General features: G+C 59.5%; 110 protein-coding genes. 30 read left to right on the top strand and 80 right to left on the bottom strand.

What is annotated here, in order from left to right; all coding sequences use genetic code 11:
• Nucleotides 1-83: 83 nt before the first annotated feature.
• From BN1134_RS05730 to BN1134_RS05710, 5 genes are all read left to right on the top strand, one after another.
• A complete protein-coding gene (locus BN1134_RS05730; protein ID WP_084214724.1) occupies nucleotides 84-533 on the top strand; it encodes an NUDIX hydrolase in 450 nt (149 codons plus the stop codon).
• An 88-nt stretch (nucleotides 534-621) separates the two neighbouring features.
• Nucleotides 622-1,728, top strand: coding sequence for a tRNA 2-thiouridine(34) synthase MnmA (mnmA, locus tag BN1134_RS05725; protein ID WP_042045835.1), 1,107 nt, complete (start codon nucleotides 622-624; stop codon nucleotides 1,726-1,728).
• 29 nt (nucleotides 1,729-1,757) lie between these two features.
• Nucleotides 1,758-2,372, top strand: coding sequence for a high frequency lysogenization protein HflD (gene hflD, locus BN1134_RS05720; RefSeq protein WP_042045833.1), 615 nt, complete (start codon nucleotides 1,758-1,760; stop codon nucleotides 2,370-2,372).
• Between the two features lie 32 nt (nucleotides 2,373-2,404).
• Nucleotides 2,405-3,775, top strand: a complete 1,371-nt coding sequence (gene purB, locus BN1134_RS05715; RefSeq protein ID WP_042045832.1) for an adenylosuccinate lyase — start codon at nucleotides 2,405-2,407, stop codon at nucleotides 3,773-3,775.
• Nucleotides 3,776-3,841: 66 nt separating this feature from the next.
• Nucleotides 3,842-4,972 (top strand): ribosomal protein uL16 3-hydroxylase, encoded by a 1,131-nt coding sequence (locus BN1134_RS05710; RefSeq protein WP_042045831.1) that lies wholly within the window; start codon nucleotides 3,842-3,844, stop codon nucleotides 4,970-4,972.
• Nucleotides 4,973-5,033: 61 nt separating this feature from the next.
• On the opposite strand, the gene BN1134_RS05705 is transcribed toward BN1134_RS05710, so the two are convergent.
• The 5 genes from BN1134_RS05705 to BN1134_RS05685 all read right to left on the bottom strand — a co-directional run bounded on the left by BN1134_RS05705 (nucleotide 5,034) and on the right by BN1134_RS05685 (nucleotide 9,924).
• Nucleotides 5,034-6,065 (bottom strand): permease, encoded by a 1,032-nt coding sequence (locus BN1134_RS05705; RefSeq protein WP_042045829.1) that lies wholly within the window; start codon nucleotides 6,063-6,065, stop codon nucleotides 5,034-5,036.
• A 161-nt stretch (nucleotides 6,066-6,226) separates the two neighbouring features.
• Nucleotides 6,227-6,739: a GNAT family N-acetyltransferase gene (locus BN1134_RS05700; RefSeq protein ID WP_042045828.1), complete on the bottom strand. Its 513-nt coding sequence runs from the start codon at nucleotides 6,737-6,739 to the stop codon at nucleotides 6,227-6,229.
• A gap of 110 nt (nucleotides 6,740-6,849) precedes the next feature.
• On the bottom strand, nucleotides 6,850-7,488 hold the full coding sequence (gene pdxH / locus BN1134_RS05695) for a pyridoxamine 5'-phosphate oxidase (RefSeq protein WP_042045827.1): 639 nt from the start codon (nucleotides 7,486-7,488) through the stop codon (nucleotides 6,850-6,852).
• Between the two features lie 103 nt (nucleotides 7,489-7,591).
• Complete coding sequence (locus BN1134_RS05690; RefSeq protein ID WP_042045825.1) at nucleotides 7,592-7,915, bottom strand: hypothetical protein; 324 nt, start codon at nucleotides 7,913-7,915, stop codon at nucleotides 7,592-7,594.
• Nucleotides 7,894-9,924, bottom strand: a complete 2,031-nt coding sequence (locus tag BN1134_RS05685) for a reprolysin-like metallopeptidase (RefSeq protein ID WP_042045823.1) — start codon at nucleotides 9,922-9,924, stop codon at nucleotides 7,894-7,896. The genes BN1134_RS05690 and BN1134_RS05685 overlap by 22 nt, the downstream gene beginning before the upstream one ends.
• A gap of 167 nt (nucleotides 9,925-10,091) precedes the next feature.
• On the opposite strand from BN1134_RS05685, the gene BN1134_RS05680 reads away from it, so the two are divergent.
• A complete protein-coding gene (locus tag BN1134_RS05680; protein WP_042045822.1) occupies nucleotides 10,092-11,303 on the top strand; it encodes an RsmB/NOP family class I SAM-dependent RNA methyltransferase in 1,212 nt (403 codons plus the stop codon).
• A 72-nt stretch (nucleotides 11,304-11,375) separates the two neighbouring features.
• On the opposite strand, the gene BN1134_RS05675 is transcribed toward BN1134_RS05680, so the two are convergent.
• Nucleotides 11,376-11,711, bottom strand: a complete 336-nt coding sequence (locus BN1134_RS05675; RefSeq protein ID WP_042045843.1) for a Grx4 family monothiol glutaredoxin — start codon at nucleotides 11,709-11,711, stop codon at nucleotides 11,376-11,378.
• Nucleotides 11,712-11,993: 282 nt separating this feature from the next.
• Between BN1134_RS05675 and sodB the strand changes: the two genes are divergently transcribed.
• The gene (gene sodB / locus BN1134_RS05670) at nucleotides 11,994-12,578 is read left to right on the top strand and encodes a superoxide dismutase [Fe] (RefSeq protein WP_042045821.1); all 585 of its coding nucleotides are present in this window, start codon (nucleotides 11,994-11,996) and stop codon (nucleotides 12,576-12,578) included.
• Between the two features lie 83 nt (nucleotides 12,579-12,661).
• Here sodB and BN1134_RS05665 read toward each other — a convergent pair whose 3' ends face one another.
• The 39 genes from BN1134_RS05665 to fliE all read right to left on the bottom strand — a co-directional run bounded on the left by BN1134_RS05665 (nucleotide 12,662) and on the right by fliE (nucleotide 48,003).
• Nucleotides 12,662-13,489, bottom strand: coding sequence for an MlaA family lipoprotein (locus tag BN1134_RS05665; protein WP_042045820.1), 828 nt, complete (start codon nucleotides 13,487-13,489; stop codon nucleotides 12,662-12,664).
• Nucleotides 13,490-13,574: 85 nt separating this feature from the next.
• Complete coding sequence (gene ccmI / locus BN1134_RS05660) at nucleotides 13,575-14,816, bottom strand: c-type cytochrome biogenesis protein CcmI (protein ID WP_042045818.1); 1,242 nt, start codon at nucleotides 14,814-14,816, stop codon at nucleotides 13,575-13,577.
• Entirely contained in the window at nucleotides 14,813-15,277 is a 465-nt protein-coding gene (locus BN1134_RS05655) for a cytochrome c-type biogenesis protein (protein ID WP_042045816.1), read from the bottom strand. The genes ccmI and BN1134_RS05655 overlap by 4 nt, the downstream gene beginning before the upstream one ends.
• Nucleotides 15,277-15,807 carry a DsbE family thiol:disulfide interchange protein gene (locus BN1134_RS05650; RefSeq protein WP_042045814.1) on the bottom strand — a complete coding sequence of 177 codons (531 nt, stop codon included), beginning with the start codon at nucleotides 15,805-15,807 and terminating at the stop codon, nucleotides 15,277-15,279. The genes BN1134_RS05655 and BN1134_RS05650 overlap by 1 nt, the downstream gene beginning before the upstream one ends.
• A complete protein-coding gene (locus BN1134_RS05645; protein ID WP_042045813.1) occupies nucleotides 15,804-17,759 on the bottom strand; it encodes a heme lyase CcmF/NrfE family subunit in 1,956 nt (651 codons plus the stop codon). The genes BN1134_RS05650 and BN1134_RS05645 overlap by 4 nt, the downstream gene beginning before the upstream one ends.
• The gene (ccmE, locus tag BN1134_RS05640) at nucleotides 17,756-18,247 is read right to left on the bottom strand and encodes a cytochrome c maturation protein CcmE (RefSeq protein WP_042045812.1); all 492 of its coding nucleotides are present in this window, start codon (nucleotides 18,245-18,247) and stop codon (nucleotides 17,756-17,758) included. Before ccmE ends, BN1134_RS05645 begins: the two co-directional genes overlap by 4 nt.
• Entirely contained in the window at nucleotides 18,244-18,450 is a 207-nt protein-coding gene (ccmD, locus tag BN1134_RS05635) for a heme exporter protein CcmD (protein WP_042045811.1), read from the bottom strand. The genes ccmE and ccmD overlap by 4 nt, the downstream gene beginning before the upstream one ends.
• Before the next feature lie 2 nt (nucleotides 18,451-18,452).
• Entirely contained in the window at nucleotides 18,453-19,193 is a 741-nt protein-coding gene (locus BN1134_RS05630; RefSeq protein WP_042045809.1) for a heme ABC transporter permease, read from the bottom strand.
• Nucleotides 19,194-19,313: 120 nt separating this feature from the next.
• Nucleotides 19,314-19,982, bottom strand: a complete 669-nt coding sequence (ccmB, locus tag BN1134_RS05625) for a heme exporter protein CcmB (protein WP_042045807.1) — start codon at nucleotides 19,980-19,982, stop codon at nucleotides 19,314-19,316.
• The gene (ccmA, locus tag BN1134_RS05620) at nucleotides 19,982-20,617 is read right to left on the bottom strand and encodes a cytochrome c biogenesis heme-transporting ATPase CcmA (RefSeq protein WP_042045806.1); all 636 of its coding nucleotides are present in this window, start codon (nucleotides 20,615-20,617) and stop codon (nucleotides 19,982-19,984) included. The genes ccmB and ccmA overlap by 1 nt, the downstream gene beginning before the upstream one ends.
• Nucleotides 20,618-20,752: 135 nt before the next feature.
• Nucleotides 20,753-21,157 (bottom strand): DUF2802 domain-containing protein, encoded by a 405-nt coding sequence (locus tag BN1134_RS05615; RefSeq protein WP_084214722.1) that lies wholly within the window; start codon nucleotides 21,155-21,157, stop codon nucleotides 20,753-20,755.
• A 9-nt stretch (nucleotides 21,158-21,166) separates the two neighbouring features.
• Nucleotides 21,167-21,655, bottom strand: a complete 489-nt coding sequence (locus BN1134_RS05610) for a chemotaxis protein CheW (protein WP_042045805.1) — start codon at nucleotides 21,653-21,655, stop codon at nucleotides 21,167-21,169.
• Between the two features lie 59 nt (nucleotides 21,656-21,714).
• Nucleotides 21,715-22,563 carry a chemotaxis protein CheW gene (locus BN1134_RS05605; protein WP_042045803.1) on the bottom strand — a complete coding sequence of 283 codons (849 nt, stop codon included), beginning with the start codon at nucleotides 22,561-22,563 and terminating at the stop codon, nucleotides 21,715-21,717.
• Nucleotides 22,560-23,354 carry a ParA family protein gene (locus BN1134_RS05600; RefSeq protein WP_042045801.1) on the bottom strand — a complete coding sequence of 265 codons (795 nt, stop codon included), beginning with the start codon at nucleotides 23,352-23,354 and terminating at the stop codon, nucleotides 22,560-22,562. The genes BN1134_RS05605 and BN1134_RS05600 overlap by 4 nt, the downstream gene beginning before the upstream one ends.
• Before the next feature lies 1 nt (nucleotide 23,355).
• The gene (locus BN1134_RS05595; RefSeq protein ID WP_042045800.1) at nucleotides 23,356-24,276 is read right to left on the bottom strand and encodes a flagellar motor protein MotB; all 921 of its coding nucleotides are present in this window, start codon (nucleotides 24,274-24,276) and stop codon (nucleotides 23,356-23,358) included.
• 1 nt (nucleotide 24,277) lies between these two features.
• Nucleotides 24,278-25,015 (bottom strand): flagellar motor protein, encoded by a 738-nt coding sequence (locus BN1134_RS05590; RefSeq protein ID WP_042045841.1) that lies wholly within the window; start codon nucleotides 25,013-25,015, stop codon nucleotides 24,278-24,280.
• The gene (locus tag BN1134_RS05585; RefSeq protein WP_042045798.1) at nucleotides 25,015-26,118 is read right to left on the bottom strand and encodes a protein-glutamate methylesterase/protein-glutamine glutaminase; all 1,104 of its coding nucleotides are present in this window, start codon (nucleotides 26,116-26,118) and stop codon (nucleotides 25,015-25,017) included. The genes BN1134_RS05590 and BN1134_RS05585 overlap by 1 nt, the downstream gene beginning before the upstream one ends.
• 35 nt (nucleotides 26,119-26,153) lie before the next feature.
• The gene (locus tag BN1134_RS05580; RefSeq protein WP_042045796.1) at nucleotides 26,154-28,334 is read right to left on the bottom strand and encodes a chemotaxis protein CheA; all 2,181 of its coding nucleotides are present in this window, start codon (nucleotides 28,332-28,334) and stop codon (nucleotides 26,154-26,156) included.
• Nucleotides 28,335-28,345: 11 nt separating this feature from the next.
• Entirely contained in the window at nucleotides 28,346-29,083 is a 738-nt protein-coding gene (locus BN1134_RS05575) for a protein phosphatase CheZ (RefSeq protein WP_042045795.1), read from the bottom strand.
• Between the two features lie 11 nt (nucleotides 29,084-29,094).
• Nucleotides 29,095-29,466 carry a chemotaxis response regulator CheY gene (cheY, locus tag BN1134_RS05570; protein WP_005298814.1) on the bottom strand — a complete coding sequence of 124 codons (372 nt, stop codon included), beginning with the start codon at nucleotides 29,464-29,466 and terminating at the stop codon, nucleotides 29,095-29,097.
• A gap of 125 nt (nucleotides 29,467-29,591) precedes the next feature.
• Complete coding sequence (locus BN1134_RS05565; protein ID WP_042045794.1) at nucleotides 29,592-30,308, bottom strand: RNA polymerase sigma factor FliA; 717 nt, start codon at nucleotides 30,306-30,308, stop codon at nucleotides 29,592-29,594.
• Nucleotides 30,301-31,185: a MinD/ParA family protein gene (locus BN1134_RS05560; RefSeq protein WP_042045793.1), complete on the bottom strand. Its 885-nt coding sequence runs from the start codon at nucleotides 31,183-31,185 to the stop codon at nucleotides 30,301-30,303. The genes BN1134_RS05565 and BN1134_RS05560 overlap by 8 nt, the downstream gene beginning before the upstream one ends.
• Complete coding sequence (flhF, locus tag BN1134_RS05555) at nucleotides 31,178-32,587, bottom strand: flagellar biosynthesis GTPase FlhF (RefSeq protein WP_042045792.1); 1,410 nt, start codon at nucleotides 32,585-32,587, stop codon at nucleotides 31,178-31,180. The genes BN1134_RS05560 and flhF overlap by 8 nt, the downstream gene beginning before the upstream one ends.
• Before the next feature lie 13 nt (nucleotides 32,588-32,600).
• On the bottom strand, nucleotides 32,601-34,703 hold the full coding sequence (flhA, locus tag BN1134_RS05550) for a flagellar biosynthesis protein FlhA (protein ID WP_042045791.1): 2,103 nt from the start codon (nucleotides 34,701-34,703) through the stop codon (nucleotides 32,601-32,603).
• 109 nt (nucleotides 34,704-34,812) lie between these two features.
• On the bottom strand, nucleotides 34,813-35,943 hold the full coding sequence (flhB, locus tag BN1134_RS05545) for a flagellar biosynthesis protein FlhB (RefSeq protein WP_042045790.1): 1,131 nt from the start codon (nucleotides 35,941-35,943) through the stop codon (nucleotides 34,813-34,815).
• On the bottom strand, nucleotides 35,936-36,733 hold the full coding sequence (fliR, locus tag BN1134_RS05540) for a flagellar biosynthetic protein FliR (protein WP_042045788.1): 798 nt from the start codon (nucleotides 36,731-36,733) through the stop codon (nucleotides 35,936-35,938). Before fliR ends, flhB begins: the two co-directional genes overlap by 8 nt.
• Complete coding sequence (gene fliQ / locus BN1134_RS05535; protein ID WP_042045786.1) at nucleotides 36,730-36,999, bottom strand: flagellar biosynthesis protein FliQ; 270 nt, start codon at nucleotides 36,997-36,999, stop codon at nucleotides 36,730-36,732. Before fliQ ends, fliR begins: the two co-directional genes overlap by 4 nt.
• Before the next feature lie 9 nt (nucleotides 37,000-37,008).
• Nucleotides 37,009-37,755, bottom strand: a complete 747-nt coding sequence (gene fliP / locus BN1134_RS05530) for a flagellar type III secretion system pore protein FliP (protein ID WP_042045784.1) — start codon at nucleotides 37,753-37,755, stop codon at nucleotides 37,009-37,011.
• Complete coding sequence (gene fliO / locus BN1134_RS05525) at nucleotides 37,742-38,113, bottom strand: flagellar biosynthetic protein FliO (protein ID WP_042045783.1); 372 nt, start codon at nucleotides 38,111-38,113, stop codon at nucleotides 37,742-37,744. The genes fliP and fliO overlap by 14 nt, the downstream gene beginning before the upstream one ends.
• A complete protein-coding gene (gene fliN / locus BN1134_RS05520) occupies nucleotides 38,110-38,505 on the bottom strand; it encodes a flagellar motor switch protein FliN (RefSeq protein WP_042045782.1) in 396 nt (131 codons plus the stop codon). The genes fliO and fliN overlap by 4 nt, the downstream gene beginning before the upstream one ends.
• A 33-nt stretch (nucleotides 38,506-38,538) precedes the next feature.
• Nucleotides 38,539-39,609, bottom strand: a complete 1,071-nt coding sequence (fliM, locus tag BN1134_RS05515) for a flagellar motor switch protein FliM (protein ID WP_042045780.1) — start codon at nucleotides 39,607-39,609, stop codon at nucleotides 38,539-38,541.
• Nucleotides 39,610-39,616: 7 nt separating this feature from the next.
• A complete protein-coding gene (gene fliL / locus BN1134_RS05510) occupies nucleotides 39,617-40,126 on the bottom strand; it encodes a flagellar basal body-associated protein FliL (protein WP_042045779.1) in 510 nt (169 codons plus the stop codon).
• 57 nt (nucleotides 40,127-40,183) lie between these two features.
• The gene (locus BN1134_RS05505; RefSeq protein ID WP_042045777.1) at nucleotides 40,184-42,232 is read right to left on the bottom strand and encodes a flagellar hook-length control protein FliK; all 2,049 of its coding nucleotides are present in this window, start codon (nucleotides 42,230-42,232) and stop codon (nucleotides 40,184-40,186) included.
• Between the two features lie 99 nt (nucleotides 42,233-42,331).
• Nucleotides 42,332-42,772, bottom strand: coding sequence for a flagellar export protein FliJ (gene fliJ / locus BN1134_RS05500; RefSeq protein ID WP_042045776.1), 441 nt, complete (start codon nucleotides 42,770-42,772; stop codon nucleotides 42,332-42,334).
• Nucleotides 42,773-42,785: 13 nt separating this feature from the next.
• Nucleotides 42,786-44,117 (bottom strand): flagellar protein export ATPase FliI, encoded by a 1,332-nt coding sequence (gene fliI / locus BN1134_RS05495; RefSeq protein ID WP_042045773.1) that lies wholly within the window; start codon nucleotides 44,115-44,117, stop codon nucleotides 42,786-42,788.
• Nucleotides 44,118-44,121: 4 nt separating this feature from the next.
• Nucleotides 44,122-44,916: a flagellar assembly protein FliH gene (gene fliH / locus BN1134_RS05490; RefSeq protein ID WP_042045772.1), complete on the bottom strand. Its 795-nt coding sequence runs from the start codon at nucleotides 44,914-44,916 to the stop codon at nucleotides 44,122-44,124.
• A gap of 3 nt (nucleotides 44,917-44,919) precedes the next feature.
• On the bottom strand, nucleotides 44,920-45,978 hold the full coding sequence (fliG, locus tag BN1134_RS05485; RefSeq protein WP_042045771.1) for a flagellar motor switch protein FliG: 1,059 nt from the start codon (nucleotides 45,976-45,978) through the stop codon (nucleotides 44,920-44,922).
• Nucleotides 45,971-47,674 carry a flagellar basal-body MS-ring/collar protein FliF gene (gene fliF / locus BN1134_RS05480; RefSeq protein WP_042045769.1) on the bottom strand — a complete coding sequence of 568 codons (1,704 nt, stop codon included), beginning with the start codon at nucleotides 47,672-47,674 and terminating at the stop codon, nucleotides 45,971-45,973. The genes fliG and fliF overlap by 8 nt, the downstream gene beginning before the upstream one ends.
• Nucleotides 47,675-47,685: 11 nt before the next feature.
• Nucleotides 47,686-48,003, bottom strand: coding sequence for a flagellar hook-basal body complex protein FliE (gene fliE / locus BN1134_RS05475; protein WP_042045767.1), 318 nt, complete (start codon nucleotides 48,001-48,003; stop codon nucleotides 47,686-47,688).
• A 214-nt stretch (nucleotides 48,004-48,217) separates the two neighbouring features.
• Here fliE and rimO point away from each other — a divergent pair, with 214 nt between their 5' ends.
• Nucleotides 48,218-49,546: a 30S ribosomal protein S12 methylthiotransferase RimO gene (gene rimO / locus BN1134_RS05470; protein ID WP_042045766.1), complete on the top strand. Its 1,329-nt coding sequence runs from the start codon at nucleotides 48,218-48,220 to the stop codon at nucleotides 49,544-49,546.
• Between the two features lie 42 nt (nucleotides 49,547-49,588).
• Here rimO and BN1134_RS05465 read toward each other — a convergent pair whose 3' ends face one another.
• The gene (locus tag BN1134_RS05465) at nucleotides 49,589-50,065 is read right to left on the bottom strand and encodes a DUF4442 domain-containing protein (RefSeq protein ID WP_042045765.1); all 477 of its coding nucleotides are present in this window, start codon (nucleotides 50,063-50,065) and stop codon (nucleotides 49,589-49,591) included.
• A gap of 234 nt (nucleotides 50,066-50,299) precedes the next feature.
• Here BN1134_RS05465 and fur point away from each other — a divergent pair, with 234 nt between their 5' ends.
• Nucleotides 50,300-50,731, top strand: a complete 432-nt coding sequence (gene fur, locus BN1134_RS05460) for a ferric iron uptake transcriptional regulator (protein WP_042045764.1) — start codon at nucleotides 50,300-50,302, stop codon at nucleotides 50,729-50,731.
• Between the two features lie 117 nt (nucleotides 50,732-50,848).
• On the opposite strand, the gene glnS is transcribed toward fur, so the two are convergent.
• From glnS to nagE, 3 genes are all read right to left on the bottom strand, one after another.
• On the bottom strand, nucleotides 50,849-52,510 hold the full coding sequence (gene glnS / locus BN1134_RS05455; RefSeq protein WP_042045763.1) for a glutamine--tRNA ligase: 1,662 nt from the start codon (nucleotides 52,508-52,510) through the stop codon (nucleotides 50,849-50,851).
• A gap of 284 nt (nucleotides 52,511-52,794) precedes the next feature.
• Nucleotides 52,795-55,461 (bottom strand): beta-N-acetylhexosaminidase, encoded by a 2,667-nt coding sequence (locus tag BN1134_RS05450; protein WP_042045762.1) that lies wholly within the window; start codon nucleotides 55,459-55,461, stop codon nucleotides 52,795-52,797.
• Nucleotides 55,462-55,579: 118 nt separating this feature from the next.
• On the bottom strand, nucleotides 55,580-57,037 hold the full coding sequence (gene nagE / locus BN1134_RS05445) for an N-acetylglucosamine-specific PTS transporter subunit IIBC (protein WP_042045760.1): 1,458 nt from the start codon (nucleotides 57,035-57,037) through the stop codon (nucleotides 55,580-55,582).
• A gap of 275 nt (nucleotides 57,038-57,312) precedes the next feature.
• On the opposite strand from nagE, the gene nagB reads away from it, so the two are divergent.
• From nagB to hdfR, 5 genes are all read left to right on the top strand, one after another.
• Complete coding sequence (gene nagB, locus BN1134_RS05440; protein ID WP_042045758.1) at nucleotides 57,313-58,113, top strand: glucosamine-6-phosphate deaminase; 801 nt, start codon at nucleotides 57,313-57,315, stop codon at nucleotides 58,111-58,113.
• 10 nt (nucleotides 58,114-58,123) lie between these two features.
• On the top strand, nucleotides 58,124-59,266 hold the full coding sequence (nagA, locus tag BN1134_RS05435) for an N-acetylglucosamine-6-phosphate deacetylase (protein WP_042045756.1): 1,143 nt from the start codon (nucleotides 58,124-58,126) through the stop codon (nucleotides 59,264-59,266).
• A 9-nt stretch (nucleotides 59,267-59,275) separates the two neighbouring features.
• Nucleotides 59,276-60,490: a DNA-binding transcriptional regulator NagC gene (nagC, locus tag BN1134_RS05430; RefSeq protein WP_042045755.1), complete on the top strand. Its 1,215-nt coding sequence runs from the start codon at nucleotides 59,276-59,278 to the stop codon at nucleotides 60,488-60,490.
• Nucleotides 60,491-60,720: 230 nt separating this feature from the next.
• Nucleotides 60,721-61,080: a MaoP family protein gene (locus tag BN1134_RS05425; protein ID WP_042045754.1), complete on the top strand. Its 360-nt coding sequence runs from the start codon at nucleotides 60,721-60,723 to the stop codon at nucleotides 61,078-61,080.
• Nucleotides 61,080-61,967 (top strand): HTH-type transcriptional regulator HdfR, encoded by an 888-nt coding sequence (gene hdfR / locus BN1134_RS05420; RefSeq protein WP_042045752.1) that lies wholly within the window; start codon nucleotides 61,080-61,082, stop codon nucleotides 61,965-61,967. The genes BN1134_RS05425 and hdfR overlap by 1 nt, the downstream gene beginning before the upstream one ends.
• A 48-nt stretch (nucleotides 61,968-62,015) precedes the next feature.
• Here hdfR and tyrA read toward each other — a convergent pair whose 3' ends face one another.
• The 4 genes from tyrA to BN1134_RS05400 all read right to left on the bottom strand — a co-directional run bounded on the left by tyrA (nucleotide 62,016) and on the right by BN1134_RS05400 (nucleotide 67,030).
• The gene (tyrA, locus tag BN1134_RS05415) at nucleotides 62,016-63,143 is read right to left on the bottom strand and encodes a bifunctional chorismate mutase/prephenate dehydrogenase (RefSeq protein ID WP_042045840.1); all 1,128 of its coding nucleotides are present in this window, start codon (nucleotides 63,141-63,143) and stop codon (nucleotides 62,016-62,018) included.
• Nucleotides 63,144-63,200: 57 nt separating this feature from the next.
• Nucleotides 63,201-64,277, bottom strand: a complete 1,077-nt coding sequence (locus BN1134_RS05410) for a 3-deoxy-7-phosphoheptulonate synthase (protein ID WP_042045751.1) — start codon at nucleotides 64,275-64,277, stop codon at nucleotides 63,201-63,203.
• Between the two features lie 281 nt (nucleotides 64,278-64,558).
• The gene (gene glpD, locus BN1134_RS05405) at nucleotides 64,559-66,046 is read right to left on the bottom strand and encodes a glycerol-3-phosphate dehydrogenase (RefSeq protein ID WP_042045750.1); all 1,488 of its coding nucleotides are present in this window, start codon (nucleotides 66,044-66,046) and stop codon (nucleotides 64,559-64,561) included.
• Nucleotides 66,047-66,271: 225 nt separating this feature from the next.
• Nucleotides 66,272-67,030 (bottom strand): DeoR/GlpR family transcriptional regulator, encoded by a 759-nt coding sequence (locus tag BN1134_RS05400; protein ID WP_042045749.1) that lies wholly within the window; start codon nucleotides 67,028-67,030, stop codon nucleotides 66,272-66,274.
• A gap of 580 nt (nucleotides 67,031-67,610) precedes the next feature.
• Between BN1134_RS05400 and BN1134_RS05395 the strand changes: the two genes are divergently transcribed.
• Both BN1134_RS05395 and glpK read left to right on the top strand, forming a co-directional pair.
• On the top strand, nucleotides 67,611-68,459 hold the full coding sequence (locus BN1134_RS05395; protein WP_042045748.1) for an MIP/aquaporin family protein: 849 nt from the start codon (nucleotides 67,611-67,613) through the stop codon (nucleotides 68,457-68,459).
• Nucleotides 68,460-68,492: 33 nt separating this feature from the next.
• Complete coding sequence (glpK, locus tag BN1134_RS05390; RefSeq protein WP_042045839.1) at nucleotides 68,493-69,998, top strand: glycerol kinase GlpK; 1,506 nt, start codon at nucleotides 68,493-68,495, stop codon at nucleotides 69,996-69,998.
• 128 nt (nucleotides 69,999-70,126) lie between these two features.
• Here the strand turns inward: glpK and BN1134_RS05385 are convergent, their stop codons facing one another.
• On the bottom strand, nucleotides 70,127-70,936 hold the full coding sequence (locus BN1134_RS05385) for a DUF2726 domain-containing protein (RefSeq protein ID WP_042045746.1): 810 nt from the start codon (nucleotides 70,934-70,936) through the stop codon (nucleotides 70,127-70,129).
• A gap of 209 nt (nucleotides 70,937-71,145) precedes the next feature.
• Here BN1134_RS05385 and BN1134_RS05380 point away from each other — a divergent pair, with 209 nt between their 5' ends.
• The 3 genes from BN1134_RS05380 to ppx all read left to right on the top strand — a co-directional run bounded on the left by BN1134_RS05380 (nucleotide 71,146) and on the right by ppx (nucleotide 75,269).
• Nucleotides 71,146-71,652, top strand: coding sequence for a glycine cleavage system transcriptional repressor (locus BN1134_RS05380; RefSeq protein ID WP_042045745.1), 507 nt, complete (start codon nucleotides 71,146-71,148; stop codon nucleotides 71,650-71,652).
• 64 nt (nucleotides 71,653-71,716) lie between these two features.
• The gene (gene ppk1 / locus BN1134_RS05375; protein WP_042045744.1) at nucleotides 71,717-73,789 is read left to right on the top strand and encodes a polyphosphate kinase 1; all 2,073 of its coding nucleotides are present in this window, start codon (nucleotides 71,717-71,719) and stop codon (nucleotides 73,787-73,789) included.
• Nucleotides 73,779-75,269, top strand: coding sequence for an exopolyphosphatase (ppx, locus tag BN1134_RS05370; RefSeq protein ID WP_042045743.1), 1,491 nt, complete (start codon nucleotides 73,779-73,781; stop codon nucleotides 75,267-75,269). Before ppk1 ends, ppx begins: the two co-directional genes overlap by 11 nt.
• A gap of 197 nt (nucleotides 75,270-75,466) precedes the next feature.
• On the opposite strand, the gene BN1134_RS05365 is transcribed toward ppx, so the two are convergent.
• The 20 genes from BN1134_RS05365 to BN1134_RS05270 form a co-directional block, all read right to left on the bottom strand.
• Nucleotides 75,467-77,563: a motility associated factor glycosyltransferase family protein gene (locus tag BN1134_RS05365; protein ID WP_052449429.1), complete on the bottom strand. Its 2,097-nt coding sequence runs from the start codon at nucleotides 77,561-77,563 to the stop codon at nucleotides 75,467-75,469.
• Nucleotides 77,556-77,837 (bottom strand): hypothetical protein, encoded by a 282-nt coding sequence (locus tag BN1134_RS05360; protein WP_156991679.1) that lies wholly within the window; start codon nucleotides 77,835-77,837, stop codon nucleotides 77,556-77,558. The genes BN1134_RS05365 and BN1134_RS05360 overlap by 8 nt, the downstream gene beginning before the upstream one ends.
• A 17-nt stretch (nucleotides 77,838-77,854) precedes the next feature.
• Entirely contained in the window at nucleotides 77,855-78,268 is a 414-nt protein-coding gene (gene fliS, locus BN1134_RS05355) for a flagellar export chaperone FliS (RefSeq protein WP_042045739.1), read from the bottom strand.
• A 23-nt stretch (nucleotides 78,269-78,291) separates the two neighbouring features.
• Complete coding sequence (gene fliD / locus BN1134_RS05350) at nucleotides 78,292-79,668, bottom strand: flagellar filament capping protein FliD (protein ID WP_042045738.1); 1,377 nt, start codon at nucleotides 79,666-79,668, stop codon at nucleotides 78,292-78,294.
• Nucleotides 79,669-79,693: 25 nt separating this feature from the next.
• Entirely contained in the window at nucleotides 79,694-80,128 is a 435-nt protein-coding gene (locus BN1134_RS05345) for a flagellar protein FlaG (RefSeq protein ID WP_042045737.1), read from the bottom strand.
• Between the two features lie 30 nt (nucleotides 80,129-80,158).
• Complete coding sequence (flaB, locus tag BN1134_RS05340) at nucleotides 80,159-81,076, bottom strand: flagellin B (RefSeq protein WP_042045735.1); 918 nt, start codon at nucleotides 81,074-81,076, stop codon at nucleotides 80,159-80,161.
• 570 nt (nucleotides 81,077-81,646) lie between these two features.
• Entirely contained in the window at nucleotides 81,647-82,567 is a 921-nt protein-coding gene (gene flaB, locus BN1134_RS05335; RefSeq protein ID WP_042045733.1) for a flagellin B, read from the bottom strand.
• A gap of 216 nt (nucleotides 82,568-82,783) precedes the next feature.
• Nucleotides 82,784-83,992: a flagellar hook-associated protein FlgL gene (gene flgL, locus BN1134_RS05330; RefSeq protein ID WP_042045732.1), complete on the bottom strand. Its 1,209-nt coding sequence runs from the start codon at nucleotides 83,990-83,992 to the stop codon at nucleotides 82,784-82,786.
• Nucleotides 83,993-83,995: 3 nt separating this feature from the next.
• A complete protein-coding gene (gene flgK, locus BN1134_RS05325; RefSeq protein WP_042045730.1) occupies nucleotides 83,996-85,990 on the bottom strand; it encodes a flagellar hook-associated protein FlgK in 1,995 nt (664 codons plus the stop codon).
• Between the two features lie 3 nt (nucleotides 85,991-85,993).
• Nucleotides 85,994-87,076 (bottom strand): flagellar assembly peptidoglycan hydrolase FlgJ, encoded by a 1,083-nt coding sequence (gene flgJ / locus BN1134_RS05320; RefSeq protein ID WP_042045727.1) that lies wholly within the window; start codon nucleotides 87,074-87,076, stop codon nucleotides 85,994-85,996.
• Nucleotides 87,077-87,126: 50 nt separating this feature from the next.
• The gene (locus tag BN1134_RS05315) at nucleotides 87,127-88,224 is read right to left on the bottom strand and encodes a flagellar basal body P-ring protein FlgI (protein WP_042045726.1); all 1,098 of its coding nucleotides are present in this window, start codon (nucleotides 88,222-88,224) and stop codon (nucleotides 87,127-87,129) included.
• Nucleotides 88,225-88,233: 9 nt separating this feature from the next.
• Nucleotides 88,234-88,905, bottom strand: coding sequence for a flagellar basal body L-ring protein FlgH (gene flgH, locus BN1134_RS05310; RefSeq protein WP_042045725.1), 672 nt, complete (start codon nucleotides 88,903-88,905; stop codon nucleotides 88,234-88,236).
• 13 nt (nucleotides 88,906-88,918) lie between these two features.
• A complete protein-coding gene (gene flgG / locus BN1134_RS05305) occupies nucleotides 88,919-89,707 on the bottom strand; it encodes a flagellar basal-body rod protein FlgG (RefSeq protein WP_042045723.1) in 789 nt (262 codons plus the stop codon).
• 15 nt (nucleotides 89,708-89,722) lie between these two features.
• On the bottom strand, nucleotides 89,723-90,469 hold the full coding sequence (gene flgF / locus BN1134_RS05300; protein ID WP_042045721.1) for a flagellar basal-body rod protein FlgF: 747 nt from the start codon (nucleotides 90,467-90,469) through the stop codon (nucleotides 89,723-89,725).
• Nucleotides 90,470-90,606: 137 nt separating this feature from the next.
• On the bottom strand, nucleotides 90,607-91,935 hold the full coding sequence (flgE, locus tag BN1134_RS05295) for a flagellar hook protein FlgE (protein ID WP_042045719.1): 1,329 nt from the start codon (nucleotides 91,933-91,935) through the stop codon (nucleotides 90,607-90,609).
• Between the two features lie 40 nt (nucleotides 91,936-91,975).
• Nucleotides 91,976-92,653 (bottom strand): flagellar hook assembly protein FlgD, encoded by a 678-nt coding sequence (locus BN1134_RS05290; RefSeq protein WP_042045718.1) that lies wholly within the window; start codon nucleotides 92,651-92,653, stop codon nucleotides 91,976-91,978.
• A gap of 11 nt (nucleotides 92,654-92,664) precedes the next feature.
• Nucleotides 92,665-93,084: a flagellar basal body rod protein FlgC gene (gene flgC, locus BN1134_RS05285; protein ID WP_042045716.1), complete on the bottom strand. Its 420-nt coding sequence runs from the start codon at nucleotides 93,082-93,084 to the stop codon at nucleotides 92,665-92,667.
• Nucleotides 93,084-93,482: a flagellar basal body rod protein FlgB gene (flgB, locus tag BN1134_RS05280; RefSeq protein ID WP_042045715.1), complete on the bottom strand. Its 399-nt coding sequence runs from the start codon at nucleotides 93,480-93,482 to the stop codon at nucleotides 93,084-93,086. The genes flgC and flgB overlap by 1 nt, the downstream gene beginning before the upstream one ends.
• Nucleotides 93,483-93,538: 56 nt before the next feature.
• A complete protein-coding gene (locus tag BN1134_RS05275; RefSeq protein ID WP_042045713.1) occupies nucleotides 93,539-94,363 on the bottom strand; it encodes a CheR family methyltransferase in 825 nt (274 codons plus the stop codon).
• Nucleotides 94,364-94,382: 19 nt separating this feature from the next.
• On the bottom strand, nucleotides 94,383-95,294 hold the full coding sequence (locus BN1134_RS05270) for a chemotaxis protein CheV (RefSeq protein WP_042045711.1): 912 nt from the start codon (nucleotides 95,292-95,294) through the stop codon (nucleotides 94,383-94,385).
• Nucleotides 95,295-95,521: 227 nt separating this feature from the next.
• Here BN1134_RS05270 and flgA point away from each other — a divergent pair, with 227 nt between their 5' ends.
• From flgA to BN1134_RS05255, 3 genes are all read left to right on the top strand, one after another.
• The gene (gene flgA, locus BN1134_RS05265; RefSeq protein WP_042045837.1) at nucleotides 95,522-96,130 is read left to right on the top strand and encodes a flagellar basal body P-ring formation chaperone FlgA; all 609 of its coding nucleotides are present in this window, start codon (nucleotides 95,522-95,524) and stop codon (nucleotides 96,128-96,130) included.
• Between the two features lie 71 nt (nucleotides 96,131-96,201).
• Nucleotides 96,202-96,522 carry a flagellar biosynthesis anti-sigma factor FlgM gene (flgM, locus tag BN1134_RS05260; protein WP_042045709.1) on the top strand — a complete coding sequence of 107 codons (321 nt, stop codon included), beginning with the start codon at nucleotides 96,202-96,204 and terminating at the stop codon, nucleotides 96,520-96,522.
• On the top strand, nucleotides 96,522-96,938 hold the full coding sequence (locus BN1134_RS05255) for a flagella synthesis protein FlgN (RefSeq protein WP_042045707.1): 417 nt from the start codon (nucleotides 96,522-96,524) through the stop codon (nucleotides 96,936-96,938). Before flgM ends, BN1134_RS05255 begins: the two co-directional genes overlap by 1 nt.
• Here the strand turns inward: BN1134_RS05255 and yfcE are convergent.
• Both yfcE and BN1134_RS05245 read right to left on the bottom strand, forming a co-directional pair.
• Nucleotides 96,928-97,470: a phosphodiesterase gene (gene yfcE, locus BN1134_RS05250; protein ID WP_042045706.1), complete on the bottom strand. Its 543-nt coding sequence runs from the start codon at nucleotides 97,468-97,470 to the stop codon at nucleotides 96,928-96,930. The genes BN1134_RS05255 and yfcE overlap by 11 nt on opposite strands.
• Nucleotides 97,471-97,477: 7 nt before the next feature.
• Complete coding sequence (locus BN1134_RS05245; RefSeq protein ID WP_052449431.1) at nucleotides 97,478-99,010, bottom strand: peptide ABC transporter substrate-binding protein; 1,533 nt, start codon at nucleotides 99,008-99,010, stop codon at nucleotides 97,478-97,480.
• A gap of 219 nt (nucleotides 99,011-99,229) precedes the next feature.
• Between BN1134_RS05245 and BN1134_RS05240 the strand changes: the two genes are divergently transcribed.
• Complete coding sequence (locus BN1134_RS05240) at nucleotides 99,230-100,123, top strand: DMT family transporter (RefSeq protein ID WP_042045702.1); 894 nt, start codon at nucleotides 99,230-99,232, stop codon at nucleotides 100,121-100,123.
• Nucleotides 100,124-100,155: 32 nt separating this feature from the next.
• Here BN1134_RS05240 and rsuA read toward each other — a convergent pair whose 3' ends face one another.
• Nucleotides 100,156-100,848: a 16S rRNA pseudouridine(516) synthase RsuA gene (rsuA, locus tag BN1134_RS05235; protein ID WP_042045700.1), complete on the bottom strand. Its 693-nt coding sequence runs from the start codon at nucleotides 100,846-100,848 to the stop codon at nucleotides 100,156-100,158.
• A gap of 147 nt (nucleotides 100,849-100,995) precedes the next feature.
• Between rsuA and BN1134_RS05230 the strand changes: the two genes are divergently transcribed.
• A complete protein-coding gene (locus tag BN1134_RS05230; protein WP_042045699.1) occupies nucleotides 100,996-102,168 on the top strand; it encodes an HD-GYP domain-containing protein in 1,173 nt (390 codons plus the stop codon).
• Nucleotide 102,169: 1 nt separating this feature from the next.
• On the opposite strand, the gene BN1134_RS05225 is transcribed toward BN1134_RS05230, so the two are convergent.
• Complete coding sequence (locus BN1134_RS05225) at nucleotides 102,170-102,355, bottom strand: hypothetical protein (RefSeq protein WP_042045698.1); 186 nt, start codon at nucleotides 102,353-102,355, stop codon at nucleotides 102,170-102,172.
• A gap of 525 nt (nucleotides 102,356-102,880) precedes the next feature.
• Here BN1134_RS05225 and BN1134_RS05220 point away from each other — a divergent pair.
• Nucleotides 102,881-103,069, top strand: coding sequence for a site-specific integrase (locus BN1134_RS05220; protein ID WP_052449428.1), 189 nt, complete (start codon nucleotides 102,881-102,883; stop codon nucleotides 103,067-103,069).
• 131 nt (nucleotides 103,070-103,200) lie between these two features.
• Here the strand turns inward: BN1134_RS05220 and BN1134_RS20385 are convergent, their stop codons facing one another.
• On the bottom strand, nucleotides 103,201-103,641 hold the full coding sequence (locus BN1134_RS20385) for a hypothetical protein (protein ID WP_456503122.1): 441 nt from the start codon (nucleotides 103,639-103,641) through the stop codon (nucleotides 103,201-103,203).
• Between the two features lie 165 nt (nucleotides 103,642-103,806).
• On the opposite strand from BN1134_RS20385, the gene BN1134_RS05210 reads away from it, so the two are divergent.
• From BN1134_RS05210 to BN1134_RS19160, 5 genes are all read left to right on the top strand, one after another.
• Nucleotides 103,807-106,200: a type I restriction-modification system subunit M gene (locus BN1134_RS05210; RefSeq protein WP_042045696.1), complete on the top strand. Its 2,394-nt coding sequence runs from the start codon at nucleotides 103,807-103,809 to the stop codon at nucleotides 106,198-106,200.
• A 16-nt stretch (nucleotides 106,201-106,216) separates the two neighbouring features.
• Nucleotides 106,217-107,503 (top strand): restriction endonuclease subunit S, encoded by a 1,287-nt coding sequence (locus tag BN1134_RS05205; RefSeq protein ID WP_042045695.1) that lies wholly within the window; start codon nucleotides 106,217-106,219, stop codon nucleotides 107,501-107,503.
• Nucleotides 107,504-107,644: 141 nt separating this feature from the next.
• Complete coding sequence (locus BN1134_RS05200) at nucleotides 107,645-110,677, top strand: type I restriction endonuclease subunit R (protein ID WP_042045693.1); 3,033 nt, start codon at nucleotides 107,645-107,647, stop codon at nucleotides 110,675-110,677.
• Nucleotides 110,678-110,816: 139 nt separating this feature from the next.
• Nucleotides 110,817-112,130, top strand: coding sequence for an AAA family ATPase (locus BN1134_RS05195; protein WP_042045690.1), 1,314 nt, complete (start codon nucleotides 110,817-110,819; stop codon nucleotides 112,128-112,130).
• Nucleotides 112,114-112,851, top strand: a complete 738-nt coding sequence (locus BN1134_RS19160) for a retron system putative HNH endonuclease (protein ID WP_156991678.1) — start codon at nucleotides 112,114-112,116, stop codon at nucleotides 112,849-112,851. The genes BN1134_RS05195 and BN1134_RS19160 overlap by 17 nt, the downstream gene beginning before the upstream one ends.
• Before the next feature lie 395 nt (nucleotides 112,852-113,246).
• On the opposite strand, the gene BN1134_RS05185 is transcribed toward BN1134_RS19160, so the two are convergent.
• Nucleotides 113,247-113,647 (bottom strand): hypothetical protein (locus tag BN1134_RS05185; protein ID WP_232300593.1); only part of this gene is annotated, 401 nt, incomplete at its 5' end.

Below are 113,647 nucleotides of genomic sequence, written 5' to 3'. Positions count from 1 at the left end.
TCATCGTCCTCCACCGGCAAGGGCCGCGCCACCGCCCGCCGTCCGGCCCGTCGCCACTCCGGTAAACAAGGAGCCTCATCATGATGGAAACCCGCCTCACCGTCGCCGCCCTGGTTCACTGGCAGGGGCGCTTTCTGATGGTGGAAGAGGAGATAGGTGGGGAGCGGCGCTTCAACCAGCCCGCCGGCCACGTAGAGGCGGGGGAGACCCTGACGGAGGCGATGTGCCGCGAGTTGTACGAAGAGAGCGGCCTGAAGCTGGCGCCCACCGCCTGGCTCGGTGCCAGCCTGTTTCGCCCGCACGACACCGCCGCCACCTATGTGCGTTTTGCCTTCGTGTTCGAACTTGAAAATCCGCCCGGCGACCACCATCCAGAAGATCCGGACGGTGATGTGCTCGCCTGCCACTGGTGGACCCGCGAGGAGATCGCCGAGCGGCGCGCCAGCCTGCGCAGCCCTCTGGTGTGGCAGACCATCGACAACTATCTGGCCGGCACCCGCTTGCCGCTGCATGCCTTACAGGCCCATATGTGACCGTGTATGGCGGGTGCAGTCCGATATGACCCGGGGCGCGAACTTCTGGTAGAATGCGCCCCGTCAAATGCAAGGATTTTCACAACTGATGACAGACAACAGCCAAATCAAGGTGATCGTCGGCATGTCCGGCGGCGTGGACTCTTCCGTCTCGGCCTACCTGCTCAAGCAGCAGGGCTATCAGGTCGAAGGCTTGTTCATGAAGAACTGGGAAGAGGACGACACGGACGAGTACTGCTCTGCCGCCCAGGATTTGGCTGATGCCAAGGCCGTGTGCGACAAGCTCGGCATCGAGCTTCACACCATTAACTTCGCCGCCGAGTACTGGGACAACGTGTTCGAGCACTTCTTGGAAGAGTACAAGGCCGGCCGCACGCCGAACCCCGATATCCTGTGTAACAAGGAGATCAAGTTCAAGGCGTTCCTGGAGTTTGCCGCCGAGGAGCTGGGCGCCCACTACATCGCCACCGGCCACTATGTGCGCCGCGACGACTCGACCGGCCGCCCGCGCCTGCTGCGCGGCCTCGACGGCAACAAGGATCAGAGCTACTTCCTCTACACCTTAAGCGAAGCCCAGGTGGGACAGAGCCTGTTCCCGGTCGGGGATCTGGAAAAACCCGAGGTGCGCCGCATCGCCGAGGAGCTGGATCTCATCACCGCCAAGAAAAAAGACTCCACCGGCATCTGCTTTATCGGTGAGCGCAAGTTCCGGGATTTCCTGGCCCAATACCTGCCGGCCAAGCCGGGCCCCATTGAAACCGTGGATGGCCAGATCATCGGCGAGCACCAGGGATTGATGTATCACACCCTGGGTCAACGCAAGGGCCTTGGCATCGGCGGGCGAAAAGACGCCGGTGAAGAGCCCTGGTACGTGGTCGACAAAGAGGTGGCGCGCAATACGCTTATCGTGGCGCAAGGGGAGCACCCGCGGCTCTACTCCGACGGCCTCATCGCCAGCCAGTTGCACTGGGTTGACCGCACCCCGATCCGCGCGCCGCGCCGGGTCACCGTCAAGACCCGCTATCGCCAGCAGGATGTTCCCTGCCTCATCGAGCCCATCGACGACCTGACCATCCGCGTCACCTTCGATGAGCCGGTGTCCGCCGTCACGCCGGGCCAGTCCGCCGTCTTCTACGACGGTGAGGTGTGCCTCGGCGGCGGTGTCATCGAGCAACGTTTCAGCCACGGCGCCTAAGCGCCCACTGCATCCAAAAGGCACAAAACGTGAGCGACAAGTATCAAGATCGCACCATGGCGTTCGCCGGCATCTGCCAGGCGGCCGCCCTGGTCCAGCAGGTGGCCCGTAACGGCTCCTGCGACGAGGCCGCCCTGCGCGAGAGCCTCTCCAGCGTACTGGTGACCAATCCGAGCCATCCGCTCGAGGTCTACAACAACACCCACCTGGCCATTCGTGACGGCTACCGCGCCTTAGTCGAGCAGCTCGGCGCCGACGGCAGCCAGAAAAATGCCGAGCTGACCCGCTATGTGGTGAGCCTGATCGCCCTTGAGCGCAAGCTGGCCAAGCGGCGTGATCTGCTGGCCATGCTGAGCGAGCGGATCGGCCAGATCGATCGCCAGTTGCAGCACTTCGATCTGCTTGACGAGCAGGTGCTGGCCAACATGGCCAGCATCTACAGCGACCTTATCAGCCCCATCGGGCCGCGCATCCAGGTGGCGGGCACCCCGCTCTACTTGCAGCAGCCCATGGTGCAGCACAAGGTGCGTGCCCTGCTGCTGGCCGGGATCCGTGCCGTGGTGCTGTGGCGCCAGCTCGGCGGCAGCCGCACCCAGATCATCTTCGCCCGCAAGAAGATGGTGGAGCTGGCCAAGCAATACTGATTCCCCCACACCAACCATCAGGAGTTCACCACATGGAACTGTCAGCACTGACTGCTGTTTCTCCGATCGATGGCCGTTACGGCGACAAGGCGGCGGCGCTGCGCCCCATCTTCTCCGAATACGGCCTGCTGCGTTTTCGCGTTGAAGTGGAAGTGCGCTGGCTGCAAAAGCTGGCCAGCACCGCCGGGATCCCGGAAGTGCCCGCCTTCAGCCGCGACGCCAACGCACTGCTCGACGGGATCGTCAGTGGCTTCTGCGAGGCCGACGCGGCCCGCATCAAGGAGATCGAACGCACCACCAATCACGATGTGAAGGCGGTCGAGTACTTCCTGAAGGAGAAAGTGGCGGTGCTGCCCGAGCTGGAGGCTGTCTCCGAGTTCATCCACTTCGCCTGCACCTCGGAAGACATCAACAACAACTCCCACGGTCTGATGCTTAAAGCCGCGCGGGAAGAGGTGATCAAGCCCTACTGCGAAAAACTCATCGCCGAAATCAAACGTTTGGCTCATGAGTACCGCGACCTGCCGCTGCTCTCGCGCACCCACGGTCAGCCGGCCACCCCGAGCACCATGGGCAAGGAGATGGCCAACGTCGCCTATCGCCTGGAGCGCCAGTTCAAGCAGATCATGGCGGTCGAGTTCCTCGGCAAGATCAACGGCGCCGTGGGCAACTACAACGCCCACCTCAGCGCCTACCCGGAAGTGGACTGGCACCAGTTCTCCGAGGAGTTCGTCACCTCCCTCGGCCTGACCTGGAACCCCTACACCACCCAGATCGAGCCGCACGACTACATCGCCGAGCTGTTCGATGCCATGGCGCGCTTTAACACCATCCTCATCGACTTCGATCGCGATGTGTGGGGCTACATCTCGCTCGGTCACTTCAAGCAGCGCACCATCGCCGGCGAGATCGGCTCCTCCACCATGCCGCACAAGGTCAACCCGATCGACTTTGAGAACTCCGAAGGCAACCTGGGGCTGGCCAACGCCGTGTTCCAGCACCTGGCCGCCAAGCTGCCGATCTCCCGCTGGCAGCGCGATCTGACCGACTCGACCGTGCTGCGTAACCTCGGCGTGGCGGTGGGCTACTCCCTGATTGCCTATCAGGCGACCCTCAAGGGGATCTCCAAGCTCGAAGCCAACGGCGACGCCATGGCCGCCGATCTGGATGCCAACTGGGAAGTGCTGGCCGAGCCGATCCAGACCGTGATGCGCCGCTACGGCATCGAGAAGCCCTACGAGAAGCTCAAAGAGCTGACCCGTGGCCGCCGCGTCGACGCCGAGGGGATGCGCACCTTCATCGACACGCTGGAACTGCCGGAGGCGGTGAAGGTCGAGCTGAAAAAGCTGACCCCGGCCAACTACATCGGCGCCGCCCAGCGCCTGGTGGACGAACTCAAGTAAGCGTCCGCCTTTCAGAGGGGCCCACCGGGCCCCTTTGCCGTTTTACCGAACCGCTAAAGAGACACCATGTACGAACTCAATCTCGATATCGCCCATTTCCTCGAGCACTACTGGCAAAAGCGCCCGCTCCTCATCAAGGGTGGCTTCAAGGACTTTGCCGACCCCATCACGCCGGATGAGCTGGCGGGGCTGGCCATGGAGCAGGAGGTGGAGTCCCGCCTGGTGACCCGCTTCGACGGCAAGTGGCATGCCGAGCACGGCCCCTTCGAAGCCTATGACCACCTGGGCGAGGAGAACTGGACCATCCTGGTGCAGGCGTGCAACCACTGGAGCCCCGAGGTCAACGAGCTGGCCATCCCGTTCCAGTTCATCCCCGGCTGGCGCTTTGACGACGTGATGGTGAGCTTCTCCACCCCAGGGGCCGGCGTCGGCCCGCACATCGACAACTACGACGTATTCATCACCCAGGGGATCGGCCGCCGCCACTGGCGGGTGGGCGATGCCCTGCCCCTCAACGAGTTCGCCGCTCACGGCGCCCTGCGCCACTGCGAGCCGTTCGATGCCATCATCGACGCGGTGCTGGAGCCGGGTGACATCCTCTACATCCCGCCCGGATTCCCCCACGAGGGCTATGCCATCGAGCCGGCCATGAACTACTCGACCGGTTTCCGTGCCCCCGATGCCCGCGATCTGCTCTCCTCCTTTGCCGATCACCTGATCGACAACGAGATCACCACCGAGCGCTACGGCGACCCGGATCTCAAGGCGCGCGAGCACCACGGCGAAATTCAGCCCCATGAGCTGCACCGCCTGCGCGAGCTGATGCAGCACGCCCTCGATGACGACACCCTGTTCAAGGCCTGGTTTGGCGCCATGATCTCCGAGGCCAAGCACGATCTCGACGTGGTGCCGGTCGATCCGGACTACAGCGAGGAGGAGGTCGCCAACCTGCTCGCCAGCGGCGAGCCGGCCATCCGGGTGCCGGGCCTGCGCTGCGTGCGCTTCGCCGATGCCAGCGATCACTGCTACATCGACGGCGAGAGCTGGTCGCTGCCAAGCAGCGATCCCACCGCACTGGCACTGCTGTGCGATCGCGACGTGGTGACCCAGAGCGACATGGTGACCCTCGAAGATCAGGCCGGCTTCCTGACGCTGTTTACCCGCCTGGTCAACCGTGGCTACTGGTTCTTCGGCTAATTTATCTGATGACTATCGACAAAAAGGGCGCCCATGGGCGCCCTTTTGCGTTTGATGTGGCTTAACCTGCCAGCAGGCCGGTCAGCACCCCGACCCCCACCACCACGGCGGCAGTGAGCCACAGGGCCCGGGCCGGGAAGCTCTTTCGCAGCATCAGCAGCGAAGGCAGGCTCACCGCCGGCAGGGTCACCAGCAGCGCCAGCGCCGGCCCCATGCCAAGCCCGGCCGCCAACATGGCCTGGGTGATGGGGATCTCGGCGGCCGTCGGGATCACAAACAGGGTGCCCGCCAGCGCCATGCCAAGCAGCCAGCCCATGCCATCACCGAGTTGCCCTGCGTGGGGGAACAGCCACACCTGGGCGGCGCCCAGCGCCATCACCGCCAGCACATAGGCCGGCACCGTGCTGACAAACAGCCGCCACAGGGCCTGGCCCCAACGTGGCCAGAAGCCAGCAGGCCGCGCCTCAGGCTCCGGCAGGGGAACCGGATCGACCGGCGCCGGCTCACGCACCAGACGGCCGACCAGGGCCGCCACGCCGAACACGATAACCAGACCGGCCACCAGCCGCAGCAGGGTGAACTGCCAGCCCAGCACAAACCCCATGAAGATGAGGGTGGCGGGATTGAGCAGCGGATTGCCGAGCCAGAAGGCCAGCGCCCCGCCCATCGAGACCGAGCACTTGCGCATGCCGGCAGCCACCGGCGCGGCGCAGCAGGTGCACATCATGGCGGGCAGGGAGAAGAGGGAGCCCAACAGCGAGCTGCGCAGCCGCTCCTGGCCGAGGGCGCGGCGCAGCCACTGGGCCGGGATCAGCACCTGGATGAGGGAGCCGAGCAGTATGCCGAGCAGCGCCGCCTTCCAGACCGCCTTGAAATAGAGCAGGGTGTAGTCGATGGCCGCTTGCAGCGGGGCCGAGTCCAGCCCCGCCAGCACCGAAGCGCCGATGGAGTGGCTCTGCGCCGCACTGAGCGCCTTGCCGTAGTAGGGTTGCCATTTCACCAGCCACAGGCCGGCGGCCATCAACGCGAAGAAGATCAGGGGTTTCCACCAGGCGCGATGGGGCGCCTGGTGAGTGAGGGGTTGCACTGACATGGGGATCCTTTCTCTGAACCGTTGCCTAACTGAAATCGGCCGCTCCGCTCTGATGGCGGGCTGACCCAAAAACCGGGCGTAGAGAGTAACATGTTCCACGATGCAGTAGAGAGGTGTGGTTTGCCCTGATGAGAACGCGGCGGCCCATCGGCCGCCGCGGTTTACTCCTGCTCGTCCGGTAACGCGTCAAACAGGGGGTGATAGAGCACCTCACCCTGAATGCCGGTCAGGCTGCCGGGCTCGAGCTCCATCGCCATGAAGCACTCGGCGGGCACCTCGTAGATACAGTGCAGACCGAACTCGCTCGCCGGGCGAAACCCGAAACGCTGGTAGTAGAGGGGATCCCCCAGCACCACCACCGCCTTCCAGTCCATCTCGAGTGCCGTATCGAGCCCCTCGCGCACCAGATCCGAGCCGATCCCCTGCCCCTGCCACTGCGGGTGCACGGCAAGCGGGGCCAGACCGAGCCAGGGGCCCTCCTGGCCGTCGATGGTCACCGGGCTCATCAGCAGGTGCCCCATGAACTCATACTCTTCCTCTTCCACCATGGTGACCACGGCGGCGCCATTTTCGCGCAGGCGGTTGACCAACTCGGCCTCGTCGCCGCGACCAAAGGCGGCCTCAAGCAGTTCCTGAACCGGCAGCATATCGCCAGGACGTTCGGTTCTCAGCATGACCTCTCTCTCTTTGCGCTAGGGACGGCGCATTATTTCACAAGGCAGGGGAGAAACTGAGCCTGCCATATCAAAAATGAGGGAATGTCCCTCTTTTTATCGGCCACGGCTCAGGGGGCCAGACGCTCGACCTGCCACCCCTCCCCGGCCCGGGTGTAGTAGAAGCGGTCGTGCAGCCGATGCTCACCGCCCTGCCAGAACTCGACGGTATCGATCACCACCCGGTAGCCCCCCCAGAAGCTCGGCAGGGGCACCTCCCCCTTGGCGAACTTCTGCTTGAGCTCGAGGAATTTGGACTCGAGCACGCCGCGCGCCGAGATACGCGAGGATTGCTGGGAGACCCAGGCGGCGATCTGGCTCTCTTTGGGGCGGCTGTGGAAGTACTTCATCACCTCCAGCGTGCTGAGCTTCTCGACCCGGCCGGTGACATGCACCTGCCGATCCAGCATGTGCCAGGGAAACAGCAGGCTGATGCGCGGGTTGCCATCCAGCTGGTGCGCCTTGCGGCTGCCCATGTTGGTGTAAAACAGCATGCCGGCCGCATCGTAGTGCTTGAGCAGCACAGTGCGCTGCCAGGGTTGCCCCTCGCTGTCGACGGTCGCCACCACCATGGCGGTGGGATCGGAGAGGCGCGCCTCACAGGCCTGAGCCAGCCATTTTTCAAACAGGGTCAGCGGCTCGGCCGGCAGATCGGCACGGCGCAGCCCCCCTTTGGTGTATTCACGGCGCAGATCGGCCACGTCCATCATCTTGATTCCCTTAGCTACGGCACACGAAAGCCCCCATTGTGCGCGTGGCCGGCAGATGAGACAACCTCCAAAGAGGCGGGGAGGCTCACGCCTCCCCGCTTCATTACTGCGCCGCCTTGCAGTGCGGCAACATCAGTCGGTTGTACTCGCTGGCATAGAGCACCCGCTTGGTATGCTGCTCCTGCTCACCGGGGCGGATGACATCCCCCAGCCCCTCAAGGTAGCGGATACCACAGCGCGCCTTGGCATCGGCCTGCTCTCCGGCGGGGATGCCCGGCGCCGTCTGCCCGCGCCCGGCCCGCACAATGAGGCGGGTATCCCCGGCCTTGAGGCTGGCCTGCACGTCGGCCTGTGGCCCCTGTGCCTGCACCTGACAACCCGCCAGCAACGCCAGCAGCGTCAGCACTAAGGGTTGCGCCGACGCCACAGGGCACCTCCTGCCAGCAGCAGACCGAACAGGCCGAAGGCACCACCGCCGCCGCCACCGCCGTTGTCGCTGCCCTGGTTGTTACCGCCGCTGTCGAGCACCGCCAGCTTGGGCGAGAGGGCAAAGAAGATATTGTCGCTGCACGCCACCTTGAGGCGTGAAGGTGAGGTGATGCCACTGGGGATGGTGACCTTGGCCGTACCGCTGTTCGCCACTGCGCTAGCCAGCGCCAGCCAGTGCTTACCCTCGTCGCTGGTCAGGCTGATGTCGACCTTGGCACAGCTGATGGGGGGCAGATCGGTGTCACCCACGTTCCACTGCACTGTGTTCTCAGCGCCCATGGCGAGGCTCAGGGATTTAGGCGGAGCCACGGCAAAGGGAGACGTCGTGGGCACGATCTGCACCGCCCGCTCAGCACTGGTCACGCCGCCCTTGTTGTCGCGGGCAGTCAGACGAAAATGCAGGGTGCGCGCCGTGGTCGGCCAGGCTTCCCCCTTGACCAGGGAGCCGCTTAGCAGCGATGAGAGGGCCGGCAGGGTGCGCTCGGGCTGCGCGGTGGGGGGCACAAAGCGGAACAAAGGACGGCTGCCGTCATCGACCATGGTCTCAGCACTGTCGGAGGCCATGCCGAGATCGATTTGCTCCCAGGTGTAGCTCAGGGTATCCCCATCCGGATCACTGCCGCTACCCACCAGCACGAAGGGGGTGCGCGCCGGAATGACGCGGTCGTTGCCGCCATTGACCTCAGGGGGGCGGTTGCCACTGGCCACCGCGGTGCCGCAGCTCGCCACCGTCGCAATATGCGCCTTCATCTGCTCGATGGACTTGCTGTGGAAGTAGGGATCGCTATGAGCCTGCAAGTTCTCGTTATTGCTCCCGTCGGCGCAGATCCCGGCATAGGCCATGATGGTACTGCCGCTGCCCGGCTCCCAGGCCTGGTCAGCCGCCCGGTTGCCACCGCCACAACTGCCGGTGGTGCCGTTGAAGGTGTGATCGGCCCCCATCTGGTGACCAATCTCGTGGGCCACATAGTCGATGAAGAAGGCATCCCCGGTGGGCTGATCGGAGCCCGTCATGCCCGCCGCCTTCTCCTCGCCGGCGCAGAGCACACCAAGGCCCGCCAGGCCACCACCACCGGTGTTGACCACGTGACCGATGTCATAGGGGCCAATCTTGCCGTTGGTGAACGCCTCACGTTGCACCTGCATGTTCTTGGTGACGTCGTTCTCGTCGTAGGGGCTGCTGAAAAAGGTGTAATTCGGGTTATCCCCGTTATAGAAGGGATCGGTATTGGGATCGGTGAAGATCAGCTCGTCGTTGCCGCTCACCAGTTGGAACTCCACCCCGAGATCGCGCTGGTAGACCTGATTCACCCGGTTGAGCAGGGTAGCGATGGCAGTCATCGCCAGCGTCTTGGAGCCCCCAAAGAACTGGGTGTACTCACCGGCCGCCGAGATGGCGATGGTGTAAGTGCGCAGCTCATTGCCCTGGCTCACTACCTGGCGTGCCAGGGTACTCTTGGCACTGCCGAGCACCTTGTCGGCCTCTTCATTCAAGCGGCTGTCGGCATCGCGTTGGTCATAGACGGCGAAGCGGCCACCGGGCAGCGGGTCGACATAGATGAGGCGCCCCTGATGGCTGAACACGGCGTGAAAGCCGTTGTCACCGACGTCAAAACGGCCGGTCTGGGTCGGGTCGCTGACGTTCTCCCCTTTAAAGGTGCGAATCGTCGGATAACGTGCCGCCAGATCGGCCGGCAGCAGATCGTAGGCAGCAATGTTGAAAGTAACACTGCCCCCCTCAGGCAGGGGAAGCTCAAGAGTCCCCATCGACTGGTAGAGCCCCGTGAGATAGTCGGCGGCCACGTCGACCACCCGGTACTGGCTGGCCCGCACCTCGCCGGTATGGCTACCCCGCTCAGCCAGCGTCTGCCATTGTCCGGCCTGCGCCGCACCAGCAAGTGAACCTGCCACCCATAATGCCAGCCTGATACTTGTTGTTAATCGCATTGCAATATCCTTTCGCAACTTATTGTTATAAAAAAAGAAGTGAATCATTCCTCGGTTTTAGTACTGAGTCCAGTGCATCCGTCACACTTCTCCCTTTTTGGTTAAGGTTGCACCCCAACGGTCTAGTCCCTATCATTGCGCGGTTTTAATTGGCCAAGGTTACTCTCATGCTCAAGTCCCCCCTGCACCCTCGCCTCGGCGATCTGGTTGCCGCCCTGCTCGATGACGTGCTCAACCAGGGCATGCCGCTCGATCGCGCCTACTCCCGTCGCTTCTCGGGGTTGAGCCTCAAGCCCTTTGAGCAGGCCCGAGTCGCCTTGGTCACCGGCGATCTGTTGCGCCGCCTCAACCTCTATTGCGCTCTGGCCGGCATCCAGGTGCGTCAGGCCGGCAAGATGGGATGGCCCTTGCTGCTGGCGTGGCATGCGTTCCACCGCATTGCGATGCCGAACCACCGCAGCCTGGATCGCTTCAAGGAGGAGACCTTCCGCTTCCGCCTGCAAGACGCCAAGAAGAGCCCGGCCCTGATGGACGGTTGCCCGACCTGGCTCGATAAGCTCGGTACCGATCAGCTGGGTGACGCCTGGCCGCGCGAGCGGGCCGCCCTGAGCGAGATGCCCCGGCGCTTCGTGCGCGTCAACACCCTCAAAGGGGACAAGGCCGCGCTGCTGGCCCAGTTCAAGAAGGAGGGGGTCGAGGCCATCGAGGTGGAAGGGGTCGACACGGCCCTTGAGATCACCTCTGATGCCGCCCTGTTCAAGACCAAGGCGTTCAAGGACGGCCTGTTTGAGCAGCAGGACGCCGGCTCCCAGAAGGTGGCCGCCGCCCTCGCGGTGGAGCCGGGCATGCGGGTCATCGACGCCTGCGCCGGTGCCGGCGGCAAAACGCTGCACATTGCCGCGGCCATGCAGGGCAAGGGGCGCCTCATCGCCATGGATGTGGAGCAGTGGAAGCTCGACAACCTCAAGGAGCGCGCCCGCCGCGCCGGTGCCCACAACGTCGAGACCCGCCTCATCGAAGACAGCAAGACCATCAAGCGCCTGAAAGAGAGCGCCGATCGGGTGCTGCTGGACGTGCCCTGCTCGGGCCTTGGCGTGCTCAAGCGCAACCCCGACACCAAGTGGAAGGACACCGCCGAGCGGCTCGCCCCGCTGGTGGCCCTGCAGGCAGAGATCCTCGAGAGCTACAGCCGCATGGTGAAAGTAGGCGGCATTTTGGTCTATGCCACCTGCTCCATCCTGCCGATGGAGAACCGCGCCCAGATCGATGCCTTCCTAGCCAAGAACGATCGGTTCCGTCTCATTGAGGACGAGAGCATCAGCCCGGCTGAGACCGGTTTCGACGGCTTCTACTTGGCTCGTCTCGAACGCATCGCCTGATGCCTAGCGCCACTTCCCTCGCACAAAAAAGGAGCCTTTAGGCTCCTTTTTTTAATCTTATCAGCGCGACGATTACGCCTCGTCTTGCTTGTACTTGGCCGCGGTTTCCTTGATCAAGGTCTGCAACTCGCCCGCCTGATACATCTCCAGCATGATGTCGCAGCCGCCGATCAGCTCACCTTCTACCCACAACTGCGGGAAGGTGGGCCAGTTGGCGAACTTGGGCAGCTCAGCACGGATGTCCGGATTTTGCAGTATGTCGACATAGGCGAACGGCTCGCCGCACGCCATCATGGCTTGGGAAGCCTGGGCGGAGAAGCCGCAACTCGGCAGCTTGGGGGAGCCCTTCATGTACAGGATGATGGGGTTCTCTGCCAGTTGCTGCTTGATCTTGTCGATGGTTTCCATGAATGCCTCACATTGCACGTTGTTGGCGCCCATTCTACCCCATGGGATGCGCCTCACAAACTTACAAAGTCAGGGGTTATTACCCTCTTTTTCATCTTTGTATGCCTTTTTGATCCATATCATGGCAAGTCCTGTGGTTGTGACTCCAGTCACTAAGCGCTACAATCCGGCCGTCCCTATTGGGCTTATCCCAATATTTCTAAAAAGATTTCTTTTCTCAGGGAAAAGAAACCGTAATGTCGTGCAACCATCGCCCCGGCGATCGCCAATGGAGAGTAGACAATGGCATTCGAACTTCCCGCTCTGCCCTACGCAATCAATGCACTGGAACCGCACATCTCCCAGGAGACCCTGGAGTACCACCACGGCAAGCACCACAACACCTACGTGGTCAACCTGAACAACCTGGTACCGGGCACCGAGTTTGAAGGCAAGTCCCTGGAAGAGATCATCAAGACCTCCAGCGCCGGCATCTTCAACAACGCCGCCCAGATCTGGAACCACACCTTCTACTGGCACTGCCTCTCCCCGAACGGCGGTGGCGAGCCCACCGGCGCCCTGGCCGATGCCATCAACCAAGCGTTCGGCTCCTTCGCCGAGTTCAAGGATGCCTTCACCAAGTCTGCTATCGGCAACTTCGGCTCCAGCTGGACCTGGCTGGTGAAGAAGGCAGACGGCTCCCTGGCCATCATGAACACCTCCAACGCCGGTTGCCCGCTGACCGAAGCCGGTGTCACCCCGCTGCTGACCGTCGACCTGTGGGAGCACGCCTACTACATCGATTTCCGCAACCTGCGTCCGAAGTACATGGAAGCCTTCTGGGCCCTGGTGAACTGGGAGTTCGCCGCCAAGAACCTGGCAGCCTGATTGACCCCATGAAAACGCCCCGCAGTGCGGGGCGTTTTTTTATCTCCAGCCAATCAAAACAGGCGCCCGCAGGCGCCTGGTTTTCACTGGTCAATCTCGTCCATGTAGTCGTCAAGATGCTCGTCGTCGTTTTGCAACGGGCTCTTGCCCTGCGCCCCTTCACCAAACGAGCTCTGCTTGCCTTCCACCTTGGTCTGGTTGTATTGCAGATAGAAGCCCTTGGTCAGGCTGTAGGGATCGAGCGCGTTGTCGATGATGGGCTCCTGATCGATGAGCTTGGAGCGATTGCCCACCCCGTTGAGCGCCCAGTGCACCGCCCGCAGCGGCAGCGTCAGCAAGGCATAGGGGAAGTAGAGGGTATCGACCGTGTCCCCCACCAGCTGGCGGGTGGTGGTGGGGCCGTAGACCGGCACCATCAGGTAGGCGCCATCGCCAATGCTCATCCGCCCCAGCACGGTGGAGAGTTCCAGCTTGTTGCGCTCCAGCCCGACGTGTTTGGCCACGTCGAAGATGCCGAGCAGGCCGACCGTGGTGTTGAGGGTAAAGCGGCCCAGGTTGGTGCCGGCACCAGCCAGATCGCCCGAGATCAGGTGGTTGACCATGCTGCTCGGCTCGTTGAAGTTCTCGACCAGGTTCTCGATGCCGGTCTTGACCGACTCGGGCACATGGTTGGCATAGGCGTGCACCACGGGGCGGGCCACATAAGGCTCGAGCACGTCATAGTTGACCGCCCACATGGCCCGGTTGGTCCCCTCAAACGGGTCCTTGGGATCATTGGCGGTACTGACCGCCTTGGCATTGGGGGCCGGCCCCATGGGATCGGGAAGGCTCTCGGGCCCCTGCTTGGGGGGACCGCCGGCGCAGCCGGCCAGCAGAAGAAAAGGCAATAACGCCGCCACTCGCAGTTGCATCGTAGGCACCATCTCTGTTGTTGTACTTGGCTTTATTCTATATGAACCCGACCCCTCAAGCGGGGGCCGGGCGCGAAAGGGGGTATTAAAGAGCGTGATCGATACGAATGTCAATCGACGCCGGCTTCCCCTCCCCGGTGCGCACGCGATGGGAGAGCCCCTCGAAAGCACCGCTCTTCTCCATCACGTTACCGCTGGCCGAGAGGCGGGCCTTGAACTGCAGCTCGGGGTGATCGGCTAACCGGCTCCCCTCCATCATGGCGTCAGCATCACTCAGGCGCAGCGACACCGGAAAATGCGGGTTGGGGATGCGCTGCACCGCAATCGGCATCGGCGGGCCATCCGGCACCACGGCGAAGACAAACAGATAGGCGCCCTCGGGCGGCACTATGCCGTCAGCCAGGGTCACGGACAGCGGGAAGCCTGACTCGACCGCGGCCTCTCCCTGCCCCGTGCCGTGCAGCACCTCACCGCGCTGCTCCAGCCTCTGCCGAGCAAAGGCGATGGAGCGCTCAATCATCTGATAGCGCGTAGAGCCTTTCTCCAAGAGCGGCAGCATCGCCTGCCAGCGGGCCAGCGCCCCCCGGTAGTCCTCCTGTTGCAGCGCCATGAAGGCGTAGGTCGAGTGCGCCTCGAGATTGTTAGGATCGCTGGCCAGCGCCTGCTCAAGCAGCTGCTTGGCCCGCGCCTCATCGCCGGTCGCCAGCAGCGCCTCGGCATAAGGGGCGGCCACCAGATCCGGGCTCGGCGCCAAGCGATAGGCCTTGTCCAGCGCCTGCGCCGCCGATTCAGGGTCACGCCCGTCGAGCAGCAGGCGGCCGAGCAGCAGCCAGCCACGATAATCGTCGCCATCGCTTTGCAGGCGGGTGCGCAGGGCCAGGATGAAAGATTGCAGATCCTGCTCGGTGACATTAGCGTCGCGCTCGACCAGGATGCGGTTACTGAGCTCGCCAAGGCGGGATGAGGCGTCGCGCCACACCTGCACCTCACGCCAGGCACCGAGCTGCAAATAGAGCCCGACACTCACCACCACCAGCACCGCTACCCCCGGCAGCCACAGCAGGCTGCGCCCCTTGCTGGCACGCTGCTCTGCATCGGGAATGTCATCGAGCAGGCTGCGTTGCAGCTCCAGCTCCGCCTCTTTCTCATCGCCGAGCACCCCTTGCTCGCGCTCCTCGGCCAGCTCAGCGAGACGGCGGCGATAGAGGCGCTTGTTGAGCTCGGAGCGAGTCAGCGGGCTCTCTCCCTTGCCCTGCCACAGGGGCAGGATCAGGGCGGTGGCGGCCAGCGCCACCAGGGCCAGGGCGGCCATCCAAAATCCGATCATGCGTCGTTATCCTCATCGAGCAGTTGCGTGAGACGGCGCCGCTCAGCCTCGCTCAGGGAGGCGGCCTCACCCGTCGGCGCGGGTCGGCGGCTGCGTACCACCACCACGCTGGTGCCAATCAGGATCACCAGCAGCGGCCCGGCCCAGAGGATCAGGGTCGAGGCCATCAGGGGCGGATCATAGAGGATGAAGTTGCCGTAACGGGCGACCATGTAGTCGATCACCTCCTGCTTGCTCTTGCCCTCGCGCACCATCAGGTAGGTCTTGTCGCGCAAGTCCTTGGCCAGACCCGCATTCGAGTCGGCAATGTCCTGGTTCTGGCACTTGGGGCAGCGCAGCTCGCGGGTCAGCTCGCGAAACGTCTGCTCCTGGCCATCGCTCTCGAAGGCATAGACATCGATGCCGGCATAAGCCGGGCTCAGCCCTGCCAGCAGCAACAGGGAAAACAACAGAGTGCGCATCACTTCATCCCCTCGTAGATGGCCTTGAGGCTGCTCTCCCACACCTGGGGATTGATGTCCCCTACGTGGCGATAGCGGATGATCCCTTGGCTGTCGATAAAGAAGGTCTCGGGGGCGCCGTAGACACCGAGATCGAGCCCCAGCATGCCATCCGGATCGTACAGGGTCACCTGATAGGGGTTGCCCAGCTCCTTGAGCCAGCCGATGGCCTTGGTGCGATCGTCTTTGTAGTTCATGCCGATGATGGCGATGCCTTGGGAGGCGAGCGCCTTGAGGTACTCATGCTCCGAGTAGCAGGTCGGGCACCAGGTGGCCCAGACATTGAGCAGCATGGGGCGGCCGGTCAGCAAGGAGCGATCGTGCTGCTTGGAGAGATCGAAGATGTCTTGCAGGGTGAACACCGGCACCTCCTTGCCCACCAGCACCGACTCGAGCTTGCGCGGATCGGAGTAGAGGCCGCGAAACAGAAACAGGGCCCCCAGCATGAAGACGACAAAGGGGATCAGAAACAGCCAGCGCTTGCGGCTCATGCCTTGGCCTCCTCTTCACGGCGATTGAAACGGTAGCGGCGATCGAGCATGGCCAGCAGGCCGCCCAGCGCCATGATGAGGCCGCCGACCCAGATCCAGCGCACGAACGGCTTGTAGTAGAGGCGCACCGCCCAGGCATCGCCCCCTAAGGGCTCGCCGAGCGCGGCATAGAGATCGCGGGTAAAGCCGGCATCGATGGCCGCCTCGGTCATCGGCATGCGGGTGACGATGTAGTTGCGCTTCTCGGGCTTGAGCAGGGCCACCTGACGGCCATCCCTGTGTACCTCGATCACCCCCTTGAAGCCGTGGTAGTTGGGGCCGTCCTTCTGGCGGATGCCGGCGAAGACAAACTCGTAGTCGGCGAAGGTGGCGCGATCCCCCGGCTGCATGCGCAAGTCTTTCTCGATGCTGTAGTTCTGGGTACAGGCGATGCCGATGATGGTCACCGCCAGCCCGACGTGACCGAGGATCATGGCCCAGTGGCTGTTGCCGAGCTTGACGACCCCCTCGACGAAACGGTAGCGGTGGGTCGCACGCGCCCAGGTCTCCTGCACGCTGGTGACCATGATCCAGACCCCTAGGCCAATGCCCAGAGAGGCCCAGGGCTTAACGCTATCGGCAAACAGCAGCGGCAGCGCGATGGCGGCCAGCAGGCTCACCAGCAGGGCCACCACCACCTTGCCGCGGAGGTCGGCCAGCTCCTGACGGCGCCAGCGAAACAGGGGGCCGACCCCGAGCAGCAGGGCAAACGGAATGATGAGCCAGCTGTAGATGTGGTTGAAAAAGGGGGTGCCGATAGAGATGCTGCCCAGCCCCAACTCCTTGTGCACCAAGGGCAGCAGGGTGCCGACCAGCACGGTGAGCAGCCCGGCCATCAGCAGGATGTTGTTGCCAAGCAGCAGGGTCTCGCGGCTCCACAGCTCGAATTTGCCGTGGCTGCGTACCTGGCCGCCCTTGAAGGCGTAGAGCAGCAGGGAGGAGCCGATCACCGCCAGCAGGAAGCCGAGGATAAACAGGCCGCGGGTCGGATCGGAGGCAAACGCATGCACCGAGACCAGCACGCCGGAGCGCACCAGGAAGGTGCCGAGCAGGCTCAAGGAAAATGCCGAGAGGGCCAGCAGCACGGTCCATGCCTTGAAGGTGGCCCGCTTCTCGCTCACCGCCAGCGAATGCAGCAGCGCGGTGCCGGCCAGCCAGGGCATGAAGGAGGCGTTCTCTACCGGGTCCCAGAACCACCAACCGCCCCAGCCCAGCTCGTAATAGGCCCACCAGGAGCCGAGCGCAATCCCCAGGGTCAGGAAGATCCAGGCGGCCATGGTCCATGGCCGTGACCAACGTGCCCAGGTGGCGTCGAGCCGGCCGGTCAGCAGCGCCGCGATGGCAAAAGCGAAGGCCACCGCAAAGCCGACATAGCCCATGTAGAGCATCGGCGGGTGGAAGATGAGGCCGGGGTCTTGCAAGAGCGGATTAAGATCGCGCCCGTCCACCGGATAGAAAGGCAGGGTACGGGTAAAGGGGTTGGAGGTGAGCAGCACAAAGGCGGTAAACCCCACGGCAATCAGCCCCAGCACCCCGAGTACCCGCGCCACCGCATCGAGCGGCAGACCGCGACTAAAGCGCGCCACGGCGGCGGTCCAGCCACTTAAGATCAGTACCCACAGCAGCAGCGACCCCTCATGGGCGCCCCACACCGCCGAGATGCGGTATTGCAGCGGCAGCAGACTGTTGGAGTTGGTGGCCACATACTGCACCGTGAAGTCGTTGTCGATAAAGGCCCAGGTGAGGCAGGCAAACGAGACCAGCAGGGCCAGCAACTGCATATAGGCAAGGGGCCGCGCGGCGTTCATCATGCCCAGGCGGCCATAGTGGGCCCCCAGCAGCGGATAGGTGCCGAGCAGCAGGGCCACGGCAAAGGCGAGGATCAGGGCAAACTGGCCCAATTCAGGCATCATTTCTGGCTTCCTTCCGGCTGCTTGCCGTACTGGGTCTTGTAGTGATCCATCCCCTTGAGGGCATCGGCGACCTCCGGTGGCATGTAGTTCTCGTCGTGCTTGGCCAGCACCTCGAAGGCATCGATGGTGGTGGCATCGCGCAGGGTGCCTTGGGCGACGATCCCCTGCCCTTCGCGAAACAGATCCGGCAATATGCCGTTAAAATGGACGGTCACCACCTCTCCGCCGGCATCGGCCAGCTTGAAGCTCACCTTGAGGCTGTCGCTGGCACGCTGAACCGATCCGGGCAGCACCAGACCGCCGATGCGCAGGCGCTGCCCCTCCTCCGGCTTTATCTGCTCCGGCCCCTTACCGCGCACCAGCTCGGTCGGGGTGTAGAAGAGATCGATGTTCTGGCTCAAGGCGTAGAGCACCAGGCCAATCACGCCCCCTAACCCCAGCAGGATGGCCAGCAGGATGGAAAGGCGCTTCTTGCGTCGCGGGTTCATAGGGTGTTCTCCATGGACTGGGCCGCCTGCCGGCGCGCTTCGCGGGCCTCTTTGCGGCGCAGCTCGCCGAGCAGCTGGCGACGCTTGAGACGGGTCGTCATGACGATGCCGACCAGGGAGGCCAGCGTGATAGCAAAAGAGAGCCAGACATAGAAGGCGTAGCCACCCATGGCCAGGAAATCGGCAAAAGATGCGAAGTGCATGGTTACTTCTCCTGCTCGGCGATGGCCTTGACCCAGGGGCGATGCCACTCGTGCATCAGCAACTCGTTGCGAAAGCGCATCAGGGTCACGGCACCGAGAAAGGCGGCAAACGCCAGGATCATGAACAGCAGCGGCCACAACATGTCGGGGGCGATCGAGGGCTTGGCGAACTTGGTGATGCTGGCGCCCTGGTGCAGGGTGTTCCACCACTCCACCGAGTAGTGAATGATGGGCAGGTTCACCACCCCCACCAGAGCCAGTATACCGGCGGCGCGACCGGCCAGCGCCTTGTCGCTGAAGGCGTTGTAAAGGGCAATCACCCCGAGATAGAGAAACAGCAGGATAAGCTCGGAGGTGAGGCGCGCATCCCATACCCACCAGGTGCCCCACATGGGCTTACCCCAGGCCGCCCCGGTCACCAGGGCGATGAAGGTGAAGACGGCACCGACCGGGGCGATGGCCGCCACCGTCATGTGCGCCATGCGCAGTTGCCACACCAGGCCGATGAGGGCCGCCACGGCCATGGTGGAGTAGGCTCCCATCGACCAGATGGCCGCCGGCACATGGATGTAGATGATGCGAAACGAATCCCCTTGCTGATAATCGGCCGGAGCAAACGCCAGCCCCCACACCGAGCCAACGATAAAGGCCAGCAGGCTCACCACGGCAAACCACGGCAGCAGGCGCCCAGCCAGGGCATAGGCGCGCTCCGGCTTGGCATAGGGATGCAACCATTTCCACATAATTCACAATACCTTAGCGTTATCTGTCATCCGGCAAGCCTACCTTACCGGTTAAATGGGCATAAAAAATACCCCTATCGGAATAAGCGGGACACTCCTTGATCCACCGCAAACTCACGCTCAGTTCATGCTCACCCGCAGCGCGGCCGCCACCGCCAGCGGGGTCAGGGTCAGGGCCCCCAGCAACAGGGCGCCGAGAATCGCGAGCTGACCGCTGTAGGGCAGCCCCATGCCGGCGGCATCGATGGCCGAGGTGGCGAAGATGAGCACAGGGACATAGAGCGGCAAAATGAGCAGGCTCAGCAGCACACCACCACGGCACAGCCCCACGGTCAGCGCGACCCCGACCGCCCCGAGCAGGCTCAGCACCGGGGTGCCGAGCAGCAACGTCAGCGCCACCGCCTGCCAGGTACGCAGATCAAGGGAGAGCAGCAGCGCGATCAGCGGCGAGAGCAGCAGCAGGGGCAGGCCGGTCAGCAGCCAGTGGGCCAGCACCTTACCCAGTGCCAGCACCCCGAGTGGCGCAGGCATCAGCATCAACTGCTCGAGGGCTCCGTCGGCAAAATCATCGCGAAACAGCCGCTCGAGGGCGAGCATGGCCGAGAGCAGGGCCGCGACCCAGATGATGCCGGGAGCAATGCGCGCCAACAGGGCCGGCTCGGGCCCTATCCCGAGTGGAAACAGGGTGATGACGATGAGAAAGAACCAGAGGGGATTGAGGATCTCCGAGCGTTGCCGCAGGGCCATGCGCAGCTCGCGGCGCACCACCTGGCTAAAGGCATGCAGCATCAGGCGGCCCCCCGCATCGCATCACCCAGATGGATTCGCCGCAAGCGATCCTGGCTGAGGTGGAGATCCTGGTGGGTGGTCAGCACCACCATGCCACCGCGCTCGGCATGCTCGATAAACAGCTGCTCAAGCACCCCGACCCCCTGCTTGTCGATGGCGGTGAAGGGTTCATCGAGGATCCACAGGGCCGGCTGTTCGCTCAGCCACAGGCGGGCCAAGGCCACCCGACGCTGCTGGCCCGCCGAGAGTTGGGCACACGGCGTCTCTTCAAAGCCCGCCAGCCCCACTTTGGCCAGCACCTGCCAGAGATCGCGCGGCTCGTGGCGATGGTGGATCTGCTGATAGAAAGCGAGGTTCTCGTAGGCCGTCAGGTTAGCCTTGGTGCCGGGATGGTGGCCGAGATAGAGCAAACTGGCATGGAAGTCGTCGCGGCAGCGGCGGATATCCTCCCCTCGCCAGGAGACGTGCCCCTCAAACGGGAGCGAAAGGCCGGTGAGCAGCCGCAACAGGCTGGTCTTACCCGCCCCATTTGGCCCTTCAATCTGGACGATGTCACCGGGTAGCACCCGAAACGAGAGTGACTCGAACAGCGTCCTCTCTTCCCGGACACAGGTCAGTTGGTGAGCGTCGAGCATGGTCTTTCTGTCTGTTGGCAAAGGCTGCGGCAGTGTACCACAAGAAGCGGACGGGTCTTTTCCCACAACAGAGGGAAAGAGGTAGAAAGTGAGGAGGCAGCCTAGGAACGCCTTCCTTCGCGTTCCTGGCCCTGTCTATTCTTTGCGCTGACTGCCCTTGCGCAGGGAGATGAGTAGCTCCGCCTCGGCCTTGGGCAACTCGCACTCGGCCATCAGCTCTTCCACATCGGCGCCCAGCTCCACCATCTTGGCGGCGCGGCTGTACAGGCGACGCTCGGGTTCAAGCAGTTGCAGCTCCTGCTGGCTATCCTGCAAATGCTGGATATGCCCTTCCATGCCTTGCAGGCGCTGCCCCATACCAATGGAGCCTGCATGGATCTCGGTGAGCTGCTTGCGCATGCTCTCCACGCGACCCAATAACACGTCCCTCTCCTCTTCAGCCTGCTTTTTGTTGCGTTTGAGCCCGAGCCAAACCCCAACACAGCACCCTAGCGCAAAGAGGGCCAACACCAGGGCTAACCATTGAATTAAAGAAATCACCGCCAATCCTTAGAGTGAACCAATATCATCCCACTCTTCATCACTCAGTAACTTGTTGAGATCAACCAGAATCAACAGTTGACCATCACGATTACTGACACCCTGGATAAACTTGGCACTCTCTTCAGTACCCACCGAAGGTGCCACGTCGATTTCAGAGGCTCGAAGATAAACCACCTCAGCCACGCTGTCGACCATGATACCAATGACCTGCTTTTCCGCTTCGATAATGACGATACGGGAGTTTTCGCTCACTTCAACAGGCGGCAGCCCAAAGCGGGAGCGAGTGTCGATCACGGTGACCACATTGCCGCGCAGGTTGATGATCCCCAGCACATAGTCAGGGGCACCAGGCACCGGGGCGATCTCGGTATAACGAAGCACCTCTTGTACCTGCATCACGTTGATGCCGTAGGTCTCGTTCTCCAGCTGGAAGGTCACCCATTGCAACACCTCGTCTTCCGCCAGATTCTGTGCAACATTACGCTTTTCGCTCATAATCCCGTTCCTCAATATAAAAGGGGTGTTAGTAAAACTAGCAATAAAACAACTGGAACTCAGCGCCCATCGATATTAACGCCGCGATCGAGCAGACGTAGCAGCTCGTGAACATGCAGCAGAGCACACCTCTTATCTTTGACCATGCCCGCCAACCAAGGGCGCTTGCCCTCCTGATGGCGCCACTTGATCTGATCACTGCGCAGCTTCTCTGTCCCCTTGAGATGGTGGCAAGAGAGCCCCCAGCTCGAATCCCCCAGCATGATAAGGTACTGATAAGGCGCCAAGGCGCTGTGATCCTCATCCGGCATGACCCACTGGGCGGTATCCACCACACTGAGTTTCTTCTCACGCTGAGTCATGATGCCCCGAAACCACGGCGCCTGCCCAAACAGTGACGTGACTTCCCCCAGCCGGTGGATCCCCCCAAGCTCGGTCAAAGGCACTGCGAACATCACGCCCGCCACCTCAAAAAAGAGCGCTTGAAACTCATGGCCAGGCTCAATATTGCGCCACGCCGTCGGGGCGGCAGCACTCTCCACGAGCGTGGTCTGCACAGCGACCTCCGGCTCCACCACCGAAGCGGGCACCACTTCAGGCTCGACGACGGTAGACTCGACAACAGCCTGCGTCTCGGCAACGGCAATGGTCGTGGCCACATCGATGTTGAAGGCCTCCACCTCTTGGTGGGCGATCACCTCCATCTCATCTTGAACCTGCCCCACCTGGGCCAGTAGATCGGAGAGCCGCTCTATGCGGGAGGGCTCCTCCAGATAGGGACGCGCAGCCAGTAACGGCTCGGCAGCAGGCTGCGGTAACGGCTGCAATTCAGGCTCAGGCAGAGGCTCTTCCAACAGCAAGGCGTGGAAGTAATCATCCATGGTGCGGTATTGGGTCGACTCTCTCATGGCGCCCTCTCCAGTTGCTCTTTCTTCTCTAACGCATCCAGAAATTGCAACAGCGTCTGATAGGCATAGGTACCGCGGCTACCCGGTGCATAAATAGAGGGAGGCACATGCAGCAGGCTGGCATCACGGAACTTAGTGTCGATGGGGATCACAGACGGCCAGACCGCCTCGCCATACTGCTCCTTGACGGATTTGAGCGTCATCAGTGAGGCTCGAGTCCGCTTGTCAAACATGGTCGGCACTATGGTGTACTTGAACCCCTCTTTTTTAGAGCGCTGCATGATCTCGAACGTTTTCATCATCCGCTCGAGCCCCTTGAGCGCCAGGAACTCCGTCTGCACAGGCACCAGTATGCGGTCACTGGCCGCCACCGCATTGACCATCATCACCCCCAGCACTGGTGGGCAGTCGATGATGGCGTAGTCGTATTGATCTTGAATTTGCAGCAACGCGCGCTTGAGCACCAACCCCATGCCCTCACGGTTACCCATGATGCGATCCAGGGTTGCCAAGGTGATGGAGGCGGGGAGCAGGTGGATATTCTCAAACTTGGTCTTGAGGGTTATCTCTTTGACCAGCTCCGCACTCGGGCGCGGTGCTTGAAACAACTCGTACAGGGTGGCATCCAACCCATCCGAATCATAATCCAGATAGGCGGTGAGCGAAGCGTGCGGGTCGGTATCGATGAGCAGCACCCGCTTGCCACGCTGAGCAAGAATGCCGGCCAGCGAAACAACTGTCGTCGTCTTGCCGACTCCTCCTTTCTGGTTGGCCACCGTCCACACTCTCACGTCATGGTTCCTTTCTTGTCGTTATGCGTATGCCCCCACTGGGGAGCGTAATTACCTTGATGTCCTGCTCATTTGGCTCGGTCACCGGAACCATCGGTTCAGTGGCGGAAGTGTTTTCCTTCACCTGGCGCTCAGCCAAGGGCGCAACCCAGGCATAGCGTGAAAGCGCGATCACCACCTTACGATTCTGTGCCCTCCCCTGCTCGCTGCGGTTGTCGCTCCAAGGAGAAAACTCACCATAGGCCTCCATCGCCAAGCGATGCGGGTCGATACCCAGCGCCATCAGTGACTCCAACACCGCACCAGCCCTGGCCGCAGACAACTGCCAGTTGGAGTGAAAAATTTCATTGTTTATCTGTTGGTTATCCGTATAACCACGCACTCTTATATAGTTATCGACCGGTTTTAAAATTCTTGAGACTGCCGCAATCACATCCGGCGCATTGCGACCTAACGTGGCACTGCCGCTGGCAAACAACAGGCCGGCACTGAGTTCAATGGTCAACCATTCGTCATCGCGATTGATCTTGACCAAGCCCGCCTCCACCAGTGCACCGACGGCAAGTCCAAGCTGTGCATCAATCTCTGCAAGAGATGCGCCATCTTGTCGCTGCATGATGATGGAGTCAGGAGCCTGAGAAGTGGTGGCAGAGTCGAGCAAGGTGGCCGGCGCCGCCGCAGATGCGGAGTCAAGCAAGTGGCTGCCTACCCCGTCAAGCAATCCATTACTGGGCGGTTGCTGCTGGCTGAAGGCCTGTGAGAGGCCATCGATCACACTGCGGTACTTCTCCTTGTCGACCACAGCAACCGAGTAGAGCACGACAAAGAGTGCAAAGATGAGCGTCATATAATCGGCATACGAGATCAGCCAGCGATCCAGATGCTCGCGCCCCTTAAGCTGCAGGCGGTGGCGACGACGCATGTTACTCCCCTTGCAGATAGATCTGCAGTCGCCGCCGCAACTGGGTCGCATTGTCGCCGTGCGCAATACCGAGCAATCCCTCCAGGGTCATCTCCTGAAACAGGGCTTGGTGATAGTGAAGAGTTCGCAGCCGATTGGCTACCGGGAGATAGAACAGATTGGCCAACCCAACCCCATAGATGGTGGCGACAAAGGCAACGGCAATGCCAGCCCCCAACTCAGCGGGCGCTTCCAGACTAAACATCGCCTGAATTAGCCCCATGACAGCACCTATGATGCCGATGGTCGGACTGTAACCCCCCAGGGACTCGAACACTCTGGCGCCATGCTCGTTGCGCTCCTGCTCAATGGTGATCTCGGCTTCAAGCAGCTCACGCATGTGCTCTATCTCTACGCCGTCGACCAACATAGTCAGTCCCTTACGGGTGAAGGGTTCGCTCTCCTGATCGGACAGCTCCTCCAGGGCGAGCAAACCATATTGGCGGCCACGCAGCGCCCACGCCTCAAGCCGCTGCGCCTGGGAAGCCAGATCGAGCGGCTCCGGGCGAAACAGCCAACCGAGCTGAACGACCGCTTGTTTCAAATAACGCGTGGGAGTCTGCAGTATGACGGCCCCCAAGGTGCCGCCAACCACAATAAGAAAGGCAGGACCATCGAGCAGAGTGAGCAGGCTGCCACCATGCCAACGCTGGGCCAAGGCGATACAGCCAAGGGCCAACAACAGTCCCGCCCAACCGATCATTGGCGCCCCAGTTCAACCAACATGCACTGAGCAATGCGATCCAGCGGCAACGACTCACTGGAAAGACCTGCTTTGGCTACCGCCTGAGGCATGCCGTAGACCACACAACTGGCCTCATCCTGCGCCCAAATGGTGGCGCCTTGCTCCTTGAGCAGACGAGCGCCATCGCGCCCATCGGCCCCCATGCCCGTCAGCACGATCGCCAGCACCTTATCGCCAAAAGACTTGGCCACGGAGGCAAAGGTAATATCGACACAGGGCTTGTAATTGACCTTGTCATTACCGTCGATAATACGCAGGCGAGCGTGGCTTCCCCTTCCCTCAACCAGCATCTGTTTGCCACCAGGAGCCAAATAGGCCTGACCTTGGCGCAGCACATCACCATCAGCCGCCTCTTTCACGCCGATTTTGCACAACCCGTTGAGACGGGCAGCAAACGCCGCAGTAAACGTCGATGGCATGTGTTGGATAAGCAAAATCGGGTGGGGAAAATCCGCAGGCAATTGGGTCAAGATATTCTGTAACGCCACGGGGCCCCCCGTGGAGGTGCCGATAGCCACCAGCTGATACGTCTTCCCTGAGCGCTTAAACACGGACGGGACGCTGGGGCGAGCCACGGGTCTTTCTACGGGTGGTTCGCGCTTGTTAAGAACGGGTGAGGGCTCGCCGGCACTTCTAGTGCGAAATGCAGAGAGCATGAAACGCTTGCGGGCAATCGCTTTGACACGCTGCTGCAACAGGTTGACCGCCTCTTCCTTGTCACGGGCGATGTCTTCAAACTTCTTGGGCAAGAAATCAAGCGCCCCTGCATCGAGCGCATCAAGGGTGGCTTTAGCGCCCTCATGGGTCAAGGAAGAGAACATCAGAATGGGGGTCGGGTTCTTGGCCATGATCTCGCGAACCGCACTGATCCCGTCAAGCACCGGCATTTCTATGTCCATGGTGATGACGTCAGGGCGCAAGGCGATGGCTTTATCCACCGCCTCTTGCCCATCTCGTGCAGTGTCGATAACCGTCAAAGCCGGATCTTGATTGATGATCTCGCTAACACGGCGACGGAAGAAGCTGGAGTCATCTACTACCAGTACTTTTACTGCCATTATTCTTTTTTAACCCCTTGATCTTGCTGCCGGCATCAGTGCCGGCGAGCATAGGTCTTGAGCAAGCTGGGTACATCAAGGATGAGAGCAATGCCACCATCGCTGGTAATGGTTGCTCCAGCCATACCAGGCGTCCCCTGTAGCAACTTATCGAGAGGCTTAATAACGACCTCTTCCTGACCGATGAGGTTATCCACGACAAAACCAATCTGCTGGATACCGATTTGGGCGATCACCACGTGTCCCACATCTTGCCGAGCTTTATGGTCACGATTTCCCTTCATCAGCCACTGTTTCAAATAAAAGAGCGGGATAGCCTTGTCGCGCACTATGATGGTCAGTTGCCCATCCACCATATTGGCTTTCTTGAGATCCAGATGGAAAATTTCATTAACGCAGCTCAATGGCAAGGCAAATGTCTGCTTGCCCACCTCGACCATCAAGGTCGGCAGAATCGCCAGCGTGAGCGGTACCTTGATCTCAAGGCGCGTCCCCTTACCCTTGGTCGAGTCAATATGAATCGAGCCATTGAGACGGATGATGCTGGTTTTCACCACGTCCATCCCCACTCCACGCCCGGAAATCTCAGAAATATCCTTTTTCGTTGAGAAACCAGCAGCAAAAATGAGGTTATAGGCTTCGTTGTCGCTCATGCGCGCAGCGGCATCGGAATCCAGAATCCCACGCTCGATGGCGATCGACTTGAGCCTCTCTGGATCCATACCGGCGCCATCATCCTCAATACAGAGCAGGATGTGATCCCCCTCCTGGGAGGCACTCAGAGTGATCGTTCCCTTGCGTGGCTTGCCCGCCGCTTCACGAGCATCCGGCATCTCAACGCCATGGTCACAGGAGTTGCGCACCAAGTGCACCAGTGGATCAGCCAGTGCCTCGACCAGGTTCTTGTCGAGATCGGTCTCTTCTCCGATCAGAACCAGTTCAATCTCTTTTTTCAGGGAGCGGGCCAAGTCACGAACAACGCGTGGGAAACGGCCAAATACCTTCTTGATGGGCTGCATGCGGGTCTTCATGACCGCGCCTTGCAGATCGGCTGTGACCACATCCAGGTTGGCAACGGCCTTGGACATATCCTCGTCGTTGCTAGCAATCCCCAGGCTGACCAAGCGGTTACGCACCAGAACCAGCTCACCCACCATGTTCATGATGACATCCAGCGTCTTGGTGTCGACACGAACCGTGGTGTCCCCTTGCGCGCTGTTGTCCTTGCTCTCGCTGGCAGCCTTGGGCGCCGCGACAGGCTTGGATTCGACCTTGCTTTCTGGCTTAGGGGCCGCAGCAGGAACCGGAGCGGAAACCTCGGCCTTCTTAGAAGGCTCAACCTTAGGAGCTGCCGCCACACTGGGGGCCTGGATCACCGGAGCCTCATTCTTGACAGTTGGCCCCTGCCCGGCACCATGCAGCTGATCCAGCAGGCGATCGAACTCATCGTCATCGATCAGTTGATCGACTTCCTGTTGTACCGATTGCAGTGGATTGACGACCGAGCCGCCATGCTGACCCTTACCATGTAATTGATCCAGCAACGCCTCAAATTCATCGTCCGTCATGTCTCCGTGCTCATCGACACTGATGACATCACTACTGCTCACTTCGATGCTTGGGCTCTGGGTCGCACTCGGCGCCTTGTTACTACCGTGCAGTTCATCGAGCAGACGCTCGAACTCGTCGTCCGTCATCTCATCAATGGAGCCACTGGTTGTCGGCATGACATCGGCCACAACCGGCTCTGGTTCCGGCTCAGGAAGGGCCATCTCCACCACAGGAGGTTCGCTTCCCAATGACGCGGTTTTCAGCTGTTCAGAGCCTTCCGGTTTGCAAAGTTCATGCAGATCATGCAACAAGTCATCAGAAGCCGGGCTCAGCGGCTCGTGGTTTTGCACCTGGCTGAACATGCCATTGATGGCATCCAACGCCTGCAGGATAACATCCATCAGCTCTGGCGTTACGCGGCGCTTGCCATTACGCAGAATGTCAAAGACGTTCTCGGCGCCGTGGCAAGCGTCGACCAACTCAGTCAATGAAAGGAAGCCTGCACCACCTTTAACTGTGTGGAACCCCCGAAAAATAGCGTTCAGTAGAGCACTGTCATCAGGGCGTTTCTCCAGCTCGACGAGCTGCTCTGATAGTTGCTCCAAGATTTCGGATGCTTCGACCAGAAAGTCCTGCAGTATATCTTCATCAACATCAAAGCCCATTCGTCACCCCATTAAAATCCCAGGCTAGAGAGCAAATCGTCCACATCATCCTGACCATTGACCACGTCATCGCGATCTTGGGCATTGATAATGGGCCCTTCGGCCTCTAGCGCGCTGCGTGTCGGGCTCTGTGGCACCTCGGTACCGACATCACCAAACATCGTCAACATTTCAACCAGTTTAATTTCAATCTCCTGAACCAATTTGATGACCCGGCGGATCATCTGGCCAGTGAGGTCCTGAAAATCCTGAGCCATCAGGATTTCAGTTAGTCGTTTTCTTAATATATCGGCGTCAGATTCAGAAGACTTGAGAAAATCATCGAGTTGATGGCACAAAACCTTAAATTGGCCGAGATCCAGAGAACGATTCATCAGGAGCTGCCAATGAGGTAACACGGCTTGAATGCTATCGTTGAGACGATCGGCGATGGGCAGACTAGCCTCAACCGCATCCATAGTGCGATTGGCCGCTTTATCTGTCATATCAATGACATAATTCAAGTGTTCTCGAGCATCGGGGATCTCGTGGGTCGCCAATACGGGGATTCTGGAGTCGATGCAAAATTCCTGCAGCGAGGTATGCAATTGACGAGTCAGTTGCCCTACCTTTTCGAACAGAGTGTGAGCATTAGGTGCACACGCTTCGGCCAGCAAATTATCCGCTTTAGTATATTCACCCTGTTCAAGCAAAGAGACGAGCAACTTTGCCTGCTCAAGGGTGATCAATGAGCTCGCCTTAGCCATCATTGGAAAGCTCCTTAGCCAATCCGTTCGAAGATCTTATCCAGCTTCTCTTTCAAGGTCGCTGCGGTAAAAGGCTTGACGATATAGCCATTGACGCCGGCCTGGGCCGCCTCAATGATCTGTTCACGCTTGGCTTCGGCGGTCACCATCAGCACCGGCAGATGCTTGAGCTTATCATCCACGCGAATGGCCTTGAGCAGGTCAATCCCTTGCATGCCAGGCATGTTCCAGTCGGTCACAACAAACTGAAAGTCACCATTTTTCAGCATGGGCAGGGCGGTGTTGCCATCATCGGCCTCATGGGTATTATTAAAGCCAAGATCTCTTAGCAAGTTCTTGATAATCCGACGCATTGTCGAGAAATCATCAACAATGAGGATTTTCATGTTCTTGTCCAAAATTCCCTCCTAGTCGGCAGCCGTATAGCAACCGGTGTTGATACCGTATTAAATAGGCAGAATGGCGGCTATTATGCCCTATAGCGCTGTTTTAGTGTAGTCAGTACAAAGAGTTATACTTGCCAATCTCGCAATCTAGCGCGCAATCTGTGCATTGCCTGACTATGGATCTGGCTGACCCTCGATTCGCTCACGTTGAGGATCTCACCGATTTCACGCAGATTGAGCTCCTCATCGTAATAAAGAGAGAGTACCAGCGCCTCCCGCTCAGGCAGACGCGATATATTCTCAGCGAGCGCTATTTGGAAACGATCGCTCGCTAACTCTTCATAGCCATGTCGTTCACAGGCCCCCTCCCCACCGATCACATCCTCGCTGACACCCAGATCTTCGATGCCGATGATCTTGCCACAGGAGACATCCTGCAACATGCTGTGATACTCGTGCAGGGAGACCCCTAATTGACTCGCGACCTCGGTATCACGGGCATCGCGGCCATGTTGTTTCTCTACCTTGTCGATCGCCTCGGCAATCATCCGGCTATTTCGGTGCACCGAACGGGGCACCCAGTCGCCACGGCGAATTTCATCGAGCATGGCACCGCGGATACGGATCCCGGCATAGGTCTCGAAGCTTGCCCCCTTGCTGCCATCAAAATTACGGGACGCCTCGATAAGCCCAATCATCCCCGCCTGAACCAAATCATCGAGCAATACACTACTGGGCAAACGTGCCAGCAAATGTTGAGCAATCCGCTTGACCAAGGGAGCGTGCCGCTCGACCAGCGCATAAGAGTCCTGATGGCGAAGATAGGCTTGGGCTTTATTCACGAGAACCTTCCTTTATGACAACCGGTTTTTGCAACAGGCTTTCCAGGAAAAACTCCAGATGGCCGCCGGGCTGGTTTGGGATCGGCCAGCTGGCCGCCTTATTAGCCAGGGCACGGAACGCCAACGAGGCTGGCGACTTGGGAAAGGCATCGACGATCAACTTTTGCTTGCGCACGGCTTGGCGCAGGTTGGTGTCATAGGGAATACAGGCCACCAACTCGAGCGAGGTATCGAGGAAACGATCGGTCACCCGGGTCAGCTTGGCAAACAGCTCCTGCCCTTCGCGCAGGCTGCGCACCATGTTAGCCACCACCTTGAAGCGAAACACGCCGTGATCCTTGGAGAGGATCTTGATGAGGGCATAGGCGTCTGTGATCGAGGTGGGCTCGTCGCACACCACCACCATGATGTCCTGGGCGGCGCGGGCAAAGCTCAGCACCATGTCAGAGATCCCTGCCGCCGTGTCGACCATCAGCACGTCGACGGCCGTCTTCATTTCGCTAAAGGCGCGAATGAGCCCCGCATGTTGGGCCGCTGAGAGCTCCACCATCGACTGAGTCCCCGAGGTGGCCGGCACTATCATCATGCCGTTGGGCCCCTCGATGATGATATCGTCGAGGGTACATTCGCCAGCCAGCACGTGTGAGAGGTTGCGATGCACCCGCAACCCTAACATCACGTCGACGTTAGCAAGACCCAGGTCGGCATCCAATACCATGACTCGCTTACCTTGCGCCGCCATGGTGCCGGCGACATTCAGGGTCACGTTGGTCTTGCCCACGCCACCCTTGCCGCCCGAGACGGCGATCACCTTGACCCGGTTGTTATGGTGCATTCTGCGCAGCCCGCTTGCCTGATCCATATTTACGTTACTCATAGAACTCCGAATCTTCCGCCTCACCGAAGCCAGCTCCCCAGAAATAGGGCTCTTCCACCTGCTGCTCCAGCGAGCCCAGTGCCGAGCCGACCAGATAGGCGGCATCAGCAACCTGAATATCTTCCGGAACACGCTGACCGTCGGTCACATAGCTGACCGGCAGCGCATTCTGGATACATACGTTAATTACTTCTCCCAGATTGAGGCTCTCATCAATCTTGGTCAGGATGCAGCCACTGAGCGGGATCCGCTTGAAATGATCGACCGCCTCCTGCATCACCCTGCGCTGGGCGGTGGCCGCCATCACTAGATAGCTGCGAATGCGCACCTTGGCGTGTTTGACCAGGGTATCGAGCTGCTCGGTCAGACGGATGTCACGCTGCCCCATCCCCGCGGTATCGATGAGCACCAACCTACGGTGGCGAAATTGATAGAGCGCCGCAGCCAACTCTTCGGCATCGCGCACCTGGCGCACCGGGCACCCCATGATACGCCCATATGTCTGCAACTGCTCGTGGGCACCAATGCGATAGTTGTCGGTCGTGATCAGCGCCACCTGTTCAGCGCCGTACTTCATGGCAAAGCGAGCGGCCAGTTTGGCAATCGTGGTGGTCTTACCCACCCCGGTCGGGCCAAGCAGCGCCACGGCCCCCCCACGGCGCAGGATTTCGTCATCCCCCACCTTGAGCTGGGTCGTCAGTATTTCTGCTAACTGGGCCATGGCCTGATGCAGCGGCATATCTTCTGGGATGATCCCCGCCAACTGGTCGGCGAACGCATCCTCGAACCCTATCTTTTTGAGCTCCTTGATGAGCAGGGCCCGCATCGGCTCACGGCGCTCCACCTCCTGCCACATCAGACCGGAAATCTGATGCTCAAGCAGCTTGCGGATGCTGGCCATCTCGTTACGCATCCCCTCCAGCTCGCGATCCCGACTCTGTTCACGAGTGGCCTGGACCGGGCGGGCGGGAGAGCGAGAGGCTGCGCTCGGCGCACTCTTAGGCGCTGCGGGTGCCTCCCACTGCGCCTGTTCGGCCAGCGTCTTGGGGGCACCGTTGTTGCCCGCCGCAGGGCGAGCGCCCTGACCGTTGATCTGTTGCTGACGCGCCAGCAGGGCCGCCAAACTGTCGGCGTAGTGCTCCTCTTTTGACGGTGACGGTTTTGCGGTCGTCATCTGGCGGGCAGTCGACGAAATATTGACGCGCTCTTCTCCGAGCGCAGCACGAGCGGGGGCAGGCTCACGCGACGGCACCAGCTGGGCTTGATAGTCGACAGCAGCGACAATCTCCACCCCTCCGGTCACCTTCTTGTTGGACATGATCACCGCGTCCGGCCCGAGTGTCTCTTTGACCTCGGCCAGCGCCGTTCTCATGTCCTTGGCAAAAAACCGCTTAATCTTCACCTGTCATCTCCGCTCACTGGTTCTGCCCGACCGCACTGACGATACGGATCTGCTTGTCGTCAGGGACTTCCTGGTAGGACAGGACACGCAATCCCGGGATCGCATTTTTCACGAACCGCGCCAGGGTATTGCGCAAGATACCCGAGGTCAGCAACACGGCGGATTGTCCTTCCAGCTCAAGACGCTGGGAGGCATCGGCGAGCGAGCGTTGCATCCGCTCTGCCAGCCCCGGCTCAATGCCGGCCCCTTCGTTGCCACCTGCCTGCAAAGATTGATGCAATATGCGTTCCAATTCTGGTGCCAAGGTGATGACAGCCAGCTCGCTCTCGCCGCCCGTGATCTCTTGCACAATCAAGCGACGCAGGGCGATACGGCAGGCGGCGGTCAGCACGTCCGGATCCTGGCTGCGCGGGGCATATTCGACCAGGGTCTGCAATATGGTGCGCATATCGCGGATCGGCACCCCTTCGGTCAGCAGGTTCTGCAACACCTTGACCAGGTTGCCCATGCTGATCACCTCCGGCACCAGACCATCGACCAGCTTGGCCTGATGCTTGGCCACCAGATCCAGCAGTTGCTGCGCCTCGTCGTGGCCCAGCAGCAAGGAGGCATGGCTGGCGAGGATCTGGCTCAGATGGGTGGCCACCACGGTCGCCGCATCGACCACCGTATAGCCCAGCGTCTGGGCATGGGAGACCTGATCCCGGCCGATCCACACAGCCTCCAGTCCGAAGGCGGGGTCGCGCGCCTCAATGCCCGAGAGCGTGCCAAAAACCTGACCCGGATTGATCGCCATCTCCTTGTCCTGATAGATGCTGGCCTCTCCCGTGGTGACCCCCATTAGGGTGATACGGTACTGATTCGGCGGCAGATCCAGATTGTCGCGGATATGCACCGGCGGCACCAGAAAACCGAGATCTTGGGAGAGCTTCTTGCGCACCCCTTTGATGCGGTTGAGCAGCTCTCCTCCTTGGGCGCGATCGACCAACGGGATCAGCTGATAACCCACCTCCAGGCCGATGATGTCGACCGGCATCACGTCATCCCAGCTCAGATCGCGCGGCTCATGGGACGGATGCGCCTCGCCGCTGCCCTTCTCCTGCTTGGGCTGCGCCGCGCGGCGCTGCTCCAGCTTGAGCAGCCACCACGAGATGCCGGCACACAGCAACCCGAGGGAGAGAAACGCAAAGTGGGGCATACCCGGTACCACCCCCATCACCAGCAGGATGGCGGAGGTGATGATCAGTGACTTCGGATTGCTAAACAGCTGGCCCAGCATGGCCTGGCCCATGTCCTGATCGGTGTTCTGACGGGTAACGATAAGCGCCGCCGCGATGGAGAGCAGCAGCGAAGGGATCTGGGCCACTAGGCCGTCGCCGATGGTGAGCAGGGTGTAGATGCGGGTGGCATCGCCGAAGCTCAGGGCGTGCTGCACCATGCCGATGATGAAGCCACCGATGATGTTGATAAACAGGATCATGATGCCGGCGATGGCATCCCCTTTGACGAACTTGGAGGCACCGTCCATCGAGCCGTAGAAGTCCGCCTCCGAGGTCACTTCATGGCGACGCTTCTTGGCCTCCTCCTGATTGATGAGACCGGCGTTGAGATCCGCGTCGATGGCCATCTGCTTGCCGGGCATGGCATCCAGGGTGAAACGGGCGCTCACTTCCGAGATCCGTCCCGCCCCCTTGGTGACCACCACGAAGTTGATGATCATCAGGATGAGGAAGACGATGAGACCGACCGCGTAGTTGCCGCCGATGACCACAGAGCCGAACGCCTCGATGACGTGACCGGCTGCATCCGGGCCATTATGGCCCTCCAGCAGCACCACCCGGGTCGAGGCGACGTTGAGCGCCAGTCGCAGCAAGGTCGCGATCAGCAGCACGGTGGGGAAGGCGGCAAAATCGAGGGGGCGCCGGGTGTAAACCGCCACCAGCAGCACCACCATGGCCAGCGCTATGTTGAACGAGAAGAGAATGTCGAGCAGCATGGCCGGCATCGGCAGCACCACCATGCCCAACGCGGCCAGCACTAGCAGGGGCGTCCCCAGCCCCTTGCTCACCATGCCACGATACCCTTTAAGCCGGGTCAGCACCTGCGTCATTTCCATCTGCGGTCACGCTTTGCCATCAATACGATAGGCAATCCAAAGCAAGAACCATTCCACCAAGATAACACTGTGAATATGAACAACTTTTTATTGCGGCGTCAGAAGTTTGTCAACGCCTGAGCTCATCCGGTATCGGCAGATCCGGCGCCAGCGGCCGCGGTCGCTGCCCCTTGCCACGACGAAACGCCCTGAGCTGGTAAACATAGGCCAGCACCTGGGCCACGGCGGCAAACAACCCCTCGGGGATCTCCCGACCCAGCTCGGTGCTGTGATAAATGGCGCGGGTCAGAGCCGGCGCCGGCAGCACGGGGATCTGATACTCGCGGGCAATCTCGCGGATCTTCATCGCCACCTCGTCGACCCCCTTGGCCACCACCTTGGGGGCCGCCTTGGGCTGCTTGGGATCGTACTTGAGCGCCACCGAGTAGTGGCTCGGGTTGGTGATCACCACATCCGCCTTGGGCACGTCGACCATCATGCGCCGGTTGGCCATCTCCATCTGCAAACGACGGATCCGCCCCTTCACCTCGGGCTTACCCTCGCTGTCACGAAACTCGTCCTTGACCTCCTGCTTGGTCATCTTGAGCTGGCGCATGTGGTTCCACTGCTGGAACGGCACGTCGATGGCAACAATCGGCAGCAGCGAGCAGCACAGCACCACCACCATCCACAGCAGCAGCTCCAGCGCGTCGATGACGCCGCCAGGAAACCCCTCGAAAGAGAGGTTCATCAGGTGCTCAAACTGACTCGAGAGCAACCACCAGGCAAACAGGGCGATGAAGAGCACCTTGGCAATGGACTTGATCAGCTCCACCAGTGACTGCACCCCGAACATCCGCTTGAGGCCACTGAGGGGATTGAGCTTGCTGAACTTGGGGGCCATCGCCTCGCTCGAGAAGTTAAAGCCCCCCATCAGGATGTTGCCGGCAAAGGCCGCCAGCGCCACCAGCAAGAAGAGCAGGCCGAGCGGCGCCATCATCTGCCGTAGCAAGGTGGCCAGCAGATCGCCCATGGCATAGGGGTCAAACACCTGATCCCGCTGCAAGCTAAAGCCGGTCTTGAAGACCTTGATCAGGGCTCCGGCTAGCGTCTCTTTCAGCATCAGCAGAGCAAAACAGGCCGAGAGCAGCACCGCCGCCGTGCCCAGCTCTCGCGAGCGGGGGATCTGCCCCTTCTCGCGCGCCTGTTGCAGTCGTTTACCTGTGGGTAGCTCCGAGCGCTCCTGATCGGTTTCAGCCACTGATGCCTCCTGGGCAGCTGATGCCGATGATTTGGCACTCCACCTCCTGCACCTGCTGCCAGAGGCGGCCGAAGTGATCGGTGAAGCTGCCGAGGGTGAGCCAGAGGATGAACAGGCCGGCGATCATGCTGACCGCAAAACCGATACTGAAGACGTTGAGCTGCGGCGCCGCCCGGGTCATCACCCCGAACGAGAAGTTGATGAGCAGCAGGGCGATGATGGCCGAGAGCGAGATAAGCAGCGCCGCCTGGAACATGATCCCAAGAAACGAGGCCAGATCCCGATACATCAAGCCGGTGAGACCGCTCTCGGAGACCGGCAGGGTCTGAAAACTTAAGATCACCAGCCGCAGCAGCACCAGATGGCCATCCACGGCGAGAAACACCAAGGTGGCCAGCATCAGGTAAAACTGGCCGACCACGGGGGTCGACTGGCCGTTCATGGGGTCGGCCAGCGAGGCAAATCCCAGGCTGGTCTGCATGGCGATCACCTGGCCTGCGATGACGAAGGTCTCGGTGAGAAACAGGGTCACCTGCCCCATGGCAATCCCGATCAGCACCTGCTGGCCGGTCACCAGAAAACCGCGCAGCGAGAACAGCTCGACGGCCGGCATGGCCGGCAGCAGGGGGGCCACCACCAGGGTGATGGCCAAGGTGAGCAGGATGCGCACCTGCATCGGCACCAACCGGCTGCCGAACACCGCCATCACCATCAGCAGGCCGCCGATACGGCACAGTGGCCAGACGATGGAGGCCAGCCACTCCATGATGAGGCCGGCAGAGAAGGTCATCCCACGACCTCGGGGATCTGATTGACCAGCATGACGAAGAAGTCCATCAGGGTCTGCAATCCCCAGTGAGCCCCGACGCCCAGCGCCAGCAGGGTCACGATGAGGCGTGGCAGAAAGCTCAAGGTCTGTTCGTTGATCGAAGTGGCCGCCTGGAACACCGCCACCACCAACCCCACCAGCAGGCTCGGGATGATCACGGCGCAGACCATCAGGGTGACGATCCAGAGCGCCTCACGAAAGACGTCGACGAAGGTTTCCGGTGACATGGCGCCTCCTTAGCCGGCCCCCAGGCCGAAACTGGTGGCCAGACTGCCCATGATGAGGTTCCAGCCATCGACCATCACAAACAGCATCAGCTTGAACGGCAGCGACACCAGCATGGGCGAGAGCATCATCATCCCCATCGCCATCAAAATACTCGCCACCACCAGGTCAATCACCAGAAACGGCAGAAACAGCATGAAACCTATCTGGAAGGCGGTCTTGAGTTCACTGGTGACAAAGGCCGGGATCAGCACCCGCATCGGCACCGTCTCCGGCGTGTCCGCCTTGATGTTGGCGATCTCCATGAAGGTGTTGAGATCCTTGACCCGGGTCTGGGCCAGCATGAACTGATGCAGGGGAGCCTGCGCCTTCTCCAGCGCCACCTTGGCGCTGATGGTCTCGTCCAGATAGGGTTGCAGCGCCTCGCTGTTGATGCGATCGAGCACCGGAGACATGACGAAAAAACTCATGAACAGGGCGATGCCCACCAGCACCTGGTTGGAGGGGCTCTGTTGCAACCCGATCGCCTGACGCAGGATCCCCAGCACCACTATGATGCGGGTAAACGAGGTCATCATGATGACGATGGCGGGCAGGAACGAAAGGGCCGTCATCAGCGCCAGCACCTGCAGCGTCAGGCTGTACTCCTGACTGCCATCGGGGTTGGTGGTGACGGTCACCGCCGACATGCCATCCTGGCCGAAGCACAGCGGCGCGGCCAGGAGCAGCAGGAACCAGAGCAGGCTAGGCTTTTTCATCTTTTTTCATCAATTGACCCAGTTGCTGCGCAAAGGGCTGGGTTTCGTCAAGCGGCGTCTCAAGCCGGGAGAGAAAGCTCACCTGCTGCGGGGTCACCCCCAGCAGAAACTGCTGCTCGCCGACCCGCACCACCATCAGTTTTTCCTTCACGCCGAGCGGCAGCGTGGCCACCACCTTCATCTGGCCGCCGTTAAGGGCCTGGGAGAGGCGGGTCTTTTTGAGCAGCACACCGAGCAGCACGATGAGACCGATCACCAGCAGGCTGGAGAGCAGCCAAGAGCCGAGACTCGGCACCGAGGCCCCGGCCGCCTCAGCCAGGGCGGGCAGCGGCAATAACAACAACAGCAGGCGTATCATTTGAGTTTCTTGATCCGTTCAATTTGGCTGATGACGTCGGTCAGGCGGATACCGAACTTGTCGTTCACCACCACCACCTCGCCATGGGCGATCAGGGTGCCGTTCACCAGCACGTCGAGAGGCTCACCGGCGACCCGGTCCAGCTCGACCACGGAGCCCTGGTTGAGCTGCAACAGGTTACGAATGCTGATCTGGCTGCGCCCCACCTCCATCGAGATGGTCACCGGGATATCGAGTATGGTGTCGAGCTTGCGCCGCTCCTCGGCCGAGATGGGGGCATCCTCTTTGAGCTCCTCAAGAGGGGCCGCTTTCACCTCGGCATGTTCTTGCTCATCGAGCGCTGCGGCCCAGGCATCCGCCATCAGATCCTGGTCTTCGTCGTTTCCACTCATGCTTTGCGTTCCTTATGCTGGGCCCTTGGCCTGCTACTGCTGTTGATCTTCAATGCTGCGTTCGAGCTCCTCGAGCTCGGCTTCACCATCGATGCGCACCCCGCCACGGGTCACCAGATGCATCTCGGTCTTCACGGTGTCGGGTCGCTTGAGCTTGTCGACTATCTTGAGCGCCACCTTCTCCTTGGTGCGCCCCATCTTGGCGTGGAAGGTGGGCAACTCCTCGACCGACACCAGCACGTTTTCCGGCATCTCGACCGGGATGATGTCGCCCGGTTGCAGCTCCATCAGCTCACGCAGGGTCAGCTCCGCCTCGAGCAGCTTGGCCTTGATCTCGACCTTGACGTCCATGATCTCATCACGCAGCGCCTTGCTCCAGCGCACGTCGGTGTCCCCCTTGTCGCTCTGGACACCGGCATCGAGCAGCTCGCGGATGGGCTCGAGCATCGAGTAGGGCATGGCCACGTGAAAATCACCGCCCCCGCCGTCGAGTTCGATGTGAAACGAGCTCACCACGATCACCTCGGTGGGGCTCACTATGTTGGCCATGGCCGGGTTCACTTCCGAGTCGAGGTATTCAAAGCCGACGTCCATCACCGGGGCCCAAGCGTCCTTGTAATCCTCGAACACCAGCTTGAGCAGCATCTGGATGATGCGCCGCTCGGTGGGGGTGAACTCGCGTCCCTCGATCTTGGCGTGGTAGCGGCCATCGCCGCCGAAGAAGTTCTCCACCAGGATGAAGACCAGACGCGCCTCCATGGTGATGAGGGCCGTCCCCTTGAGGGGACGAAAGCGCACCATGTTCAGGCTGGTTGGGACAAACAGGGTGTGGACGTACTCGCCGAATTTCAGCATCTGCACCCCGTTGATGGAGACCTCGGCGGTGCGGCGCATCATGTTGAACAGGCTGATGCGCATGTGGCGGGCGAAGCGTTCATTCACCAGCTCCAGGGTCGGCATGCGACCGCGCACGATACGATCTTGGGACGAGAAATCAAACGAGGCGACGCCGTGGCTGTCGCCGCTGATAATCTCCTCTTCCTCAACCTCGTCCACCCCGTGCAGCAGGGCATCGATTTCGTCTTGGCTTAACAGATCACTCACATGTCACCTACTGCATCACAAAACCGGTAAAGAGCACCTGCTCCACCACGTTTTCCTTGGTGAGCTCCTTGAGTACGCGCTGGGTCTCGGCCAACGCATCACTGCGCAGCTTCTCCTTGCCCTCAAACGTCATCAGCTGCTCGGCACTGGCGGCGCTAAAGACGCGCAGCAAGGTGCCCTCAATCAGCGGAATATGCTGCTTGGCCAACGCCTCGCTGGCCCCCCCACGCACCATCAGTTGCACCTTGATCTGCACCAGGCGATCGCGATCCTGACCACTGACATTGAAGACAAAGGGGCGTGGCATGCCCACGTAGAGCGCATGCTGGCGCTGTGGCTCGGCCTGTGCGGGACTGGCCTTGGCGGTCTCTTCGGCAGAGGGCTGGGCAGGGCCCGCGAGCATGAGCCAGGCACCGACCCCGCCCCCGATCAACACCAGGGCAGCCACAGCTATGAGGATGAGTTTCTTCTTACCACCGCCCTTCTCTTTCAGGGTCAGTTCGCTGTCGTCCGCCATCGTGAGCCCACCGTGTCATGTAAGTTTTTCATTATCATATAGTTGCCGCAGGCGGCTTCAAGCATAGAAATCGATTCCGCGACCGTTTGCCGATTCCCTCGGCAACCGGGTCGCCGCCGGTTGTGGTTGAGCCGCTGTCGTCGCCTCCCCTTGGGGATGGCCTCGCCCCTGCCCGCCGCCCTGGCCAGCACCGGCCTGCGCCTGCTGACCGGCGTGCTGGAACTGCTGCTGCACTTGGGTCTGCCCGAGGGTAATCCCCTGCCCGGCCAGCATGTCGCGCAGGCGCGGCATACTCTGCTCGACCAGATCGCGGGTCTGGCCATGTTGTACCACGAAGTGAACGCTGACCTGCTGCTCCTGACCAAGCTGGATCTGGATTTTCATCTTGCCAAGCCCCATGGGGTCAAGTTGCAGCTCGGCCTGCTGCAACCGCTCGGTCAGCATCACATTGACCTTCTGCTGCAACTCGGCCGGCACCTGCTCTCCCTGCAATCGCTGCGACCCGAGCAGGGTATCGCGCCGCTCCCCCTGCACAGCGGCACTCTGGCCCTGCGCCCCCTCGGCGCTTTGGGTCAGCGCGCCGTGCTGGGCACTGCCATGTTGCACTGCGCTCTGCGGCGCGGCCTCGCTCTGCACCGCAGCCGGTTGGGGCTCCTGACGGGCAGCTAGCGACCCCTCGGCGCGCCGCTCCCCCTCAGGAACCTTCAGCATCTCATCGGGTTGATGTTCATGCGCCCCCGGTCCCCCCAGCGAGCGCTCTCCCCCCATGGTTGCCTGGGCCGGTTGCAGCGAGGCGGCGCGGGCCAGCGCCTGCTCTTGACTCACCGGCGCAGCCTCCCGGTTTTTTTGCTCCTGATGCGCCCCGCTTCCCTGTAGCGACGCCGCCCAGCTGCTGGCCTTGGTCTCTGCAACCGCCTCCTTGGCCGGGCTCTCTTGGGCCGGCTCTGAGCGGTGAATGGCGCGGCGCTCATGGGTCACCGGTGCAGCGCCCTCCTGAGGCGCGCGGGGCGCGGCGCCAGCCACCGGCTCTTGCTTCATCTGGTTTGCAGTGGCAGCCGGCTCTTCTGGGGGCGTGCCCGCCTCCTTGGGGGAGGGATGAACCGCAGAGGCCGGCTGAGGCCGAGTGTCGCCCAGCGTAGTGGCGCCCAGCATAGTGGCGGTGTGTCCCTTGGCCTCCTCGGGGCGCAGCGCTTTGGCTCCACTTGCCTGCGCGGCGGCCGGCTCGCTCACCTCCACGGCCAACACGGCCGCGCCATCGGATGCCGCGACCCGTTGCTGCGTGACTCGGGGCTCAGCCTGCTGAGCAAGGTGAGGCGCCCCCTCGTCCTGTACGGGCGCCTCCGGCAAAAACGCGGCATCGGTCGCCGGGGGGGCCACCGTGAAGAGGTGGGCGTCCTGCATCTGGTTAGGAGAGACAACGGCACTGGGCTCACTCTGCTTGAGCGGAGCCTGCGCCATGGTTTGCGGCGTAGTTTGCGCCGTAGTTATCGCGGTTTTGTCTGCCCCTGGCAAACGGGGCGTCTCGACCGGCTCGGGCTGCGCATCGACCACCTGCATTCCGGCAGCCTGCAAGCGAGATAGCGCAATACCGCCCTCATTATGCGGCGAGTCGCCATCGGGAGCCGGCCTCACCTCAGCATCGGGGAGTGGCGCCGAGGGGACGGCGCCCTTGGCCTGCCCCGCAGCGGCGAGCGCAGCCCCCTGTACGGCATCGGCGGCGTCACGCTTTACCGGTGCAGCCACCGCCATGGGGCGCGCGGCCACTAACTCCCCCTCGTCCAGCGGCGGCGCCTCCTGCTCCCCCAGCCCTGCGCTCGGCGCCGCCATCACCAGCTGGGTGCAGGTGTGCAGCGAGGCTTCGAGGCGGCTGAGCAGATCGAGCGGCAACTCTTCGCCGCCCTCCGGCAGCGCGTCCCCCTGCTTCTCCTGCGCCGAGGCCTCTTTACTCACCTCTTTTTCGCTGACAGGCACATCGCCCTGCTCGGCCGAATCGGGGGAGAGCCAGAGGGCGAAGCTCTCTTCGGGCACACCGCTCTTTGCCGGACGTGCGCCCTGCAGCGGCTCGGATGCGCCGGCGGAAAGAGTAAGAAGGGATGGGGCTGTCATGATGAACTCCTGCTCTGGTTGTCGTCAGGTCACGCAAGAGCGGACGGGCCAAGGTGCCTGTCCGGTAGAATGCAACTACCGGGCCATTATCTTGACGGGTTACGGCTGAGGCCGATGCAGGTAGCTGCGGGTGGCGAACTCATCCAGCATTTTCTGCTCCTGGCGCTCCGCCTTCTGGCGAGCCCGCTCGGCCTGCTTGGCCAGCAACAGCTCCACCGCCTTGCGCTTTTGCTGGGTGGCGAGCCACTCCTGCTTGCGCTGCTCCACCGCCTGGCGCACCTGCAATACCCCCTCATACTGCTGCTCTGCGGCCAGTTGCAGCTTGTTGATGAAGGCCTGGTACTGCACGTTCTGCTGGGCGGCGATCCCTTGCAGGCCGCGCTCGGTCCACTGCTGCTGGTAGATCTGGCGGTAGTGGCTGAGCGCCTCCTGCTGCTCCATGAAGAGCTTGAGATCCTGGCGCGCCTTGGCCAGCGCCATGGCGCAGCGCTGCTCCGCCTCGGCCAGTTGACCGGCCAACAGTTGCAACCCCTTGCTCATCGCGCCTCCTTACTCATCGGTTGAGCGGCCCCGTCACCATCTCCAGCTCGGCCAGCCCGGTGTCATAGCCGACCACCTCGCGCATCCCTTGCTGCAAGAACTGATCCAGATAGGGCTTTTGCAAGATGGCGCGGTCGATGCGCGGATCGGCCCCCTGGCTGTAAGCGCCGATGCTGATGAGATCACGGTTCTGCTGGTAGAGGGAGTAATACTGCTTGAGCAGCCGCGCCAGTTGCAGGTGTTCGGGCGAGGTGACCTGAGGCATGACCCGGCTGATCGACTTTTCGATGTCGATGGCCGGGTAGTGGCCGGCATCGGCCAGCTCGCGCGACAGCACGATGTGGCCGTCGAGGATGGCGCGCGCCGCATCGGCGATGGGATCTTGCAGATCATCCCCTTCGGTCAACACGGTGAAAAAGGCCGTGATGGAGCCCTGCCCCTCCCCGCCGTTGCCGGCTCGCTCCACCAGCGCCGGTAATTTGGCGAACACCGAAGGCGGGTAGCCCTTGGTCGCCGGCGGCTCGCCGACCGCCAGGGCTATCTCGCGCTGGGCCTGGGCGTAGCGGGTCAGTGAATCCATCAAGAGCAGCACGTTCAGCCCCTGATCGCGGAAATACTCGGCGATGGTGATGGCGGTTTCGCACCCCTTGAGGCGCATCAGCGGCGAGGCATCGGCGGGGGCCGCCACCACCACGGCGCGCTCGCGCCCCTCGACGCCGAGGATCTCCTCGATGAACTCTTTCACCTCCCGGCCCCGCTCCCCGATGAGGCCCACCACCACCACGTCGGCCACCGAGCCACGGGTCATCATGCCAAGCAGCACCGACTTGCCGACCCCCGAGCCGGCAAACAGCCCCATCCGCTGCCCCTGCCCCACGGTCAACACCGCATTGATGGCACGCACCCCCACGTCCATCGGCTGATGGATCGGGCGGCGGGCCAGCGGGTTGATGCCGCGAGCGGCGAAACGGGCGGTGTGGGCGGTGAGAATGGGGCCGAGCCCGTCGAGCGGCTGGCCGATGCCATCGATGACCCGGCCGAGCAGGCTCATGCCGACCGGAATGCCCTGCTCCTCGGAGAGGGGCACCACCCTGGCGCCGGGGATCACCCCCTTGAGCTGCTCGCTCGGCATCAGGTAGAGCCGCTCGCCGGCAAAGCCGACCACCTCGGCCTCAAGCACCCCATCGAGGGTATCGATGCGGCACAGTGAGCCGATGGCGGCGCGGCACCCGACCGCCTCCAAAGTCAGCCCCACCACCCGCGTCAACTTGCCGGCGACCGGGGTGCGCGGGGCGATGTCGGCCACCCGATAGCGTTGCATGCGGCTGAGCAGAGTGCGATGCATGGGCTTACTCCCCGTGGTTGTCGCGCAGGAAGTTGCGCAGCAGCTGATTGATGCGGGCCTCCAGCTGCATGTCGATGCTAGACAGCGTGGTGGCGAGCTGCACGTCGCCGAGGGAAAGGGTGGGGTCGGCCTCGAGGCGCCAGCCGCGCTTTTCGCACTCTTCGGCGCCAAAGGCGGCCACCACCCGCTCCACGTCCTCCGGATGCAGTTGCAAGGTGACGCCGCTCTCGGCCGCCGGCAACTGGGCCAGCCCCTCCTTGAGGGCGGCCAGCAGCAACCGGGGCGAGGTCTCGGCCTCGTGCTTGATCAGGGCCTTGGTCAGCTGCAAAGTCAGGCTCAGCAGTTGCTGCTCCACCTCGTCGTCCAGCTCGGCCAAGGGGGTGGCGAGGCGGGAGGCGAGCTGCTGCCAGTGAGCGACCGCCTGCTCAACCAGCTCGCGCCCCATGGCGAGCCCCTCCTCACGCCCCTGCTCGAGACCGGCAGCGTGCCCCTGCTGTAACCCTTCGAGCTTGCCCTCTTCGAGCCCCTTGGCAAAACCGGCCTCACGCCCCTCCTGCATCCCCTCCTCCCAGGCGGCCTGGCGGATCGCCTCCAGCTCCTCGGCGGTCAGGGTGGGTGTCGGCTCCGGCTCAGCGTCTGCCTCGGGCTCGGGCTCCTCGTGCTGATACCAGTCAGGCGCCAGCCCCAGGGCATTGCTCTCCATCTGCGGGCCGCTCTCCATCTGCGGCCAGCCCCAGTCCTGCACCTCGATGCCATCCTGCTCCGGGCGCAGGTAACCCCTTAACTTGCGATCGCTCATGGCTTACAGGAACTCGTCGCCACCACCGGCGCCCAGCATGATTTCGCCGGCATCGGCCAGACGGCGGGCGATGGAGAGGATCTCCTTTTGCGCCGCCTCCACCTCGGAGACGCGGATCGGGCCCATCGCCTCCAGATCGTCGGCCAGCATCTCGGCCGCCCGCTTGGACATGTTCTTGAACACCTTCTCGCGCATCTGATCGTCCGAGCCCTTGAGGGCCCGCTGCAACAGATCCCCCGGCACCTCGCGCAGCAGGGTCTGGATGCCGCGATCGTCCACATCGATGAGGTTTTCGAACACGAACATCAAATCCTGGATCTGCTGGCTCATCTCCTCGTCGGCATCGCGGATGGCGTCCATCAACTGCCCTTCGACGTTGGTGTCGAGGTAGTTCATGATGTTGGCCGCCGCCTTCAGGCCGCCCATCTTGGCCGCCTGGGCACCAGCCGCGCCGGCGAACTGCTTCTCCATGATGTCGTTGAGCTCTTGCAGCGCCGCCGGTTGCACCTCTTCGAGGTTGGCGATACGCATCACCAGATCGAGGCGCACCTGCTCCGGGAACTGGCTCAAGATCTCGGCCGACTGCTCGGGCTCGAGGTAGGAGAGGACGATGGTCTGGATCTGCGGGTGCTCGTTTTGGATGATGCTGGCCACCTGGCGGGCATCCATCCACTTGAGCGAATCGAGCCCGCGCGCCCCGGAGCCGAGGATGATCTGATCGACCAGGTTGCTGGCCTTGTCTTCACCGAGCGCGGCCACCAAGGCCTTGCGCACGAAGTCCTCACTGCCGATCCCGATGTTGGTGTACTTCTGAATGTCGTCGATAAACTGGCGGTGCACCGCCGCAACCCGGTCGTGGCTGAAATCCGACATGGAGGCCATCGACATGCCAAGGCGCTGCACCTGCTTGGGCTCGAGATGGCGGAAGATCTGCGCCGCGTCCTCTTCGTTGAGGCTCAGCATCAGCACGGCCGCCATCTCCATGCCACTCATGTTGTCAAGGATCTGACGCTGGGCATCGGTGATGTCGTTGCCGGTCACTTGGTTATTGCTATCAGGCATCTTTGGTTACCCACTCCTTGATGACCTGGGCCGCCAGGTCGGGTTCATTCGCTACCAGAGCGCGCACAGCCTTGAGCAAATCTTCGTCACGGTGCAGGTCAGGCAGCTTGAGATGACCATCGCGCAGACCAAACACCGGCTCGGCCTCGGCCTGAGCGGCCAGCAGGCTCAACTCGTCGTCGCCCCCCAGCACGGTGTGGTTGTCCAGATCCACCTCATGCTCGGGTCTGGCATCCGGATAGAGCAGCCGTTTGAGCATGGGCCGCACCACGGTCACGATGAGCACGATGATGATGAGCACCGAGGCGGCGATACGCACGGCGCGCCAGAACCAGGGCTGATCGTAGAGGGGGGGCTCGGCCACCGCATCGAGCTCGGGACGGTTGAAGGGGATGGTGACCACCTCCAAGGTATCGCCACGGGTCACGTCGAAGCCAAGGCCACCGCTGAGCACCCGGCGCAGGGTATCGAGCTCGGCCTGACTACGCGGCTCACGGTTTATCTTGCCATCGGCCCCCGCCGGAGCCGTCTTGTAGTCGACCGCCACCGAGACCGTCATGCGGCGGATCCCCCCCATCTGACGCCGGGTGTGGCTCACCGTGGTGTCGAGTTCGAAGTTGCGGGTTGCCTCTTTACGCGAGCGGCCCGAACTGCTGGCGGCATTGGCGCCGGTGGCCTGCTCGGGAATGGTGGCGTTGGCGGGCGGCTGGTTGGAAAGGGCGCCGGGGACTCCCTGGCTCTGACCGTTGGCGCTGTTCTCCTCCATGGTCATCTCGGAGCGCACCGCAGGCAAGTCCGGGTTGAAGGTCTTGCGGGTCTGCTCCTGCTGAGTGAAGTCGAGGGCGAGATCCACCTCGGCGGTGTAGTTATCGGCGCCGAGCACCGGGATCAGGATGGCGTCAATTTTCTGTTTGTATTCGAGCTCCTGCTTTTGCTGCATCGCAAACTCGCGGCGGGTCTGCACCGCGATCGGGTCTTGGGAGCCGGAGTTGAGCAGGCGCCCCCCCTGATCGGTGACGGTGACCCGGCTCGGCTCCAGGCCGTGCACGGCGGAGGCCACCATGTCGACGATGGCATCGACCGTGCCCTGCTCAAGCGCCGCCCCCTTGAGGCTGACCACCACGGTGGCGCTCGGCTTGCGCTCGTTGCGGGCAAACACGTTCTCTTTCGGGATGGCCAGCAGCACCTGGGCCTTGGCGATCGACTGGAACTGCTCGATGGCGCTGGCCAGCTGGCGCTCCCGGCTCAGCTTGAGACGCTCGGCCTCCATCCGCTGGCTCACGCCGAAGCTCGAGTCCTTGAGCAGGATGTCCTCACCGCCGATGGCGCTGTCATCCGCGGCGCCCAGCCCGGCACGGGTCAACTGCAAGCGGATATCGGGGTACTTCTCGGCATTGACCAGCACCGATTTGCCATCCACCTCGTAGGGGATCTTCTGCTGATCGAGGTAATCGAGGGTTTTCACCAGCTGTTCGGTGCTGAAGGTACCCAGCGGCCGCATGTCGGGCTCTTTGCCCCACAGCAGGATGAAAACCGCGATAGCCAGGCAGATGGCCAGCCCCAGGATCAGGGTGATCTGGCGCAGGATGTCGCTGTTGGAGAGGATGCTGCCAAACGCCGAGCTCTTCTGCTCGTGCTCATCCAAGGTGGCGGCGCCGTCTTGCAGCAGGAGATCGCCGTTCTGTTCCGTGGCCACAGGCTAGTTCCTTACACTGGCATATTCATGATGGTCTTGTACGCCTCGACCACCTTGTTGCGAACCTGCACCGTCGCCTCGAAGGCGATGGTGGATTTTTGCCCCGCAATCATGACATCGGAAAGATCGATGGAGCGATCCCCCATGTCAAAGCGGGTGCGCAGATCGTTCGCCTGACCTTGCAGCTCATTGACGTTGTCGAGCGCCCGGCTCAGCATGCTGCCGAAATCGGCGCCAACATTCTGGCTCGGCTGGGCCCCCAGACTGTTGCCCGCCTCGATCTTGAGCCCCTGCATCTCCTGCAGCAGATTGGTTGCGTTGATTTCCATGTTGACTCCCGGACAAATGATTGACGCTGTCTCGGTGTATGCAATCAAGATGCCAGAGAGGAAAAACCCGCGCGATTATCTCCGATTGCACGCCCCAGCCTCGACCGGGCCGCGCATTTTTCCAGCGCTCTCTTTGCGTACAGTTTTTGGCCTTTGTTTGTGCCCCTCATGCTGGTAAAATCCCGCGCCTTTAATGCACTGTGAGCATGAGTGAATGAGCAGCACCCCCAACCAGCCGCCAAAAGTCGGCTTTGTCTCGCTCGGTTGCCCGAAGAACCTGGTCGACTCCGAGCGCATTCTGACCCAACTGCGTACCGAAGGGTACGATGTGGTACCCAGCTATGACGATGCGGAACTGGTGGTGGTCAACACCTGCGGTTTCATCGACAGCGCGGTGCAAGAATCCCTCGAGGCCATCGGCGAGGCGCTCTCTGAAAACGGCAAGGTGATCGTCACCGGCTGCCTCGGCGCCAAAGAGGATCAGATCCGCGAAATCCACCCCAAGGTACTCGAGATCACCGGCCCGCACGCCTATGAAGAGGTGCTGGGTCACGTCCACAAGTACGTCGCCAAGCCGACCCACAACCCCTTCACCAGCCTGGTGCCGGCCCACGGGGTCAAGCTCACCCCGCGTCATTACGCTTATCTGAAGATCTCCGAAGGGTGCAACCACCGCTGCACCTTCTGCATCATCCCCTCCATGCGCGGGGATCTGGTGAGCCGCCCCATCGGTGAGGTGCTGGCCGAGGCCAAACGCCTCAAAGAGGCCGGCGTCAAAGAGATCCTGGTCATCTCTCAGGACACCTCCGCCTATGGGGTTGATGTGAAGCACCGCACCGGCTTTTACGACGGCATGCCGGTCAAGACCAGCATGGTGGCCCTGTGCGAGGAGCTCTCCAAGCTCGGCATGTGGGTGCGCCTGCACTACGTCTACCCCTACCCGCACGTGGATGACGTCATCCCGCTGATGCGCGATGGCAAGGTACTGCCCTACCTCGACATTCCGCTGCAACATGCCAGCCCGCGCATCCTGAAACTGATGAAGCGCCCGGGCACTGTCGAGCGCACCCTGGAGCGCATCCAGAAGTGGCGCGAGATCTGCCCCGAGATCATCCTGCGCTCCACCTTCATCGTCGGCTTCCCCGGCGAGACCGAAGAAGAGTTCCAAATGCTGCTCGACTTCATCGACAAGGCAGAGCTGGATCGGGTTGGCTGCTTCAAATACAGCCCGGTAGAAGGGGCCAAGGCCAACGAGCTGCCGGATCCGGTGCCGGAAGAGGTTCAAGAAGAGCGCTTCCAGCGCTTCATGGAGCTGCAACAGCAGGTCTCCATCCGCAAGCTCGCCCGCAAGGTAGGCCAGCAGATGGACGTGCTGATCGACGAGGTGGACGAAGAGGGGGCGACCGGTCGCTCCATGGCCGATGCGCCGGAGATCGACGGTCTGGTCTACCTCAATGGCGCCACCACCCTCAAGCCGGGCGATCTGGTGCGGGTGCAGATAGAGCACGCCGACGAGTACGACTTGTGGGGCAGCCTGGTCTGACCCTGGTAGCAAGAAGCCCCGCAGTGCGGGGCTTCTCTGTTTTCAGGCGCAGCTCCGGTGCTCGCGCCGCTTACGCACATAGAGGGTGCGGCGCACCTTGGCCACCACCTCCCCCTTGCCATCCTGGATGGAGACGCTGAATTCAGGGAAGTGCTTATCCCCCCCTTCGGTCGCCGCCACGATGGCGGCCAGCGAGCTGTCGCTCAAGGTGAACTCGGCCACCAGCGGTCCCTTGCCCGGCTTGATGTAGTCGATGTCGCCCGACTTGTCCCAGACGTAGTAGTGGTTCTTGAAGTACCCCATCAGCATCAGGGGATAGATGGGATCGGTCATCGCAAACATGCTGCCGCCGAACTGGGTACGATTGGCATTGCGGGTCGACCAGCGCGCCTTGAGCACCACCCGGCAATAGCGGTAGTCATCGCTCAAGGCTTCTATCTTGATCCCGGCGCCCCGGAACGGAGGCCACCAGTTGAGGGCGTGGCGTACCAGGCTGGCACGCCGGAAGAGCCATTCCATTGCTTCTCATCCGACCAGTAACATTAGTTACATCATAGCAACATTCGTGCCTGTACCTCAAGAGCGATTGCTCTAATCTGGCTTTGGGCTGAATGGAGAAAAGCCTTTGAATTTACGTGTTTATTTTCGTTAATCGAAAACTCTATAATGGTTCGCTTAGCCAGTTCGAGGTTGCCATTCGCGTGGCAGTCAATCAGAATAGCCCCACCACAGAGAATGCGAATAACTAATACTATGGCTGACAATAACCAAGCGTTGAAAAAGGCCGGGCTCAAGGTCACCCTTCCCCGCGTCAAGATCCTGGAAATCCTGCAGCAGCCGGAGTGCCACCACACCAGCGCCGAAGAACTCTACAAGCGCCTGATCGACCAAGGTGAAGAGATTGGTCTGGCCACCGTGTATCGCGTTCTCAACCAGTTTGACGACGCCGGCATCGTCACCCGTCACCACTTTGAGGGCGGCAAGTCGGTGTTTGAGCTCTCCAGCCAGGAGCATCACGACCACCTGGTGTGCCTCGACTGTGGCAAGGTGATCGAATTCTCCGATGACGTTATTGAGCAGCGCCAGAGCGAGATCGCCAAGAAGCACAACATCCGTCTGACCAATCACAGCCTCTATCTGTATGGTCACTGTGCCGACGGGACTTGCGCCCACGCCGACGACTGAGTCCGGCCGACCCCATCAGAAAAGCCAGCCCCAGGGCTGGCTTTTTGCTATCTGGCCTTCCTGCCAAACGGGCAGCAAAAAGGCGGGTCACCCCGCCTTGTTTCGCATCAGGCTGACTTAGCCTTCCACCTTGCCCCAAGAGTCGCGCAGCGCCACGGTGCGGTTGAACACCAGATGGTCGGCGCTGGAGAGCTTGTTGTCGGCGCAGAAGTAGCCTTCGCGCTCGAACTGGTAGGCAAACTCCGGCTTGGCCTCCTTGAGCGACGCCTCGACACGGGCCCCCTCGATGATCACCAGGGATTCCGGATTCAGGGCCGCCTCGAAGTCCTCTTCGGCGCCCGGGTTCGGCACCTTGAACAGACGATCGTAGAGGCGGATCTCCGCCGGCAGCGAGGTGGTAGCGCTGACCCAGTGGATCACCCCCTTCACCTTGCGACCATCGGCCGGGTCCTTGCCCAGGGTGTCGGCATCGTAGGAGCAGTAGATGCAGGTAACCTTGCCTTCGGCATCCTTCTCGACCCGCTCGGCCTTGATGACGTAGGCGTTGCGCAGGCGCACCTCCTTGCCCAGCACCAGACGCTTGAACTGCTTGTTGGCCTCTTCGCGAAAATCAGCCTGATCGATGAAGATCTCGCGGCCGAAATGGAGTTCGCGGGAGCCCATCTCGGGCTTGTTCGGGTGTGCCGGCGCCGTCAGGGTCTCATCGTGATCCAGGTTCTCGATCACCACCTTGACCGGATTCAATACCGCCATGGCGCGCGGGGCGTTCTCGTTGAGATCGTCACGGATGCAAGCCTCCAGCATCCCCATCTCGACGATGTTGTCCTGCTTGGTGACGCCGATACGCAGGCAGAACTCGCGGATGGCCGCCGGGGTGTAACCGCGGCGACGCAGGCCGGAGACGGTCAGCATGCGCGGATCGTCCCACCCTTCCACGTGCTTCTCGGTCACCAGCTGGTTCAGCTTGCGCTTGGACATGACGGTGTATTCGAGATTCAGACGGGAGAACTCGTACTGACGCGGGTGGCACTCGATGCTGATGTTGTCCAGCACCCAGTCATAAAGACGGCGGTTGTCCTGGAACTCCAGGGTGCACAGGGAGTGGGTGATCCCCTCCAGCGCATCGGAGATGCAGTGGGTGAAGTCGTACATGGGGTAGATGCACCACTTGTCACCGGTCTGGTGGTGGTGGGCAAACTTGATGCGATAGATCACCGGATCGCGCATCACCATGAAAGGGGAAGCCATGTCGATCTTGGCGCGCAGGCAGGCGGTACCCTCGGCGAACTCGCCGTTCTTCATCTTCTCGAACAGGGCCAGGTTCTCGTCGACCGAGCGCTCGCGAAACGGGCTGTTCTTGCCCGGCTCGGTCAGGGTGCCGCGGTACTCGCGCATCTGCTCCGGGGTCAGCTCGTCCACATAGGCCAGCCCCTTCTCGATAAGCTCGATGGCGTAGCCGTGCAGCTTGTCAAAATAGTCGGAGGAGTAGCACACCTCGCCGTTCCACTGGAAACCGAGCCACTGCACATCACGCTTGATGGACTCGACATACTCGATGTCTTCTTTCACCGGGTTGGTGTCGTCGAAGCGCAGGTTGCACTGGCCCTGATAGTCGCGGGCGATGCCGAAGTTCAGGCAGATGGACTTGGCGTGGCCGATGTGCAGATAGCCGTTAGGCTCCGGCGGGAAGCGGGTATGCACACTGCTGTGCTTACCGCTGGCCAGATCCTCGTCGATGATTTGGCGGATAAAGTTGGTTGGGCTGCTAGCCTGAGTCATGGGCTCACCTCAAAAGTCGTACATCGCGGGGCGGCCAGCGCCACACCCGACATCAAGCCGAATATGATCCACCATTCAGCCCCTGCGCTCAACCGCTATTTCTGTCCCATGTGCCCGTCATCGATAAAAAAACCCGCGCCTAAGCGCGGGTAACCCATTGATAACAATATGAGCACAACACACAACGTCAAGGAAGTCAGTAGGCCCCCTTGGGCAAGGGGTCGCGGCTCCAACCCCTTGCCCAAGGAGGGAGGGCCAACCGACCCTCCCGGTATCACGAACGGTTAGCCGTTCACCTCGGTAACACGGCTCACCCGCTTGCCATCGAAGCTGACGGTGCGCAGGTAGACCTTACCGCTCACTTGCGGCTTGGCGGCGGCGTCATAGGCGCTCCAGCGCTTGCCATCCAAGCTGTACTGGATCGGCAGACCCGGCAGATCGACGTTAGCCTCCAGCACGCCACCGACGACGCGGGCCCCCGGCACGGAGAGGCGATACTCGACCCCGGCCTGATCCAGCTTGGGCAGCACGCGCTGGCCCAGTACGTTGGCAAAGCGGTTCCACTCCTGGTTGAGCGCCGCCTTGTTGACGTGCTTGGTCTCGCCGGAGAACTCGCGCCCCTTCACGTAAGGCAGCTCGAAGCTCCCCTTGTGCCAGGCACGCTCAGCCAGGGAGAAGATGCGCGGATAGACCATGTACTCGTACTGCGCATCGGTGCGGATGGTCTCACTCCACTGCTGGCCGGAGATCCCCTTGAACTTGACCGGCTCCTGGTCACCCTTGGCCACGAAGGCGTTACCGTCGCGGTCAACCGAGGTCTCGGCGTTCTGCGGCAGGTTCTCCGGGGCGAAGGCGAACACCTTGCGGGTGTCGTTGAAGCGGGTAGCCCAGTAGTAGCCGCGCTCGGCCGGGTGAACCTCGTTCGGGAAGTCGAAGTAGAGGTAGTCCGGGTTCGAGAGCACCACTTCATAGCCGTTGTGGGCCCACTTCATCGCCTCGTTGAAGCCACCCCAGTAGAGGGTCTCCCAGAAGTTGACGCGGGTGTTGGCGGTGGCAAAGACGCTGGCGTCCTTGGCGTACTTCAGGCCATCTTCCCAGGCTTGCAGGGTGTCAAAGCCATGACCCTTGACCAGTTCGCTCACCTCCTTGGCGAAGTAGACCGGCAGCTCGGCCACGTCCTTGATCTTGCCATCGGCGATCATCTTCTGGCACACAGGGGACTTGCCAAACGGCTTGTCCTGCTTGCTCCAGTCGGTGTTGCCGCGCCAGCCCACCAGCTCTTCCTTCTTGGTGACGGCCGGGTCCTGATAGCCGCCCCCCAGCATGATGTTCTTGGCTTCGTCACCACCGTAGTGCCAGGCGGTCAGCGGCTGACCGGCAGCCTGGTGCATCTGGGCCACCTCTTCCATCACCTTGGCCACGAAGTTGGCGGCGCCCGGCTGGCAGGGGTTGATGAAGGACATCTTGTCGTAGAACTGCACCGAGGTGACGTTGGAGGTGTCCTGCGGGTCGGTCAGACGGAACTTGAGTGCCTCGTCCTCCTTGCCCTCGGCCAGCAGCCGCTTGTAGCGCGCCTCCATGGAGACCACGGCGGCACGGGCGTGGGCCGGCATGTTGATCTCGGGGATCACGGTCACGCCGCGCGCCTTGGCGTAGCGCACCAGCTCGATGTAGTCGGCCTTGCTGTAAAAACCGGTGCCCATGTTGTCGCTGGTCGGGCCGGAGCCCAGCTGCGGCAGCAGGCACTGGGTCTCGCTGAGATCGTGGCAGCGCTTGCTGCCCACCTCGGTCAGCTCGGGCAGACCCGGGATCTCGATACGCCAGCCCTCATCGTTGGTCAGGCCCAGATGCAGCACGTTGAGCTTCATGGCGGCCATCTGATCGACCAGCTTCTTCATGGTCTCGGCGCTTCTGAAGTGACGGGCCACGTCGGTCTGCATGCCGCGGTATTCAAAGCGCGGCGCATCCTCGACACGCATCGGGGAGACCTGCTTGTTGTCGACCCCGAGCAAAGAGAGCAGCGACTGGGCGCCCCAGAAGGCCCCCGCCACGTCGTGACCACGGATCACCGTGCCCTGCTGGCCAATGGTCATATCGTACCCTTCGGCCTGCTTGACCTTGCTGCCGAGCTTGATGGAGACCGGATAGCCGGTGTCGGAGAGGGTGACACCCAGGCGGGTCAGCTCGGCCTTGAGGGCTTCGGCACGATCGGAGGGGAGATCCAGCGCATCGAGCTTGATGCTGGAGAGATCCACCGGTGCGCCGGCCTTGATCTCCTGCTTGAGCGGGGTCGGCACTATCTGGTTGGCGATCTTGGCCGCCGGCAGCAGGGCGCTGGTCTGGTTGGCCGCGAAGCGGGTCTCGCTGTTCATCAGGATGTTGTTGTCATCCTTGGTGCGCTTCCAGCCATCGGCCGGCATCGGCTTCTCGTAGCGGGTGGCATCATTGATGTCGCTCATGCTGGCGATCACCTTGGGCTCGGCGCCCTCGGCAGAGATGTACCAGTTCGGCATGATGTCAGATTCGAACAACACCCAGTACTCCACCACCAGCGGCACCTCGACCGTGGCATCCTTGGCAAAGCCCTGGAACTTGTCGGTCGGGGTCAGGCGATAGAGATCGCCGGTCAGGTGAGTGATGGTGAACTGCTCGTTGTCGACCCGCTGGATCCGGCGGATGGAGTGGATGTAGAGCTCCCACTCCTTGCTGTCGACGCTGGTCCCCTGGTTGGTCAGGTGCAGCTTGGCAACGCCGCAACTGGTCCACTCGGAGCCGAGTGCCTGGCAATCGATGCCGGCACCGGCGCCGTCATTGGTGACCACTTCGTATTTCACCAGCAGATTGTTGGCAAGCGAGTCGACCACGGCCTGCTTGGCGGCATCGGCGGCCTGGACGTGGGCGACAAAAGCGGAAGACATGGCAATGGCTAACAGTGACTGTTTCAAGTTCATAGCTGCTGCTCTCGTTTGAAGTAAAGGTTGGATGGTTCTTGGCTTGTTATATGGGGCCCCAGGCGGGGCCCTTATTTATGTCAACAATGGACTTAGTCTTGTGGCGACAGGCGCCGGGTTAACGCAGGGACTTCATTTCACCGGCGATGATCTCGGCCAAGGGGCCCAGAATCACTTGCAGGTTCTGCTCGCCGAGCTTGACCACACCGGCGGCACCGAGGGCCTTGAGCTTGCGCTCGTCGACGATGCTGCGATCCTTCATGGTCAGGCGCAGACGGGTGATGCAGGCGTCGATGGTGACCAGGTTGTCGTGACCCCCCAGCACCTCGAGGTATTGACGGGCCAGCTCGGTCTTGTCGGTCGGCTGGTTGGTGACCACCGAAGCGGCTTCGTCATCCTCACGACCCGGGGTCTTGAGGTTGAACTTGGCGATCACGGCGCGGAACACCACGTAGTAGAGGCCGAAGAAGACCAGGCCCTGTACCAGCAGCATGTACCAGTGGACGGCCAGCGGGTTGCGGCTGGAGAGCACCATATCCACCAGACCGGCGCTGAAGCCGAAACCGGCGATCCACTGCATGCTGGCGGCGATGAAGACAGACAGGCCGGTCAGCAGGGCGTGAATGACATACAGCACGGGCGCCACGAACATAAAGGAGAACTCGAGCGGCTCGGTGACACCGGTAAAGAAGGCGGCAAAGGCGGCGGCGATCATGATGGACGCCACTTTCTCTTTGTTCTCTTTCTTGGCCGCGTGGTAGATGGCCAGCGCCGCACCCGGCAGACCGAACATCATGATGGGGAAGAAGCCGGCCTGATACATACCGGTTACACCCACCACGGCTTTACCCGCGTCGATGGACGATTGACCACCGAGGAAGTTCGGGATGTCGTTGATACCGGCCACGTCGAACCAGAACACCGAGTTCAGGGCGTGGTGCAGGCCGACCGGGATCAGCAGACGGTTGAAGAAGGCGTAGATGCCGGCGCCGGCGGAGCCCAGGTTGACGATGGACTCGCCAAAGCTCACCAGACCACCGTAAATGACCGGCCATACCGCCATCAGAATGAAGGAGACGACGATCATCACCACAGAGGTCACGATCGGCACCAGACGGCGGCCCGAGAAGAAGGCCAGCGCCTTGTGCAGCTCAACGCTGCTGAAGCGGTTATACAGCTCGGCAGCGATGACACCGCACAGAATGCCGACAAACTGGTTGCTGATCTTGGCAAAGGCGGCAGGCACCTGATCGGCCGGGATCCCCTTGATCTGGGCCACGGCGCCCGGGCTCAACAGGGTCGTGACCACCAGGAAGCCCACCAGGCCCGCCAGGGCCGCAGCGCCGTCCTTATCCTTGGACATGCCGTAGGCAACACCGACCGCGAACAGCACAGGCATGCTGTCGATGATGGCGGCCCCTGCCTTGATCAGGAAGGCGGCAACCGGGCTACCACCGCCCCAGCCATTCGGGTCAATCCAGTAGCCAATCCCCATCAGGATGGCGGCGGCGGGTAGTACTGCCACCGGTACCATCAGCGCGCGGCCGATTTTTTGCAAATAACCGAGAATGTTCACGGCTCCCTCTCCTTATAGTGCTAGTTTGAATTCTTGTTTCAAAATAAGTGCTTTAGACTTGCCTTTGCATAAGCCTATTGGCTTGATTTTCAGTCTATGTCTTTTATTTCGCCCTGCAAATTAATAAACCATCTTTCGTGATCATTATCACCCAAATGACATATGGATGAGCAAATTGTGTGGCACATGTCGGAATCTTTATTTACGCTATGAAACAACTTACGATTCCGATTCCATGCCAGGGTTCACCCGGCACCTGACCAGAGAGGTATCCCATGCGTCTGATCCCGTTGAAGTCCGCCAGCCAAGTCGGTCTGTGGTCTGCCCGTTACATTGTCGATCGCATCAATGCCTTCAAGCCGACCCGCGATCGTCCGTTCGTGCTGGGTCTGCCGACCGGCGGCACGCCGCTCTCGACCTACAAGCGGCTGATCGAGCTGCATCAGGCGGGCGAGGTGAGCTTCGAGCACGTGGTCACCTTCAACATGGACGAGTATGTCGGCCTGCCGGAAGATCACCCGCAGAGCTACCACAGCTTCATGTACAACAACTTCTTCAACCACATCGACATCCGCCCCGAGAACATCAACATTCTCAACGGCAATGCCGAGGATCTGCTGGCCGAGTGCCAGCGCTACGAGGAGAAGATCAAGTCCTACGGCAAGATCCACCTGTTCATGGGCGGCGTCGGCAACGACGGCCACATCGCCTTCAATGAGCCGGCCTCCTCCCTCGCCTCACGCACCCGCCTCAAGACCCTGACCGAGGACACCCGCATCGCCAACTCCCGTTTCTTCGATGGCGACATCAATCAGGTTCCCAAGCTGGCGCTGACCGTGGGCGTGGGCACCCTGATGGATGCCGAAGAGATCATGATCTTGGTGACCGGCCATGGTAAGGCGCTGGCCCTACAGGCCGCCGTCGAGGGCTGCGTCAATCACATGTGGACTATCTCCACCTTGCAACTGCACCCCAAGGGCATCGTGGTCTGTGACGAGCCCTCCACCATGGAACTCAAGGTCAAGACGGTGCGTTACTTCCAGGAGCTGGAAGCTGCTAACATCGGCCGCCTGTAAGGAGAACGCCATGTACGCACTGCACAACTGCACTCTCTACACCGGTGAGGCGATCCTCACCGGCCATGCCCTGCTGATCGATGGCGACAAGATTGCCGCCATCGTCGAACAAGAGGCGATCCCGGCTGATCTGCCCCGCCACGACCTGCACGGCGCCAACCTGAGCGCCGGCTTCATCGACGTGCAGCTCAACGGCTGCGGCGGAGTCATGTTCAATGACGCCATCACGGTCGAGACCCTGGCCACCATGCAGGCGGCTAACCTGAAATCAGGCACCACTAGTTTCCTGCCAACTCTCATCACCAGCCCGGATGAGGACATGAAGCGGGCCGTCATGGTAACCCGTGACTACATGGCCGCCCACCCCAACGAGGTGCTCGGTGTCCATCTCGAAGGCCCCTACACCAATGTCAAGCGCAAGGGGATCCATCCGGCCGAGCAGATCCGCCAGCCTGCCGATGAGATGATCGACTTCTTCTGCGCCAATCATGAGGCCATCGGTAAAATCACCCTGGCCCCGGAGCGTAACGACCCCGCCCACATTCGCCGTCTGGTGGAGGCCGGTATCCTGGTCTCGGCCGGCCATACCGCCGCCAGTTACGATCAGGCAATGCAGGGGTTTGATTGCGGCATTCGTTTCGCCACCCACCTCTACAACGCCATGACCCCGACCATCAACGGCCGCGAGCCCGGTGTGGTCGGCGCGATTTACGATCGCCCCGACGTCTATGCCGGCATCATCGTCGACGGTCACCACGTGCACTGGGCCAACGTGCGCCTAGCCCACAAGATCCTCGGTGAACGTCTGGTGCTGGTGACCGACGCCACCGCCCCGGCCGGGGCCCCGGCAGGCTTCGATCAGTTCGATTTTTGTGGCGCAACCGTCTATTACCGCGATGGTCAGTGTGTCGACGAAAATGGTACACTCGGCGGCTCGGCCCTCACCATGATCGAGGGGGTCGAAAACCTGGTGAAACAGGTCGGGTTGCCGCTGGATGAGGCGCTGCGTATGGCCACCCTCTATCCTGCCCGGGCCATTGGATGGGACTCGCGTCTCGGTAGTATCCAGGTCGGCAAGGTAGCCAACCTCACTGTCTTCGATCAGGACTTCACGGTCCGTGGGACCGTGGTTAACGGACACTACAACCAATAAGCAGACACGATGACTGGCGGACAAATAGCGAACGTAGATCTCATCAAGCAGGTCAACAGTGCGGCCGTATACCGGCTGATTGACCAGCAAGGCCCCATCTCGCGGGTCAAGATAGCAGAACTGAGCCATCTGGCTCCCGCCAGCGTCACCAAAATCACCCGTCAACTCATTGAGCACGGGCTGATCCGAGAGAGCGCCCCCCAGGCCTCCACCGGGGGACGCCGCGCCATCTCGCTCAACACCATCAAGAGCCGCTTTCACTTCGTGTCGGCCAAGCTGGGCCGCGGCTACCTGCACCTCTCCTTGTATGATCTCGACGGCAAGTCACTCGATGACCACATCATCCAGGTGACCGAGATCGACCAGCAGCCGGTGGTGGACATGCTGCTGCGCGAGATTGGCGCCTTCATCGATCAGAATCGTGAACGCTACCGCCAGCTCATCGCCATCGCGCTCATCATGCCGGGTCTGGTCAATCCCGAGACCGGCATGGTCATCTACACCCCCAAGTACCAGATCCGCAACCTGCCGCTGGCCAAGCTGCTGGAGAACCACTTCAATCTCCCCTGCTACGTGGGCAATGACACCCGCTCGCTGGCACTGGCCGAGCACTTCTTCGGTGAGTCGCGCGATTGCATGGACTCGATCCTGGTGAGCGTGCACCAGGGGACGGGCTCGGGGATCATCACCAAGGGACAGGTGTTTCTTGGTCAAAACCGCAACGTGGGCGAGATTGGTCACATCCAGGTCGCCCCGCTCGGCAAACGCTGCCACTGCGGTAACTTCGGCTGTCTCGAGACCATCGCCTCCAACGAGGCCATCATCGATCAGGTGAAAGAGCTCATCAGCCGCGGTCACCAGAGCCGGCTGCAAGACAAGCACATCACCATTGAAGAGGTGTGTAAGGCCGCGCTGGCCGGGGACGAGCTGGCGCGCAGCGTGCTTGAAAATGTGGGCGAGCATCTGGGGCGGGCCATCGCCATCACGGTCAACCTGTTCAACCCGCAAAAAGTGCTGCTGGCCGGTGAGATCACCGTGGCCGAAGAGATCCTGATGCCCGCTATTCGTCGCTGCGTCGAGCACCAGTCCCTGCCTAGCTTTCACCGTGGCCTGCCCATCGTCAGAGCCCGCTTCCAGAATCAGCCCACCATCGGCGGGGTTGCCTTGGTCAAACGGGCCTTGCTGGAGGGCGATCTGCTGCAGATCATCATGGAGCAGAAGTAATGCTGTGACGGGCTCGCCGTCGCGAGCTCGTCAGCCCCCTTTTCCCCCTTAAATCACGATTCCAGCCCCTTCTATTTTTCGCGTCATCGCGATTAACAGAAATTTTTTCGCATCCCCGGTGTTTCGATAAAAAATTTTCATTAACATGGCGAGCAAATTGATTTTGCACTATCGCCGTGCCTGATGATACTTGCCCGCGAAGGCATCCATAACCAGTAAAAAGATCACTTATGAGCTTCGAATCTGATAAGCGTTTCAACGACTTCAAACATTTCCCACGTGGTCTTCGTCGCAGCGGCGAGTTCACTGTTGCCGAGGCCGACAGCCTCGAAAAATTTGGTACCGCCATGCTGGCTCTCTATCAGGGCGCCATGGAGCCTCGTGATGAGGTGGAGGCCGCCTTTATCGCTCAGGTGAAATCGGGCGAAGCGGGTGGCAACCCTCACGCCAAGGTGTGGTTCAAATACCTGAAGGTGATCGGTCCCAAGCGGGTGCACCGCCTGTGCACCGTGGCCGGTGGCGCGGAAGAGAGCAACAGCTTTGATAGCGGCAACGGTGGTGGTGGCGGCGGCGACGAGTCGCTCGATTAATGGATACCGAACTGCTTCGGACCTTTATCGAGGTCAGCAAGACCCGGCACTTTGGCCGGGCAGCTGAGAATCTCTACCTTACCCAGTCGGCGGTCAGCTTTCGCATCCGCCAACTGGAGCAGCAGCTAGGGGTGAGCCTGTTTGCGCGGCATCGCAATAACATCCGCCTCACCGCATCTGGCGAGCGACTGCTCCCCTATGCTGACGCCATCTTGCACACCCTGGGACGCGCCAAGCAGGATGTGGCCCTCTCCCCCGGCTTTAGCCAGCAGCTGGCCATCGGGGCGCCCCCTGTGTTCTGGGAGCTCGATTTCAATGATTGGCTGGGCCACATCTACGCCCTGGCCCCCGGCCTTGCGGTGCGCCTCGAGACCGCCTCACGCGAGCACCTCTGCCGTCAGTTGCTGGAGCGCTCCCTCGATTTGGCCCTGCTCTCCGAGCCGACCAAGATCGACGAGATCGCCCTGCATCCCATCGGTGAGCTGGTATTTGAACTGGTGAGCCGGGAGCCGAATGTGGGCAGCGACCAGCTGGCCCAGATGCCCCATATCCACCTCGACTGGGGCACCAGCTTCGAGCCACAGCCGGCCCGCTTGCAAAGCCTGCAAAAGACGCCGGTGCTGCATTCGAGCTCGGCCAGCATGGCGCTGCACTTCCTGCTCGGCAATGGCGGCGCGGCCTATCTGCCGCGGCGCATGGTAGGCCCCTACCTGGAGCAGGGGCGCCTGCACCTGGTTCAGGAGGCGCAGCCCCTCACCCGCCCCCTCTATCTCGCCTATCTGGAGAAATCGGAGCGGCGCGAACTCATCGACGAGCTCTTAAGCCTGCCCCTTGGCTGGCTGGAGGAAGATCTGCGCAGCAGCCTGGCAGGCCCCAGCAAGGATTGAAAACAACAAGAGGGCCGCAGCCCTCTTTTTTTATGCTCGCCCTATGGCTTAGGCCAGATGGCGACGATCGTTGGCCTGGGCAAGCAGCTGCTTGCTCTCACGCAGGAACTGACCGGCATGCTCGCCGAAGTAGTCAGCGACCTCGTTGAACGACGCCACGAACGCCTGCCGCTGCCCCTGCTCGAGTAGGGCGAGCGAGCGACCGAAGCCGTCGTAGTAGCGGCGGATCATGGCCAGGTTCTCCGGTGAGGAGAGGATGATATCGGCGTAGAGGGCCGGATCCTGGGCAAACAGCCGCCCGACCATGGCCAGCTCCAAGCGGTAGATGGGGGAGCTCAACGAGAGCAGCTGCTCAAGATCGGCCTGCTCCTCGGCCAGATGGCGGCCATAGGCAAAGGTCGCGAAGTGGCGCAGCGCCTGAATGAAGGTCATGGCCCTGTCGTGTTCAGCGGCGCTCACCTGCACCAGCCGCGCGCCCCAGATGGTCATCTGCTGACGCAACCACTCGCTCGCCTCGGGGTGACGCCCTGTACAGCAGACGATGACCTGCTTGGCAAAACTTGCCACATCCGGCCCGAACATGGGGTGCAGACCGAGCACAGGCCCGTTATGCACCTGCAACATGGCGTTGAGCGGCCCCTGCTTGGTACTGGTGAGATCGACCAGCAGGCAATCTTCCGGCAAGCGGCCCAGCTGGCCGATCACCGCCTCGGTCACGTCGATGGGCACGGCCACCAGCACCATGCCGGCATCCGCCAGCAGGTGATCGGCCCGCTCCCACTCCTCTTTTTCCAGCACCTCGACCCGGTAGCCGGACAGACGCAGCATATTGACGAACAACCGGCCCAGCGCACCACGCCCGCCCACCACCACCACGTGGCGCAGTGATGGGTTGATGCATTTAAAGCCAGTGTCTTTCTCACTGGCATAGGACTCGCGCATGATGCGGCGCAGCACGTCCTCGATGAGATCCCCCGGCACACCGTTGGCCTCGGCCTCTTCGCGGCGACGGGCTAGCATGGCCGCCTCGCGATCCGGGGCATAGATGGGCAGGCCGTGACGGCTCTTGACCTCGCCCACTTCGGCCACCAATGCAAGCCGGCGGGCCAGCAAGGTCACCAGCTCTTGGTCCACTTCATCAATCTTGTCCCGCAGGACATCCAGTTCTTTTGCCATCATCCCTTCTCTACATGCAAGCGGGCCGCCTTGAGGCGGCCCGTCGATTATTCAATGTCAGGCCTGCTGCCGTCGAGCCTCAAGCGCACTCCCCAGCTCCTTGTGGGCTCGCGCCAGCAGCTCGGCCGTGCTATCCCAGCCGATGCAGGCATCGGTGATGGAGACGCCATAGCGCATGCACTCGCGCGGCTGCTCGGAGGATTGGCTGCCCTCCTCCAGATGGGATTCGAGCATGAGGCCGATGATGGAGCGGTTCCCCTCCTGGATCTGGTGGATGACGTTGTCGGCCACCTTGGGCTGCAACCGGTAATCCTTGTTGGAGTTGCCGTGGCTGCAATCGACCACCAGACAAGGTTGCAGACCGGCCGCCTCCATCGCCTCTTCGGCCAACGAGACATTGACCGAGTCATAGTTGGGGTGCTTGCCACCGCGCAAAATGACGTGACCATCCGGGTTGCCCTGGGTCTGGAGCAGCGCCACCTGGCCCTGCTGGTTGATCCCCATGAAGGCGTGCGGCATGGCGGCCGCACGCATGGCGTTGATGGCGGTGCCGAGGTTGCCGTCGGTGCCGTTTTTAAAGCCGACCGGCATGGAGAGGCCAGAGGCCAGCTCGCGATGAGTCTGGGACTCGGTGGTGCGCGCCCCGATCGCCGACCAGGAGAAGAGCTCGGCCAAGTATTGCGGACTGATGGGATCGAGCGCCTCGGTCGCCAGCGGCAACTCCAGCTCGGCCAGCCAGCACAGCAGCTCGCGGGCGCGGTGCAGCCCCAGCTCCACGTCGAAGGTGCCATCCAGATGGGGATCGTTGATAAATCCCTTCCAGCCGACGGTGGTTCGCGGTTTCTCAAAATAGACCCGCATCACGATATAGAGAGAGTCACGGTAAGCGTCATGTAAGGCCTTGAGGCGGGTTGCGTACGCCTTGGCGGCCTCCATGTCGTGAATGGAGCAGGGGCCGCAGATCACCAGCAGACGATGGTCTCGGCGATGAATGATGTCGGAGATGGTCTGGCGCGCCCCCTGTACGAAGGCCAGGGCCTGCTCGGAGATAGGCAACTTCTGTTTGAGCTCGGCCGGGGTGATCATCACCTGCTCGGACTGGATATGAATGTTGTTCAAGGGATCTTTGTGCATGGGTGAACTCTCTCTACTCAATGAAACCACCGCGGCAACTGTAAAGTTTAATTTACCAAAAGTTCGCTCACGGCAACGCAACCGAAGTTCACCTTACCAACTCTGCATCATCAGGCAAGATAAAATGTGACATCACGCCATCAACTGCACTTTTTTTGCGCAATTCGCGCTCTTGCTCCATGGCAAACAAACTCTAAATCAATAATTCGTAAACTATTCAATCCAGTAGATAAGTAATAAAAACGGAGCCCGTAGGCTCCGTCTTACGCTCAACGTCCGGATCAGCTCGCCCTTGGCAGGGCGTGGAGATACTGCTCCAACCAGGTGGCCAGACACTGCTGCTGCCGCTCATCCAGACGCAGCCCCAGCTTGCTGCGACGCCAGAGAATATCTTCCAGGGTTCGCGCCCACTCCTGCTCGATCAGGTAGCGCACCTCCGCCTCATACAGACCGGCACCAAACGCTTCACCGCGCGGCTGACCGAGCCAGAGTCTGGCCCTGGCCCCATACGCCTCGGCGATGCGCAGGGCGGTGCGATCATCCAACCACTCAAATTCGAGGCTAAAGGCCAGCGCCAGCTCGCGTACCGGACAATCAAACTCCCCCCCCGGCAGCCGGGTGGTGGCAGTCCAGTCCCCGCCCATCTGCGAGAACCAGGGTTGCAACTTGTGGCAGGCCGCCTGGGCCAGCTTGCGATAGGTGGTGAGCTTGCCACCAAACACCGACAGCAATGGCGCCTCCTGCTCACTCCCGCTCACCTCCAGGGTGTAATCGCGGGTCACCGCCTGGGGCGAGTCGGACTCATCGTCACACAGCGGACGCACCCCGGCGTAGGTCCACACCACCTCCTCGGGGCTGATCTGGCGGGTGAAATGGGCATTGACCACCTGGCACAGGTAGTCGATCTCCGCCTGGCTCATGCGTGCCTCGCGCGGACTGCCCTTGTGCTCCACGTCCGTGGTGCCGATCAGCGAGAAATCCTGCTGATAGGGGATGACGAAGACGATGCGCTGATCCTCGTTTTGCAGTATGTAGGCCTCTTCGCGCTCGTGGATGCGCGGCACCACCATGTGACTGCCCTTGATGAGGCGGATGCCGCGCGGTGAGCGCTGATGCAGCCCCTCATCATAGAACTGCTTGACCCAGGGGCCGGCCGCATTGACCAGTGCGTTCGCGCTGACGGTGAAACGCTCCCCCCCTTCCCGCTCCAGGGTGATCTGCCAGCGCTTGCCTTCGCGATGAGCATCGACACAGGTGGTGCGCGTCTCGATCTGCGCCCCCTTGTCCCGGGCCAGCATGGCATTGAGCACCACCAGCCGGGCGTCATCGACCCAGGCATCCGAGTATTCAAACCCCTTGCTGATCTCGCGCTTGAGGCCATCGCCCTCGCTAAAGCGCAGGCCAACACTCCCCTTGAGCCGATCGCGCTTGGCCAGGTTGTCATAAAGAAAGAGGCCGGCGCGGATCATCCAGGCCGGGCGCAAGTGTGGCCGGTGCGGCAGACGAAAACGCATCGGCTTGGCGATGTGGGGCGCCATGCCGAGCAGCACTTCACGTTCGGCCAGCGCCTCTTTCACCAGTCGAAACTCGTAGTGCTCGAGATAACGCAACCCACCGTGGATCAGTTTGCTCGAATTGGAAGAGGTGGCCGAGGCGAGATCGCACGCTTCAAACAGGGCCACCTTCAATCCCCGCCCTGCCGCGTCGGCGGCAATGCCCACTCCGTTGATGCCGCCACCGATGACGACCAGATCATAATGCTCGTTCATGTTCACCCTCTCCATTCTTATAGCTATGTGCGCCTTAGCGCTCGATTTCGAGCATATTAGAAGACAAAAAGAAAATAAACGAACATAAAATGAAAAAAGTGTGATCAAAATGGGATATGGGTGTGCCTGATGGCAACACTCCGATAACCCGTAAAGGAGGGAAAAGAGAGGGGAGAAAAACGGATGGGGTGTCAGGGGCCAGACGATGTCAGCCCCTGCAACGCTTTAACAGAGGTGGTACTCAATCTGGTGGCTGGCCATGATGCTCGTCAGCTTCTCCGGCGGCTCCTGATCGGTAAACAGGGCATGGATCTGGCTGATGTGCCCCAGATTGACCATGGCATTGCGGCCAAATTTGGTGTGATCGGCGGCCAGCAGCACCTCTCTGGAGTATTGAATGATGGCCTGGGCAATCTTCACTTCGTGATAATCGAAATCGAGCAGCGAACCGTCGAGATCGATGCCGGAGATACCGATGACCCCGTAATCCATGCGGAACTGACCGATGAAGTCGCGGGTCGCCTCCCCCACTATGCCACCATCACGATTGCGAATTTCGCCGCCGGCGATGATCACGGTGAAGTCATCCTTGGCCGTCAGAATGCTGGCCACGTTGAGGTTGTTGGTGACGATGCGCAGATCCCTGTGCCCAAGCAGGGCGCGGGCCACCGCTTCGGTGGTAGTACCGATATCGATAAAGAGCGAGGAGCCGTCGGGAATGTGGGCGGCCACCGACTGAGCAATGCGCTCCTTCTCTTTGAGCTGCATCACCTTGCGGGTGGTGTAGGCGGTATTGACCGTGCTCGAATGCAGTGAAGCGCCACCGTGATGGCGGCGGATCTTGTTCTGCTCCGCCAGATCGTTGAGGTCGCGCCGAATGGTCTGCGGGCTCACGTCAAAATGGCTCACCAGGTCTTCCGTAGAGACGAATCCCTGCCGGGTGAGGACATCCAGAATCTCCTGATGCCGTTGCGTTTGCTTCACCTAGGTCCTCCAGTGTGATCGAAACAGGCCCCGCAGCATGGCGGGGCCCGTGCAGTCTACCCCAAGCCGGGGGGGATCAGGTAGGCGAAGGGTCACGTTTCAACACGCTAACCGGGTGGGCCAAACCCATTTTTCTCTGCGGCCATCTCCTCTCCCCAAGGGTTCGAGCTCGAACGCATTCACTCAGCCCCCAGGCTTAACATGGTTTTTGTGAGCACAATATGCTCACAAAAAGACAACACCATCCCTATTTCGAACCTAAAAGAACAAAAAACGCCACAAACAAAAGACCCATACAAGCCCAATCAAGCCATTCCTTCCCTTGAAATCGCTCGCACTCTTTGCTGATGGTCACATTTTTTTAGCATATTGTGCGATCTCGAGCACAATTTGTCGCGCCCGCATTTAACAGCCGCCAAGAGATGGGAGTATCTTTGCGCCATCCCTGAGCGAGCGAAAACGAACATCACGAACGTCGTGAGTGATAAAAAAAGCAACATCTCTTTCGGGGTCGAAAGTCGGCAAGAAAGAACATCAGATTTACGGAATCACGCCTCACGGTGGATACAAGGAACAGACTATGAGCATACAAAGACCGAATACCCTGCCCGGCGAGCTGTTCGCCGAGTTCATCGGCACCGCCCTGCTGATCTTCTTCGGCGTGGGTTGTGTTGCCGCCCTCAAATTGACCGGCGCCAGTTTTGGCCAGTGGGAGATCTCGATCACCTGGGGGGTGGGCTGTGCCATCGCCATCTATGTGACCGGCGGTATCTCAGGCGCCCACATCAACCCGGCCGTCACCCTCGCACTGGCCGCCTTCTGCGGTTTTGAGAAGCGCAAGGTGGTGCCCTACATCGTGGCCCAGATTGCCGGCGCCTTTGCCGCGGCGGCCCTGGTCTATGCCCTCTACAGCGGTCTGTTCACCGAGTGGGAAACCACCCATAACGTGGTGCGTGGCAGCCAGGAGAGCCTGGCACTGGCCGGCACCTTCTCGACCTACCCGAATGCGGCGCTGAGCAACCTGCAAGCCTTCTTTGTCGAGTTCTTCATCACTGCCGTGCTGATGCTCTCCATCCTCGCCATCGGTGACAACAACAACGGTGCCCCCAAGGGCTTTGCTGCCGCCCTGCTGATCGGTCTGGTGATCGCCGTCATCGGTGCTTCGTTCGGCCCGCTCACCGGCTTTGCCATGAACCCGGCCCGTGACTTTGGTCCCAAGCTGTTTGCCTTTGTCGCCGGCTGGGGCGATATCGCCCTCACCGGTGGTCGCGCCAACCCCTACTTCTGGGTGCCGATCATGGGGCCCATCTGCGGTGCCCTGGCTGGTGCCGCCCTCTATGTGAAGGTGCTGGCCCCCTGCGTACCCGGCAATCGCATGGCCACCGAAGAGGCCGCCAAGCTGTCCAATAAGAAAGAGGCCGCTGCTTAAGTGGCGGCCCTACCCGACCAAGTGGAGAACATCATGACCGCTCAACAGAAATACGTCGTCGCTCTGGATCAGGGAACCACCTCCTCCCGTGCCATCGTCTTCGATCAGGACGCCAACATCGTCGCGACCTCCCAGCGCGAATTCACCCAGCACTACCCCAAGGCGGGCTGGGTCGAGCACGACCCGATGGAGATCTGGGCCACCCAGTCCTCCGTGTTCACCGAAGTGCTGGCCAAAAGCGGCCTGCACAGCGAGCAGATCGCCGCCATCGGTATCACCAACCAGCGTGAAACGACCGTGGTGTGGGAGAAGGCCACCGGCAAGCCCATCTATAACGCCATTGTCTGGCAGTGCCGCCGCACCGCCGCCATCTGTGAAGAGCTCAAAGCGCGCGGCCTGGAAGAGTACGTGCGCGAGAACACCGGCCTGGTGCTGGACGCCTACTTCTCCGGCACCAAGGTGAAGTGGATCCTCGACAACGTGGAAGGGGCCCGCGAGAAGGCGATGAAGGGCGAGCTGCTGTTTGGCACCATCGACACCTGGCTGGTGTGGAAGATGACCAACGGCGAGGTGCACGTCACCGATCCGACCAACGCCTCGCGCACCATGCTCTACAACATCCGCGATCTGAAGTGGGATCAGAAGCTGCTCGATGAGCTCGGCATTCCCATGTCCATGATGCCGGAGGTCAAACCCTCCTCCTCCGTCTATGGCTACACCACCCGTGGCGGCGGTACCCGCATCCCCATCGCCGGCATCGCCGGTGACCAGCAGTCGGCCCTGTTCGGCCAGCTCTGCTTCGAGAAGGGGATGGCCAAGAATACCTACGGCACCGGCTGCTTCCTCTTGATGAACACCGGTACCGAACCGGTTCGCTCGCAAAACGGCCTGCTGACCACGGTCGCCATCGGCCCGAAGGGCGAGGTGAACTATGCGCTGGAAGGGGCGGTCTTCATGGGCGGCGCCACCATCCAGTGGCTGCGTGACGAGCTCAAAATCATCCACGATGCCCGCGACACCGACTACTTCGCCAGCAAGGTGGGCGACACCAACGGCGTCTATCTGGTACCGGCCTTCGTCGGCCTGGGTGCCCCCTACTGGGACCCGTATGCCCGTGGCACCATGGTCGGCCTGACCCGCGGCGCCAACCGCAACCACATCATCCGTGCGGCGCTCGAATCCATCGCCTACCAGAGCCGCGACGTGCTCGACGCGATGCAGCAGGACTCCGGCATCAAGCTGGCGGCCCTCAAGGTGGACGGTGGCGCGGTCGCCAACGACTTCCTGATGCAGTTCCAGTCCGACATGATGCACACCCCTGTGGTGCGCCCAACCCGCATCGAGACCACCGCCATGGGCGCCGCCTTCCTAGCCGGCCTCGCCGTCGGTTTCTGGAAGAGTTCGGACGAGCTGGAAGACAAGTTCAGTGTCGATCGCGAGTTCATCCCGCAGATGGACAAGGCCGACCGTGACCGCCGCTATCGCGGCTGGCAAAAAGCCGTCGAGCGCTCCCGCCACTGGGCAATCGAAGAAGAGTAATCATCCACGCAGCGTAACAAAGGCCGGCATTTGCCGGCCTTGCTGTTGCTCAATGCCAGCACGGACATGCGTTGAGGCAAGCAACGAAAAGCCGGCCAAAGGGCCGGCTTTCTCTCGGTAGGCACCGCTCAGTCGGCGCGCTTGTCGGTCAGGGTGGCATAACGGCACTCGGGGAAACGGGTGCAGGTCATGAAGTAGTGACCGGCCTGCGGCCCTTTGCGGGCCAGACGCTCCACCATGGGTGCATCACAGCGCGGGCAGGTATCATGCATCCGCTTCACCTGCGGGGCTCGCGGCTCCTCCTCCACGTCGGTCATCAGGCCGGGATTGAAGGTCGGCTCGCGCCGGCCACCGGTCTCGACGCCATCGAGCATCAGGGCCCCCAGCGTCGGCTCGTCACCAAATTCGCGCTCATGGTGATGCTCGTCCACATGGTGGGGCGGCAACTCGGGCTCCTCCTCCTCAAGACCCAGCTCCGGCTCCAGGTAATAGTGCAGCTGCTCGTGCAGGGCATCGACGTCATACTCCGCGGCCAGCGGAATCGCCAGCAGCGCCAATCCCGCCGCCTTGCAAGCCTCACGGCGAAAGTCCTGCTCATGGCCCTCCTCTTCTTCGATGACGATACCGCACAGAGGGGTAGCATCCTCCCGATCGATGAGGAGATAGTCGAGATCCCAACAGGTCAATTCATCCGCGGCCAACTGCCACTTGCGGCTGGAGAGCTTGTCGTTAGGGATCAGCACATTGGCCAGATTGACCTTGGCCAACACCCGCGCCGACTCACCGACAGCCTCTTCCAGCGCATCCAGCAGGGCCAGCTCCTCGACCTCTAGCACCCCCTCCTGACGACGGTAATCGGAAGGGTTACCACCACGACGCATCCACCACAACACGGCCGCCACCAACAGCATCAAGACGGCCAACCAGACTAGGCCCATCACTCCTCCTGCGCCCACGACTCTCGGGCTGAAAAAAACGGGCGATACTCTAGCACGCCACCAGAGGGATGTCAGTTGGTGACGCAGCCTGTTTGTTTTATATACAACCCAAGCCACCCCGCTTCATCGCCGGGAATTTATCGCCCGGGTGCTTCATCTGAGGCAGCGGCGCAGGCACAATGGAACAAGAGCACGACAAGGAGAAGCAGATGCAAAAACAGCTGGTTATCACCGTGATAGGACCGGATCGCCCGGGAATAGTGGAGAGTCTTGCCGAAGCGGTCAGCACGGCGGGGGGTAGCTGGCAGGCCAGCTCCATGAGCGAACTGGCCGGCCAATTCGCCGGCATACTGCAAGTGACCCTGCCCGAGGCGGCGGTGGCACCGCTGCACCAAGCGCTCAATGCCCTGCCGGATCTGCGCATCACCTTAGTCGAGGGGGCCGAGGTTGCCCTGCCCGACCACGAGCTGCTCATCACCCTGACCGCCAACGACCGCCCCGGTATCGTTCATGAGCTCTCTGCCGCCCTGCACCGCCTTTCGGTCAACGTGATGGAGCTCAGCACCGGCTGCGAGGCCGCCGCCCACAGCGGGGCGCCTCTCTTCTATGCTCACGCCCTGCTGGCCCTGCCGCAGGGGATGACCCAAGAGGAGCTGGTCGCCGCACTGGAATCCCTCTCCGACGATCTGATGATCGACATCGACGAAGCCGGGTGACGTCATCAGGTTGTCATCATTTCGTCATATAAAGGGCAGCCAATAAGGATCACAGAGGCACACCATGAGCACTGACAAGCTGTACGAAGACAAGGAGCTCAGCTGGCTCTCATTTAATGAGCGAGTACTGCAGGAGGCGATGGACAAGACGGTGCCGCTCATCGAGCGGATACGCTTCCTCGGGATCTTCTCCTCCAATCAGGACGAGTTTTTCAAGGTGCGCGTCTCCGAGGTCAAGCGCCGCATCCTCATCAACGAAGAGCACGGCGGCGACGAAACCGCCAAGGTGCTGCTGCGCGCCATCCAGCAGAAGGTGCTGAACCTCGGTGAGGCGTTTGATGCCACCTACCGCGAGCTGCTGCTGCAACTGGCCCGCCACAATATCTTCCTGGTCAACGAAAACCAGCTCTCTGAGACTATGGTCAGCTGGATGCAGACCTTCTTTCGCGAGAAGGTGCTGCGCCACATCACCCCCATACTGCTGAGCAAGGAGGTGAACCCGGCGCGCTTTCTCAAAGACGAGCGCACCTATCTGGCTATCGAGATGAAGAAGCTGGGCCAGGTGATCCAGTACGCCCTGGTCGAGGTGCCGACCGACGATCTGCCGCGCTTCTTTCAGCTGCCGCCGGAGGGCTCCCGCCGCAAAAAGCAGATTATCCTGCTCGACAACATCATCCGCCTCAATCTCGACGCCATCTTCAAGGGCTTTTTCGACTACGACGAGATTGCCGCCTATGCGGTCAAACTGACCCGCGACGCCGAGTATGACCTCTCGGATCAGCTGGATCTCAGCCTGGTCGACAAGATGAGTGATGGCCTCAAGCAGCGCATCACCGCCATGCCGGTGCGCTTTGTCTATGAGCGGGAGATGCCGGCAGCCATGATAAGCTTCCTCAAGCTCAAGTTGCAGATCAGCTCATACGACGCCATCATCCCCGGCGGGCGCTATCACAACTTCAAGGATTTCATCGGCTTTCCCAACGTCGGCCGCGATTATCTGGAAAACCCCAAACTGCCGGCGCTCGATTGCCGCGACTTTGATGGCTTCGTCAATGCCTTCGACGCCATCCGCCAAAAAGACATCCTGCTCTACTACCCGTACCACAAGTTCCACCATTTCACCGAGCTGGTGCGCCAGGCCGCCTTCGACCCCGCGGTCACCGCCATTCGCATCAACATCTACCGGGTGGCCAAGAAGTCGCGCATCATCCACTCCCTCATCGACGCCGCCAACAACGGCAAGAAGGTGACCGTGGTGGTCGAGCTGCGCGCCCGTTTCGACGAGGCCGCCAACATCGACTGGGCCAACATCCTGACCGATGCCGGGGTGCGGGTGGTGTTCGGGGTGCCGAGCCTGAAGATCCACTCCAAGCTCTGCCTCATCACCCGGATGGAGAACGGCGAGCCGGTACGCTATGCCCACATCGGCACCGGCAACTTCAACGAGCGCACCGCCAAGATCTACACCGACTTCTCCCTCATCACCTGCCACCCGGAGATCGCCGCCGAGGTGGAGAACGTGTTCGACTACATCGAGTACCCCTATCGCCGCTACAAGTTCAACCACCTGCTGGTCTCCCCCATCAACAGCCGTCGCCAGCTGTTTCGCTTGATAGACAGCGAGCTGGCCAACGCCAAGGCCGGGCAGCCCTCGGGGATCTTCCTCAAGATCAATAATCTGGTGGACCGGGATCTCATCAACCGCCTCTATGCCGCCGGCCAGGCCGGAGTGCCGATCCAGATGATCATCCGCGGCATGTGCGCCCTGCGCCCCGGCATCCCCGGCCTGAGCGAGAACATCAAGGTGATCAGCATCATCGACCGCTTCCTCGAGCACCCGCGAGTCATGGTGTTCCACAACAAGGGGGCACAGCAGGTGTTCATCTCCAGCGCCGACTGGATGACCCGCAACATCGACGGCCGGATTGAGGTGGGCACCCCCATCTATGACGACCGGCTCAAGCAACGCATCCTCGATATCCTGGATCTGCAGTGGAACGACACCACCAAGGCGCGGGTCATCGATGCCGAGCAGAGCAATGCCTATGTCAAGCGTGGCAACCGCCGCAAGCTGCGCAGCCAGGTCGCCATCTATGACTACCTCAAACAGACCGAGGAGAAGAGCGGTGGACAATAGTCTCTATGCCGCTGTGGATCTGGGATCCAACAGTTTTCACATGATCATCGCCCACCTCAGCGAGGGGCGTTTTCGCATCGTCGATCGCATCAAGGAGCGGGTGCGCCTGGCCGAGGGGATGGATGCCCAAAAACGGATGAGCCCGGCAGCCATGGCACGCGGGCTCGCCTGCCTGTCGCTGTTTGCCGAGCGGCTGGCCAACATTCGGCCCGATCACGTGCGTATCGCCGGCACCTACACCCTGCGCCGCGCCAGCAATGCCCGTGACTTTGTGTTGCAGGCCAGCCGGATCTTGCGCCACCCCATCGAGATCATCAGCGGTCAGGAGGAGGCCCGCCTCATCTATCAAGGGGTCGCTCATACCCAACATGTGGAGGGGCAGGTGCTGGTCATCGACATCGGTGGTGGCAGCACCGAGCTCATCATAGGGGAAGGATTCACCCCCGCCGCCTTAACCAGCCGCAAGATGGGCTGCGTCAGCTTTACCCAGCAATTTTTCGCCGATGGTCGCCTTGGCGAGCGCCAATTTACCGCCGCCATGCTGGAGGCCCAGCACCAGCTCGACCCCATCCTCGAGCAGTACCGCACCCTCGGCTGGCAGGGCTGTCTCGGCAGCTCGGGCTCCATCCGCGCCGTGCACGATGTGTTGTTGCAAGAGGGGCTTTCGGAGGGGGGCATCACCCTCGGGGCACTCGAACAGCTCAGAGAACGGATGATCGAGTGCAAGAAAGTGAGCCACCTCAAGCTCTCTGGCCTGCCGGAGGAGCGGCGCGAGGTGTTCGCCGCCGCCGTCGCCATCCTGCTGGCCCTGTTCCACTCCCTCAAGATAGAGCGGATGGACTACTCGGACGGCGCCCTGCGTGAAGGGTTGCTCTATGAATTCGAGGAGCGCCTGCAACACCACGATATCCGCGAGCGCACCACCCTGGCCCTCAGCCGCCACTACCGTATCGATGTGCGCCAGGCGAGCCGGGTGGAAGAGACAGCCCTGACCCTGTTCGACATGCTGCGCGATGATTGGCAGCTCGAGCGCGAGCCCTACCGCGCCATGCTCGGCTGGGCGGCACGGCTGCATGAGATTGGCCTTGCCATCAACTACAGCGGCATTCACCGCCACTCGGCCTACATACTGCAACACACCGATCTGCCCGGCTTCAGCCAGGAAGATCAGACCCTGCTGGCGGCACTGGTGCGCTTTCAACGCAAGGCGCTGCGCCCGGACGACATGCCCGCGCTACCGAGCCATGACGAACAGAGCGTGCTGCGCTGCATCCGTCTGCTGCGGCTGGCCGTGGCCATGCACCACAGGCGTCAGGATGAATTGCTGCCCTCCCTGCGCGCCAGCGCCGCTGAGAGCAGAATGACACTGGAGCTGCCGGAGGGGTGGTGCGAGGCCAATCGCCTGCTGATGCAGAACCTGGAAAAAGAGCAGCGCTACTGCCATGAGATGGGCTGGACGCTGGAGCTGCGTGCGCAGTAATGACTTACCTCTCACTACACGGGGCTGCCACTGTGCAGCCCCGTTTCATTTATCACTGCAACTCGGGCAGCACCAGCTTGGCAATCTCGAAGTAGATGATAAGGCCGGTGGCGATTCAGTCTTACTACTAATTTTGGCAACACCACCGACTTCAAGATAAAATACGCAGTATACTAAAATGGTTCATAGACCATTTATTAATTTTGTCTAAAGTGACGAAGCAGTTCATGATAAGACTCATCTTTGGCATGCAACGCATTACTATATTTTTCTTTTGTTTTATCCAAAAATTCACGATAAAGATCGATCATGTCTCTCACAAATACCTGCTCATCTTCTTTTCCATCATCCAACTCTACAGAGTGGAGAGCGTTCAGCATAATATAGAAGAAATAATTCATCGATCCGACCAAGACCCTATGTAAATGCCCTTCTCGAGTTGTCATAATATGCAGTAAATAATTATATTGCCGTTGCATCAACTCGATAATATCATCATAAGTCAGAGAAACCTTATCCCATTCATCACGCATCAAATCTATTAATTTATTAAACACTTCAAGGCCAAGATGCTTTTCCAATTCAGTAATGGAAATTTTCAACGGGGAAAAAAATGTTTGTCGAATATTACTGATAATCGCATGTTTATAAATTTTTTGATTCACAATATCAATTTCATTGACAGGCAGAGGGATGGTCCCCACTACCTTAGCCCCCTCTGCAGTATTATAACACACGACATCTGGATTCATACGTAGCAATGTTTCCAATTGCTTAATTGAAAGGCTAAATAATTCATTCGATATAACCTCACCTCCAAAATTACCAGGAAGGTACATAACCGCTGATGAAGTAATAGCTTTTTTGAGCTTATCAATTGCATTTCCTTGCTCATCGAAATAAGAGCTCAGCCGGGAGTGATGATGATCCTTGGAAAGGTATCCATTATCGACCCCAAACAAATAGATCTGTTTAAAACCCAACGTGACCGCATAACTTAATCCAGTGTTACCAACATATGGATTAACACAAGGTAGGAAGGCAACATCATCAACCAACCCTAAACTACCGAGCAAGATATGCATCGGCTCCATCGACTTGAAACCAACTGCATACTGCTCGAAATATTTGAAGCAGTCCGGATGCAACACATCTACACCGAGAAATAAAATATCTCGTAGAAAATCTGGCGCATTTAACGTCGCCAGAAAATCAGCAGAGCTTTTAGTTCTCTCTACCATAACCAAAATATCCGGCTTTATCCCAGCAGAATACAAGGCACTAATACTACTTCCGCAGGCTATAATAATAGCTTCTTGTTGATATTTTTTGATGAGAGGTATCGCCTTGTCGAGTGATGGTCCATTACCGACTATAAAAATCGGATACTGTGCTGCATCACCACTCACCTTACTCTTTCGGTGTAAAAAAGGCACTCGCTCTCGAATGTTCTCATAACTATGGGCCAAGGCAAGTATATTATCATCAAAAAAACCCCACCCTAATTTTATGATATGAAATTCTTTTTCCACCTTGCTAATTAGACTATATATTTTCTCCGATGGATAGTGCCAGAAAGAACAAATACTGGTTGCCCAAAACGCACCTCTTTTATTTATTGCGAGACTGAGGTCTGATACTATGTTATTTTCATCGCTACCTATAAATATATGCATACCCAGACGATTTTTATCTAGATAGCTCAATAAAGGAGCCCAGTCGAAGGTAAATAAAGATGCATAAAAGAGATCAGGATCAGGCTCAACAACAAATAGATTCTTGATCTTGTGCTGCTCGTAAAGATAACCAAGCTGATAACCCAAGCCAACGCCGAACATCAACATCATTGGAATAGAAACTGGGAGTTTCTTGTTCAAGCTAAGTGAGCTACGACGTTTATTAAACATTTCAATTATTTTATTTAAATACTCAGGATGTATTTGATTAAAATAATTCTCACCCGATTTTAGATTCATTACACCTAAGGTGCACTTTGATAAGACATTCTCGATTTGAGCCTTAGCCAAAGTATATGGAGAATGGCCATAAAGAGCTTTGTTATCGTCAAGCCATAATAGATTCGGCTCTCCATTTTCATTGCAGAAAAAACGGAATGGGCGCGCCGGAACATACTCCTTAAACTCCTCATATAAGTGAGGAAAAAAGGAAGATAAAGCCACCATATTATCCTGAAAACGAGCAGGTAGTGTCGCCAGCATGGCTCGCTCTTGCTCACTTTGCATTACTAACCGAGCCAGTTGTTGCTCGGCATCCGTCAGCTGCTTATCACTCATAGTCATGATTCCTGGTGCCATAAACGGATCTGGCCTTATTGGCCGTCATGATGGATTGCAGATCGATGCGGGTCTGCTGCAGCTGGGTCTCGAGCCAACTTTTTAGTTGCGCCTCGGCCTCAAGCAGACACGTTAGATCGGAGGGAGTGGCCTGCTGCTTAAGTGCATCAAGATCGCTCCCGGACAGCAGTGCCAACCGCTCATCCATCAGTCGGTCGGCTTCACTCAGATCATCGCGCTCAAGAGCATCACGGATAGCGAGGGTCAATTGCATGAGGCGTTGCATCAACATTAGGCGCCCTTAATCTTCGAGAATGCTGCATCCTTCTCTTCGGTGGTGATCCCATCCCAGCCCGATTTGATAGTGATAAGCAGGTTTGCCACCTCATCGATGGCCGCCGAGTCCATCTCCTTGCTGGCGTCGAGGAGGCGTTCTTTCATGTAGTCGTAAAGCATGGCGAGCCGCTCGGGGACTTCACCATAACTGAGATCGAGCGAATCCTGCAGGCCATTGATGATCGCCATGGACTTGGAGATAGCGACCGACTTGCCTTCAAAATCCTTGCGCTCGATCGCCCCCTTAGCCTGAGCCAAACGCTCCAAGCATCCTTGCAACATCAGCTGGATCACCCGGTGCGGATCGGCAACTGCCAGCTCCGCCTGCAGATTCATGGTGGTATAGGCTTTAAGGCTTTTCTTGTACATGTGGCTATTCCATCCCTACATAACTACTGGGAACCGATCAGACTGAGATAGGAGGCTGATTTGTTAAGTTTGGCCAGCAGGGTATCCAGGCTACCGTAACGGGCGCGTAGCGACTCCTCATACTTGGTCATCTGGGTCGCGACATCAGCCTGCTTGCGCGAGACCTCGCGGAGATCCGAATTCAGACTGTCCTCTCGTTTGGCCAGAAGCCCGCCGCTCTTGGAGTACTCCTCAAGCTGGCTGGAAAGCTTGCCAGCCACACCATCTTCCCCGCTAAAGAGTGCAACAACCTGCTCATAGTTCTTGTCCAGAGCCTCGGAAAATTTCTCGTCATCGAGTGAGAGCACTCCCTTGTTATCCATCTTGACGCCAATCTGGAAGATGGTCGACAACTCGGTGGAGGTAGTGGACTTGTCGGTGACGGTACTGCTCATGATGTTAACGATGGTTCGCGTCATGGAATCCCCCGCCAGGGCGCCCCCGTCACTCTGCTGGACACCAGCCACGATGGAGTTGCGCTTGCCCAGCTCATTGGACTTGCTGACCAGGGTGTTGTAACCATCAATGAAACTCTTCACCATGGCCTTGATCCCATCCTTGTCGGTCGAGACGTCCACCTTGTTGGACTTGACGTTACCGGCGCTGTCCTTGTCTGAGGTTCGCAGCACAGTTACCTTCAGCCCCATGATGGTGCCGTCGAAGGTGTTAGTGGCACTAGTCAATTTGTTGCCATCCACGTCAATCTCAGCGCTACCAGCTGACTGAGTCTGGGTAAAGGCCGAGGCAAAGCTGCTGAGCTCTGCCGTCGACCCGGTGATCTGCATGTCGTTACCATCACCACTGATGCCAGAATCCATGATGAGCTTCGACTTACCGTCCGAAGTGGTGATGATGTTGGCGCTGAGGCCAAAGTTGTCACCATCGTTATTGATCCGCTTGCGAATACTCTGCAGGCTGTCACCCGCCTTGACATCCACCGAGAAGCTCTTATCACCAGCCTTGAAGGTCAGGGTCCCATCCTGCGTAACAATGGCGTCGGTAGAGCTGTTGAACACCGACTCGAACTTGCTGGTCGTCGCCAATTTATTGACGGTAATATTGTACTGCCCGTTGGAGGTTCCCGCCTTGCTCTCGACCTTCATCACCGGATCATCTTTGTCTTGGGAAACGGTGATCGCCCGTTTGTTGAAGGAATCGTTTTTCGCCATGCTCTTGAGCGTGGTGACATAGGAAGCTATGGCTGACTTGAGCTGCCCCACACCGGAAAGAGATATTTGCGCTGTCGTCTGTTTTTTGGTCAGCGGCTGTTGCAGTTGGGCCTTTTTGGCCTGCACACTGGCAGAAATGACAGACTCCAAGTCTATTCCGGAGCCCGCACCGGCCGAAGTGATGGTTGCCATAAAGATTTCCCTCCTCGCAATGGGTTCAGATTTCGTTGTCCAGCAGCAACCCGCTGCGTGAACCCCGATCGCCATCAGTTTCGCGCAGCGTTTGCAGGCGCTTGCTGATGGACAATAGTTCTTCACTGGGGATCTGACGGATCACCGTTCGTGTATCCGCATCCACCACCTTGATGACGACCTTATCCAGGTCACGTTCCACGCTGAAGTTGACGGTCCATCCTTGCAGTTGACTGAATTCCTGCAACTTTTGTACCTCTTCTTCGATCCGTGGCATGGCATTTGCGCTTGTCCTCTCCTGCAGGGAGGGATCTTGACCTTCGACTCCGGTTACCTGCTGCTCTTCTTTCGCTTCCTGCGCTCCAGATAGCAATCGAGCGGCCGGCTGGCCGCTCTTGCTACTACTAGATTGAAGAGAAGAAGGAGTGACCGATGACGAGAATCCTGTTTCACTGGTCATGTTGTCGCTCCTTAACCTACATCACAGCCATTAACCCAACAGGGAGAGTGCCGACTGCGGGCGTTGGTTGGCCTGAGCCAGGATGCTGGAGGCCGCCTGTTGCAGGATATTCTGCTTGGTCATGTTAGCGGTTTCGGTCGCAAAGTCGGCATCACGGATCCGCGAGCGGGCAGCGCTCAGGTTCTCGGAGATGTTGGACTGGTTACGAATGGTGGAGTCAAAACGGTTCTGCACCGCACCGAGTTCCGCACGCTTGCTGTCCACCGCCTTGATCATGTAATCCAAGTTAGCCATCGCCAGCTGAGCAGTACTTGCGGCAGTGATGCTCTTCACGGTACTTGCCTTAACGGCACTCGTAGAGGTGTTCACCACATAGGGCTCGTTAGAGGTGCTGGTGTTGGTGTTAGCCTTAATCGCTGAGCTGCCTTTGGTCGCACTGGCAATCCCGCTGATAGTGAAAGCGGTGGTCATTTTGAAGGTGATGGTCTGGGTCGCATCGGCACCCACCTGGAATGACCCCTTGTACTTGCCGTCCAGCAATTTTTGACCACCGAAGGTGGTGTCGTTGGAGATCCGGTTGATCTCGGTCATCAGCTGATCGTACTCCTGTTGCAGCGCGGTACGGTCATCATTGTTATTAGAACCGTTGGAAGATTGCTGAGCCAGGGTACGCATGCGTTGCAGCATGCTGGTAACCTCATCCATCGAGCCTTCGGCGGTCTGGGCGACCGAGATGCCATCGTTGGCGTTACGGTTGCCCTGATCCAGGCCATTGACCTGGGAGGTCAAACGGTTGGAAATCTGTAGACCGGCGGCGTCGTCCTTGGCGCTATTGATGCGCAGCCCTGATGCCAGACGAGTGTAAGAAGTATCCAACGATTTGTTGGTATTCATCAGGTTGCGCTGGGCGTTCAGTGATGAAGTATTGGTATTGATGTACATAGCCATAAATGAAGTCTCCGATGAACTTGAAACTGCGGGTCACGCCTAGGCAGTGATATCCCACCAGGTGGGAGTGCCAGTTGAACATTCCGGCACTCCTCGGCGGGTGCCTGTTTGAACGGACTGGCGACCCGCAGCAGTGCAATCGTTGGATTTCCGAACACCCCTCGATTTGCTCATTCTTGTTAACGGCATGCCACGAGGAAGCTTTAGGGAAAATTCTTGCCTCTACCGGCAATTTTTACCGGCCAGAATCCACTATCAACCAATGTCCTGTGCTCCGGGGGCCACGACAGCTAGAGTAAAGGCGTGGTAAGAATGGCACGAGATATGCATAAGTAAGGGTGGCACCGATGGGTGTCAAAAAGCAGATAAAAAAGAGGCCGGATAACCGGCCAAAACGAGCTTTATGCTCAGGAGATAGAACCGAGTGTGGCAGATCATTAGATCTGAGCCACACTGGTCATAGCGATAGAAGAGTCTCTCTTCTCTTTCCGATTGAACAAAGTGCGCTCCGAACACCCCTTTGTTCCTTCCTCGCAGGGCGGCCTGAACAACCGCCCTGCTTCTTTATGCTTAACCTTGCAGCAGAGAGAGTGCCGACTGCGGGCGCTGGTTGGCCTGGGCCAGGATGGTCGAGGCCGCCTGTTGTAAAATATTCTGCTTGGTCATGTTAGCGGTTTCGGTCGCAAAGTCGGCATCACGGATCCGTGAACGAGCGGCGCTGACATTCTCCGACACGTTGGACTGGTTACGAATGGTGGAGTCGAAGCGGTTCTGCACCGCACCGAGTTCAGCACGCTTGCTGTCCACCACCTTGATCATATAGTCCAGGTTAGCCATCGCCAGCTGGGCAGTACTGGCAGCGGTGATGCTCTTCACGGTACTAGCCTTGACGGCACTCGTAGACGTGTTCACCACATAGGGCTCGTTAGAGGTGCTGGTGTTGGTGTTAGCCTTAATCGCTGAGCTGCCTTTGGTCGCACTGGCAATCCCGCTGATGGTGAAGGCCGAGGTCATCTTGAAGGTGATGGTCTGGGCAGCATCGGCCCCCACCTGGAATGACCCCTTGTACTTGCCGTCCAGCAACTTCTGGCCACCGAAAGTGGTGTCATTGGAGATCCGGTTGATCTCGGTCATCAGCTGATTGTACTCCTGCTGCAATGCGGTACGGTCATCCGTATTGTTGGAGCCGTTAGAGGACTGCTGGGCCAGGGTACGCATGCGCTGCAGCATGCCGGTCACTTCATCCATCGCCCCTTCGGCAGTCTGCGCTACCGAGATACCGTCGTTGGCATTGCGGTTGCCCTGATCCAAGCCGTTGATCTGGGAAGTCAGACGGTTAGAGATCTGCAAACCAGCAGCATCATCTTTTGCGCTGTTGATACGAAGACCAGAGGCAAGTCTGGTATAAGAGGTATCCAACGACTTAGTCGTGTTAGTCAGGTTACGCTGAGCGTTCAACGAAGAGACGTTGGTGTTGATAAACATTGCCATGATATTTCTCCTAAGCTTTTGAAACTAAACAATAGATTTATATTTTTTGTTATCTTGCTACGTACTTTATATCGGCTTGATCTGGCTATCCTTTAGTACTCTTTTTTTCATGACTGCCAAAGCGCCGTCTGATTAAGTTATCGGCGGTAACCTGCTTCGCTTTAGGATAAATATAAAAAAACCGCCTTTCGGCGGTATTTTTATATTTAGGTGCTGTTAACGAATGTAATCAAACAAGGAGAGCTGTCCTATCTTGCTGAAAGCCAGCTGGGATGCGGAGAGTACCGTCTCCTCTTTGGCGATGGTCGAGATAGTTTCATACATATCCGCCTCTGACACATTGGCCCTAGTTTCTTTGTTCATGATGTCGAGCCCCGAGTTGGAACTCATCACCAGCTCCAAGCTGTTAAGGCGTGCCCCTATGTTGCCCATCCCAAGATCCATACGCACCCTCGAATTCTCAATGTGTACGCTCACATCGGCCACCGCATCCTGAAAATTGCTGCCCGTCACGGTGGGGTCACGTAGGGTGGTGATGAAGCTGCCCAATGAGTTGAGCACGTTGTCATTGGTCGGCGTATCCAGCGCAAAACTTTGACTGGCGCCACCGGCCGGCACGCTCAAGGTCAACGACAACCCCTGGAAGTTGATGGCATTGCCAGCGACATAGTCCCCGCTTTGCAACAAGGTGCCGCCACTATCGTAGACCTCATAGGTATCCGGACTACCGGCGATCGTATTGACGCTGAAGCTGTTGCTAGGCAGCGCCGGATCGTAGCTGCTCTTGTAGAAGGTATCGAACTGCCCCTGATCCGCCACTCCCACCTGGATATTGGCCGAGGTTGCACTGGCACTGCGGCGAGTGGCCACGGTCTGGAACAGATCCAGCCCGGAGTCATTGGCTTGCAAATTCACGCTGGGCGACACCTGCAAGAAACGCACCCCGGTATCGCCCTGGAACAGGTAGTTACCGGCCGCGTCCTGCACGAAGGGCTGCATTTGGCTCTGGTTACCACCAAACATGTACTCGCCCTGGGAGTTCTTGCTGTTCATCAGATCGAACAGCTGCTTTTGCACCCCCTCCAGCTCGGAGGCGATGGAAGCCCGGTTGGCTGCATCCAGTGCCCCGTCATTGGCCTTCTGCACCAGCGTCTGGGCGCTGAGCATGGCGTCATGGATGGAGGAAAGGATGGTCTCCTCATGGCTCAAACCATTTTCCAGCAAGCTACCGTTGACGTTGTATTGCTGATAGAGGGCAATCTCTTTATCGAGCGCCATCTTCTGACCCATGCCGGAGGGGTTCTCACCGGCCGAGGTAAACGCCTGCCCGGTGATGAGCTGGTTGTTGGCCCGATCCAGCCGCTCATTGGCGCCGGAGAGCGCCGTCAACGAGCGGCTATAGATCATGTTGGTGGTGATACGCATGATTTACCTCACAGCCGAAAGCAGGGACTCAAAAATGGTCTGCGCCGTGCTGACCACCCGTGCCGAGGCCGCATAGGCCTGCTGGAAACGGATCAAATTGGCCGCCTCCTCCTCCAGATTGACACCAGAGACGCTCTCGTGCAAAGCGGTGCTCTGATCCAGCTTGGCCTGGGCCGCCGCCACCGCCGTCTTGCTCTGGCTCACCTTGTTGCCGACCCCCACCACCAGCTCCGAATAGGCCTGGTTAAAGGTCATTCTGTCACTGGTGGTGCTGCTGCCCTTGCTCACCAGATTCTTATTTTGCAGCTCGGCCAGCGCCAACCCGTTGCGGTTATCGGAAAAACCGTTGCTGTTGTAACCCAGGGTAAAGCTGTCATTGGCCTTCACCTGCCCCTTGATGCTGAATTCGTAACCCGGTGTGGTGCCCGGTGTGGCGTAAACCTTGGGGCCTCCCAGCGGGTTCTCGAGTGCCGCCATCAGATTCTGCCCCTGGCTGGATGCGGGCGCGACGCCGATGAGGGTCGTGCCGTCCTGGGCATACACTTCGTAGTTGCCGCCGGCGTCGATCTTGACGATCTGCGGCGCGTTGGGATCGAGCGCATTGCCCGTCAGGAAAGAGCCGGCGCCGGTGTTGCTCACCCCGACCAGGCTGATCTCACCGTTGCCAAGGTTCTGGGCGTTCTTGTCGAGCTTAATCGGTGAGGCCAGGGCGAAATCTTCAGAGCGGGTGATGGCACTGGTCACGGCGCTGGCCGCCTGCTTGGTCGGTTGCAGCAGCAGCTTGTCACCAGCCGCCGGGGTACCGCCAAAGTCAATCTCGATGCCGTGGTTGTTGAGGGTCAGCGTGGCGGGCGGCGTGGCCCCCGTGGTCACCGAGGTGCGCTTGCCCGCCGCATCAATCATGAAAACCTCGTAGTTGGTGCTGCTGCTAAACGAGATCTCATAGTCATAGGGCAACACGTTGGCCCCCTGCCCCGGGATGAAGTTGACCGAGGCAGTGGCGCTGCCGGTATTGGTCGAGTAGGTGAGCGCATCACTGCCCGGCAGGGTCAGCAGGTCGCCACCGAGCTGGTTGTCGAGATCCATGCCGAGGTGGTTCTGGTTGTTGAGCGCATCCCCCAGGGTCACCGCCAACTGACCCAACTCGCGCTTGGCCGGCTCGAGATCGCTGCGCGCCTGCAAGAGCCCGCCTATGGTGCCACCAAGCGGCAGGGTATCGATGCGCTGTTTGTTTTGGCCAAACTCCAGTTGCAGATTGGTCTGCTGGGGGTCGGGATCACCGTCGATGACATTGATCTTGGCGGCCCCTGAGGCCAGCACCAGCGACTGACCGTTGACCAGATTGACCAGCACGCTGCCGTTGGTTTGCGGCACGGTGCGAATGTCGAGATGCTCGGAGAGCTGGCGGATCGCCTCGTCACGCTGATCAAACAGCGTCAGGCTCTCCTCCGGCGTATTTTGGGTGCGCAATATGGCCTGGTTCAGCTCATCGATGCTGCCGAGCAGGCCATTGACCGTCTTGACCGTGTCGCCCAGCTTGCCGTTGATGGTTCGGGTCTGGCTGTTAAGCTGATCGGCCAGGGTGTGGAAGCGATCCACCGTGTTGTTGAGGGCGCCCAGCGCCGTGTTGCGTCCGGTCAGCTCGGATGGCGCCTCGTTGGCGCCGTGCAGGGCGTTGAAATAGGAGCCCATGGCGACCCCGACGCTGTTGCTGGTGTCGCTCAGCAGCTTGTCGGTCGAATAGAGCATGTTGTAGCGGGTCGTCACCTGAGCCAGCGCCGAGGTATCGCGGCGCACCTCACCCTGGGCATATTGATCGAGGATCCGTTCGTTGACCCCCTGATCGACCCCCATGCCGATCACCAGACTGCTCAGCACGGTCCGTTCCCGCACATACCCCGCCGTGTTGACGTTGGTGATGTTGTTGCTGGTGGTCTGCAGCAGGCGCTGGTGTGCCAGCACGCCCGAGCTGCCGATACTGAGCAGATCTGTGGCCATCGATTACGACTCCCTCTCCTGGTACTGGGCGATCGCGTCGCTGCGCAGTACCTGTTTCAACTTGTGGGCGTAGTTCGGGTCGGTGGCGTAACCGGCCCGTTGCAGCGCCTCGAAATAGCGATCCGGACTGCCGGTCTGCGCCAGCGCCTGGCGATAGCGCGACCCCGACGTCAGGAAATCCACGTAGTCGTTGAAGCTCTCCTCAAACGACTCGTAAGAGCGAAACGCCGCCTTCTGGCGCGAGGCCACCCCTTGCTCGTACTCCAGGGTGCTGACCACCGCCTTGGGCCCCTCCCAACGCGGATCGGCCTTGATACCGAACAGGTTGTGGGTCACCTCGCCATCGGCATTGCGGATCACCCGCTTGCCCCAGCCGCTCTCCAGCGCCGCTTGCGCCACCAGCACAGCGGGGCTGAGCCCCAGCTTGTCGGCCGCCTTGCGCGCCAGCGGCATCAGCCGCTCGACGAACTCCTGCGGTGACGAGAAGCCCGGTTTGCCCGCGCGCCCGCTCGAGCCGCTGTCGTGGGCGGTCGCCACTTGCGTATCGCTCGTCATGGGCTTGCCCATGGGGGGGATGGTGCGGTGCCGGCTAACACGCACGAATCGCGGCCCCTCCCCTTGCTCTTGTCCAGCAAGTTCTTTGCCAAGTTTTTCTCCCAGCGCTTTCTGCTCGGCCAGGTGCTGGGCATAGGGCTTGTAGACCCGCTCGGTGCGCTCGGGCATGTGCAGCACCCGCCCATCCTCGTGACGGAAGGTCTTGCTGTCACCGGAGAGCTGCTTGACCACCATGTCGGCGATGCCGAGCCCCCCCTTGCTGGCCATGTCAGAGACCCGCTGCTGATCGAGCATGTCCTCGTAAAAGCGCGTGTACTGGCTGTTCATGGGGTTGTCCTGGGTCAGTGACGCCCCCGCTTCCCGCATCCCCTTGAACAGGGTCTGGGTGAAGATCGACTCGAACTGGCCGGCTGCGGCGCGCAGCGCCTGCTGCTGCCCCTGCTTGCTCTGGCCAAGGCGACGCAGCTTGTCTAAGTTCTGGACGTCCTGCACCAGCCCCAGATTGACCCCTTGGTTGTCGATGTCCGCCATCTTCCGTTACCTCGCTTCTTTGCCGCCGGTGGCAAGCCTTTGCCGCCCGGTTACAGGATCACCAGCTCACCCTGGATGGCGCCCGCCTGTTGCAGGGCCTCCAAAATGGCCATCAGATCGCCCGGAGCCACCCCCACCTGATTCACCGCGCGCACCAGATCGTCGAGGGAGGCACCAGTGTCAAACTTGAACATGCGGCCGTTTTCCTGCTGCACGTTGATGGTCGAGTTGTTGGTCACCGTGGTGTCGCCACCGGCCAGCGGATTGGGTTGGGAGACCTGCTGGTTCTCGGCGATGGTCACCGTCAGCCCGCCATGGCTGATGGCCGCCGGCTTGAGCTTCACTTCACGCCCGATGACGATGGTGCCGGTGCGCGAGTTGACGATGATCTTGGCCGACTCGTCTGCCGGGTCTACCTCCAGGTTCTCTAAGGTGGAGAGGTAGGAGACCCGCTGGCTAGGATCGCGCGGGGCAAACACCTTGACCGAGGTCGCATCCAGCGCCTGCGCCGTGTTAGGACCCACCAGATCGTTGACCGCATCGGCCAGACGGCGCGCCGTGGTGAAATCGGGGCGATTCAGGTTGAAGGTGATGGTGTCACCTTGGCTGAAGGCGGTCGGCACCTCGCGCTCGACCGTGGCGCCGTTGGCAATGCGCCCCACGGTCGGGGTGTTGATCACCACCTTGGAGCCATCGGCCCCCTCGGCACCGAGCCCCCCCACCACCAGACTGCCCTGGGCCACCGCATAGACGCGCCCATCCAACCCCTTGAGGAAGGTTTGCAGCAAGGTGCCGCCGCGCAGGCTCTTGGCCTCGCCGATGGCCGACACCGTGATGTCGATGGTCTGTCCCGGCTTGGAGAAGGGGGGCAGCTCGGCGTGCACCGCCACCGGCGCCACGTCCTTGATCTTCGGCTTGAGGTTATCCGGCACCTTGATGCCGAAGTTGTTGAGCATGGTGCGAAAAGTCTGCTCGGTGAAGGCGTTGTTCTTCTCACCGGTGCCGGGCAGACCAACCACCAGGCCGTAGCCGATCAACTGGTTGCTGCGCACCCCTTCGACCGAGCTGATGTCCTTGATGCGGCTCGCCTGCGCCACCAGAGGAAGGCTCAAACAGACGCCGAGCATGAGCGCGTGATAAAGACGCATGCCGCCTCCTTAAAGTGGCCACCAGGGGCCGTTGAAGAAACTGGTCAGCCAGCCCTGCTCCTGGGTATTGGCCAGATCGCCGGTGCCGCCGTAATAGATGCGGGCATTGGCCACCCGCTGGGAGGAGACCGAGTTGTCTGATCCCACGTCTTCGGGCCGGATCACCCCGGTGATGCGGATGTACTCGTTGCCGTTGTTGAGCATGATCCACTTCTCACCACGCACCATCAGGTTGCCGTTGGGCAATACCTTGGAGACGCTGACCGAGATGTTACCTTGCAGGCTGTTGCTCTGATCGGCCTTGGCCTGCCCCTTGAAGGTGGAGTTCTGGCCGAGGGAGGCCGACATGTCGTAGGCCCCCGCCGTGATGGGCACCCCACCCAGGGTCACCGGATCGAGACCGAACTTGTTGTTCTTGCCCGACTGGGTATCGGCCTTCTTCGAGGCGGAGGTCGACTCAATGAGCTGGATGGTAATGAGATCCCCCACCTTGTGCGCCTTGATGTCCGAATAGATGCTGTTGACCTGATCGGGCTGGAAAATGGCACCGGTCGGCCGCACCGAGACCTGATCGCCATCGGGGGAGACCGGGGCGAAATCCGGATCGTCGGGCCGCGGTGTATTGGGTGTGCTGGTACAACCGGCCAACAGCAGGCACCCCAGCATCCATACGGTTTTCATGATGAGCCCCCGCTTACAGACGTTGGGTCAGGTAAGACATCATCGAGTCTACCGCCGAGATCACCTTGGAGTTCATCTCGTAGACCCGTTGCGCCTGGATGAGGTTGACCAGCTCCTCGGTCACGTTGACGTTCGAGCTCTCAAGCATCCCCTGCTTGACCACCCCCAGTCCGTCGGCACCGGCCACCCCCTGGATCGGGGCACCGCTCGATTGGGTCTCGAGAAACAGGTTCTCGCCCATCGGTTGCAGTCCGCTGGCGTTCACAAAGTCGGTGATGTTGATCTGGCCGACCACCTGGCTCTGGCCATCGCCCTTGAGGACGACCGAGACCTGGCCATCACTGCCGACGGTGACACTCTGGGCATTCTCCGGGATCTGGATCTCCGGCTGCAGCGGATAGCCGTTGCCGGGGGTCACTATGGTCCCCTCGTCGTTGAGGGTGAACTGCCCGTTACGGGTGTAGGCCGAGCTACCGTCAGGCAGCTGGATCTCGAAGTAGCCGCGGCCACTTATCATCAGATCCAGCGAGTTGTCGGTGGTCTGCACGTTCCCTTGGCTGTGGTTTTTCTGGGTGGCCACCACCTTGGCACCGGCGCCCAGCATCAGCCCCGAAGGGAGCGTGGTGTCGGCCGAGGAGCGTCCCCCCGGCTGGTTGATGTTCTGGTAGAGCAGATCTTCAAAAATCGCCCTGCCCTTCTTGTAACCGACCGTGCTGGCGTTCGCCAGGTTGTTCGAGGTCACGCTGATGTTGACCTGCTGGGCATCCAGGCCGGTCTTGCTGATCCAGAGTGCGGGATTCATATCATGCTCCTTGGGTTAGCTCAGACGCAGCAACTGAGTCTGGGCCTCGTCATTCTCTTCGGCCGTCTTCATCATCTTGATCTGGGTCTCAAACTGCCGCTGCAGGCGGATGAGGTTGGTCATCTCGTCCACCACATTGACGTTGCTCCCCTCCAGTGAACCGGCAATCAGACCGACCCCGGCTGCCGCCGGCTCGGCTTTGCCGTCCTTGCGACGAAACAGGCCATCCTCCCCCTTCTCCACCGTATCGCTCGCCGGGTTCACCAGCTTGATGCGCTGGAAATCCTCGGAGAGGTTGGCCGCCGCCCCTTCTGGCCGGCCGCTGACGGTGCCGTCACGGGTGATCTCAATCTTCTCGAGCGGCAACGGCAGCACGATGGGGCTACCCGCATCATCGACGACATTGAGCCCGGTCGAGGTCTGCAAATTCCCGGTGGCACTGAGCTGCAAGTTGCCCATGCGGGTGAAGGCCTCCCCCCCCTTGGGGTCTTGCACCGCGATCCAGCCCTGACCATCGAGGGCCACGTCGAGATCGCGCCCCGTGGTCATCAGCATGCCGTGCTCGAGGTTCTGACCCGGCCGCTCGGTTTTGGAGAAGACCCGGCTTGGCAAGCCATCGCCGAAGGCCTGCATGCTGCGCGCCTGCTCAAAATCGGATTTGAAGCCGACCGTATTGGCATTGGCGAGGTTATTACTGCGCACCGCCAGGCTGTTCATATTCTCCTTGGCGCCGGACATGGCGATATAGAGCAAGTGGTCCATGGCTCTCCTCACAAAACAGGGAACGACACTTGCCTGAATATCTGCAAGAGTGATGCCACCAATAAAAATCCCTTTTATTTCATTGAGGTAAAAATAAAGAGGGGGGCCGAAGCCCCCCTGTGTCAAGTTGCCGACGATCAGCGGATCTGCAGTATGGTCTGCTGCAACGTGCTGTTGACCTCCAGGGCGCGGGAGTTGGCCTGGAAGTTACGCTGGGCGGTGATGAGATCCACCAGCTCGGTGGTGAGATCGACGTTGGACTGCTCCAGCGCCGAGGACTTGATCGAGCCGAAGGTCCCCGAGCCCGGCGTACCCGGCGCCGCATCCCCGGAGAGCAGGGAGGATTGCCAGGAGGTGTCGCCAATCTGGCTCAGCCCCTGCGGGTTGGCAAACTTGGCCAGCGCCACCATGGCCACCTTGACCGTGGTGCCGTTGCTGTAGGAGGCGGAGACGATGCCATCGGTGCCGATCTCAACCTTGGTCAGACGACCAACCGTCGAGCCATCCTGGGTCAGCTTGTTGACCTCAAACGCCGAGTTGTACTGGGTCACGGTGCCGAGTTTGATCTCGAAGGTCTGGGTCGGATCGGCGCCGTTGTTGATGATGCCCGCCCCAGCGGCGCCCAACTGTTCGGTAATGATGGTGGCCGGCACAGTGCTGCTGAGCTTGCCCCCCGAGCTGAAGGTCATGGTGACCCCTTGCGGGACGGTACCACCGGGGGACGCACCGCCCTGCACATCGATCGGCGTGTTGCCCTCGTAGAGGTACATCTGCCAGGTGGGCGGGGTCATGGCCTGGCCCGGGTTCGCCGGATCTTCCTGGCGCACGAAGTACTGGGTGATGGTGTGCGGCGCCCCCAGCGAGTCATAGATGACGACCGAGGTGGAGTGGGCATAGGTCGTGGTGTCGGTCGGGTCAAACGTGGCCGGATCGGTCGGCGTGGCCAGGTTGGAGTCACTGCTCAGGTTGAAGCTCGCCTCCACCGTGCTGGTCATCTTGGGATCACCTGCGCGATCCGGGATCTGGATCGGCTGGGTGGCGTTGAGGCTGACCGCCTTGGGGGTACCATCCTGGTTAATGGCATAGCCTTGCAGGTAACTGCCCTGGTTGTTCACCATGTAGCTGTTTTCATTGAGCTTGAAAGCGCCGGCACGGGTAAAGGTGCGGTCCAGGTTGCTCAAACCGTCCGAGGTCACAAAGAAGCCGTTGCCCTGGATGGCCAGGTCGAGCGAGTTGTTGGTCAGCTGCAGCGGCCCCTGGTGGAACTGCTGAGCCACGGCGCTGGTGGCCACCCCGTTACCAACCTGAGTCTTGGAGCTGACATAGATGGAGTTGGCATAGACATCTGCAAACTCGGCACGCGACTCCTTGAATCCGGTGGTATTGACGTTGGCGATGTTGTTAGCGGTGACGTTGAGGTCTTTCTGCGCCGCGCTAACACCACTCAAGGCGTTGTTAAATGACATGGTTTTCTCCTTTCTTCACCGCTATATCAGTGCCACCGGCTCACGCTGAGGTGCCGGCAATTTCCAGAATATCGGAGAGGTAATACCCTCCGAGCCCGTTGACCTTGACCACGGTCGGGTTGGTACTGTTGCCGAGCGTCACACTGCTCACCTTGCCATAGACGCAGGCATTGAGACTCTCCGACTTGTTGTCGATGGTGCCGGTCACCTTGAAGGTGTAGGCCCCCTCCTTGACCGGGTTGCCACTCTTGTCGGTGCCATCCCAGCTGAAGTTCACGTTCTTGCTGTGCTCGCCATCGATGGGGATCTCCTTGATCACCTGACCGGAGGCATCCTGCACCGTGACCTTGAGATAGGAGGTGGTGTCGGTAATGGGGATCACCCCGTTGACCTTGCCGCCGTTCTCCAGATAACCGGTGTTGTAGGGCAGCAGCACGTTCTGCCCCACCATGGCCGACGCCTGCAGCGCCTGGCTGGAGGTCATGACCGAGTTGAGGCTCTCCATCTGTTTGGAGAGGTTGGAGATCCCATCCGCCGTGGTCATCGAGGTCATCTGCGACAACATCTCGGCGTTCTCGACCGGCTTGAACGGATCTTGATAGGAGAGCTGGGTGGTCAGCAGCTGGAAGAAACCGGCCTGATCCAGACTCTTGGTGGCGGTCGCCGTCGAGCTCTGGCTCGCGGCGGCAGACGTCGTACTGTTGACGGAATCAACCATGGCTCAGCTCCTTAGCCCTTACCCATATTCAGCGTCTGCTGCAGCATCTTCTTGGCCGCATCAGCCACCTGCACGTTGGTCTGGTAGCCGCGCGAAGCGCTGATCATGTCGGTCATCTCCTCCACCATGTTGACGTTGGGCTTGTAGACGAAGCCATCCTTGTCGGCCATGGGGTGGTTCGGGTTGAACTCACGAATGAGGGGGGCGTTACTCTCGACAATCCCCTTGACCTGAACACCGACGCCGGACTGCTTGTCCGACATGGCCTGCTCCAGCTCGGCGGCAAAGACTGGCCGGCGGGCGCGGTAAGTTTTGTCCACGCTGGAGCTCACGCTGTCGGCGTTGGCCATATTGCTGGCCACCGTGTTCAGGCGTACGGACTGAGCGCTCATGGCCGAGCCGGAAATATCAAAAACGTTAAAGAGGCTCATCACTGTTCTCCCTTGAGCGCCTTGAGCAGCCCCGAGATCTTGCTGTTCATGAACTCCAGCGAAGTCTGGTACTCCAGGCTGTTTTGCATGAAGTCGCTGCGCTCCTGCTGCAGATCCACCGTGTTGCCATCACCGGTATCTGCTTGCAGTGGCGAGCGATATTTGAGGGCGCCTTGGTTCTCGACGTTTAGGCCAAAGTGGCGCTCATTGGTGGTCGCCATGTTGAAGCCTTGGGCCCCCTGGGCCTGCTGCAGCGCCTGGGAGAAGTCCAGATCCCTAGCCTTGTAGCCTGGGGTATCGGCATTGGCGATATTGCTGGCCAGCACTTCGGCCCGCCGGGAGCGCACTCCCAGGGTGTATTGATGGACACCAAACGCCTTGTCGAACGAGATAGACATGACACACCTCCTGCTTTGCCTAAAGCAGAGCAAGAGGTGTGCCAATCATGGAGGGATTATTTGACTTTGTAGACGATGCCGGGATTGCAGCGGATCATGTCGAAGCGATCGGTCAGGCCGGCCAGCGACTCGGAAGCGCCCAGCATCAGATAACCGCCGGGATTGAGGCTGGCGGCAAACTGATTGAGGATCTTGGACTTCACCTCGGGGGAGAAGTAGATGAGCACGTTGCGGCAGAAGATGATGTCAAACTTACCGAGCAGGCTATAGCTCTCCAGCAGGTTGAGTGGACGAAACGTTGTCAATTTTCTGACTCGCTCCACCACCCGCATCTTGTTGTCACCGCACGGCTCGAAGAACATCTTCTTACGCTCCGGTGACAGTCCTCGTGCCAGCGCCAGACTGTCATAGACCCCCTCCTTGCACTGGTTGAGCATGGAGGTCGAGATATCGGTGCCGACGATCTGCACGCCGCCCGGCAAGGTTCCCGGCTTCTTCATCTGCTGCTCAAGCGCCGTCATGGCGATCGAATAGGGCTCTTGGCCCGACGAGGAGGCTGCCGACCAGATCTTGACCGTTTTACCACCCTTGCCGAGCTCAGGAAACAGCTTGTCGGTCAGCAACTGGAACGGATAGGTATCGCGAAACCAGAGCGTTTCATTGGTGGTCATGGCATCAACCACCATCATCTTGAGGTCGCGCTCACGGATACTCATGGCGCGAGTGATCAGTTCGTCTAGGTTATTAGCACTATTCTGCCCAAGCAGGGGAGAAAGCCGGCTCTTGACCAGATATTGCTTGTTGTCACCCAGAACGATGCCACACTGGCTTTCCAGAAAGGCACTGAACTGCTTGTAGATATCATCTGAGAGCGTCTTCATTCAGTCTCGTTTTTCTTGTCTAGAGGGCGTTTTGCACGGCCTTGGCTAGTATATCTGGTTGGAACTTGGCAATGAAGTCATTAGCGCCAACCTTTTGCACCATAGCCTGATTAAACACTCCACTTAAAGAGGTGTGCAGGATAACATGCAACCCCTGAAGCGCAGGATTATTACGGATCTCTGCGGTGAGGGTATAGCCATCCATCTCCGGCATCTCAATATCCGAGATCACCAGCGCCAACTGATCCTTGATCGGCCCTAGCTTGGCCATTTCCAGCAGCATATTGAGCGCCTCACGCCCATCCTTAGCCATCAAACAGGAAATACCGATGGCGCCAAGGGCTCGCTGCACCTGTTTACGAGCGACTGAAGAATCATCCGCCACCAGTACAGGTCTGTCAGGGGTAGGCATAGTAGCACTTGCCTCCCGAATTTCTGCACTCACATCCGTAGAAAGTGGGGAAATTTCGTTGAGAATCTTCTCCACATCGAGGATTTCGACCAATTCGCCATCGACTTCGGTCACTGCGGTCATGTAGTTGATCCGCCCCGCCCCTTTCGGTGGCGGCAGGATGGATTCCCAGTTCATATTGATGATCCGCTCGACCGAGTTGACCAGAAATCCCTGCACCGAACGGTTGTATTCGGAGATGATCATGAAACACTTGGAGAGATCGGTGATAGGCCGCCCACCGGTCGCCATGCTGAGGTCGATGACAGAGATGGTCTGACCACGAATATGGGCAACCCCGCGGATGCAGTGGTGAATTTTCGGCATGACGGTCAGCGGCGGACACTGCAGCACTTCCCTGACCTTGAACACGTTGATACCAAAGCGTTGACGACCGTTGAGACGAAACAGCAGCAACTCCAACCTGTTTTGTCCTACCAACTGGGTTCTCTGGTTGACTGAATCCAGAATGCTGGCCATAGAAAACTCCCTTCTCGATGCTTGGCATCATAAATGCATGAAATTGTGCATGGCGCTTGGCATCCGAGCATCCACGATTGGCTTGATGCAAGCATAGTTAACCGGGCATGTCAGGGTTAACAATTTAATTTATCGGCCAGCACTTACAAATGATTAGCAAGCTTTTGTTATTACTCTTGATTCCCGTCACCAATCTGGCCTATGCAGAAGAGACCGTCGAGTCCAAGTTGCGTGAGGCCGCCGAGAGTTTTGTGCTGTCGAACATAGACACGACACCGGATGCTCGGGTAGAGGCCAAGGCGGGCAACATCGATCCCAGGTTGCACCTCACCGCTTGTGAGTCACACCTCTCGCTGAGCGTGCCGCCAGGGCTGGCTCTGCGCCGTAACACCACCGTCTATCTCAAGTGTGAGGAGGGCAGCGGCTGGGATCTCTATCTGCCGGTGCGTCTTTTCATCCAGAAACCCTATGTGACCGTGCTCGACAACGTCGCCAAGGGAGAGGTGCTGAGCGCCGAGAAATTGACGATTGCCTATCAGGATGAACAAATGCAGCGTGGGGATACCTTGATCGACCCCAACGCGCTGGTAGGGGCGCGCAGCAAGCGGGAGCTCAGGCCTGGCCAAAGCATCCGTGCCAGCCAGCTGTGCGTGGTATGCAAGGGGGATCAGTTGACCCTGACCGCCAATATTGCCAATCTGCAGATCAAGTCGATGGTACGCGCCTTGCAAGATGGCAGCTTCGGCGACACAATCCGGGTCAGCAATCTCCAGTCAGGCAAAGAGGTACAGGCCAGAGTTAGCGGTGTGGGCAGCGCAACTGTGATCTTGCCCTAATTTTGCTAAAGCTTCGACGAGACGAGCCGATACGGGGATAAGCAATCTCCAGCAGATGAAGGATAAAGAGCATGGCTATCAACAATATCAACAACTTGACCAGCAACCGTCTGCAAGGTGGCAGTGCGGGTCAGAGTGTTTCGGGAAAGTCGGGCTCCGACGTCACCGCCACCGATGGGCGTAGTGCCCCGCGGGGTGACTCCGTTTCCCTGACCAACGAGGCACAACAGTTGCAACAGATGCAAAAGAGCCTCTCCTCCTCCGCCACCGATAATGAAAGCCGCGTCAGCCAGATCAAGAAGGCTATCGCTGCGGGTGACTACAAGGTGGATAGCGAGCGGGTGGCTCAAAAAATGACAGCCTTCGAAGGTCAGCTAGATAAGCTGCTCTGATGAACAGCCTGCCTTCTCTGCTGATTGCCCAACGCCAGAACCTGGCCGAGATGCTCGCACTGCTGGACGAGGAGTTTTCCCTGCTCAAGCAGCACCAGACCCTCGCCCTGCCCGATGTCACCGAGCGTAAGCAGTCGTTGGCGCTGCGCATCGAGGCACTGGATCGCGACATCGCAATGCACCCTGATGTAGCGCAGACATTGCCGCAGCATCAAGAGCTGGTGGACGAGGTGCAGCAGAGCCTGCTCGCCTGCCATGAAAAAAATGCCGTCAACGGCAAGTTTTTGGAACTGCTTATCACCGCCAACCGCCGCCTTGCCGGCGTATTGACGGCGCTGCGCGATCGCAGCAGCCTGACCTACGACGCCAAGGGCAATACCCGTGCAGGAACCCGCTCGCGCGGGATCAAGGCCTAAGCGTTCGTCTTAGCAACACCTCTCCGTCACGACAGCGGCGAACCTGCAACTCCCCCTCTTCATACCAGCCAAAGCTGGCCTCCCACTCCCCACGGGGGAAGGTGATGGAGCCAGGATTCACACACACTATCCCCTCCTGCTCGGCCAAAACAGGCACATGAGTGTGTCCGCTGACAAACAGGCTGCCTGTCGGTAACGGGACGGCCTGCGGCTGATAAAGATGGCCGTGGGTCACAAACCAGCGACGCCCATCGAGCAGTAGCTGGTTGTAGGGGGCCGTGCAGGGGAAGGCCAGCAGCATCTGATCCACCTCAGAGTCACAGTTCCCCCTCACCGCCATGATTCGCTTCGCCTCGCGGTTGAGGCGCTCGGCCACGGCCGCTGGTTGATACCCCTCGGGGAGCGGATTGCGGGGACCGTGGTTGAGCAGATCGCCGAGCAGCAACAGGTGATCGGCCGCGGCACACTGCTCGAGTACACGCTCCAGTGCTGGTAGGGCGCCGTGAATATCGGCAATCAGGGCCTGTTTCATCGTCGCATCACTCCTGACTGAAATAGAGATCCCGGCTCGGCAGCACGGTATGAATACCATCGAGCGGTAGGCCACGCAGGGTTGGGTCGATCAGCCGCGCCTGGGTGTAGTGATAGAGAGGGATAGCCGGCACGGCCTCGTTGAGTATCATCTCGGCCTGCTGGTAGAGACGGCCGCGCTGACGCACATCCAGGGTGTTCTGGGCCTGAACCAGCAGCGCATCGAACTGCTCGTCACAATAGCCACTCTCATTTTGCGGGTCGCGGCAGCGGAACTGGCCGAGCATGGCATAAGGGTCGGCATAGTCGCCAAACAGGGAGCTGCGAGCAATCACAAATTCACCGGATGATTTGGCTGCCTCATAGGCATCCCACTCCAACTCCTTCACTCTGGCCTCGACCCCCAGTGCCGCCCACATGCCCGCAATCGCGTCGGCCAGCTTGTGGTGAGTGTCGGAGCGATGGAAGGTAATGCTCAGACGCAGCGGATGATCCGGGCTAAATCCGGCGGCCGCCAGCAGATCGCGCGCCTTGGCAAGGCGGACATCGCGACTCCAGGCCGCAGCGGCGGGAAGCGGAGAGTCGTAGTCGGTCAGATCCGGCAACATGGACCAGGCAATAGGCTCCCCCTGGCCGGTCACGTTCTGGGTCAGCACCTCGCGATCCAGCGCCAGCGAGAGGGCGCGGCGCACCCTGACATCGGCCACTTCAGGGCGGCTCAAGTTGAAGATATAGAGATAAGTGCCAAGCTGGGCGCCATGCCAGAGCCGGGGGGGCTGCTCTTCCCGTAGGGTGTGCAGCAAGGAGGCCGGCACCCGCTCGGTCAATTGCAGGCGCCCTTCACGGTAGAGCCGATACTCGCGCGCCGTGGAGAGACCCGTCATATAGGTCACCCGCTCAAGCCGGGTCTTCCCCCAGTAGTGGGGATTGCGCAGCAGCGTGATCTCTCCTTGAGGCGTCCACTCCTGCAACTGGAAGGCTCCATTGCCAATCAGCTTACCAGGGCGGGCCCACTCCCCGCCCTGCTTTTGAACGAGATCCGCCGGTACGGGGGCAAAGGGAGCAAGGCTGATGATGGACAACAGATGGGGCACAGGATGCTCCAAGGTGACCCGCACGATGCGATCGCCCTCCGCCTCCACCCCCAGATTGTTCACCTCAAGCGCACCGCCATAGATGGAGGAGGCGTTATTGATCCCCGCCGTCAGCACCAGCGATGCAGAGGGAGAGGCCACCAGCGGATCGATTAGGCGCCGCCAGGCATAGACAAAGTCACTCGCCTTGAGCGAAGAACCATCGGACCAGGTCAGGCCAGGGCGCAGGAAGAAGCGCCATACCAATCCGTCGTCACTCATCTCCCAGCGCTCTGCCTGGGCCGGCACCGGCTCACCGTGGGGACCGCTCCCCACCAAGCCCTCAAACAGGTCGCTCAGTATGGTTTCGGCGGCAAAGCCGCTGCGCATCCGGGCCGGATCCAGCGTGTCCGGCGCCTCGACATTGCTGCGCACCAGTTCGGTTCGCTCAGGCGGGGGCAGTGGCATAGGCGACACACTCTCCACCGGTTCGGCAGCCAGCCCCCGGCAGGCCAACCACAGGCCCAGCCACACAACACCACAATGACGCACGACGACTTCCTCTTACAACCCGAATATATTGGAGCCCGCCTCCCCATGAGGCTTGTTCTCGACATGACGGGCCCGTATTGTAACGGCCTCTCACGGAAGGTGGAGCCTTTCGAGCATTATTTTCAGGAGTTTTTTATGGGCTATGAGTGGTGTGCCCTGGCATCGGCCACCTTGTGGGCCGTGGCGGCCCTCATTTCAGTCAAACCAGCGCGCCACCTCGGCGCGTTTGCCTATAGCCGCTGGCGCATGCTGATGGTGACCCTGATGCTGGCCTGCGGCAGCCTCTTCACCGGCGGCTGGCAAAGCCTGCCCAGCACCGCCTGGTCGGCGCTTGCCCTGTCGGGCCTGGTGGGGATCTTCATCGGCGATACCGCCCTGTTTGCCTGCATGAACCGGCTCGGCCCCCGTCGTAGCGGCCTGCTCTTCTCCTGTCACGCCCTCTTCTCCGCCCTGCTCGGCCTGTGGCTGTTTGGTGAAACCCTGACAGGCGCGCGCCTGTGGGGCGCCGCCCTGGTGCTGTGCGGTGTCTGGCTGGCCATCGCCTTCGGTCGTCGCGCTCAGGCGCATGAATGGGAGGCCGTGCAAGGTACCCTGCTGCTCGGGGTCGGGCTCGGCCTGCTGGCCGCCCTGTGCCAGAGCGCCGGGGCCGTCATCGCCAAACCGGTGATGCAAGATGCCGCCGTCGACCCGGTCACCGCCTCCGGCGTGCGCATGGCGACCGCGCTGGCGGCCCACGTTCTGCTGCGCCTGACCCGTCTGCCGCTCACCCTGCCGCTGCGCCCGCTCAACCGCGAGATCCTCGCCCTCATCAGCCTCAATGGCTTCCTGGCCATGACCCTCGGCATGACACTGATCCTGGTGGCCCTGCGGCTGGGGGATGTCGGTATGGTTTCGATTCTCTCCTCAACCACACCGGTGATCCTGCTGCCACTGCTGTGGTGGCACACCGGGCAGCGCCCCGCCCTGCCCGCCTGGCTCGGCGCCGCCTGTGCCACCGCCGGCACCATGCTGGTGCTGGGCGCAGCATAGCAAGAGGCCCCGCATGGCGGGGCCTCTTGGCATCAGAAGAGCGCCACCTCAGCGGCGCTCAGCTCACGGTACTCACCGGGCTCGAGCGTCTCATCCAGCGCCAGGGCACCGATCTGCTCGCGGTGCAGCCCAATCACCTTGTTGCCGACCGCGGCAAACATGCGCTTGACCTGATGGTACTTGCCCTCGTGGATGGTCAGGCGCGCCTCACACTCCCCCAGGATCTCCAGCTGAGCCGGGCGGGTCTTCTCTTTTTCCGAGCGCAACAACACCCCTTCGGCAAACTGCTCGGCCGTCCCCGGCGCAATCGGATCGGCCAGCCAGACCCGATAGGTCTTGGCGCATTCGTGGCGTGGTGAGGTGATGCGGTGCGACCACTGGCCATCATCGGTGATCAGCACCAGCCCCGTGGTGTCGAGATCGAGGCGCCCCACCACGTGCAACCGACCCATGCCGGGCTCGTCGAGCAGGAAGAAGACGGTTGGGTGATCCGGATCGTCGTTGGAGCAGACATACCCCTGCGGCTTGTGCAGCATGAAGTAGCGGTTACCCTGGCTCAGGGTGAGTTCAATCCCGTCAAACTCCACCAGGCTCTGCTCGGTGATGTGAAAGGCCGGCTGTTTGACCACGATGCCATCCACCTTTACTTCACCCTGGCGGATCAACTTGCCGGCCTGTGAACGGGTCAGATCGGAACAGTCGCAGAGGAACTTGTCGAGACGCATGGGCAACCCTGTGCTTGCTTCAAAAAGGGCCGCCATTATACGGCGCTCACAGCCCAAGACCAGCGCTGTTCGCTTTTTGCCGGCATCTGGTATGCTTGGCACCACCGAGATCTCGTTGTGAGTTGTGGGTTATCCCGGAAGAGCGTCATGCCATCACTATCTGCCTACGTCACGCTACCCGTCACCGCCCTTCGCCCCGGCATGTTCGTGGTCGATATCGTCCGCCAGTCGGGCACGAAAGAGATTGCCAGCTGCGGTTATGTGCGCAGCGATGCCCAGATCCGCGCACTGGCCCAGCAGGGGGTGCAGGAGGTTCGCATCGATCCCAGCCGCACCCGGAGCCTCTCTCCGAATGTCACGCTCACCTCCGCTGCCGCAGAGGAGCCGCAGCGGGGTGAAGGGGGAACGCTGCGCATCCGCCGCCTCTATCAGGAGGCCCGCACCCTGCAAGTCAAGCTACTGAGCCAGCTAAAGCAGGGTGAGAGCATCGATGTGGCGCCGCTGGCCAGGGTGGCCGAGGAGATGGTCGACACCATGTTCACCCATGGGGATGCCATGCTCTGCCTGGCCCGGATCCGGGCCAAGGATGCCTACCTGATGGAGCACTCGATGAACGTGGCGATCCTGCTGGCCAGCTTCGGCCGCCATCTCGGGCTCGAGCGCGACACCCTCAAACAACTGACCCTCGGTGGCTTACTGCACGATGTGGGCAAGATCATGACCCCCAACCACATCCTCAACAAACCGGGCAAACTGACCGATGCGGAGTTCGCCATCATGCGCGAACACGTGGTGCACAGCCGTGAGATCCTGAGCCAGACCGCCGGCATCACCCCCGTCATGCTGGAAGTGGCCGCCAACCACCACGAGCGGCTGGATGGCTCAGGTTATCCATTGCGCCTGCACGGAGAGCAGCTCTCCCTCTACAGCCGGATGAGCGCCATCGTCGACGTCTACGATGCGGTGACAGCCGATCGGGTCTACAAGCAGGGGATGGAGCCGACCCAGGCATTTCGCATTCTGCTCAAGGGCGCCGGCAGCCACTTCGATGCCGAGCTGGTGCATCGCTTCATCAAGTGTCTGGGGGTCTATCCGGTAGGCTCGCTGGTGCGACTGTCTAACCAGCGTCTGGCCATCGTGATGGAACGTAACGAGCGCGAGCCGCTCAAGCCCAGGGTCAAGGTGATCTACCACGCCACCGCCCGCCACTATCTTGACGTGAAGATGCTCGATCTCGCCCGCCCCGGCGTCACCGAGACCATAGAGGGCGTGGCCGAGCCACGCGACTACGGCATCCAGCTCGAGCGCTTTATCGCCTGATTCAGCGCTCGGCCGCCGGGCCATGCACCAACCAGTGCTGCAACAAAAACACCTCATCCAGTGGCGAGAGGCAAAAGCGCAGGCTCGCCTCCTCGATGGCCCGACTGTCGTAGCGGTGCTGTTCGCTCAGCCAACGGATCGCCCGGCGCAGCTCCTCCCCATGGGGAAGCAATGTACACTCACTCATGACGGCCTCCTTTGCCATCCCGCTCACCCCAAGTCTAGCCTCCCTCCCATTGCGGGCTGACGCCGCCCACCCCGACAGTGCGTAACAGACCGCCGCTCAGAAAAACCGTGACGATACTGGGGCAAGAACTCATCAGGCGCCCGTCGTCATGCTCACCCCACTGTTGTTAGCACTTGGATGAAAAACAATTGGTTGGCATATAGTGACAGCGCAAGAGGCTGGCGTGCTTACTCCAACAGCGCACAGCTTGCGCTCCCGCATGCAGGGCCGGCAACCTCGCCAAACGAGCCATGAAAGCGACCGGAGTCAGGACGGGTTGAGCCTAAATCACGCGACGCTGGGAGTGAGTGTGCGACGAACCCCTGACGACCCAAAAAACCAATCGCCTCCCAACAAGCTAACGATTCAGGTGCTGAGCTGATCTCAGTGGCTGGCGCGCGCAGCGGCCACCGTCTGACGCCACCACACGGGCACAATGGCGCAAGAGAGGCGCGAGAAGCACAAGCGGGCTGGTGACGCGCAAGAGTGGAAAAGACACTGGCCGCAGAGGCCGGCGTCGCTGGTTGCACCTTCCACGATCTGAAGGCGAAGGGGATTTCTGACTACGCAGGGACAGCCGCAGAAAAGCAGCTATTTAGTGGGCACAAAACGCTGGGACAGGTAGCCGTTTACGACCGGAAAACACAGATCACGCCGACGCTCGACGTTGAATAGTCATGCTAATCGGCAGTGGCGATAGTTTACGAGGCAAATGTACGAAAGTTTACAAAGAAAAAGGGTTAGGTGACGCTAATCACCTAACCCATTGATTTTAATGGCGGAGGAGGTACCCACCACAACCAAGTTCAATTAATTCTAATGCAATCTGATAAACCAAACTCGACCTGGCTTTCCCGGAGATCATCAAGGCACTGGAAGCTAAGCTGCTGACCGGCGAACTGGATGCCCAACGTCAGCACTGCATCACTATCCAGCACGGCGGCTTTACCTGCGAAGCCGATACCCTTGGCAGCCACGGCTATGTCTACTTGGCCATTTATCCAACGACGAACATGGGCGCCAATCCTGGCAGCAAGGCGTGACCACAAATCAGCTTGTGGTAACATTTTTGCACCTACTCGTCCGTGATAAGTGGGTGGGTCTTGGGGAAGGCCATTTATGGCCTTCCCTTTGTTTTTGTCCCGCATTTCCCTGTTAATTAAAACAGCAGCTTGCCTGCAATCGGTCCGCCATTCTGGTAGACTAGCGGCCATTTTGAGGCTGTGCCAACCCGCTCGAACGATCACGAAAAAACATCCATTTGAACCTCGTGATAGACGGTGGCGCTACTCCTCCACCTGACATCCGCTATCGCTTCCCATCATCCGGCGACACAAGAGCCATGCGTATGCTGTTAATCCCTCAGGCCACACTTTTTGCATTCCGGGGTAACCCGGAGACAGGAAAACAACATGGATCACAGTGTTCATAACAAACTCGTCTCGTTTATCTGGAACATCGCCGACGACTGCCTGCGCGACGTTTACGTCCGTGGCAAATACCGCGATGTGATCTTGCCGATGGTGGTATTACGCCGCCTGGATACCCTGCTCGAACCCACCAAGGAAGCAGTCCTGGAAGAGGTCAGCTTCCAGCAGCAGGAGATGAACGCAGTCGAGCTGGACGAAGAGCCGCTCAAGGCAGCTTCTGGTTATGTCTTCTACAACATCTCCAAGTGGACGCTCAAATCCCTGTTGAACGCAGCCACTAACAACCAGCAAATCCTGCTGACAAACGTCAATGAATACCTCAATGGCTTCAGCGATAACGTCAAGGAGATCGTCAACTGCTTTAACCTCAAGGCGCAGATCCGCCATATGGCTGACAAGCAGGTGCTACTCGATGTGATTGAGAAGTTCGTTTCCCCCTATATCAACCTCACCCCTAACGATATTGAAGATCCGGAAGGCAACAAGCTGCCCGCCCTCAGCAACCTCGGGATGGGGTATGTGTTTGAAGAGCTGATCCGCAAATTCAACGAAGAGAACAACGAAGAGGCCGGGGAACACTTCACCCCGCGCGAGGTGATCGAGCTGATGACCCACCTGGTCTTTGATCCCATAAAGGATCAACTGCCGCTCACCATGACGATCTATGACCCCGCCTGTGGTAGCGGTGGCATGCTGACCGAATCCCAAGGCTTTATTGAAGAGAAATACCCGGCTACCGGCGTCAACCGTGATATTCACCTCTATGGCAAGGAGATCAACGACGAGACTTACGCGATTTGTAAGTCCGACATGATGATCCGGGGCAATGACCCGGCCAACATCAAGGTGGGCTCCACCCTGTCGACCGATGAATTCTCCCATATGCGCTTTGACTTTATGCTCTCCAACCCGCCCTACGGCAAAAGCTGGGCGTCAGAGCAAAAGCACATCAAAGATGGCAGTGATGTGATCGACAGCCGCTTCAAGGTAAAACTGGCCGATTACTGGGGCGTAGTCGATCCCAAAGGCTGTGATGCCACCCCACGCTCCAGCGATGGTCAGTTGCTGTTCCTGATGGAGATGGTCAACAAGATGAAATCCCCATCGGTAAGCCCGCTGGGTAGCCGTATCGCCTCGGTGCATAACGGCTCCAGCCTGTTTACCGGCGATGCGGGCAGTGGCGAGAGTAATATCCGTCGCTACCTTATCGAAAATGACATGCTCGAAGCGATTGTCCAGCTACCGAACAACCTGTTCTATAACACCGGCATCACCACCTATATCTGGCTGCTCAACAACCACAAGCCTGCCCATCGGCAAGGCAAGGTGCAGCTTATTGATGCCAGCCTGCTCTATCGCAAACTGCGCAAGAACCTGGGTGACAAAAATTGCGAATTCTCTCCCGAACATATCGAGGAGATCACCAACACCTATCTCGCCTGTGCCGATGTAGAACGCCAGCTGGATAGCAATGACGATCCAATCGGCATCGCCAGCAAGGTGTTTAAAAACGAGGTCTTTGGTTACTACAAGGTGACGGTGGAGCGCCCGGACCGTCGCAAGGCCCAGTTCAGCCGCGAGCGTCTCAACGGTCTGCGTTTTGACAAATCCTTAAACGAGGTGATGGAGCACTGCTTTGCCGAGTATGACGAGCAGGTCTATCAGGATGGGTTCCTGACCGAGCACAGCAAGCAGATCCTCGAGTGGTGCGAGAAAAACGAGATAAGCCTGAACAACAAGGCCAAAGAGAAGTTGCTGAGCACCGATTTCTGGTGCGCAGCCCGCACTCTGTTCGATACGGCTCATGCCCTGATGCAGGAGATCGGTGAAGCCGAGTTTAACGACTTCAACCTGTTTAAGGCCCAGGTCGAGGCGACGCTCAAGGCCCATAAGCTCAAACTCTCCGTCACAGAAAAAAATGCCCTGTTCAATGCCGTGAGCTGGTATGACGAAGCCGCCGCCAAGGTGGTGAAAAAGGTGGTGAAACTCAGTGCCGACAAGCTGGGTGAACTGCTGGAGCTCTACAGCTGTGAAGAGTCCGACCTGCCCGACTTTGGTTATTACCCCACAGGTAAGAAAGGCGAGTTCGTCACCTATGAGAGCAGCAGCGATCTGCGCGATAGCGAATCGGTGCCGCTTACCCAGAGCATCTACCAGTACTTTATCGATGAGGTGCAGCCCCATGTGGCAGAGGCCTGGCTCAATATGGAGTCGGTCAAGATTGGCTATGAGGTGAGCTTTAACAAATATTTCTATCGCCATAAACCGCTGCGTTCCCTCGAGAAAGTCGCCCAGGAGATCCTAGCGCTGGAACAGCAGGCTGATGGCTTGATTGCCCAAATTTTGGGGCTTACTACAGAGCAATCGAAGGCATAAGCAGGAGACGATAAAAATGACGCAGACTGCAATGCAAAAATATAAAACGTATAAATGGAGTGGCAATCCATTCTTTGGAGATATCCCCTCTTGCTGGGACATTTTCCCTTTATTAAGAATTGCAAAAATAAAATCCATCATCAACAAGCAAGATGAGGAACTACTCTCCGTCTATCTAGATAGAGGGGTAATTAAATTTAGTGATGTAGATGAAAAACGCACAAACGTTACCAGTCTTGACCTATCAAAATATCAATTTGTAGAAAAAGGCGACTTCGTATTAAATAACCAGCAAGCTTGGAGAGGTTCTGTTGGTGTTTCTGAATATATTGGAATCGTTAGCCCAGCATATCTAGTATTATCTCTATCTAAAGAGATAAACCCTAAATATGCCAATTATCTTTTCCGTGATGGAAGCATGGTGTCACAATATCTTATCTGCTCAAAAGGTGTTGGAACTATCCAGAGAAATTTATATTGGCCTCATTTGAGAAGAACGGTTATTGCTTTGCCTCCGTATAATGAACAAACCGCCATCGCCAATTTTCTGGATGCGAAAACCGCCCAGATAGACGAGGCCATTGCGATCAAGGAGCAGCAGATCGCGCTGCTCAACGAGCGCAAGCAGATCCTGATCCAGCAGGCCGTAACCCAAGGCCTCGACCCGACTGTACCGATGAAAGATTCAGGCGTGGCGTGGGTCGGTACGATTCCGGCACATTGGTGTATAAAACGCGCCAAGTATTTGTTCAATGAAATTAATGAGCGCTCAGTCAATGGTGATGAAGAATTACTCTCTGTTTCTCATATAACAGGTGTCACGCCTCGTTCAGAAAAGAATGTAAACATGTTTATGGCGGAGGATTATTCAGGCTCTAAAACATGTAAAAAAAACGACCTCGTGATTAACATCATGTGGGCTTGGATGGGGGCGTTAGGTGTATCTGACAGAGAAGGCATTGTCAGCCCGTCATATGGTGTTTTCAGAGAAAAAACTCAAAACACTTTTAACCCAGTTTTTTTAGAACACTTGTTAAAGTCAAAAAGCTATATTGAACACTACAATCAAGTTTCAACGGGTCTACACTCATCGCGTCTGAGATTTTATGGCCATATGTTCTTCGATATGGCGATAGGGTTCCCATCATTCGAGGAACAAAACCGCATCATTGATTATGTTCAAAAAGAATCTAAGAACATTGACAAAGCTCTTTTTATACAAGAACAGCAAATAACGATGTTAAAGGAATACAAATCCACCCTGATTAATAGTGCCGTCACTGGTAAGATTAAGGTGATCTAGCCATAACCAACCAGATGTGTCAGTCACGGCGTTTGGCTGGAATAGCTCGATATGAGCAAAGCACAAGGGGCTTGGTTTTATCAGTGCCAAGCCAAGGTGGCCACGGGCAGGTAAACGAGAACAAGAGAGCAGGGAGTATTGATGGTCAGCAACACCAAAGAACAGGCCCTTGAAGCGGCCATCGAGCAGGCTCTGACCGGCCAGTGTCTGGAAACCCTCGGCAAGGGGATTGGCGAGGGGGCCGCCGTCTACGCCAAGCCCCACCACGGTTTTGTGTTGGGGCAGGCCTGCGATTTTGACAAGCAGTACGCCATCGATAAGCGGCTGTTCTGGCAGTTTCTTGAAACCACCCAAGGCATGGAGCTGGCCAAACTCCAGCAGCATCATCCCCACGACTGGCAACGCAAGGTGCTCGAGCGCTTCGATCGCATCATTAAAAAGCAGGGGGTGCTGCATCTGCTGAAAAAGGGTCTGAGCGTTGATGATGCTCACCTGACCTTGATGTACCCGGCGCCGCTGGCCAGCAGCAGCGCGACGGTAAGCCAGGATTTTGCTGCCAACCTCTTTAGCTGTACCCGGCAGGTGGCCTACTCGGCGCAAAATCCCAAGCAAGAGATCGACATGGTGCTGTTTATCAACGGCATCCCGCTGATAACCCTTGAGCTGAAAAACCACTGGACCGGCCAGAACGCCAGCTATCACGGCCAGAAGCAGTACCGGGAGGATCGTGATATCAGCCAACCCCTGCTGCACTTTGGTCGTTGTCTGGTGCATATGGCGGTGGATACCGACGAGGTCTATATGACCACCAAACTGGCTGGCAAGGCGACCTTCTTTCTGCCCTTTAACAAGGGGCATCGCCATGGCAAGGGTAATCCGCCCAACCCCTATGGCCATAAGAGCGCTTACCTCTGGCAAGAGGTCTTTAGCAAGGAGAGCCTGGCCAATATCATCCAGCACTTTGTGCGTCTGGATGGGTCCGCCAAAGAGTTACTGAGCAAGCGCACCCTGTTCTTCCCCCGCTACCATCAGCTGGATGTGGTGCGCAAGCTGCTGGACCATGCCGCTCATCACGGTGTCGGCCAGACCTATCTTATTCAGCACTCGGCGGGCTCTGGCAAATCCAACTCCATCACCTGGGCGGCCTACCAGCTTATCGAGGTTTACCCACAGAGCACTGATGTGCATGGCGCCAAGGCCGTCGATCAGCCGCTGTTTGATTCGATCATTGTGGTTACCGACCGGCGACTGCTGGACAAGCAACTGCGTGAGAACATCAAGGAGTTCTCCGAGGTCAAGAACATCATTGCGCCAGCCAACAAGTCATCCGAGCTCAAGTCGGCCCTTGAGAACGGCAAGAAGATCATCATCACCACCATCCAGAAGTTCCCGTTTATCGTCGATGGCATCAGCGATCTGAGCGACAAGCGTTTTGCGGTGATCATCGATGAGGCGCACAGCTCACAATCCGGTGATGCCCACGGCAAGATGAACGCGGCGATGGGCAAGCTGCAGGACGAGGAGATGGAGGACACTCAGGATCTGATCCTGCAGGCCATGCGCTCACGCAAGATGCGTGGCAACGCCTCCTATTTCGCTTTTACCGCCACGCCGAAGAACACCACGTTGGAGAAGTTCGGCCAGTTGCAGCCGGATGGCACCTTCCAGCCGTTTCACCTCTATTCGATGAAGCAGGCCATCGAGGAGGGCTTCATCCTCGATGTGGTAGCCAACTACACCACCTATCGCAGCTACTACGAGATCAGCAAGTCCATCGAAGAGAACCCACTGTTTGACAGCAAGAAAGCACAGAAGAAACTGCGGGCTTATGTGGAAGGCAGCCAGGAGACGATCGACGTCAAGGCTGAGATCATGCTCGAGCACTTCATCCCCCATGTGGTGAATGCCAAGAAGCTCAAGGGCAAAGGCAAGGGGATGGTGGTGACGCAGAACATCGTCTCTGCTATCCGCTATTACAAGGCCATCACCCGCCAGCTGGAGGCGATGGGGAACCCGTTCAAAGTGCTGATTGCTTTCTCCGGCAGCAAGGAGGTGGATGGCGTCGAGTACACCGAGGCTGATCTCAACGGCTTTGCCGAGGGCGATACCCGCGACCAGTTTGATACCGACGAATATCGCCTGCTGATCGTGGCCAACAAATACCTGACCGGTTTCGATCAACCCAAGCTGTGTGCCATGTATGTCGACAAAAAGCTCAGCGGTGTTCTGTGTGTGCAAGCGCTATCCCGCCTTAACCGCGCTGCGCCCAAATGGGGCAAGAAGACCGAAGACCTCTTTATTCTCGATTTTTTCAACCCGGTTGAAGAGATCAAGGCATCGTTTGATCCCTTCTACACTGCGACTTCACTCTCTGGTGCCGCCGACATCAATGTGCTGCATGAGCTCAAGGATGCGCTGGACGATACCGGTGTTTATGAATGGTTCGAGGTTGAGGAGTTTGTTGCCCGCTACTTCAATAACGAAGATGCTCAACTGCTCAGCGCTATCATCGATGTGGCCGCAGACCGCTTCAACCATGAGCTGGAGCTGAGTAACGAAGAGAAGGCCGATATCAAGATCAAGGCCAAGCAGTTCGTGAAGATCTACGGCCAAATGGCCGCCATCATGCCTTACGACATGTTGACCTGGGAGAAGCTGTTCTGGTTCCTCAAGTTCCTGATCCCCAAACTCAAAGTACAGGACCCGGATGCCGACCTGCTTGATGAGTTGCTCGAGTCAGTGGATCTATCCTCCTACGGCCTACAGCGCGTGAAGCTCAACCATGCGATCACCCTGGACGACGAAGAATCTGAACTGGAGCCACAAAACCCCAATCCACGCGGCGCCCACGGCACTGAGAAAGAGACCGACCCGCTGGATGAGATCATCAAGAGCTTTAACGAGAAGTGGTTCCAGGGCTGGAGCTCGACACCGGAAGAGCAGCGGGTGAAGTTCGTGAATATCCTCGATAGTGTGAAGAAGCACCCGGACTTTGAATCAAAATATCAAAACAATACTGATCCAATTAACCGCGAGCTGGCCTTCGAGAAGATCATGAGAGAAGTCATGCTGGCACGAAGAAAAGACGAGCTGGAGCTATATAAGCTGTTCGCTAATGATCCGGCATTCAAGGCATCCTGGATGCAAAGCGCACAGAGGATGGTGGGGTTGTAGATGCGCAGCTGGAGAGAATGCCAGAGGGCTCGAGCTATATTCGTCAATCTTTGATCCAAGAGCAGAATTTAGGCGTGGCAAGCACCAATTATGATTTAGCAGACTTGTTTTCACGCGCCACTAATGCCAAAGGCAACCTATGAACATTGAACAGATCACGCTAAAAAACTTCCGGCGTTTTGCCGCACTAACGGTGACACTTCACCCGCAGTTGACCGTACTGGTTGCGCCAAATGGCGCTGGTAAATCGACCATACTGGATGCCATCGCAGTGGCAGTTAGCCCATTTGTCACCGCCTTTGATTTGGGTAAAGGGCGGCCCATTGCCAAGTCGGATGCACGCTACCAACGTATGGAACAGGCCACCAGCAGTGAACAAATGTTCCCGGTTGAAATCGCAGCCACTTTTCGTGAGCCCGCATGTCAGATCAAACGAGCACTGACCGGTCTTAACAACAAAACCACCATCAAAGAGGCCAGCGACCTGGTGTCATTTGGTGATGAATTGATGTTGAAGGTCCGTAATCTTGAGGCTGTCACCCTGCCGGTTGTTGCTTACTACGGCACTGGGCGCTTGTGGCAAGAGCATCGGAATATGGAGCGCAAGTCCGTGCTCAGTGCTAGCCGCAGCATGGGCTACGAAGATTGCCTGTCCACAGCGTCAAACTACAAACAGCTGCAACAGTGGTTTAGCAAAGCCACCCTTGCTGAGTTGCAGCAGCAGCAAATGTCGGATGTCTATCAGGGGTACTCCCTCAAAGAGCAAATTGAGGGGATACAGTTGGCCATTGAAAAAGTGTTGAGGCCCTCATCGGGTTGGCAAAACTTCCATTTCAGTTTTTCCCATGAAGAGCTGGTCATGTTCCATCCCGAGCAGGGGGTTTTACCGGTCAGTCTGCTCAGTGATGGGGTGCGAGCCATGGTGTCGCTGGTGGCCGATTTGGCTTGGCGTTGTACCAAGCTCAACCCGCAACTAGGAGCACAGGCTGCTGAAAAAACGTCAGGTCTGGTGCTGATTGATGAAGTTGATATGTTCCTGCACCCAGCTTGGCAACAGCAGGTACTGGGCGCGCTGCAACAGGCATTTCCAAATATTCAATTTATTGTCACCACCCATAGCCCACAGGTGATCAGTACGGTGCATGATGACAGCATCCGAATTATCACTGGAGAGCAAGTTTGTAATGCCCCCCAAGGCACTCAAGGCGCAGAGTCTGCTCGCGTTTTACGAAGCATATTTTTGGTTGACCCAAGACCAAAGTCTGACCCGATGGCAATTTTACTAACCGATTATCTGGATATGGTTTACGACGACAATTGGAGTGATCCTTCAGCCTTAGAAATGAGAGTTCGTCTAAATGAGCATTTTGGACTCGAAGAACCTGCTTTAACAGCGGCAGACCTCTACATCGAGAACAAGTTGTGGGAGCGTAGCCTTGAAGAAGATCAGTAAATCTCTACTGCCTAATCCGCTAACCAACTTTGCTGCAGAGAATCCACTGGCGAGTTGGGATCCTGATTTTCGTGGCCATAACCAAAGTCGAGATTACAAGGATGTACGTGGTTTGATGCTGCACGATCAAGGGGGTCTGTGTGGCTACTGTGAAAGTAAGGTTATTGGTCAGCTTGAACATAAGCAGCGAGTAGAACACTTCCATGACAAATCTGATCAGAGTGATCTGAACGCGCATAACTGGGGATTGGATTGGCAAAATGTCTTTGCAGTCTGCGTTGGCGGTAGTGACGCGGATAAGACGATTCATCCACTCCCTGACAATTTGAGTTGTGATGCACATAAGGGGCACTTGAAAGGCGAGCTCAACGAGGCACCGGAAGGCTATTTGCTCAACCCACTAACCATACCCTCCTCTCCATGCTTATTTATCTTTGATAAGAGAACAGGGGAGCTTAAGGCAAATCCTGCTACATGTGCCGACGTGGACATTGCTGATAATCGTTTTGCCACAGTTCAAGAACTTGTGGAAAACACAATTCGAGTACTGAATCTCAACTGTTCAAGACTAACGGCTCAGCGTTTAGAGGTCCTAAATGCTTACAACCAAGCCATTAAAATTGCAAAGATAAAAGATGATAAGCAATGCTTTGCAAAATTGTCAGAGCGTTGGTTTGGTAGCAAATGGCCCGCGTTTTTACTACTCGTCGCTTGTTGTTAGGTAGCCATGCTGAGTCCTACCTGGCCTCGATTCACTACGGTGGATAAACAGTGATCCCTCTGATTAACAAGGCCGATAGCACAAGAGAGGGCCAATGGCCCTCTCTTGCATTAGAGAAAACTAGGAAGATAAGCGCTATATGGTGTCCAAAGCCGTTCATCTAGATAGCATGCCAGCCAACATCAAATGGCATACCTAGTGGCATACCAAAAATAACAGATACAAAAAAGCCAAACCGAATCAATCAGTTGGGCTATATAGATGGCGGAGGAGGTGGGATTTGAACCCACGGATGGTCGCCCATCGACGGTTTTCAAGACCGAAGCGAATTTGTTTTAAATCAACAAGTTAAACTGCTTATGTAAAATAATTCGCGCTATTGATCACCCTGTATACTATTGATTTTTCACGCTGGCATCAGTGAATAGTTTACGGTGATATGTACGCTTTATGCGAATATCGAACTGGTTATTATCAACGCTTACAAACTTGGACGGCAGGTACTCAACATCCCCATGGTGCCACTCCGGATGAATGCCAGCAGGCGTGATCATGACTACCGTTTCCGGTGGTAGCCTCAGCTCCGCCTTCAGCTGAACAGCCTGCTGAGCGGCCTCTGCACCGCTGGCGGCAACGGCGCCGAACGGGCCACAGCACACCTCCCCGATCCTGAAATACACATCCACATCAATACTCATTGGCTCTCCAAATGCCATCAAAACCGGACATCCATAACACTGGTTTGACCAGGAGATATTAACAAGATGGGGTTTGCAGCTTAACCATCCCCTCGTAT

The organism is Aeromonas simiae (assembly GCF_000820125.1).
Lineage (GTDB): Bacteria > Pseudomonadota > Gammaproteobacteria > Enterobacterales > Aeromonadaceae > Aeromonas > Aeromonas simiae.
This window is presented reverse-complemented; position numbering and strand designations above follow the sequence as displayed.

What these genes read in the sequence shown, in the direction of transcription:
- BN1134_RS05730 (WP_084214724.1), top strand. Translation starts at nt 84, where the DNA reads ATGGAAACCCGCCTCACCGTCGCCGCCCTGGTTCACTGGCAGGGGCGC.
- mnmA (WP_042045835.1), top strand. Translation starts at nt 622, where the DNA reads ATGACAGACAACAGCCAAATCAAGGTGATCGTCGGCATGTCCGGCGGC.
- purB (WP_042045832.1), top strand. Translation starts at nt 2,405, where the DNA reads ATGGAACTGTCAGCACTGACTGCTGTTTCTCCGATCGATGGCCGTTAC.
- BN1134_RS05710 (WP_042045831.1), top strand. Translation starts at nt 3,842, where the DNA reads ATGTACGAACTCAATCTCGATATCGCCCATTTCCTCGAGCACTACTGG.
- BN1134_RS05705 (WP_042045829.1), bottom strand. Translation starts at nt 6,065, where the DNA reads ATGTCAGTGCAACCCCTCACTCACCAGGCGCCCCATCGCGCCTGGTGG.
- BN1134_RS05700 (WP_042045828.1), bottom strand. Translation starts at nt 6,739, where the DNA reads ATGCTGAGAACCGAACGTCCTGGCGATATGCTGCCGGTTCAGGAACTG.
- pdxH (WP_042045827.1), bottom strand. Translation starts at nt 7,488, where the DNA reads ATGATGGACGTGGCCGATCTGCGCCGTGAATACACCAAAGGGGGGCTG.
- BN1134_RS05685 (WP_042045823.1), bottom strand. Translation starts at nt 9,924, where the DNA reads ATGCGATTAACAACAAGTATCAGGCTGGCATTATGGGTGGCAGGTTCA.
- BN1134_RS05680 (WP_042045822.1), top strand. Translation starts at nt 10,092, where the DNA reads ATGCTCAAGTCCCCCCTGCACCCTCGCCTCGGCGATCTGGTTGCCGCC.
- BN1134_RS05675 (WP_042045843.1), bottom strand. Translation starts at nt 11,711, where the DNA reads ATGGAAACCATCGACAAGATCAAGCAGCAACTGGCAGAGAACCCCATC.
- sodB (WP_042045821.1), top strand. Translation starts at nt 11,994, where the DNA reads ATGGCATTCGAACTTCCCGCTCTGCCCTACGCAATCAATGCACTGGAA.
- BN1134_RS05665 (WP_042045820.1), bottom strand. Translation starts at nt 13,489, where the DNA reads ATGCAACTGCGAGTGGCGGCGTTATTGCCTTTTCTTCTGCTGGCCGGC.
- ccmI (WP_042045818.1), bottom strand. Translation starts at nt 14,816, where the DNA reads ATGATCGGATTTTGGATGGCCGCCCTGGCCCTGGTGGCGCTGGCCGCC.
- BN1134_RS05655 (WP_042045816.1), bottom strand. Translation starts at nt 15,277, where the DNA reads ATGCGCACTCTGTTGTTTTCCCTGTTGCTGCTGGCAGGGCTGAGCCCG.
- BN1134_RS05650 (WP_042045814.1), bottom strand. Translation starts at nt 15,807, where the DNA reads ATGAGCCGCAAGCGCTGGCTGTTTCTGATCCCCTTTGTCGTCTTCATG.
- BN1134_RS05645 (WP_042045813.1), bottom strand. Translation starts at nt 17,759, where the DNA reads ATGATGCCTGAATTGGGCCAGTTTGCCCTGATCCTCGCCTTTGCCGTG.
- ccmE (WP_042045812.1), bottom strand. Translation starts at nt 18,247, where the DNA reads ATGAACCCGCGACGCAAGAAGCGCCTTTCCATCCTGCTGGCCATCCTG.
- ccmD (WP_042045811.1), bottom strand. Translation starts at nt 18,450, where the DNA reads ATGCACTTCGCATCTTTTGCCGATTTCCTGGCCATGGGTGGCTACGCC.
- BN1134_RS05630 (WP_042045809.1), bottom strand. Translation starts at nt 19,193, where the DNA reads ATGTGGAAATGGTTGCATCCCTATGCCAAGCCGGAGCGCGCCTATGCC.
- ccmB (WP_042045807.1), bottom strand. Translation starts at nt 19,982, where the DNA reads ATGCTGCATGCCTTTAGCCAGGTGGTGCGCCGCGAGCTGCGCATGGCC.
- ccmA (WP_042045806.1), bottom strand. Translation starts at nt 20,617, where the DNA reads ATGCTCGACGCTCACCAACTGACCTGTGTCCGGGAAGAGAGGACGCTG.
- BN1134_RS05610 (WP_042045805.1), bottom strand. Translation starts at nt 21,655, where the DNA reads ATGAGCGAAAAGCGTAATGTTGCACAGAATCTGGCGGAAGACGAGGTG.
- BN1134_RS05605 (WP_042045803.1), bottom strand. Translation starts at nt 22,563, where the DNA reads ATGAGAGAGTCGACCCAATACCGCACCATGGATGATTACTTCCACGCC.
- BN1134_RS05595 (WP_042045800.1), bottom strand. Translation starts at nt 24,276, where the DNA reads ATGCGTCGTCGCCACCGCCTGCAGCTTAAGGGGCGCGAGCATCTGGAT.
- BN1134_RS05585 (WP_042045798.1), bottom strand. Translation starts at nt 26,118, where the DNA reads ATGGCAGTAAAAGTACTGGTAGTAGATGACTCCAGCTTCTTCCGTCGC.
- BN1134_RS05580 (WP_042045796.1), bottom strand. Translation starts at nt 28,334, where the DNA reads ATGGGCTTTGATGTTGATGAAGATATACTGCAGGACTTTCTGGTCGAA.
- BN1134_RS05575 (WP_042045795.1), bottom strand. Translation starts at nt 29,083, where the DNA reads ATGATGGCTAAGGCGAGCTCATTGATCACCCTTGAGCAGGCAAAGTTG.
- cheY (WP_005298814.1), bottom strand. Translation starts at nt 29,466, where the DNA reads ATGAAAATCCTCATTGTTGATGATTTCTCGACAATGCGTCGGATTATC.
- BN1134_RS05560 (WP_042045793.1), bottom strand. Translation starts at nt 31,185, where the DNA reads ATGAGTAACGTAAATATGGATCAGGCAAGCGGGCTGCGCAGAATGCAC.
- flhA (WP_042045791.1), bottom strand. Translation starts at nt 34,703, where the DNA reads ATGGAAATGACGCAGGTGCTGACCCGGCTTAAAGGGTATCGTGGCATG.
- fliR (WP_042045788.1), bottom strand. Translation starts at nt 36,733, where the DNA reads ATGACCTTCTCTGCCGGCCTCATCATGGAGTGGCTGGCCTCCATCGTC.
- fliQ (WP_042045786.1), bottom strand. Translation starts at nt 36,999, where the DNA reads ATGTCACCGGAAACCTTCGTCGACGTCTTTCGTGAGGCGCTCTGGATC.
- fliP (WP_042045784.1), bottom strand. Translation starts at nt 37,755, where the DNA reads ATGAAAAAGCCTAGCCTGCTCTGGTTCCTGCTGCTCCTGGCCGCGCCG.
- fliO (WP_042045783.1), bottom strand. Translation starts at nt 38,113, where the DNA reads ATGATACGCCTGCTGTTGTTGTTATTGCCGCTGCCCGCCCTGGCTGAG.
- fliN (WP_042045782.1), bottom strand. Translation starts at nt 38,505, where the DNA reads ATGAGTGGAAACGACGAAGACCAGGATCTGATGGCGGATGCCTGGGCC.
- fliL (WP_042045779.1), bottom strand. Translation starts at nt 40,126, where the DNA reads ATGGCGGACGACAGCGAACTGACCCTGAAAGAGAAGGGCGGTGGTAAG.
- BN1134_RS05505 (WP_042045777.1), bottom strand. Translation starts at nt 42,232, where the DNA reads ATGACAGCCCCATCCCTTCTTACTCTTTCCGCCGGCGCATCCGAGCCG.
- fliJ (WP_042045776.1), bottom strand. Translation starts at nt 42,772, where the DNA reads ATGAGCAAGGGGTTGCAACTGTTGGCCGGTCAACTGGCCGAGGCGGAG.
- fliI (WP_042045773.1), bottom strand. Translation starts at nt 44,117, where the DNA reads ATGCATCGCACTCTGCTCAGCCGCATGCAACGCTATCGGGTGGCCGAC.
- fliH (WP_042045772.1), bottom strand. Translation starts at nt 44,916, where the DNA reads ATGAGCGATCGCAAGTTAAGGGGTTACCTGCGCCCGGAGCAGGATGGC.
- fliG (WP_042045771.1), bottom strand. Translation starts at nt 45,978, where the DNA reads ATGCCTGATAGCAATAACCAAGTGACCGGCAACGACATCACCGATGCC.
- fliE (WP_042045767.1), bottom strand. Translation starts at nt 48,003, where the DNA reads ATGGAAATCAACGCAACCAATCTGCTGCAGGAGATGCAGGGGCTCAAG.
- rimO (WP_042045766.1), top strand. Translation starts at nt 48,218, where the DNA reads ATGAGCAGCACCCCCAACCAGCCGCCAAAAGTCGGCTTTGTCTCGCTC.
- BN1134_RS05465 (WP_042045765.1), bottom strand. Translation starts at nt 50,065, where the DNA reads ATGGAATGGCTCTTCCGGCGTGCCAGCCTGGTACGCCACGCCCTCAAC.
- fur (WP_042045764.1), top strand. Translation starts at nt 50,300, where the DNA reads ATGGCTGACAATAACCAAGCGTTGAAAAAGGCCGGGCTCAAGGTCACC.
- glnS (WP_042045763.1), bottom strand. Translation starts at nt 52,510, where the DNA reads ATGACTCAGGCTAGCAGCCCAACCAACTTTATCCGCCAAATCATCGAC.
- BN1134_RS05450 (WP_042045762.1), bottom strand. Translation starts at nt 55,461, where the DNA reads ATGAACTTGAAACAGTCACTGTTAGCCATTGCCATGTCTTCCGCTTTT.
- nagB (WP_042045758.1), top strand. Translation starts at nt 57,313, where the DNA reads ATGCGTCTGATCCCGTTGAAGTCCGCCAGCCAAGTCGGTCTGTGGTCT.
- nagA (WP_042045756.1), top strand. Translation starts at nt 58,124, where the DNA reads ATGTACGCACTGCACAACTGCACTCTCTACACCGGTGAGGCGATCCTC.
- nagC (WP_042045755.1), top strand. Translation starts at nt 59,276, where the DNA reads ATGACTGGCGGACAAATAGCGAACGTAGATCTCATCAAGCAGGTCAAC.
- BN1134_RS05425 (WP_042045754.1), top strand. Translation starts at nt 60,721, where the DNA reads ATGAGCTTCGAATCTGATAAGCGTTTCAACGACTTCAAACATTTCCCA.
- hdfR (WP_042045752.1), top strand. Translation starts at nt 61,080, where the DNA reads ATGGATACCGAACTGCTTCGGACCTTTATCGAGGTCAGCAAGACCCGG.
- tyrA (WP_042045840.1), bottom strand. Translation starts at nt 63,143, where the DNA reads ATGGCAAAAGAACTGGATGTCCTGCGGGACAAGATTGATGAAGTGGAC.
- BN1134_RS05410 (WP_042045751.1), bottom strand. Translation starts at nt 64,277, where the DNA reads ATGCACAAAGATCCCTTGAACAACATTCATATCCAGTCCGAGCAGGTG.
- glpD (WP_042045750.1), bottom strand. Translation starts at nt 66,046, where the DNA reads ATGAACGAGCATTATGATCTGGTCGTCATCGGTGGCGGCATCAACGGA.
- BN1134_RS05395 (WP_042045748.1), top strand. Translation starts at nt 67,611, where the DNA reads ATGAGCATACAAAGACCGAATACCCTGCCCGGCGAGCTGTTCGCCGAG.
- glpK (WP_042045839.1), top strand. Translation starts at nt 68,493, where the DNA reads ATGACCGCTCAACAGAAATACGTCGTCGCTCTGGATCAGGGAACCACC.
- BN1134_RS05385 (WP_042045746.1), bottom strand. Translation starts at nt 70,936, where the DNA reads ATGGGCCTAGTCTGGTTGGCCGTCTTGATGCTGTTGGTGGCGGCCGTG.
- BN1134_RS05380 (WP_042045745.1), top strand. Translation starts at nt 71,146, where the DNA reads ATGCAAAAACAGCTGGTTATCACCGTGATAGGACCGGATCGCCCGGGA.
- ppk1 (WP_042045744.1), top strand. Translation starts at nt 71,717, where the DNA reads ATGAGCACTGACAAGCTGTACGAAGACAAGGAGCTCAGCTGGCTCTCA.
- BN1134_RS05365 (WP_052449429.1), bottom strand. Translation starts at nt 77,563, where the DNA reads ATGAGTGATAAGCAGCTGACGGATGCCGAGCAACAACTGGCTCGGTTA.
- BN1134_RS05360 (WP_156991679.1), bottom strand. Translation starts at nt 77,837, where the DNA reads ATGCAATTGACCCTCGCTATCCGTGATGCTCTTGAGCGCGATGATCTG.
- fliS (WP_042045739.1), bottom strand. Translation starts at nt 78,268, where the DNA reads ATGTACAAGAAAAGCCTTAAAGCCTATACCACCATGAATCTGCAGGCG.
- fliD (WP_042045738.1), bottom strand. Translation starts at nt 79,668, where the DNA reads ATGGCAACCATCACTTCGGCCGGTGCGGGCTCCGGAATAGACTTGGAG.
- BN1134_RS05345 (WP_042045737.1), bottom strand. Translation starts at nt 80,128, where the DNA reads ATGACCAGTGAAACAGGATTCTCGTCATCGGTCACTCCTTCTTCTCTT.
- flaB (WP_042045735.1), bottom strand. Translation starts at nt 81,076, where the DNA reads ATGGCTATGTACATCAATACCAATACTTCATCACTGAACGCCCAGCGC.
- flaB (WP_042045733.1), bottom strand. Translation starts at nt 82,567, where the DNA reads ATGGCAATGTTTATCAACACCAACGTCTCTTCGTTGAACGCTCAGCGT.
- flgL (WP_042045732.1), bottom strand. Translation starts at nt 83,992, where the DNA reads ATGCGTATCACCACCAACATGATCTATAGCCGCTCGTTGACGGCGCTC.
- flgK (WP_042045730.1), bottom strand. Translation starts at nt 85,990, where the DNA reads ATGGCCACAGATCTGCTCAGTATCGGCAGCTCGGGCGTGCTGGCACAC.
- flgJ (WP_042045727.1), bottom strand. Translation starts at nt 87,076, where the DNA reads ATGGCGGACATCGACAACCAAGGGGTCAATCTGGGGCTGGTGCAGGAC.
- BN1134_RS05315 (WP_042045726.1), bottom strand. Translation starts at nt 88,224, where the DNA reads ATGCGTCTTTATCACGCGCTCATGCTCGGCGTCTGTTTGAGCCTTCCT.
- flgH (WP_042045725.1), bottom strand. Translation starts at nt 88,905, where the DNA reads ATGAAAACCGTATGGATGCTGGGGTGCCTGCTGTTGGCCGGTTGTACC.
- flgG (WP_042045723.1), bottom strand. Translation starts at nt 89,707, where the DNA reads ATGAATCCCGCACTCTGGATCAGCAAGACCGGCCTGGATGCCCAGCAG.
- flgF (WP_042045721.1), bottom strand. Translation starts at nt 90,469, where the DNA reads ATGGACCACTTGCTCTATATCGCCATGTCCGGCGCCAAGGAGAATATG.
- flgE (WP_042045719.1), bottom strand. Translation starts at nt 91,935, where the DNA reads ATGTCATTTAACAACGCCTTGAGTGGTGTTAGCGCGGCGCAGAAAGAC.
- BN1134_RS05290 (WP_042045718.1), bottom strand. Translation starts at nt 92,653, where the DNA reads ATGGTTGATTCCGTCAACAGTACGACGTCTGCCGCCGCGAGCCAGAGC.
- flgC (WP_042045716.1), bottom strand. Translation starts at nt 93,084, where the DNA reads ATGAGCCTCTTTAACGTTTTTGATATTTCCGGCTCGGCCATGAGCGCT.
- flgB (WP_042045715.1), bottom strand. Translation starts at nt 93,482, where the DNA reads ATGTCTATCTCGTTCGACAAGGCGTTTGGTGTCCATCAATACACCCTG.
- BN1134_RS05275 (WP_042045713.1), bottom strand. Translation starts at nt 94,363, where the DNA reads ATGAAGACGCTCTCAGATGATATCTACAAGCAGTTCAGTGCCTTTCTG.
- BN1134_RS05270 (WP_042045711.1), bottom strand. Translation starts at nt 95,294, where the DNA reads ATGGCCAGCATTCTGGATTCAGTCAACCAGAGAACCCAGTTGGTAGGA.
- flgM (WP_042045709.1), top strand. Translation starts at nt 96,202, where the DNA reads ATGGCTATCAACAATATCAACAACTTGACCAGCAACCGTCTGCAAGGT.
- BN1134_RS05255 (WP_042045707.1), top strand. Translation starts at nt 96,522, where the DNA reads ATGAACAGCCTGCCTTCTCTGCTGATTGCCCAACGCCAGAACCTGGCC.
- yfcE (WP_042045706.1), bottom strand. Translation starts at nt 97,470, where the DNA reads ATGAAACAGGCCCTGATTGCCGATATTCACGGCGCCCTACCAGCACTG.
- BN1134_RS05245 (WP_052449431.1), bottom strand. Translation starts at nt 99,010, where the DNA reads ATGCCACTGCCCCCGCCTGAGCGAACCGAACTGGTGCGCAGCAATGTC.
- BN1134_RS05240 (WP_042045702.1), top strand. Translation starts at nt 99,230, where the DNA reads ATGGGCTATGAGTGGTGTGCCCTGGCATCGGCCACCTTGTGGGCCGTG.
- rsuA (WP_042045700.1), bottom strand. Translation starts at nt 100,848, where the DNA reads ATGCGTCTCGACAAGTTCCTCTGCGACTGTTCCGATCTGACCCGTTCA.
- BN1134_RS05230 (WP_042045699.1), top strand. Translation starts at nt 100,996, where the DNA reads ATGCCATCACTATCTGCCTACGTCACGCTACCCGTCACCGCCCTTCGC.
- BN1134_RS05225 (WP_042045698.1), bottom strand. Translation starts at nt 102,355, where the DNA reads ATGAGTGAGTGTACATTGCTTCCCCATGGGGAGGAGCTGCGCCGGGCG.
- BN1134_RS05210 (WP_042045696.1), top strand. Translation starts at nt 103,807, where the DNA reads ATGGATCACAGTGTTCATAACAAACTCGTCTCGTTTATCTGGAACATC.
- BN1134_RS05205 (WP_042045695.1), top strand. Translation starts at nt 106,217, where the DNA reads ATGACGCAGACTGCAATGCAAAAATATAAAACGTATAAATGGAGTGGC.
- BN1134_RS05200 (WP_042045693.1), top strand. Translation starts at nt 107,645, where the DNA reads ATGGTCAGCAACACCAAAGAACAGGCCCTTGAAGCGGCCATCGAGCAG.
- BN1134_RS05195 (WP_042045690.1), top strand. Translation starts at nt 110,817, where the DNA reads ATGAACATTGAACAGATCACGCTAAAAAACTTCCGGCGTTTTGCCGCA.